Source organism: Corallincola holothuriorum (assembly GCF_003336225.1).
Lineage (GTDB): Bacteria > Pseudomonadota > Gammaproteobacteria > Enterobacterales > Neiellaceae > Corallincola > Corallincola holothuriorum.
Map to the genome: position 1 here is coordinate 57,672 of NZ_QPID01000011.1, position 115,343 is coordinate 173,014.

Genomic DNA, 115,343 nt, shown 5'->3' on the forward strand with positions numbered 1-115,343 from the left:
GGCAAAGCGTTCCATCAGATAGCGGTCATGCAGTCGAAAATCAGCTTCGAACAGCTCAATCTGCTGCTCTCTTAGCAGGTCTTGGGCACGAAAATGGCTATTGATGGCAGTGAAATAGAACACCGAGACCGGGCTATGATCAAACAGCGAGAGGGGCAGGTCTTTACACTGGTATGTGAGTTTGGCTCTGGACAAGCTCGCTTCGGCCATCGCTCGGTATTGTGTGGCGATAAAAAACAGCGGCTGTTGGTTTTCGATGACTAGCTTTACTGGGCCCTGTTCGCTGGTTAGCCATAATACTATCTCGGTTCCGGCTCTACTGTCCCTGCTTTGCCGAGTCAGGAGAAAACCCTGATGAACAAGTTGGCTATTTGGTATCGACAATCCGAGTCCCTGATGCCCCTTTGGATGGAGCTAGTCTGAGTGATGAAAGCGGCTGATGCGAAGAAAGCCGCTGTTATAATCGCTTACCTTTGCCTTTAAACGCCATTTTAGCTCGTTTTTTAAGGGGAGCTGCTGGCTTCGTGTTGTGATCGGCTTGCTGTTTGCTACGGGTTATCGTGGCATTGTGTTGTGCTGTCGTCGCGTCAGCTGTCTTTTTTGAATGGGCAACTGCACTGTTTATCTCAGCCATCTCTTTGCTGGTCAGTTCTCGCCACTGGCCAACTTTTAATCTGCCTAGCTCGACATTCATGATCCGTGTTCGTTTTAGCTTGGTCACCTTGTAGCCTAGATACTCGCACATGCGCCGGATCTGCCGGTTTAACCCTTGCGTCAGAATAATCTTGAACACGAACTTGCTTTCAATACTGACTTTGCACGGTTTGGTGACGGTGTCGAGTATCGGGATACCGTTGGCCATACGTTGTACAAAGTGCGGGTTCACCGGTTTATCTACCGTGACGATATACTCTTTGTCATGTTCATTTCCCGCCCGCAGGATCTTATTGACTATATCGCCATCACTGGTGAGAAAAATCAGCCCTTCTGATGGCTTATCCAAGCGTCCGATAGGGAAAATACGCTGCTTGTGGCCGATAGCATCAATGATATTGCCGTGGACGTTGCGTTCTGTGGTGCAGGTGATGCCAACGGGTTTGTTATAAGCAATATAGACTCGGTCTGATTTGTTTTCTGGTACGGCACAGATAGGCTTGCCATCTACCTGTACTGTATCGTCAGCCTGCACTTTCGTCCCTAACTCTGGCAGTTGGCCATTGATCGTAACGCGGCGGTCTTCAATCAAGCGATCGGCCTCTCTTCTTGAACAAAAGCCTGAGTCACTGATGAATTTGTTAAGGCGCATGCCGACGCTTTTACTCACTAGGGCGATCCTGTGCTGAAGGTTTAAGATTTGAATCGTATTAATTTGAGACAGGCAGGCGTTTGTCAGGTAATGTCTGACGCGGGCTGGCGCATCCACCTGACCGTTGTTGGGTAAATCATACCATGTAGAACGAACCTGGCTAGTTTGGGCTCTTCTGTTCTAAAAGTGTCTTGCATAAACCAATTTAAAATCATGTGGTTAGCATGATTCGTGCGCCATGCTATATCGCTATGTTTACAGGCAGTGGAAAAAGCATCATTTTTCATTGGTTATTTATTAATAAAAAAATTGAAAATCCTGTATACTGACGCGCAATTTTGACCCATGAACGATTGAGTAACGCAATGTCAGACTTATCGCACTATAGAAACATTGGTATTTTCGCGCACGTTGACGCGGGTAAAACCACCACTACAGAACGTATTTTGAAACTTACCGGTAAGATCCATAAAACTGGTGAGGTACATGACGGTGCAGCAACGACTGACTTCATGGAACAGGAAGCTGAGCGTGGTATTACCATTCAGTCAGCGGCGACTACCTGTTTCTGGAAAGATCACCGCATGAACATCATCGATACTCCAGGACACGTTGACTTCACCGTTGAAGTTTACCGTTCACTGAAAGTTCTCGATGGCGGTGTTGGTGTCTTCTGTGGTTCAGGTGGTGTAGAGCCTCAGTCAGAAACTAACTGGCGCTATGCAAACGAATCTGAAGTAGCACGTATCATTTTCGTCAACAAACTTGACCGTATCGGTGCCGACTTCCTGCGTGTTGTTGGTCAGGTAGAGAAAGTACTTGCTGCTAACCCACTGGTTATGACGCTGCCTATCGGCCGTGAAGATGACTTTAAAGGTGTTGTCGACATCTTAACTAAAACAGCTTACGTATGGGACGACTCTGGCCTGCCAGAGAACTTCGAAATCGTAGATATCCCTGCTGATATGGCTGACCAGGTTGACGAATATCACGAGAAGCTGATCGAAACTGCGGTTGAGCAGGACGACGAATTGATGATGGCTTACATGGAAGGTGAAGAGCCTTCAATGGAAGACGTTAAGCGTTGTATCCGTGCCGGTACTCGTACTATGGCGTTCTTCCCAACTTACTGTGGTTCTGCGTTTAAGAACAAAGGTGTTCAGTTGATTCTGGATGCAGTTGTTGATTACCTGCCTTCACCAACAGAAGTTGATCCTCAGCCACTGACTGACGAAGAAACAGGTGAGCCTACTGGTGAGCACGCTCTGGTTACCGTTGACGAACCATTCCGCGCATTGGCATTTAAGATCATGGACGACCGTTTTGGCGCCTTGACCTTTATCCGTATCTACTCAGGTAAGTTGAACAAGGGTGACACCATCCTGAACTCAGCTACTGGTAAGACTGAGCGTATCGGCCGTATGGTTGAGATGCATGCGGATGAGCGTAACGAATTAAGCTCTGCACAAGCCGGTGACATCATCGCTGTTGTTGGTATGAAGAACGTGAAGACCGGTCACACACTGTGTGATCCTAAGCATCCATGTACTCTGGAGCCAATGATCTTCCCTGAGCCAGTGATCTCAATCGCTGTTGCGCCTAAAGATAAGGGCGGTTCTGAGAAGATGGGTATCGCTATCGGTAAGATGGTTGCTGAAGATCCTTCATTCCAGGTTGAAACTGATGATGATTCAGGTGAAACCATCCTTAAGGGTATGGGTGAACTGCACCTAGACATTAAGGTTGATATCCTGAAGCGTACATATGGTGTTGAGCTGGTTGTTGGTCAGCCTCAGGTGGCTTACCGTGAAACTATCACCACACCGATCGAAGACAGCTACACACACAAGAAGCAGTCTGGTGGTTCTGGTCAGTTTGGTAAGATCGATTACCGTATCAAGCCTGGCGAGCCAAACTCAGGTTTCACGTTCGCATCAACCGTTGTTGGTGGTAACGTTCCTAAGGAATTCTTCCCTGCGATTGAAAAAGGCTTCAAGAGCATGATGGAAGAAGGCCCATTGGCTGGCTTCCCTGTGCTGGACGTAGAAGTTGAACTGTTTGATGGTGGTTTCCACGCAGTTGACTCATCAGCTATCGCGTTTGAAATTGCAGCGAAAGGTGCTTTCCGTCAATCTATGCCTAAAGCTGGTCCTCAGTTGCTTGAGCCAGTGATGAAGGTTGACGTATTCACTCCTGAAGATCACGTTGGTGATGTTATCGGTGACTTGAACCGTCGTCGTGGCATGATCAAAGATCAGGAAGCTGGCGCAACTGGCGTTCGCATTAAGGCTGATGTACCTCTGGCAGAGATGTTCGGTTACATCGGTAGCCTGCGTACCATGACTTCTGGTCGTGGTCAGTTCTCTATGGAGTTCGCACACTATGCACCGTGCCCGAACTCTGTAGCTGAGACTGTTATCGCAGAAGAGAAAGCGAAGAAAGCTGCTAAGTAATTTCATTTAGTTAGCACTGCTTAAAGAAAGCCCCGATAGCGAAAGCTATCGGGGCTTTTTGTTGCCATCAAATCAGGCAATAACAAGCTTTAAGACCTGATTAGTTTAACTCTCTGTATCACTACTTTAAGTAAGAAGAGCAGCACTAACAGTACAAGCGCGTAGCTGAAAGCTGGCAGGAACCAGCTAATGGCCGTATCGAACAAAGGCTGCCAGTGGGTGCCTTGCTCGTTGCGAAATATCTGCCCAGGGTTCTCTAGCCACTCCCACAGCGTAACCACTGTCGTCAGCAGCACAGCGAAGAGTAGGCTGGAAGCAAAGATATGTTTTATCGCTTTCAACATGTCTAATCTCTTTTGCTTCGCTTGTTTATTCCGGCTGTTTCCAGATTGACTCTATCCAAGGTATAGCTTGATAAAGCGCATCAGTAAACGCCGCGAAATCATAGTGATCAGCCTGCTCTAATGTCACCAGCGTGGCATCGCTGCCGCTGGCCTGAAGTTGCATGATGTAGTCACGGGTTGCTGTCACGGAACTCACCTGATCGGTGAGTGAATGGATCGCATAGATGGGGATCTGCCACTTTTGTTGCGCTGGCGTCGCTTGTTCTGGTGCCGGAGGCATGCCAGAAATAGGTAGTATCGCTGAGAATAGTGCTTGGTGCCTCTGGCCAAGGAACCAAGCGCCAGTGCCGCCCAGGCTGTACCCTGTCAGCAGTATTTTGTTTGTATCGATCTGATAAGCTGCTTGGATGCTCGCTATCAGCTGTAACAGTGCCGCTTCGTTAGCTGGCGTTGTCCAGTCGTTGCTTAGTGCGTCGGGAAGTACGATTAGCGCGTTTAGATCCGCAAGGGCTGGGTCGATTAGGTCATAGAACATATCTTCGGCAAAGAAGGGAGTGATATTACCGCTGTAATGCAGCGCGACGACGAGAGGTGTTGCTGCGTTGGCTAAGTCATTTTCTGGTACCGATAGTACAAAGCGTAAAGGTTCGGCGGAGCTGCCGTCAGCATGTTGCCGCAGCAATTGCTCATCGTATACCCCAGGCGAACGTCTTATTAATGGCTGCGCTAGGGGTAATTTCTGCGCCGATGAAGAAACTTGTGGCGAGGGAAGGGCGTTGGCGTGGCCATAGGCAGAAAACAGGGCACTACAAGTTAGAAGTAAGACTAAAGGTAGAACGATCCGTTTCATCTTTGCGTCCTGAATGCTGCACGGGATGCTGTTACTGTTACAGCATCGCGAGCATTTTTGTCACACTATTGCGGTTTCTTGCGGTAACAGAGACGCCTAGGCTTTTTTCGATATGCGCCGCCAATTTTGAACGACCAATGCCGTCTGGTGCGAACAGATAGAATATCTTTTCGTCTAGTTCAAATGATTCATTTTCAGACTTCAGCGTGTCAAGCGTATCAAAGTCTGGGGCTGTTGGTGTGCCAGATAAAAAGTAGAAATGCTGTGATTTGGGCTCGGTGTTTTTGAACGGGCTTTTATCGACGGCGGCTTGCAGATCGTCAGGGGTAACTAGCATCACTTCAGGCTTGAAACCAAACTGAGTTTCTACTGCCGAACTTATCTTTTCTGCTAAATCGTCTTGCTCTGTTTGGCTGGATTGAAAAAGTACGTTGCCGCTTTGAATATAGGTTTGTACGTTCTGCAGCCCAAGCTCTTCAATAAGTGGCTTAAGCTCTGCCATTGGTACTAGATTCTTGCCACCAACATTGATACCACGAAATAGCGCAATTTGAGTATTCACGTTTTATCCTTAAACAGTGCTGCCTAGCTGAGCGTTTTCGCTGACTTTGCCATAACAATCGAATCGTTATTCGTTCGTAAGTGGCAAGCGATTATCAGCTTCCTAATAATTAACCATACCAGAGCTAACCAGCTGTTGTTATGACTATTTTTAATTTCTGCTGGCGGCACTTCACTTGGCTCACACTGCCGAGTGTATAAGGCGGGATAAAACCGCAGACTAAAGTACTGATAGAGGATTGACGAAAAAGGAGAGAGCCCATAAGTATGCGCTCTCTCTGTTTGAGGAGATAAGCTAAAGCGTCAGTTTAAAGCTTAACTAACGTGCGTCCCGTCACCTGTCCCAGCGTGATCTTTTCTGCGTACTCTGTCACTTGCTCTAATGAGATCTCGGTGCAGGCTTGGGCATAATAGCTAGCAGGTAAAAGCTCTGACAGACGTTGCCACGCCGCTTTGCGCTTCTCATAGGGACACATTACTGAGTCGACGCCTAGTAGTGCTACGTTGCGCAGAATAAAAGGCATCACTGTGGTCGGCAGATCAAATCCTCCGGCTAAGCCGCAAGCGGCGACGGCACCGTTGTAATCTATTTTTGATAACACATTAGCGAGCAGTTGACTGCCAACCGTGTCGATAGCGCCTGCCCATAACTGCTTGTCTAATGGGCGACCTTTGCCTTCCAGTTCGCTCCGGGGCACGATGCGCGTTGCACCGAGTGCTGTTAGTAGTTCGGCGTTTTCTGGACGTCCAGTCACGGCAGCAACGCGATAGCCTAGTTGCTTCAATAGTGTGACAGCAACAGAGCCGACACCGCCGCTGGCGCCGGTGACTAATATCTCACCTTTATCCGGCGTGACACCATAGCTTTCTAGTGCCATGACACAGAGCATGGCGGTAAATCCCGCGGTGCCGACCATCATCGCTTGTTTACCTGTCAGCCCCTCGGGCTTTGGTACCAACCATTCAGCTTTTAGGCTGGCCTTTTCGGCGAGGCCACCCCAATGGTTCTCGCCAACGCCCCAGCCGGTGAGAACCACTTGGTCACCTGCTTGATAGCAGGGGTGCTTTGAAGAGATCACGCTGCCAGCCAGATCGATGCCGGGCACCATGGGGAAGTTACGGATGATCTTTCCTTTACCTGTGATTGCCAGACCATCTTTGTAATTGATGGATGAATAATCCACCGCAATGACCACCTCTTCTTCTGGTAGTGCTGACTCATCCAGTTGGCGGATCTCTACCACCTGCTTTTCGTCTTGTTTATCAATGACCAGAGCATTAAACACGGCATATCCTTCATTTATTGGCGGAGCTTAATAATGTACGCAAAGTCTAGACGGAATTTAGGGCTTACGTGGCAAGTAAGATCAATCATGCCAGAGTGTTTGGCTAGAATGCGTTTCAAAGGGCGCTGTGCAACAGAGCGCAAACATCACTTATTTAGATTAAAGAGTTGTGTGGTTGCACACGATAACCAAGGGAGAGCTATGTGAGTATTTAGAGTGAAAGTAGGGGAGGTCGATATGTTTGCAAGTCATGGTAGTTATGAAATATCACTTCTTCAGAATAACAGTATTGTGAAAGTGAAGTTTATTGGGGCGTGGAACAAAGAGGCTGTGTTTGATTTCTTCGACGATCTGAAAAAATGTCCGCTTGCTGAGCGCTGGGTAGCCATTGCAGATCTGACCGAGTGGGAAGGTGCCACACCTGAATTGACTGAAGCCTATCTGCCCGTGGTGGATTGGTGTTTGGCTCATGGCGAATGTGCTACGGGTCATATCTATGCAAAGAACTGGCAATACCTGTTTGTGGAAAAGTTGCGCCTTTATCGCAGCCAATCGATACCTCAAATGAGTTTTACCGATGAGAGCAGCGCGATTGCATGGGCGAATAGCCAATTGCATGCTGTAGCCGTGTAGAAATCTACTCTGTTGGTGGCGAAATGGCTGTTTTTTCGCCCTGGAACTGTGTAGATTGCGCGAGTTACCATTTGAATGAGAGAACCCCATGACTGATACAGCGAAGAATACAACAGCCTTATTCGGTGAAAAATCCGAGACACGCTATGAAGCTTTTTTAGAGATGGCGTTAGCCGCTGAGCAAGTCTGGGTTCTGAAAGACGATGAAGGTTGCTTGATTGTTACCTCTGGTGATGAAGAGTGCTTACCCGTATGGCCTTCTGAAGATGCGGCCGCCGCTTGCGCTATCGCGGACTGGAAAGGCTTAGAGCCACTGGCTGTTAGCTTGGTGGATTGGATGGAAAAATGGCTCCCAGGTATGGAAAAAGATGACCGTGTCGTGGCTGTCTTTCCTAACTTAGCAGGTGAATCCTTAGTCGTTTCTGCCAGTGAACTTTATGCAGAGTTAGACGCATAGTCTAACTTTTGCAGCCCCATGCCACCTTTAGCCTTGATAGATAGCTATGGTGGCTACGGGGATATTGGGGCTAGAAAGTAACTTGTAACGAAACGCTGTTAAATCCAGGGACAATGCGCCAGTTGAAAGCGCTTTTTTCCGCTTCATTAAACTGTTGCTGATAACCGTTCCAGCCTTCCTGTGCAGCATCCGGTTGTGTCCAAATAGCTGCTTCGCTAATTGCTATCCCCAACGCAGCAGAGCCTAGGGCATCGCCACTATCACCCCATGCTGCAATGGCTGCGGCACCGAGTAAATTAACGCCAACGCCAATCAAATGCGGCTTTAAGGTGTAGCGTTCATCTGCACGCCATGCACTCTGTTCCAGCATCTTTTCTGCTTCCGCCAGTCTGGCGAGTTTCTCTGCGCGGTTATTGCCCGGCAGCATCTGATACTCGTCCCAGCCAGCAACCACGGGTAGCGGCTTTAGCATCATCATGGCAAAGCCACCCGTTGACTTCACTGCGCCAACCCACTGCTTGGTTGATTCATCAGAATCATCTTCGTCGTTTGCTTTGTATGCCTGTGCTAACGCGCTGGCACCATAGAATCCGGTCCAGCCAAATTGCCAATAGGTAGATGGTGTTTGGATCTCATTCAGACGTGCTTCCAGATAGCTTAGGCGCTCGTCAATTTCGCTCTCTTCCATTAACTGAAAATCTTGTGCCATTAAAGAGGTGCTGAAGATTAGAGCGAATCCGCAAAGGGTGGTTTTGACGAGAGGGATGTTGATGAAGTGGGAAAGCAGCATTGGGGCATCCTTATTCATGACTTATTACTTGTTGTTGTTTTAAGCATAGAGCAAAGCGAAGCAAGACAACATGCTAACAACTAAAGAGTTTATGCTAACTATATAAATTCACTATGGGTAGTGGTGTCGTCAAGCAGCAGCATTGCTGAAGGGGTGGGCTATCAGGTGAATACCTACCAGATAGCCCTTGTATATTTGGCGGGGCTGGTGAAAAGAGAACTGACGCTAGTGGTGGTGTTCGTGACCTGCCAAAGCGTTGCCTTGAGTATCGTAGAATCCAGAGGCACCGCCTTCAATAAACCCTTGGGTGACCATTTGAGTGAGAAACGGATCGGTATGGTCGTCACCAATATCGGCATAATCAGTTGCCTGGTAATTTTGGCGTACTGCGAAGAATGTGTTGATCGTCTTTCTATCGTGAGCAAGGGTCACCAACTGCCACTGCTCTTGCTTATTACCATAATGGCGTTGAAGGGAATGGATCAGCTGTAGCTGCGGTAACCAAACCAGGGTGGTTTTTTCATTGTTGCTATTGAGCTCCAGCGTTTGGCGCTTGTCGCAGCCCTCTCCTTGCTCCGACTTCAGAGTGAATTTTTCCAGTTGCTGAGCGGAGATCAGTTGATAGCGGTGGGGCCAGTCCTGTTCCTGCTTACCATGTACTTTTTCCCCAGGTTGATATTCGATAGCGCGTTGGTAGTGATCAAAAAAGCGGGTGGGCTTTATCCAGTTATTGCCGAGTAGATCCCATTGTTCGGTGATCTGGGTGGCAGGGTATTGGTGGGCTACTTTATTGCCATCGCGCCAAAGCCAGAACGCTGTGGTCTGTTTCTTTCCGTGTTCAGTCATGTCGATTTGATAATGAGCAGAAAGCTGCTGCGACAAGATTGAGCACTGCGATGCGGGCGTGGCGAAAGCCACTTGAGAGAGCAGTGCGAGTAAGGAGAGAGCGAACAGTGAGGCAGTTTGTAAATTCTTAATAGGCATAATGTCAGATCCAGAAAAGGGAGGTGTGAACCTCCCTTTTTTTTGTTATGAATAATTAAAGCTTGGCGTTAGCTTGTTCGGCCAAATTGCCACTGAGATTCATGATGTGAAAAATCATATTCTGCTCGTTGGTACCATTCACCAGAAACGCACCAGGGCCTTGTGCATAGATCCCCACGTCTTCTCCCGCATGGGTTTCAGAACTCATAGGTACCAGAGCTTCTTGGTGGAAGCCCGGACTGGTGGTGTCGACGTCGCCCAAGTCCTGACGTCCAGCGGCTGGATCCAAGCCATAAGTGGCATCAGCATTAGTTTCAGCGCCTAGGTTACGGAAGCCCCGGCCGTTGGTATAACCCAAGGTTGTATAAGGCATACCATCGCTGGCAGTGGTAGGCTCATCGCTACCAATTCCAACAACCTTGCCAAGGATCGGATTACCACGCTTTGGATAGCCAGCAATAGTAAATACATGGCTATGATCCGCCGTCACAATGATCAGTGTTTCTTCATCGTTGGTCAGTGCCAAAGCCGCTTCAACGGCTTTAGCAAATTCGATGGTATCGGTCAGGGCATTGTAGGCACTTCCGGCATGATGAGCGTGGTCTATGCGGCCAGACTCAACCATCAAGAAGAAGCCATCTTCGTTGTTGTCGAGCACCTGAATCGCTTTGCTGGTCATCTCAGATAACGATGGTTCACCTGCAACATCATTGGCTCTGTCCGCTTCATACTGCATATGAGATTCGTTGAACAAGCCAAATAGGTGAGCAGTCGTTTCCGTGTCCACCGCGTCGAAACCGCTCTGGTCGTAAATATAAACACCATCCATGTGATTAGCTTGCCATTCAGCAGTCAGATCTCGGCCATCGGTACGATCACCTTCAACCGAACTCACTGCGTCGGGACTGTTATACATAGCGTCTTTAGGCAAGAAGTGCCGACGACCACCGCCCATTACCACCTCTAAACCATCAACATCCAAGCCGGCATAACGGCTTTCCAGCAGAGACTCGAAGTTCACCAGCTGTGCTGCAATGTCTTCACAACCTGCAACAACCGCAGCTTCTGGCATGTCGGACACATCTTCCCAGTTACGATCGGCAGACTTAGCATAAGTGGCCGCGGGTGTTGCATGAGTGATCCGTGCGGTAGAGATCAGTCCGGTTGACTTGCCAGCGATCTCTGCCAGCTCCAGTGCTGTTACCAATTCGTTTCCTGCGACTGTTGCGCAGTCGCCGCGCTCGATATCTTCATCGACACCGATGACACCGACATCGGTCTTCACACCACTCATCATCGCCGTCATGGTACCCGCTGAATCAGGGGTCTGAGCGTCAACGTTATAGGTCTTTGCTAGACCTGCAAAAGGCATCATGTCAAAGCTCAACATATGCTCTTCGCCGTTGCCACCTTGCATCTGGCCTTCAAGAATGCGGGCTGCGGTGACGGTGGAAATACCCATGCCGTCACCGACAAACAGAATGACATTTTTTGCTTTGCCTGCGACTTTGGTCGTGACCACACCACCATTGGCACTGCGTGGTTGCGTGCCGATCACTTGCTGCCACACAGATTTGGCTTCAGCGATTTTGTTTTGCGCTGCGCCAAACCAGGGGTTGTTGAGAGTGGTTAACAGTTCTGCGGTCGCTACACTGGTATTGCCGGCGGAGCAGACATAACTGGTGTCCAGTACCTCATCAGCGTCCAGTGTACCGTTGGTATTATTGTCTAGTCCGCTTTGCACTTGAGTACCGCCATTCGGGCAGTTTGTATCGCCCACTTCCAGTTGGGTTTGGGCGATCAGGCTCGTCAGGCCGTTATCGCCATCGTCACCATCATCACAACCGGCTATCGCCAACAGTGCGGTACCTATAACCAAGCTTAATTTAGTCAGTTTCATTGTCTTGTTCCTTATTCCGCGACCAGGCCAAGGGATTGGTTGATGATGTGGAAAATGATGTTCTGCTCAACCACGCCCTGTAGCAATTGCGCACCAGGCCCTTTGCCGTGGATGGCAACATCTTCACCAGCATGGGTTTCTGAACCGAGTGGGATAAGGGCTTCCTGGTGGTAACCTGTACTTGTGGTATCAACAGTCGTCAGATCTTGGCGGCCGTTGCTGTTGTCCAAGCTGTAAGTCGCATCGGCATTGGTTTCTGTGCCTAAATCTCGGAACCCTTTACCATTGGTATAGCCAAGGGTTGTATACGGCATACCATCTGCAGCTTCTGCAGGTTCATCGTTGCCGACCCCCACCACTTTGCCCAAAATTGGGTTGCCGCGCTTAGGGTAGCCGGCGATGGTGAATACATGACTATGGTCAGCTGTCACTAAGATTAATGTTTCATTGGGATCGGTCATTTCGACAGCTTGCTGAACTGCTTTCGCCATTTCGATGGTATCGGTCAATGCGTTGTAGGCGCTGCCAGCATGATGGCCATGGTCAATACGGCCAGATTCCACCATCAGGAAGAACCCTTTATCGTTATTGCCTAGTACGTCGATGGCTTTCTCTGTCATCTGCGACAACGAAGGCTCACCGGCAATATCGTTGTCTCGGTCTGCTTCATACTGCATATGAGATTCGTTGAATAAGCCAAATAGGCGAGTTGTTTCTGCTGGATCTATGGCATCGAAGCCTGCTTGATCGAAAACATAGTGGCCATCGCTGTACATTGCTTGCCACTCAGCGATCAGGTTGCGCTCGTCAGTACGATCGCCTTCGATTTCACTGGCCGCATCGGCGCTATTAGCTGTCGCATCCTTTGGCAGAAAGTGGCGTCGACCACCACCCATCACAACATCGATGCCATCGACGTCGATACCGGTAAAGCGGGCTTCTAATCTTGGTTCAAAGTTAACTAGCTGCGAAGCGATATCTTCACAGCCACCGTTCACCGCGTCTTCGGGCATATCTGATATATCTTCCCAATTACGGTCTGCAGATTTGGCGTAGGTGGCGGCGGGGGTCGCATGGGTGATACGAGCGGTAGAGATCACGCCGGTGGACAAGCCGCGGATCTCAGCCAGTTCCAGCGCAGTCACCACTTCGTTGCCTGCAGCGGTTGAACAATCGCCGCGAACGACATCTTCATCTAAACCGATCACGCCAGCGTCTGTTTTTAAACCCGACATCATGGCGGTCATGGTGCCTGCTGAATCGGGCGTCTGCGCATCAACATTGTAGGTTTTGGCCAGTGCTGTATGGGGGAATGTTTCGAAGCTCAGATAGTGCTCCTCACCCATAGCGCCAGCGAGCTGACCTTCCAAAATGCGCGCGGCGGTGAGGGTCGAAACTCCCATGCCATCGCCGACAAAAAGGATCACGTTCTTCGCTTTGAATTGAGTACTGGCTTGCAGTTTGGCATTGAGTAATACGCTGGCTTCACTGTACCAAGCGTTGTCCATTTGGCTCGTAGGTACAACCTGGGCTTGAGCCTGGGCAACAATGGCCGCGGCCAAGGCGCCGGATAGGGCTATCCTGTTTAGTTTCATCTCACTGTCCTAAATACCGTTGAATGTTCGGAAATTGAACGACTGTTGTGATAAGAGTCACGGCGTAAGGTTAGAGAGGTCGGATGACAGAAATGGGACGTTTTTGTTGCGGGAAGATTGCTTGTTTGTGACGTTTGGGTGTCTATGCTCGCAGGGGCTAAGGTGAGCAGGTAGGACATTGAAACTTTGTCAGCTTGATAAAACTAAAAACGCCCCCGATCAACGGAGGCGTTTATTTACGAGCAGTAAACTTGCGGTGTTAACCTACTATTTGTTACGGCGGCGCAAGCCTAATCCAGCTAAACCGAGTCCAAGCAGCAGCGCGGTTGCAGGTGCAGGAACCGCTACAGCGTTAGCGACTAAGATTACTTTTTCCCAATCAGTGCTGTTGTTAAGTCCCAAATAGCTGCCAGCACGATAACCGCCAACACCATTTAACGTGTGCCAGCAAAGACGATCTCTTTCCGATGCCGCTGCTGTATCGCATTCGAACTTGTTGACGTCGTCACCCAAGCCTGCGAAACCCCAAGACCAGCCATCTGCATAATACCATTCTGCGCCATTGGCGGTCGTGGTGACGTCGTTATTGGCTGCACCTGTGTCAGTCAACACATCATCCCAGCCTGCTGCTGCAAGTACTTCAAAAACATCGGAGCCTGTGCGGCGCGCAGCCAGCATCAGGTAGTCACCTGAACAGTTGGCTAACTCATCGTCAACAGTTGTACCCATAGGCGTAGCATAGGTAGCTGAATAACACTCGCTCCAACCCCAATCGTTAGTAACGGTGGAAACAGCAACATCATTCTGTGGGCCGTAAGGGATCACTGCAGCACTGGCAAAAGCACTTGCGGCGAGCAGAGAGGCTCCCAATGTGGTTTTTACTAAGTTATTCAACATGAACATCATCCTACTATGTTGGTATTGTTAATGGTTATTACGCAAACACAAGCAGGTATTGTGCCGTTATTTTTATTGTTTCATATCAGTGTGTTAGCGGTGTCAGCTTCGGCGGGGATAGTTTCTTGTAAACTCGTCTGACACTGATAGGCGTTAATGGCAGGTTGTTAGTAGCCACAAAGTGAAAACGCCTTCGTCAATCGAAAGCGTTTTTCATTGAATGATGGATTATCACACGTGGTTCACTTGTTGCGCCGACGCAGACTTAAACCGACTAACCCCAGTCCAAGTAGGAGAGCGCTCGCCGGTGCAGGAATGGACGCAAACGTCAGGTTAATATGCACGGAATCAACACCCGTGATGTTGCCTCCTTGCCAATTGACAAACAATGTATCGTCAACCCAACTTAGCATTGAATCGACATAGTCATCAGTGTTGGCCGAGAAGCTCACGGCGGAAAGATCCGCTAGTACGCCACTATCAAATATAAATTCAAAGCCATTGTAAGAGGTGTTTACCCAACGGCAACAGGCGTCATCTTTGTAGTCGAAATGAATGTAGTCATCGCCGATGTCTATGTAGTCAAAAGCGTCCCAATCACCTGGGAATCCGGTGGGATTAACCCATTCATTGCCTGCGGCAACCGTGCTGATTTCTGTGTGTAAGATGGAACCGTATGTGGCATAGTGGTAATTCGCTGTGACACCGCTACCCATCAATCCAGCGTTTGCTGATGATGTTCCTATGATTAGCATTGCGATGGCTAGTAATGAATTCTTCATAATACTCATCCTTACTCTGCGTGCTAAATGATTGCTCAAGTAGGATCAAGCATATAGTGTGCCGCGATATATTTCGCTTAATAAACAAAAGATAAGCAACTCATATCGATGAGTGGTCGATGGATTTGTAAAATCTTCTGACGCTGGAACACTCGATAATGTTAAGTGCCTCATTGAGGGGAAGTTAAGCCGGTTGTGCTTCTCCGCCATCCAAGATCCGGATCGAGATCGCTGCGGCGGCCGTGCGATTATCCACATCAATCTTTTTAAACAGCTGCTCCAGGTGTTTGTTCACGGTGCGTGGGCTCATCGATAGTATTTGTGCGATCTCCCAATTGGTTTTTCCAAATGATACCCAGTACAGCACTTCTGATTCCCGTTTGGTGATGGGGAGTTTTTGCTGCAGTGTTTCCGGTGATTTTTCTGATTCAGCCGCCACTAATCGGATTAAGCTATGGCCCGCTTGATGCTCGCCACCAAACTGAGCGTGCATCGGCATCTCAAACAGCGAAATGGTCAACGGCAGTGCCGGATCGTCCTGCAACCAAGTGATTAACTGTGCACTGATGCTATGCCAGATCTCGGCTTCCTCACCCTTCGCCGATGCGACCAATTGATGGACATGGGGTGTCGCCCACTCAATCTCGCCCTGATGGTCGACGCAGATGACGTATTGCCCTGCATGATCCAATGCCGTTTGCGCACTGATCGCTAAACGGGCGTTTTGCGTGTGTACCTTGATCCGTGCCATCACCTCTTCGGCGACGATCGGCTTGGTGACATAATCAACACCACCGACTTCGAAACCGCGCACCACGTGCTCTACATCGGTGAGGCCAGTCATAAAGATCACCGGGGTCATGGGTAACTGTTGCTTGATCTTTTCACAGGTTTCAAACCCATCCATGCCCGGCATCATCGCATCCATCAGGATCACATCCGGCGTGATACGCTCAGCTATGGATAACGCCTGTTGGCCTGATAGAGCCACCAGTACCGTCAGGCCAGCGTTGTTCAGCGCGGCATTGAGCATCCCCAAAGATTCTGGTGAATCATCGACGACTAAGACAATTGAGCTGACATTGGGTGTATTACTCATCGATTAACGCTTCCAGATAGGTGACGATCTTTTCAAAATCACAACGTTGAGACTCTTGTCGCATGCGGTGAATAAAATCACTACCGGCGATCTGTTGTTGTTCCAGCTTACCCAAGCTATCGGAGAATGCACTCAGGTAGCCAATCTCTGCCCAATTTTTTAGTTCTTTGAGGTATTTGCTTGCAGGGATAAGGTCTGGCGTATTGAGCGTTTTTGCCGTGTTACTCTGCTCGTCATCTACCTTCTCGGTATCTTGTATCTGCCAGTTCAGGTTCAGCAGTCGGCCAATTTTCCCTAACAAGGTGTTTAGCTCCACCGGTTTGGTGAGGTAATCATTATGATATTGGCCAAGCAGATTGTCGTGCTCACTCTCTAAGGTGTTGGCGGACACCATCATGATGGGTTGGGTGAAGCCCTGTTTTCTTAGTTGAATAGCCAGCTGCCAGCCGCTGATCTCAGGCATGGCAACGTCTAACAGGAATAGATCAACCGGGCAATGCTGGCAAAGCGCCAGGGCTTCCGTGGCATTGGCTGCCTGATAAAGAACAAATCCAAGTGGTTCTAGGATATCTTTCATTAGCTGACGCTGTGAGCTTTCATCATCTACGACCAAGAGGGTCTTTTCATCCCCCTGATAGCCAATCACATTGGCATCAGGCAGCTTGACCCGGTTAGGTCGTGCGACTTGCGGTAACATGAGGCTCAAGGTGAACTCACTGCCCACCCCTAGGGTGCTTTTAAAATCGATATTGCCGCCCATCAGTTCAGCTAACGAGCGCGAAATAGTCAGGCCTAAGCCTGTACCGCTGATGGCTTGCGTCGATAGGTTTCTGACCCGTTCAAAGGGGCGAAAGATTAATTCGCGATCCGCTTCATCAATGCCGATACCAGAATCTTTGACATGGAAGTGTGCGACCTCGTTGCGATAATTGACGATAAAGCTTACAGAGCCCTCTTTGGTAAACTTGATCGCATTGGAGAGCAGGTTCATCAGGATCTGACGTAAGCGCTGTTTATCCGCGGCGATAAATTCTGGCAGATACCTGCAGGGCTGATAGTCAAACTGGATCCCTTTGTTGACCGCTTGCAGTTGGAACATATCTACCAACTGATTAAGAAATTCGGTGATCTGAACATCGTCTCGTTGCAGTTCGAGACGACCCGCCTCAATCTTTGATATCTCTAACAGGCCTTCAATTAAGTCCGATAGATGCTCACCGTTGCGACGTAAAATCGCTGCGTACTCGCGCTTCTGTGTACTTAGTTCATTATCTTTACTGAGCAGCTGGGCGTAGCCGAGCAATACATTGAGCGGTGTCCGCAATTCATGGCTGATACCTGCTAAATAACGACTCTTTGCTTGGTTTGCCGTTTCCGCCGTTTCTTTGGCTCGCTGCAGGGCGCGATAAGTTTCCTCATGGGCATCAATCTCCTGGCTTAGCAGTTCAGATTGTGACTGTACCTCCTGCATTGCGACCCGACTGCTGCTACGGGCAAGGATAAACAGCCAGCTCACTACGCCGATTAGGATCAGAAGTAAGAAGAACGCTTTGATAAAGGCGGTAGCGACGCTGCCATCGGCGGCAAGTGCCTCCGGTACTTGCGCATAGGCAAGGGTCAGTATGGCTGACATCACAGAGGAGATGGCGAGCATCACCAGCACAAACTGGCCCATGGAGCCACCAAGTTTTTCTACCCAGGCAGGGGACAAAAAACGCCCCGCAAACTGTCGTGACTGCGCAGTTAAGGTTGCGTGGGGACGACACTTGTTGCCACAGCGTACATCCAGGCTGCAGCATAGCGAACAGATGGGACTATTATACGCTGGACAATGGGTCATATCCTCGCGTTCAAACCGCAGTTCGCAAACGCTGCAGGTCTCCAGCTCGGCGGCAAACAGTTCCGCAGGACGGGCCAGGTAGAACTTGCTTTTCGTCAGCCAAGCGAATAGCGGTACGGTGATAAAGGGCAATAAAAATGCGACAAAGGAGGCCATCGCTTTGAATAGCTCGCCGAACAGGCTCAGATGGCCCATGATGCCAATGATCGAGGCCAGGAGCATGGAGCCAACACCGACCGGGTTGATGTCATAGAGTTGTGAGCGTTTAAATTCAATATGCTTGGGGCTGAGTCCGAGGGGCTTGTTGATGATCAGATCGGCAACGATCGCGCCGATCCAGCCCAACACCAATACCGAATAGATCTGTAGCATCTCTTCTAATGCCTGATAGACGCCGAGGACCATCAATAGCAGGGCGATGACGACATTAAATACCACCCAAACTACCCGTCCAGGATGGCTGTGGGTAATACGGGAGAAGTAGTTTGACCACGCCAAAGATCCAGCATAGGCATTAGCCACATTGATTTTTAACTGCGAAACAATAACGAAGCTGGCAGCCAGAAACAGTGCCAAGCCTTTATTGTCGGTGACATAGTTAAATACCACCATATACATATGCGCTGGGTCGTCGGCCACCAGCGCGGGCAACCCGTGAGCCAGTGCTAAGTAGGCAAGAAATGAACCCAGGATCATTTTCGGCGCACCTACCAGGATCCAGCCCGGGCCGCCCAGTAGCAAAGCTGTCCACCAACGTAAGCGGCTCTTTTTGGTTGGCTCGGGCATAAAGCGGAGAAAGTCCACTTGCTCGCCAATCTGCGCAACCACCGAAAGCAGTACCGCACAGGCGGCGCCAAACATTACAAAGTTGAAGCTGTTGTCGTTGCTTTCATCGAGGCCAGCGTAGTTAATCCACTCATTGAACTGGCTGTCTGGGTGGGTAAATACGAAATATAGTGGTACCAGCTGCATCGCCAGCCAGATCGGTTGTGACCATTGCTGGAAGCGGCCGATATTGGTAATACCATGGGTAACAAGAGGGATCACTATTAGCGCACTAACCACGTAGCCCACTAATAGGGGAACCCCGATCAATAGCTGCAAAGCCATCGCCATAATGGCTGCTTCAAGGGCAAAGAAGATAAAGGTAAAAGAGGCATAAATAAGCGAAGCGATGGTGGAACCGATATAACCAAAACCGGCTCCGCGACTGAGTAGATCGATATCAACACCGTACTTGGCCGCGTAGTAACTGATTGGGATACCGCTGAACAGGATCACGAGGCTGACAACACCGATCGCCCATAACGCATTGATCACGCCATAGTTAAGCGTGATCGCCCCGCCTAAGGCTTCTAATACCAGGAACGATACCGTGCCTAGTGCTGTGTTTGCGATCCACGCCATATTCCAACGTCTTGCCCGCTTAGCGGTAAAACGCAAAGCAAAATCCTCCAACATCTCGTTGGCAACCAGCTTGTTGTAGGTGCGTCGGGTCGCAAGGATCTTATTGGAATGCATCGGTGGCGTGCGCCTTTCCTTCATGTTTTTACTGGAGAACGAACAAAGTATGCCGACTGCTGGTCGCAGCCGCATGCGTCATTTGACGTATATCGCTACTGCGTTATGCGCATAGGCTTTGTTGCCTCTTCCCTGAATACTGCAATGGTCACCACCGATGATACGACAGAGCGGCAATAAGAATAAGCCCCATAGAGGGATGTCCTTGTATCGACTTCCGGTGCCAAAGAGATCCAATCCAATATCTTGAACAGGGAGTGCGCAAATGAGAACCCATAAATTGACCACGGTCGCCGCCGCAACATTGCTAGCTATTAGCTTGGCTCCGGTTGCCAATGCAGGTGCCAAATTAGAGATCACCGAAGACAGCTTCATCAATCTGGGAGCGGGGATTCGAACTACCGCTTCAGGTACTGAGGACGGTTCACCCAATGGCGACAGTTGGTCGACAGATTTTAATGTCGACAATATTCGTCTGTACTTGTCTGGGCAGTTGATGCCTGCGGTGAAGTTTACCTTTAACACTGAAAAAATCGATGGCGATATCGATGTGCTTGACGCCATCGTGCAGTACGAACCAAGTAAAGAGTTCAATATCTGGGCGGGTAAGATGCTCACCCCCGCCGACCGGATTGAAATGAGTGGCCCGTTCTACGCATTAACCTGGAACCAGTACACAGTACCACTTTACCCCTCAGATCAAGGTGGCGAAGCCGGACGTATTGGTCGTGATGATGGTGTCACTGTGTGGGGCGCGTTCGACAAATTCCAATATGCCGTGGGTGTCTTTGATGGTTTAGAGGGCTACTCCAACCAAGATGACAATCTGTTATTTGCCACACGTCTCTCATATAGCTTCTGGAATATGGAAGGTAATCCTGCTTATTACACTAGTTCCACCTACTACGGTGCGGCCGGTGATGTACTGACCTTAGGTGTTTCTGCTCAGTATCAAGAAGACGGTACCGGCACGACGACTGACGCCGAAGACTTTACCGGCTACGCCGTTGATGTCTTGATGGAAAAAGTACTCGATGGTGGCGGGGTCGTTACCCTCGAAGGCGAATACAAGATGTTTGATGCTGACTTGAGCGCTGCCGCTCGCGCCTCAGCCGATTGTTTTTGCCTGTTTGATGGCGATGCCTATTTTGCCACGGCAGCTTACCTATTCGCGGATCCTGTGGGGATCGGCAAGGTACAACCTTATGTGCGTTACACCTCCAACAGCCCTGATGATTACGACGACTCGGATCTCACCGAAGTTGGCGTGAACTACATCATCAAAGGTCACAACTTGCGTTTGAATGCCAACTACACCACGGGTGATGCCAACGCCAGTGGCTATGCGGCAGCAGATGATGCCGACAGCTTTAGCTTAGGTGTGCAGTTCCAGATCTAACGACCATCTCATTCGATAATGATGAAATAGAGACAACAAGGGAAGCGGAAGATGAAGATGAAAAAACTACTATTAGCTGGCTCTATTATGACCAGCATGCTCCTCGCCGGTCAGGCGATGGCAGCAAAGAAAGAAGAGACCATCAAGGTCGGTGTTCTGCACTCTCTGTCAGGCACCATGGCGATCAGTGAAACGACGCTGAAAGACACCATGTTGATGCTGATCGAAGAGCAGAACAAAAAAGGCGGCGTGCTCGGTAAAAAGCTTGAAGCCGTGGTGGTTGACCCGGCGTCCAACTGGCCACTGTTTGCGGAAAAAGCCCGTGAACTGATCCAGAAGCATGAAGTGTCTGCTGTATTCGGTTGCTGGACCTCAGTGTCTCGTAAGTCAGTACTGCCAGTGTTTGAAGAGCTGGATAACCTGCTGTTCTACCCGGTGCAGTATGAAGGTGAAGAGTCCTCTAAAAACGTGTTTTACACCGGTGCTGCACCCAACCAACAGGCGATCCCTGCGGTTGATTACTTGATGAATGATCTGGGTGTTAAGCGTTGGGTACTGGCGGGGACTGACTATGTTTATCCACGTACTACCAACAAGATCCTAGAAGCCTATCTCAAGGCGAAAGGGGTAGATGCCAAAGATATCACTATCAACTACACGCCGTTTGGTCACTCTGATTGGCAGTCTATCGTTGCCGATATCAAGAAGTTTGGCTCTACCGGTAAGAAAACTGCCGTCGTTTCCACCATTAACGGCGATGCCAATGTGCCTTTCTACAAAGAGCTGGCTAACCAAGGCATTTCAGCGGAAGACATTCCCGTGGTTGCCTTCTCTGTTGGTGAAGAAGAGCTTTCAGGTATCGACACTGCACCTTTGGTTGGGCACCTGGCGGCATGGAACTACTTCATGAGCGTTGAGGCGGATGAAAATGACGATTTCATTGAAGCATGGCAGGCGTTTGTTGGCAGCGACAAGCGAGTGACCAACGATCCAATGGAAGCGCATTACATTGGCTTCAACATGTGGATTAAAGCGATTGAGAAAGCCGGAACAGCCGATCCAGCCGCCGTCCGTGAAGCGATGATCGGTATCTCTGTGCCAAACCTGACGGGTGGCTACTCAGCCATGATGCCTAACCATCACATCACCAAGCCAGTACTGATCGGTGAGATCCAAGACGATGGCCAATTTGAAACCGTATGGCAGACCTCAGGTCTGGTTCCGGGCGATGCATGGTCTGATTTCCTTGAAGGTTCAAAGAGTATTGCCGCTGATTGGCAAGCGCCTTTGATGTGCGGTAACTACAACGTTAAAACCGCTAAGTGTTCTGGACAAAACTACTAAAGCAAGTGTGAAGCGCGGCCTCTTCCTGGTGAGGCCGCTCTTTTTCTCCCTCTGTCGCAGATGGAGATTTTTTTTGATGTTTAGCTTCAGTCAGCCACCGCTTTGGTATGCCGATTGAAAGTAGGGAAGGAGTCACCGCCCTTGAAATGGTTATCGTTTTTTTTATGTTGGATGGCGTTGGCGCTGACCTCATCCGCCCACGGGACTGTTGTTGAAGAACCCCTGGCGGCCGATCAATTCAACCAAGGGCTGACATTGCTCGGCTCTAAAAAGTATCCGCAAAAAGAGCAGGCCGTGCGTTTGCTATTGGCCAGTAAAGATCCTCGCACACAAACGATCTTACAGCTGTTGCTGGATGGGCAGCTTTACCGTCAGAAAAAGACCAACGCGGTCGTGTTTATGCAGAAGGCGGAAGATGGCGCTACCCATGTCGCGCCGTTGCTGGTTGACGGTGAGATTAATCGATCATTTGCCGGCCTTCTTGCTGTCAAAAAGCGCAGCGTAAAACGAGTGGGTTTGAACAACGCCCTGCGCAAACAGATTAAACAGGGATTAGCGACCTTGGGGTTGGCAGCGGAAGATCCTGCCAATCGCGCCGCAGCTATCGAAGCGCTAATCGGTGAACTTACGCCTGAAACAAATGGATTACTGGTCGAGCGGTTGGCGTTAGAAACCGATGACGACGTGCGTGAACTTATCACTATTGCTTTGGCCGTCGATAACCTCAATAAAGAGAGTACGGATCTGGCCGCTGATATTGCTGTATTGGCTGACAGCCTGCAGCCTACCGCCCGCAATGCCTTGGTCAGTTTTGCTGATGCCACAGAGAATCCTGAGTTAAAGCAGCAAGCAGAGAAAGCGCTGGCGCGTATTGACCAAAAAGTAAAATATTCCGGCTTTGCTGAAACGCTGTTTTTTGGTTTAAGCCTGGGGTCGGTATTAGTACTAGCGGCCATTGGTCTTGCCATCACCTTTGGCGTGATGGGCGTGATCAATATGGCCCACGGTGAGTTAATCATGCTGGGTGCTTACACCACTTATGTGGTTCAGCTATTGATGCCCAACCACATTGGTTTGTCGATCCTGGTAGCGATACCTGCTGCGTTCATTGTTTCCGGCGTAGTCGGTATTGCCATTGAACGTTTTGTTATCCGCTTTTTGTATGGTCGTCCGTTAGAAACATTGTTGGCGACCTTTGGCCTCAGTTTGATTTTGCAGCAGGCGGTGAGAAGCGTTTTCTCCCCCCTCAACCGTTCTGTTGCAACCCCTGATTGGATGAGTGGCTCACTGATGATTAATCCTGTGTTGTCACTCACCCTTAATCGCCTCTATATCGTGCTGTTTTGTCTCATCGTGTTTGCGCTGCTGTTCGCACTGTTGCGTTATACCCGCTTAGGCTTGCAGGTGCGTGCCGTATCGCAAAATCGGGCGATGGCCCGCGCGATGGGCGTGCGTTCATCTCGGGTTGATGCCTTGACCTTTGGCTTGGGCTCGGGTGTAGCAGGGGTGGCTGGTGTGGCACTGAGTCAACTCACCAACGTCGGGCCTAACTTGGGGCAGGCCTACATCATTGACTCGTTCATGGTGGTGGTGTTTGGCGGCGTCGGTAACTTGTGGGGCACCTTAGTGGCTGGGCTGTCACTTGGTGTGGCCAATAAGATCATGGAGCCGATGGCGGGCGCAGTACTGGCGAAGATCCTAGTGCTGATCTTTATCATTCTATTTATTCAAAAACGACCTAAGGGCTTGTTCCCGCAGAAAGGTCGTTCGGCGGAGGATTAAGCATGAGTGTGCAGTCGCAAAACGTGTTTAATCGCGCGACCGTGGTATTTCTCGGAACCCTGTTTGTGGTGGCCGTGTTAGTGCCCGTGCTAAATATGCTGGTGTCGCCAGACAGCAGTTTTCACCTCAACACCTATACCGTGACCTTATTGGGCAAATATCTGACCTATGCGCTGCTTGCAGTGGCCGTGGATCTGGTATGGGGTTATCTCGGCATTCTTAGTTTGGGGCATGGTGCCTTTTTCGCTCTTGGTGGCTATGCCATGGGCATGTATCTGATGCGTCAGATCGGTGACCGTGGCGTTTATGGGCATCCGCTATTACCAGACTTTATGGTGTTCCTCGATTGGCAGGAGTTACCTTGGTATTGGCTGGGCTTTGATCAGTTTTGGTTTGCCGCGTTAATGATTGTTCTAGTGCCGGGTTCGCTGGCGTTTGCCTTTGGTTGGTTGGCGTTTCGCTCACGGGTGACCGGGGTTTATCTGTCGATCATGACCCAGGCCCTGACCTTCGCGCTGCTGTTAGCCTTCTTCCGTAACGAGATGGGTTTTGGTGGTAACAATGGCTTGACCGACTTTAAGGAGTTGCTTGGTTTTAACCTGCAATCAGATGGTACTCGCATTGGCCTATTCCTTTGCTCGGCATTGGCGCTGGGGCTGGGGTATCTGGCCTGTAGGTTTATTATCGCCAGCAAGTTGGGACGGGTATCGATGGCGGTGCGCGATGCGGAATCCCGTACCCGCTTTATCGGTTTTAAAGTGGAATATATCAAGCTCGCGGTATTTACCTTTTCCGCCGTTTTGGCAGGGATCGCCGGTGCTCTGTATGTGCCGCAAGTGGGCATTATTAACCCGTCAGAATTTTCGCCGCTGAACTCTATTGAACTGGTGGTATGGGTCGCTATTGGCGGTCGAGCCACGCTATATGGTGCGGTGATCGGTGCCATATTGGTGAACTACGCAAAAAGTTATCTTACCGTCGCTATGCCTGAAGTGTGGCTGTTTGCTCTTGGCGCACTGTTTGTGGTGGTGACGCTGTTCCTACCTAATGGCCTGGTGGGGTTATTTAACAACCTTAAGCGTAAACAGAAGGCGACTGCCGAGGAGGCAAACGCATGAATATGACCGATGCGTTTTATGAATACGGCCGCCGTGATCAGGTGTTCGAATTTCTTAAGCCTGTGCAATCGCCGATGCTGGATGTGGCCAAAGGTTACATCCTCTATCTGGAAGATATCAGCGTCAGTTTTGATGGCTTTAAAGCGATTAACGACCTGAACCTCTACATCAAAGAGGGTGAACTGCGTTGCATCATCGGCCCCAATGGCGCAGGTAAAACCACCATGATGGACATCATTACCGGTAAAACCCGTCCTGATAGTGGCAGTGCCTGGTTTGGCCAAAGCATCAACCTGTTGAATATGAGTGAGCCTGAGATCGCCCAAGCGGGGATCGGCCGCAAGTTTCAGAAACCCACGGTATTTGAGCAACTGAGTGTGTTTTCAAATCTGGAACTGTCGATGTCTGGTGCCAAAGGGGTGTTTGCCACGTTGACCGCTCGTTTAACTGGCGAGCAGAAAGATCAGATCGATCAGGTACTCACTCAGATCGGTCTGCTGGATCAGCGCTGGTTAGATGCGGGGAGTTTGTCCCATGGCCAGAAACAGTGGTTAGAAATTGGCATGTTGCTGATGCAGAACCCGAAACTGTTATTGGTGGATGAGCCTGTGGCGGGGATGACCCATCAGGAGATGGATCGTACGGGTGAGTTACTGACCTCGTTAGCGGGGCAACACTCCATCGTACTGGTGGAGCATGACATGGACTTTGTGCGCTCGCTCGCTAAGCAGGTCACCGTGTTGCACCAAGGTAGCGTGTTGGCAGAAGGCAGCATGGAACAAGTGCAGCAAGACCCGCGCGTGGTCGAAGTTTATCTGGGAGAGTAACCATGCTGAGTATTAAAGGACTCAATCAGTATTACGGCCAAAGCCATACTTTGTGGGATCTTGACCTGGAAGTGGTGGAGGGCGCCTGCACCTGTTTAATGGGGCGCAATGGCGTCGGCAAAACTACTTTGCTGCAATGCATCATGGGGCTGTTGCCGGTGAAGTCCGGCAGTATTGAATTTAACGGTGCGCCGATTGAGAAGCTCATTAGTGAAAAACGAGCGCCCATGGGGATCGGTTACGTCCCGCAAGGCAGGCAGATATTCCCACTGCTAACGGTGGAAGAAAATCTGCAGGTAGGCTTGCCCGCCCGTCCGGATCGTAGCAACAAAATTCCTGAGTTTATTTTCGAACTGTTTCCCGTTTTAGCTGAGATGATGAATCGTCGTGGTGGCGATCTCTCCGGAGGGCAACAGCAACAGTTGGCCATTGGTCGTGCCTTGGCGATCGACCCCAAGCTGCTGATCCTCGATGAACCCACCGAAGGGATCCAGCCTAATGTGGTGGCTGAGATCGGTGACATTATCCGTCGCTTAAACGAAGAGATCGGCCTGACCGTCTTGCTGGTGGAACAGAAGCTACCGTTCGCTCGCAAAGTGGCGGATAACTTCTGCATTCTTGATCGTGGTCGGCAAGTGGCGACGGGCGAGATGACGGCGTTGGATGACACCTTAATCAAAAGGTACCTGACCGTATGAGTGAGCGCCCTTTGCCCTCTGAGCTGGATACGTCAATGTTGCTGCCTGAAGAGGGGGCAGCGGCGGTGACGACACAGTTAACTTTTGGCTCGCAGCGGCATTGGGCGGCGTCGTTAGCGCTAGGGTTTGACGCACCGGTGGGTAAGACCCGCATGCATAAGATGGATTTTTATGGGCCGTTAAGAGTGCAGCGGCCGTTTTATCCGGAAGGGGATGTGTGCCATGTGTATCTGCTGCACCCGCCGGGTGGTTTGGTCTCTGGGGATGATCTGTCTATTCAGATCGAATGTGGTGATAACGCCCACGCGCTGTTAACGACGCCATCGGCCGGAAAGATCTACCACGCCGATAGCTGCGATGTGATCCAGAAGCAGCAGGTGAACCTGTGTATCGATAATGCCCGCTGTGAGTGGTTGCCTATGGAAACCTTGGTGTTTGATGGTGCCCATGGCGTGTTAGACACCTGCATTAACCTTCACGGCAACGCAAAGTTTATTGGGATGGACGTGATCTGTTTAGGCCGACCCGCCTCAGACCTGCCATTTTCCCAAGGCAAAATCGAGCAACGACTGTCTCTTTATCACGATGGCCGTCCCTTGCTACTGGAGCGACAGAAATTAGCAGGTAACGATCCGCTGATGCTTGCGATGCCTGCATTTCAAGGGGCAACGGTCTCCGGCACCTTGGTCGCTTACGGCACTGATGCTAGAGAAACGCTCGTTGAGCAATTACGCGCGGCACTGCCTGAACGCGAGGGCAGTGACTGGTTTAGTGTGACTGAGCGGTTGGATCTGATCATTGTGCGTTACTTGGGACATGACAGCGAGCAAGCACAGCGCGGATTGCGCTTAGCGTGGCAGATCTTGCGGCCTGAGGTGATTGGGCTGCCGCCCTGTCCGCCTAGGATCTGGGCCACTTAGGTCGAGTGTTGACGCCATTAAATTGATAGTAAAAAGAACAATATAGGTAATGAGGTAGCCATGGAACTGTCACCCAGAGAGAAAGATAAGCTGCTGCTGTTTTCTGCAGCCATGCTGGCAGAGCGCCGGTTAGCACGGGGGTTGAAACTGAATTATCCGGAAGCGATTGCGCTGATCTCATTTGAAGTGATGGAAGGGGCGCGAGATGGACGCAGTGTGGCAGAGCTGATGAGCAGTGGTCGTCATATCCTGACGCGCGAGCAAGTGATGGATGGCATCGCTGAGATGATCCATGACGTTCAGGTGGAAGCCACCTTTCCAGATGGTACCAAGCTGGTGACCATCCATGAGCCGATCCAGTAAGGAGTGAGTCATGAGTCAATCCGTTAGCGGCAAAATGATCCCGGGTGAATATCAACTGAGTGACCAGCCTATCCAGCTGAATGTTGGTCGCAAGACCGTTCAGCTTAAGGTAGTGAATCATGGGGATCGTCCGGTACAGATCGGATCCCACTATCACTTTTATGAAGCCAACCCAGCCCTTGAGTTTGATCGTGAGGCGGCAAAAGGGATGCGTTTGAATATCGCCGCAGGCACAGCAGTGCGTTTTGAGCCAGGGCAGACCCGCACCATTGAGCTGGTTGATATTGCTGGTAAACGAGAGATTTATGGCTTTCGTGGTGATGTGATGGGAGCGCTGTGAAGATGAAGAGATATGCATTGCAGAGGCAAACGGCAGCAAAAGGAGTCGGTCATGAGTGAGATCTCTCGTCAGGCTTACGTCGATATGTATGGCCCCACGGTTGGTGATCGCGTGCGTTTGGCTGATACCGACCTGTTTATTCAAGTAGAAAAAGATTTCACCGTGTACGGCGATGAAGTGAAATTTGGTGGCGGTAAGGTGATCCGTGACGGCATGGGCCAGGGGCAGCTGTGCCGTGATCAGGTGATGGACTTGGTGATCACCAATGCGTTGATCCTTGACCATTGGGGCATCGTTAAAGCCGATGTGGGTGTTAAGGATGGTTGTATTGCCGCCATTGGTAAGGCGGGTAATGCCGATACTCAGGAAGGCGTGACTATTCATATCGGTGCCAGCACCGAAGTGATTGCGGGTGAGGGGCAGATCCTCACCGCAGGCGCGATTGACGCCCATATTCATTTTATCTGTCCGCAACAGATCGAAGAAGCGATGATGTCGGGCACCACCACCATGATTGGTGGCGGCACTGGCCCAGCGACCGGCACCAATGCCACCACCTGCACACCGGGGGCCTGGAACATCGCCCGCATGTTGCAAAGTACCGATGACTTTCCGATGAATTTTGGTTTTCTAGGCAAGGGTAACGCCAGCTTGCCAGAGCCATTAGCTGAGCAGATAGAAGCGGGCGTATGTGGCTTAAAACTGCATGAAGATTGGGGCACCACACCGGCGGCTATCGACAACTGTTTAAGTGTCGCAGAGCAGTATGATGTGCAGGTGGCTATCCATACTGACACGCTGAATGAGTCGGGCTTTGTCGAAGATACGTTGGCTGCATTTAAAGATCGTACCATCCACACTTATCACACCGAAGGTGCCGGTGGCGGCCATGCGCCGGATATTATCCGTGCCTGTAGTCAGCAAAATGTGCTGCCTTCATCAACCAATCCGACCCGGCCATACACGGTGAATACCGTCGATGAACACCTGGATATGTTGATGGTGTGCCACCATCTGGATCCAAATATTCCAGAAGATGTGGCCTTTGCCGATTCCCGTATTCGTAAAGAGACCATCGCCGCCGAAGATATTCTGCATGACATGGGCGTGTTTTCGATGATCGCATCGGATTCGCAAGCGATGGGCCGTATCGGCGAGGTGATCTGTCGGACCTGGCAGACCGCCCATAAGATGCGCCAGCAACGCGGTTTGTTGCCTGAAGATGAAGCGATTGGCTGTGACAATTTCCGTGCCCGTCGCTATATCGCTAAATACACCATTAACCCGGCGTTGGCCCACGGTATTGCCGATCACGTCGGTTCCATTGAAGTGGGGAAAATGGCGGATCTGGTGCTGTGGAAACCGATGTTTTTTGGCATTAAACCGGCCTTGATTTTGAAGTCAGGCTTTATTGCTGCCGCCCCAATGGGGGATCCCAATGCATCCATTCCGACGCCACAGCCGGTGCATTATCGCTATATGTTTGGCGGCCATGGCAGCGCTGCGGCGAAAACCTCAGTGACTTTTGTCAGTCAGCATGCTGCTGATAACGGTTTAGCTGAGCAGTTAGGCTTGAAACGCCAGTTACTGCCAGTATCGGGAACCCGAACGGTCACCAAAGCCGATATGAAGTTGAACAATGCCTGCCCGAAAGTCGAGGTCGATCCACAAAATTATGAAGTACGCGCCGACGGCGTGCTGCTGACCTGTGAGCCAGCGGCAGAACTGCCATTGGCACAGCGCTACTGTTTGTTTTAGAAGACGGCCTGTTTTAAAGAAGGTTTTGGAGAGAGATATGTTGAGAATTATCGCCAAGCATAGTCATCCGGTGGGCGAGTTATTTGATCAATTGACGCTGCCTTTCTCATTGCGCCAGAAAGGACGTTTCCGTGCCAGCTCTGATGCTGGTCATGACGTGGGTGTGTTTCTGCCCCGTGGTGAGGTGTTGATGGAAGGCGACTACTTGGTGACTGAGTGTGGCAAATGTTTCGCCGTGAAAGCGGAAGCGGAACAGGTGGTGGTTGCCAGAACGGATTGTTGGCACACCTTTGCCCGTGCCTGTTATCACTTGGGTAATCGCCATGTACCGCTGCAAGTGGGTGAGCGTTGGATCCGCTTTCAACCTGACCATGTCTTGGAGCAGATGGTTGAGTTGCTGGGACTGAACGTGACCGCAGAAAAAGCCGGTTTTACGCCAGAAAATGGCGCGTATGCCCAGGGGCTGGGAGGGCACTCCCATGGTCATGGCCATTCCCACGATGATGATCATAGCCACGACTATAGCCATGAACATCCGGCAGAAACACTGCCAGTGACAGGTCATAGCCACTGATGGCCAGCGCAAACCTGCTGTCGTTACTGCATCTCAGCAGTCCTAGTTTGCCGATCGGTGCGTTTGCCTACAGTCAAGGGCTGGAGTCAGCGGTAGAACTGGGCTGGGTGAAGGATCCTGATAGCCTGCAACAATGGCTGGAGCAGATGATGACCCACGGTCTATCCCATGTGGATATACCTCTGCTGAAGCGCTTGTATATCAGCTGGCAACAGCAGGATCTTAATGCCGTTAGCTACTGGCAGGATGTAGTGATGGCCAATCGAGAAAGCGCTGAACTGCTGAAAGAGGAAACGCAGTTAGGCACTACCTTCTCCCGTTTGATCCATAGCTTGGAGCTGGCACCCGAGGGGGGCTTTGCGATACCGGGGGAGCGACTGCCCGGTTACCTGTCGATGTATGCCTATGCCGCGCAGAAGTTGCAGATCCCTTTGGCTGATGCCTTAGCTGGCTGGCTGTGGAGCTGGCTGGAGAATCAAGTGGTGGTGGCATGTAAAACGGTGCCATTGGGGCAGACGGCAGCGCAGAAGATCCTTTTAAAGTTGCACGGCGCGATCCAAACCTGTGTCAGTGACGGGGAGGCGGTCGCAGATGACGAGATCGGCATGACCCTGCCGGCCTTTGCCATGGTCAGCGCCTGGCACGAACAACAATATTCACGATTATTTAGGAGTTGATATGAGCCAACAATGTTTACGAGTCGGCGTCGGTGGCCCAGTCGGTTCTGGAAAAACCGCGCTGTTGCGCCAACTGTGTAAGGCGATGCGGCAGCACTATGACTTAGCTGTTGTGACCAACGATATCTACACCAAAGAGGATGCCGAGTTTCTGTTACGCCATGAAGCGCTGGAAGCCGATCGCATTCTGGGTGTGGAAACGGGCGGTTGTCCCCACACTGCCATTCGTGAAGACGCGTCTATGAATCTGGCCGCCATTGATGAGTTACTGGTGCGTCATCCGAAGTTGGAATTCGTACTGGTGGAAAGTGGTGGCGATAACCTCAGCGCCACGTTTAGCCCGGAGTTGTCAGATCTAACCTTGTACGTGATTGACGTCTGCGCTGGTGACAAGATCCCCCGTAAAGGAGGCCCCGGTATTACTAAGTCTGATCTGCTGATTATCAACAAAACCGATCTCGCCCCCATGGTGAACGCGTCTTTGGATGTAATGGATCGCGATGCGAAAAAAATGCGTGGCGAACGGCCGTTTGTGTTTACCAACTTAATGCGCGGTGACGGTGTGCAAACCATCATAGATTTTATTATTGAGCAGGGCATGTTGACCCCAAAACCGGTGACAGTGGCCGAAATTAGTGCTGAAGAAGGAGAGTGTGTATGAAAAGTTTAATCACAAAATATGGTGCGTCTGCCGCAGTGCTATTGTCGGTTTTCTCTTCCGCTCAGGTATTTGCCCATGCGGGGCATGAGCATGTCGCCCACGGCGCGGGTGCAGAATTCAGTGCTGGTTTAATGCACACCATCACCGGCTGGGATCATTTGATCGCGATGGTAGGTTTTGGTCTCTTAATCGCTACGTTTGTCGGCTCTCAGCGTGTTGGCGCGCTGGTGATGTCCGGCGTGGCGCTGCTATCAGGCTTAGTGGCTGGTAGCCTTGTTTCCGGTATGTTGGCATCGGCATCATTGTTCGAACAATTGGTCTTGGCGTCAGTATTCGCGCTACCTGTGTTGGCGTTGGTGAGTTGGCGGCAAGCTAAATTTCAACTGTTAGTGTTGTCCGCTATCGTGTTGTTTAGTGCTTGTCATGGCGTGGTGCAGGGGATTGAAGCGCAAATGGTTAGTGCTGGCTTGATGTTTAATCTGGGTTTGCTGGTATCAAGTATGTTGCTGCTTTCGTTATCTGCATGGGCCGCGGTTGTGCTCCGCTCTCTCTCGAATGCAGAAGCTGATGAACAGAAGCAATTTACAAATTGATCCCCAATAGGGGGAAGCAGTGCTTTTGACACGAGAGAATAAAAAGCTGATCTAAACGGTCAGCTTTTTTGTGTATATAACAATCAAATTAGTGTCGAGATAGTTGTCATTCTATCCGCAGGTTTTAGAGATGGAGGTCCCATCATTTTGAGTATTATAGCTTTTTAATGATTGGCTCGTTTTTTGCTGACTATATGGTTCATTATTCTTATAAAGAAATACAAAGCTGGGAGTAGAAGTAATGAAGTTAGCTAAAATATTTGGTGTATTGGCATTAAGTGCGGCAGCACACTCGGCGCAGGCTGATGTTATTTGGGATTGGTCTTTTGGTGGCGAAGCCGGCCAATTTGTTACTGACGGTGTCGCTGCAGGCGCAGGTACATTTACCTTGATCGACTTTACCGTCACTAGCAGTGCCGCAGGCGGTACCTTGGGTAGTCTGGTGGGCGGAGATTATCAAGATGGCCAGTTCAGTACGCTACTGGACTACTCTTTTGATTATGATGGTGCAGCTGTTACTACTTGGAATCATTCGGGTGCTAATACCTTTGATTGGTGGACCTTCGATAGTCTTTCTTCAAATATCAGCTATTTCTTTGGTTGGGATTCAGGGAATATCAATGATGCTGGCAAGGCTGCTTGGTGGACGAGTAATATTGTTGGTAATCACGGTGTGTCGGATGTCACCGTGACGGCCGCTCAATCTGCTGTTCCTGCCCCAGCTGCGCTGACTTTGATGGGATTGGCTGTGGCAGGTTTTGCTGCGGCACGTCGTTACAACAAATAACGTTGCGTTGGCTTAGTTAAATATAAAGGCGGAGACAGTTCTCCGCTTTTTGCTTTTTATGGGATAGAAATCAAAAAAACCTGCCGGGGATCAGGCCATTGCTTTGAATCGCTCCTGATAGTCGATAAATCCCTTTGTTGATCAAATCTTTGCCTCATCAAGATGGCATTCGCTGAAATTCGCGCTATTTATTATTACTAGTAAATCAAACACTTTACGGACATCTTGCGCATAGCTACCAGTTAAAAGCGGGTGATAAGGGGAAACCATGGATTCGATCGTCACCGAAGGCGTGGCTTGGCAGGCGACTTTGTCCTACCTGCTTATCGCCGTTGGGTTGGCTACCGTTGTGCTTTTTATACTGGCTCACCGTTACCTGTTGCGCTTATCTATTCGGCAGAATCTGCTCGTCGTTTTTCTTAGTTTCTCTTTTCTGACTATCACCGCAGGCATGCTGGTCGGCTTGTTGCTCGCTGGTATCGAGGAACACAAACTGGTTGAAGCTCGGAAGTACTCGTCTCTGGCGTTAGCGTTGGAGGTAAAACAATCTTCAGATGATTTAACCAGAATGGCGCGTCTTTATGCGGTGACTGGTGACTCGATTTATCGCGACTATTTTCAGGAGATCATAGAGATCCGTGATGGTAAAAAGCCCCACCCGCAAGGGTTTCAGCAATCCTATTGGGATCAGGTGATCGCCGGTACGCTCAGCCAAAACCAAGATGGCGAAACCTACAGTATTGAGCAAAGAATGGAGGCTTTGGGATTTTCTTTGCAAGAGACTGAAAAACTTGAACAAGCTAAATCTGATTCGGATCGACTCATCGCCATCGAATCAAGGGCGATGAATGCTGCTGTTGGTCTGTTTTTCTATGATGATGGTAAAGAGATGATGCAGGGGGAGCCCGATCTTGAGCTGGCGCGGCAGCTGGTTCATGGCCAAGCATATAACGAAGCCAAAGCTCAGATCATGCGTCGTATCGATGAGTTTTTCTTTCTGGTAGGTAAACGTACGGCCTATGAGTTGCAGCAGATAAATGCCAACAATACGCGGATTGTATGGTTCATCGGGATATTAATTGTTTGCTGTATCGGGCTCTGTATCAGTGCATTTTTCACCCTGAAAAGTAGGGTGGTGAAGCCGCTGACTCAACTTGCGCTAGGTAGCTCGGCGATCAAGCTGGGGGATTACAGTAAGCGCATTGAAGTCAGTAACAGGGATGAAATTGGTACCGTGGCCAACATCTATAATGCCATGGCTGAGAGCATTGAAATCCGCACTCTGGAGCTGAAGAAGCTGGAGCAAGCGATCAAGTACAGTCCCTTAAGTATTGTGATCACCGACAGTCATGGGGTGATTGAATATGTTAACCCTAACTTCACTAAATTAACCGGTTACAGTCCGGAAGAGGCGATCGGTCAAACGCCTCAACTATTAAAAAGTGGTCAAACATCGAAAGCACTGTATCAAACCATGTGGCAGACCATCGCTGAGGGTCAGGTATGGCATGGTGAACTTGTTAATAAGAAGAAAGGGGGAGAGCTATTTTGGGCATCGTTGGCGATCGCGCCTGTGGTTAACGACGCTCAGGAGATAACCCACTTTGTTGCGACGACTGATGATATCAGTCAGGAGAAAGAGACCGCACTGACCCTGGAAGAGAACCGGCTGCTGCTAAAAGGGATCCTGGATTATTCACCTGCGGTGGTAAACATCAAAGGGCTTGATGGTCGTTATCTGCTGGTCAATCCCGGCTGGTGTGAGGCGACGGGTATCAGTGAAGAGCAAGCGATCAACCATTCACCTTATGACTATTTGCCGAAAGAGGTCGTTGGACCGCTGTTAGCCCATGACAAGGAGGTAATACGCAAGGGAGACGATGTCGCTTTTGAAGAGGAGTTTCCCCATCCCGACGGTACTAAGCATATCTACTTTTCCTATCGCTTTCCGATCCGCAATAGTGAGGGAGAGGTCTTTGCGTTAGGCAGTATCTCTACCGATATTACTGAACTGACCAAGGCGAGAGAGGTGGCTGAAGCTGCGACTAAAGCTAAGTCGGATTTCTTGGCCAATATGTCCCATGAGATCCGCACACCGATGAACGCCATTATTGGTATGTCCCATCTGGCGCTACAAACGGAGCTGAACGTTAAACAGCGCAACTATGTTGAGAAGGTACATCGCTCGGCGGAAGCATTACTTGGCATCATCAATGACATCCTCGATTTCTCAAAAATTGAAGCGGGTAAGATGTCATTGGAAGCTATCGATTTCCAGCTCGAAGATGTGTTGGATACGTTGGCTAACTTAGTGGGGCTGCGCATTGAAGATAAGGGCTTAGAGCTGCTGTTTGATATTCCGGCTGAGATGCCCACGGCGCTGATCGGCGATCCGCTGCGGCTGGGGCAGATATTGGTCAATCTAGGTAACAATGCCGTGAAGTTCACCGAGCACGGAGAGGTGGTGATCTGCGCAGAGTTGCTCAATGAAACCGATGATGAGGTAGAGATTAAGTTTACCGTACGTGATACCGGTATCGGTATGTCGCAGGAGCAGCAACAACGCCTGTTTAAATCTTTTAGTCAGGCAGACAGCTCCACTACGCGCAAATTTGGCGGTACCGGTTTGGGCTTGGCTATCTCTAAAAATCTCACCGAACTGATGCAGGGTGATATCTGGGTTGAAAGCGAGCAGGGCGAGGGCAGCCGTTTTATCTTTACCGCTCGTTTTGGCAAGCAGAGCGAAGCGACGACCGGCAGAGAGCGTGCGCAAACAGTGCTGGGTGATACCCGGGTCTTGGTGGTTGATGACAACGGCTCTGCGCGCCATATTCTTTGCAACATGTTGTCTAGTTTTGGTCTTCGTAATGAAGCGGTCAGCTCTGGCGCCGCGTCGTTGCAAGCGTTGAAAGAGGCGCCAGCCGACGATCCTTTCCACGTGGTGATCATGGACTGGAAGATGCCTGGCATGGATGGTTTTGCTGCGATAGCGGCCATTCAGAACGAGCTGATGCTGACGATACAGCCGCGCATTATTATGGCGACAGCGTATGGCCGTGATGAAGCTCGGGAGCATGCCGACACCACGCATATCAGTAGCGTGATGAGCAAGCCGGTTACCCCATCCTCGCTGCTGGATGCCATTATGGTTGCTATCGGCAAAGAGGTGATTAAAGAGAGCCGCACGGGTTCCCGCCAAGAGGAACTGGAAGCTGCGTTATCAGTATTGCGCGGTGCGCATATCTTGTTGGTTGAAGACAATGAGATGAATCAGGAGTTGGCAGTGGAGTTGTTGCTCTCTAATGGTTTGTCAGTAGAGGTGGCCGATGATGGTCAACAAGCGTTAGATAAACTGGCAAAAGGTCAATTTGACGGCGTATTGATGGATTGTCAGATGCCTGTCATGGATGGCTATGCGGCGACGCGTAAATTGCGTGAAAACTCCGCGTGGAAGGATTTGCCGGTACTTGCTATGACAGCTAATGCGATGGCAGGAGACCGTGAAAAAGTATTGGCCGCGGGGATGAATGATCATATCGCGAAGCCTATCAACGTCCGCGAGATGTTTGCCATCATGGCGAAATGGATCAAACCCTCAGCAAACATCGCTCCGTTGACTGACACGCCTAAGGCGGTTGCTGCACCGGTATCCGCAGAGTTGCCTGACTTTCCCGGTATCGATAAACAAGCTGGGTTGGCTGTGACTCAGGGAAATCAGCAGCTGTATCTGAAACTGCTGAATAAATTTCTTAGTGGCCAACAAGGGTTTGAGCAACAGTTCCTGCTCGCCCGACAAGACAGTGACGCTGATGCACCAGAGCGTACTGCTCATACCTTGAAAGGTACGGCGGCCAGTATTGGCGCGTTGGCGGTGGCAGAGCAGGCGCGGCTGTTAGAGCAGGCCTGTCAGGAGCAGCAAAGTGATGAGATCGTCGCTGAGTTGCTTGCTGCCGTGATAGTGGAGTTGGCGCCAGTGATCGCTGGTTTGAGCTTGCACTTGGTTAAGCCTGAGACAGAGGTGGCGGTCAGCGAACCGTTAGATATGGCGCAGCTTACCCCACTGATCGCGCAGATGCGGATATTGTTGGATGAGTGCAATACCGATGCCGCTGAACTGTTGACGGCAGTGGAACGCGTGCCAGGAATTGCTGCGCATAAGGGGGCGTTAGAAAGGCTTAGTCAGGCGATATCAGATTACGAATTTGATGACGCTATCGAGGCGCTTGCTATGTTGGAAGAGCAACCTTGATCTTCCTTGCCCGTTAGTGGAGGGAGCATGCTAGGATAGCTGCAGGGCTGGAGCCCCTGCGTGTCACTGCTACTTGAGTGACCAAGAATTTAAGGGACACTGTCTGTTGATGTGGTTGTAAACGCGAAGAGGTTGTTCTTGTTGTATCGTGTGCTGTTTTTTGTGTTGTTTTCTCTGTTTTTATCCGTTCAAGCTCTGGCCGATGAGTACAGTTTTTCTCAGGCGAAACGCCAATTAAAGTCCCTCTATGCTGGCCAGCTAGAACCTACTTCCTTTTATTGTGGCTGTCGTTTTCAAACGCAGGGTAAGAAGCTCATTCCAGATCTCGCCAGCTGCGGCTATCAAGTGCGTAAAGAGAAGAAGCGCGCTAGCCGTATCGAGTGGGAGCATGTCGTGCCAGCGTGGGAATATGGTCATCAAAAGCAATGTTGGCAAAATGGTGGTCGTAAAAATTGTGGTAAGCGCAGTACTGCGTTTAAGGCGTTTGAAGGGGATATGCATAACCTGGTGCCCGCCATTGGCGAAGTTAATGGCAACCGCAGTAATTTCCGCTTTGGGATGGTCACCTCATCAAAATATGGCAGCTATGGCCAATGCCCGATGAAGGTCGATTTTAAGCAGCGGGTTGCTGAGCCGCCACAACGCGCGCGAGGCTGGATCGCGCGTATCTACTTTTATATGGCTGACAAGCATGGGGTAAAGCTCAGCAGTAAGCAGCGTAAGCTATTTCAAGCCTGGGATAAGCAGTTTCCCCCTACAGACAGTGAATGTCAGCATCAACAGGCTGTGGCGGCGTTACAGGGAGATATAAACCGGTATACGGCAGATAAATGTTAGGTGTTAGCCCGATTTAGGGCGGTGGGACTCTTTTAGCTGGTTGTCGGTCGGGCAAGCCACATTTCCTGGCAGCGCGTTTGATCTTCTGCAGGGTTTACCTGTTAGTTTTTCTACTGTGTTGAAAATACGCGCTAAAATTAAGCAAAAGATGGTTCCAAGCGAAGGGAGTCGGATGCCTAAACGCGCTCAACAACTGAGCCAAACCCACACCTCTAAACGATTACGCAGAGCGGCTCGATTTGAGCTCGCCATCGGTGTCGTTGTCGTTGTTGCCCTGACTTTTACAACGACCTATTTTGAATTCGAATTGGTAGAGGCGTTGTATGAATTTACCCGAGCGCATGAGTCCTGGGACCTCGATGAGCTCCTACTGGCACTGCTGTGGATCGGTATGGTTGCTGTTGTCTATGGCGTTCGCCGGATGGCTGATATTAAGCGTTTGAATCGCGAAATATCCATTAATGCTTATTACGATCCCATCACTGATTTACCCAATCGTGCGTTAGCCATTGAGCGCTTGAACCAGATGCTTTCCAGCGCTAAACGCCGTCAGCATTCTGTGGGTGTCTTGTTTCTTGATTTCGATAATTTCAAAGTGGTGAATGATACCTATGGTCACGCGCAAGGCGATATGCTGATCAAAAGCGTGGGGGATCGTTTGCTATCGCAAATGCGTCAAGAGGATACGGTAGCTAGGTTAGGTGGTGATGAATTTGTGATACTACTCGACTTGAGTGACTCTGATTTCAACATCCTGCATACCGTCAGGCGGATCATTGATTCACAACAGATCCCTCACACTATTGCAGAGCATGAAATCATGCTCAATTATAGTATTGGCATAGCGGTATATCCGGAGGATGGCGATGCCCCTGATGCATTGCTAAGAGCTGCGGATGCCGCCATGTATAAGGCCAAGGATGAGGGCAAAGGTCAGTTTCATCTCTATTCTGACGATATTGGTGAAGCGCTAGAGCAGCGCTATCGTTTGGAGAGTGGCTTAAAGCAAGCGATTGTCGCTAACGAGTTCTATTTGGTGTTTCAGCCCCAAGTGGATCTGAAAACAGGGGAAGTGATTGGCTTTGAAGCGTTATTACGCTGGTTGCATGACGATGAACTAATCCCGCCAGGGGTCTTTATTGAGGTGGCAGAAGAGACCCGTTTAATTGAAACGATTGGACACTGGGTATTAGATCGCGCGATACAAGAAGCTAAGCCCTGGCTTATCGGTGACAGAGTCATCGCAGTTAATATCTCGCCTAAACAACTGCAACGCAGTGACTTTGTTCGCTCTGTGCAGATAGCGATCGAACAGCACGGCATAAAGCCAACCAGCCTGGAACTTGAAATTACCGAGACCGCGTTACTCACGGACTTTGAGAACAGTGCGCAAAAACTTGCTGCACTGCAGGAGATGGGCGTCAAAATCGCCATTGACGATTTTGGTACGGGATACTCATCCCTTGGCCGGCTTAAAGACCTGCATGTTGACAAGCTGAAGATTGATCGAAGTTTCGTGGTTAGTTCAGATGCACGGAATACCAACCAGAAGATTATTCAGGCGACACTCTCATTAGCTGAAAATTTGGGGTTGCGAGTGATCGCCGAAGGCGTTGAAACACAAGCGCAAGTAGAGATGCTGCAACAGATGCATTGCCATCAAATGCAAGGGTACTATTTCGCTAAACCTGTGCCTGCAGCGGAAATAAGTGGTCTGGATTGCTTTGCGGAAAAACAATCTATTGCACCACTTAGCCAATAGATTGATTGCCTGCTAACTATCACCACCAGCCTTTTTTATTGATACATATATCAAGTTGCTGTGAAGGGTAGTGCTGACACAGCTTCCACTCCTCAGAGTGTTCGAGTTGGATGACTAGATCACTAAACTCCAGTTCGGGTTGAATATCTGCATGTTCAGTGATGTATATACCGTCCGCTATTCGGGGCATGCTGTAGTTGGTTAACGGCTTATTGTCCTGGGAAATGACCACATAGAACTGTGGTTTCAACGCCAAGTGGTAGGCGACTACAGCCAATAACGCGGCAAGCCCCAACATAAACAGCGGCGGGCTAAAATAGCCGCCTAGGCGAACCCCCAGCAAAGCGGCCAACCCTATTAGAGTCACTCCGCCAGCAATCCCCGATAGCACTGCAATAATGATCTCTAGCCACATAGTGATTTGTAAACGCCTCCGTTTCAGTGACACCCTTGATGGCCGAAAATATGAGTGTTGTAGCCCTTCGGATGGAGCAGCTTTTATAGCTTACCACCGCCTTGCTGTTAAACATTCAATCTTGGTAAATTCGCTAGCTATCACAGATTCAACTTTTGTTACTTAGTTGTACTAACTTGGTTAAGTTTTAGCTAAACTTCTTAATACCATACAGAATGTAGGTATATATACGTGGGAGTTTATCAATGCCAACACCATTTCAGCCTAGAGATAATCTACCCACCAGTAGTAAAAAAAGTTACGTTATTCTCTCCCTGTGCTTTGTTGCGTTCGGTGCCGCGATCGCCATTTTGACCTCACTTATCAATTACCAATTACAGTTTTCAAATATTGATGAAGAGGTGCAGCGTCGATTCGTTATTGAAAGAAAAAATAAGGTAGAAGATCTGAGCCAAACGGTGCAATCGTTGGAAGTGATTGTCCGAGCGTTAGCTGAAAATCAATTGACCCAAGCATTCATCGACAACCCCAACAGTGCAACCCGTACCGCGGCGAAACATCTTTTTCTTGCCTCTGCCCACTCTCACCGTGGCTTTATGCAGGTACGGTTTATTGATGCCAATGGTTTTGAACGTATTCGCGTTGACCGAAGCAAAGATGGCCAGCGGGTGGACGTTGTTGCTGATGAGAAAATGCAAAACAAGCGTAATCGTTATTATTTTACCGAAACGGCTCAGCTGCCTGCTCGTCAGTTTTGGCACTCGAAACTAGATCTGAATGTGGAGAATGGCGAGATAGAGCGACCCGTTCGGCCCACCTATCGTGTATCCACTCCGATTTTTTCCAATAACCAGTTCGCTGGTATGGTGATCATTAACGCTGAGGCTGAGCAGATGCTCAGTCAGCTGGTCTATTCCAATGATTTCGATATTTTTCTTATTGATGGTGACGGTGAGATCCTGTTTCATCGCGATGCTGCGCTGGCCTGGAGCCGTTATCTGCCGGGAAAAGAATCTTTCAAGCGGGTGATGCCTGATGTCGCTGCTGAGATTTTGGTCAGTCCTAACGCTGCAGTCGGGAATGTACAGAGCTTTAGTATCGATGAGTACTACCGCAGTGGAGAGCGCTTGCAGGTGGTGATGATACCCAAACTTGAGGCTGTAGAGCAGTTGCAAAGCGGGAACATGACGGCGGCGACCGTGATCGCAGCCATCGTGGTATTAATTTCGTTCCCACTGTCATGGCTTGCGGCCATGTTTCCTGCGCGTTTGCAGTCAGAGTTACGCAGTGCGCTTGATGCTCTGCACCGAACCAACGAAGTGTTAGATCGCTACGTTATCAGTTCGACGACCAATACAGATGGTGTTATCACCAATGTCAGCTCGGCATTTAGTGAAAAGTGTGGCTATGCCTTGTGGGAACTTGAGGGAAAGAGCCATAACGTCGTACGTCATCCGGAAACGCCCGTAAGCCTGTATCAAGATCTTTGGGGTACCATCCGTTCCGGCAAAACCTGGCGGGGCGAACTGCATAATCGGAAGAAGTCAGGAGAAGATTTCTGGATCGACAGTGTCATTAGTCCAGAGTATGACGCCGACGGCCAGCTAACGGGGTATACCCAGATATCTCAGGATATTAATGACCGAAAAGCGATTGAAAAGCTGTTGGTGACCGACGTCCTCACGCAGGTGCACAATCGCCGTAAATTGGATGAAGTGTTAGCGACTGAGATGGAGCGCTTTAAGCGCTATCAGCAGACTTTCTCAGTGATTATCCTCGACCTGGATCATTTTAAACAGGTTAATGACAATTTTGGTCATCAGGCGGGAGATGCCGTGTTAACCCGTGTCGCTGAACTGATGAAGGAGACAGTCCGTAAGGCTGATTGTGTTGGGCGCTGGGGTGGCGAAGAGTTTATGGTGGTCAGTGCCGGGACGACCTTGAATGGGGCTGCTAGCCTTGCTGAAAAGTTGCGGCAACAATTACTCAGCCTAAGCTTCGATTATCCGATAAAAGTGACTGCTAGCTTCGGCGTCGCCCAGTGTCAGGTTGGTGAGGCACTCAATCAACTCATAAAGCGCGCAGATCAGGCGCTATACCATGCCAAAGAAACCGGTAGAAACAGGGTCGTTTCTGCGCAGGAAGATAGCTGATGCTTCAGGAGTAAGTGCGCCGATAGTGCACTTACTTGGCTCCATCACCTGGTTCTGCCGTTAACGACTAAGCTTAAAAACGTCTATTTAGCATACAATCTTATTCGACATAGCCGTCGCAAATCTCTATAGTGCGCACCCTCTCGCAGCACACTTCTCGCAATTTTGTGCGTTATGCCCGATACCGCCTTCTATCAAGGATATTCCTTTTGATCACCACCGCTAACATCACCATGCAGTTTGGTGCTGAGCCTCTGTTTGAAAATATCTCCGCCAAGTTTGGCAATGGCAATCGCTACGGCCTGATTGGCGCCAATGGTTGCGGTAAATCGACTTTCATGAAGATCCTAAGCGGTGAGTTAACCGCTACCTCGGGCAATGTTTCGATAACGCCAGGACTCACAGTCGGTACGCTTAGCCAGGATCAATTCGCCTTTGAAGAGTACAGCGTAGTGGATGCGGTGATCATGGGCGATGTGGCTTTATGGAAAGTGAAACAGGCGCGTGATGCCATCTATAGCAAGCTCGAAATGAGTGAAGAAGATGGCATGGCGGTGGCAGAGTTGGAGACCCAGTTTGCTGAAATGGATGGCTATACCGCAGAAAGCCGGGTGGGTGAGATCCTGTTGCAAGCCGGGATTGAGGAGGAGCTGCATTTTGGCTTGATGAGTCAGATCGCACCAGGCCGCAAGTTGCGCGTTTTACTGGCGCAGTCACTGTTCGCTAATCCTGATCTGTTGTTGCTGGATGAACCAACCAATAACCTGGATATTCATACCATCAACTGGTTAGCTACCGTGCTGAATCAGCGTAAGTGCACCATGATCATTATTTCCCACGATCGCCACTTCCTGAACTCAGTCTGTACTCACATGGCTGATATTGATTATGGAGAGTTGCGCATCTATCCGGGTAACTACGAAGCATTTACCGCGGCTTCTAGTTTGATCCGCGAGCAATTGCATGCGTCGAACGCAAAGAAGAGTGCCGAGCTGGAGGAGTTGCAACAGTTCGTTAATCGTTTCTCTGCGAACGCATCCAAAGCCAAACAGGCGAGTTCTCGGGCTAAAAAGATGGATAAAATTCAGTTGGATGAAGTGAAATCATCCAGTCGTGTTTCACCATCGCTGCAGTTTAAGCAGCATAAGAAATTGCATCGTCAGGCATTGGTGCTGGAAAACTTCGGTCACGGTTTTGAGCAGCAAGCGTTGTTCAATAACGGCGATGTGATTCTGGAAGCTGGGGCGCGTTTGGCGATTATCGGTGAGAATGGCGCCGGTAAAACCACGTTCTTACGTTGCCTTGTTGATGAGCTGCAAGCCAATGTCGGCGAAATTAAGTGGTCAGAAAACGCCGTTATTGGCTACTGCCCGCAAGACAGCAGCGCCGATTTTGACAACGATTTAACACTGTTTGAGTGGATGTCGCAGTGGCGTACGCCGAAACATGATGACTTAATGGTGCGGGGCATGCTAGGGCGCTTATTGTTCACTGCCGATGATGCCAACAAGAAAGCACGTGTTTGCTCCGGTGGTGAGAAGAACCGCCTGCTATTTGGCAAACTGATGATGATGGACACCAATGTCTTGATCATGGACGAGCCAACCAACCACCTGGATATGGAAGCGATTGAAGCTTTGAATTCGGCGTTAGCTGGTTATGAAGGCACACTGATCTTTGTTAGCCATGACCGTGAATTTGTTTCGTCACTGGCAACGCGGGTGATCGAGATTAAAGATCAGCAGGTGATCGATTTCCAGGGCAGCTACAACGAGTATTTAGCCAGTCAGCAACAAGCACTGAAAGTAGCCTGAGACCTATGATGGCGGCCACCGCTTTTGCCAGGTAGCAAAGTGGTGGTAGCGCTTTTCAGATAACAAGATGTCTATTTGCTCGCTTATATGGGATGGTAGCACTCATACCTGTCTAGATAGCGGTCAATATGTTGTCTCTCCTCCGTTTTGCCAGCCAAGGGATAGGTCAGGATCTTACGGTTATTCGACGCTTATTAAGCCGTCGATGAGTAATCTCCTGTGGAAAGAGAAGTGGAAGCGTAACGACATAGGCTTTCACCAAGCGGTTAGCCATCATTTACTGCGCCGCTTTTTATCCCAGCTGAACCTGCCCGCGAATGAAAAGATCCTGGTGCCGTTATGCGGCAAAAGCCATGACATGGATCTGCTCGCCGATCTCGGCTATCGAGTGATGGGCGTCGAATTGAGCAGGATCGCCATCAAGGCCTACTTCGAATCCCGGCAGGTGAAACCCAGCCGCGAGAAAAGAGGACGCTTTATTATCTGGCGTGCGAGCAATATTGAGATCTGGTGTGGCGATGTTTTTGATCTGACCGCTAATGATTTGCATGGCATTCGCACGCTTTATGATTGCACATCGCTGACGGCGTTTGCCGCCGAGCTGCGCCCCCGTTATATCGAACACTTTCAACAAACCTTAGCGCAACCCACTCAGATACTGCTGATGACAACAGAATCAGCAGATGAAGCGGTGAGCAATTCTGCCTTAATGGTAGATGCAGAGATAGCAGCGCTATACCAAGCGCATTACCAAGTGGAGCTGCTGTATGGCCAACATAGTCTGCTCTATGATCCTGAAGATCCGTCAGCGCCGAAAAGTATGATGGATGAGAAGGTCTACCTGATGAGTAGCCACACCTCTGGTTAGGTGATTTCGGTTGAGCAATCGATCGATGCTCTAACCCACGGGTTAATCACCCGATAGCTGCTACATTTACTAACTCTCATAAATCAGATTTCGTCGTTGACGAAAGAAAGGGGTGTGTATGTTGGGTGAAAGCCATTCTCTCGGTCATGATTTTCCTAAATACCAAGATCTCATAGCAAAACTTATTGAAAGTGATGAATCTTTTGCGAAAGAGAATAAGAATTACAACGCCTTAGATAAAAAGATACGGGTACTCGAACTGAATGGTGCGCCGATTGATGACCTGGCGATGCAACAACTTAAACATGAAAGAGCGGAGATGAAAGACCAGCTATACCAGCGTCTGGTTGCAGCAGAGTAGCTGCCAGCGCATTATTTTATCAGCAGATGCCATAGCTCTTCCGCGAGCGGCGCAGTATCAATTCTGTTTTAAAGACAAAAAAAAGGACAAGCCGTGAGGCGTGTCCTTTTTTGTAACTGAGAGGCAGCTTATACAGCTACGATGTTCTCAGCCTGTGGGCCTTTAGGGCCTTGAGTTACGATGAACTCTACTTGTTGGCCTTCAGCTAAGGTTTTGAAACCTGTGCTAGCGATAGCGCTGAAATGAGCGAATACGTCTGGACCATCTTTCTGCTCGATGAAACCGAAACCTTTAGCTTCGTTAAACCACTTTACGGTACCGCTTACTGTGTTAGACATAATAACATCCTGATATTTAAATATATTTGCGCCTATGGAAAGGCAATTTTAGCGAGAAAATAGACTGATACTTAGATACTACAGGGCGAGGAATTACGAATAAAACAACGTCATGGAGAATGTAAACAATAGGCTTTCTTTCGAGCTGCGTGCATAGTACAGAGACTGGATCTTAAAGTACAGCTGTTTATTTGACCAATTCCTACGTGCTCTCTATGCAAGGAAGGCAGCTCCATTCACTTGGCTTGTACTGAGCTTCTATCTCTATAGGGCAATACACCAACAAGCCGCACCTGCAGAACATGTTGGCGCATTGCCTAACGTCTTAGGCTAGTACTTCACTTAACCTACCTATAGACCTCATAACTGTTTAGTCTGGTTACGACAAATTGTGCCGTTTATTAACTCCGCTTCCACGCACTCATGCCTTTTAGTTTCTAGGCGAAAATCCTATTAAAGATCTTATTTCTTAATTGGCACAGTGGGCACATTTACCTATAACCATGGGCGCTCAGAAAAATCGATGTATGAACAAACTTCTGAAGTGGAGGTGGCTTAAGTTGCTGTTTGTAAGGTGTTTTTTTTGTGGTTTTTACGATGTGTCGACACCTATCGCTTCGTCGCTTATCCATATTTCGGAGAGTTGTGCGAGCTATTAAATTAGCGTTAAATAGAACCGCTCTCAAAAAGACTGCTAGGTAAGCAATACAAGGAATGTAATATGAAAAAGTTAATTATGACTGTCGCTGTACTATTTCTCTCTGCTACTGGTTGTGTATCTGAACCCCAGCTTGTGCAGAACGAGAACCGTTGTGAAGGGTTTGAAGCTACACCCGCATATCAGTTGGAAGGCGCTGCAAGGAAGAGTGTTGTGCCTGTAAGCCGTGTTTCCCCACAATACCCAGGGCGCAATGGAAAACCTGGGAAGCCAGGTTTTGCAAAAGTGATCTTAGACGTCAATGCGGAGGGGGAGCCAATCAATATTCAAATTGTCGAATCTTGGCCGAATGCACGTTATGGAAAAGCGACGATGCGAGCGATAAAGCAGTGGAAGTATCAGCCGCTTATCCTAGACGATAAAGCAGTCGTTAGCCTGTGCCATCAGGTGACGATGAACTTTGAAAAGAAGCCTGAGGAGGGCGTCGCCAAAACCAGCTGATTGTTAAGTGAATAAACGGTCAGTGCAACATTGATATTGGGGCGATTCGATAAAGCTTTCACCAGCGATTCGTGTAACGGTACATGCTGGTGAAAGGCTTCAAAAGGTTACCTAGTACTTCACTGAACAGCCGTAGGGCTTGGTGAGTGGTTGCGCTACTGCTTTGCCTTGGCTGAGATCAGCCATCGCCAGCTGCAGGTAGTTGTCTGCTTTTGGAATATCGGCAGGATCGGCTGATTTGATGCTGTCGATGGCACCCATGTATGCCAGTTTACCTTGTGGTGTGATCACATAGATATGCGGCGTGGTTTTTGCGCCGTAAGCTTTGCCTACGTCACCACTGCTGTCTAAGAGCACGTGGGTTGGGTGGGCATCGCGACTCTTGGTTAACGCCATCGCTTCAGTGGCTGAAACGTTACCCTGCTTGCCGGGTGCCGACGAGATTATCGATAGCCATACCACATCTTCGCCAGTGTATTGCTTCTGCAGAGCCTGCATGTTGCCACTGCCGTAATGCTTTTTCACGAAGGGACAATCATGATTGGTCCATTCCAGGATCACGTATTTTCCTTGGTAGTCCGATAGCTTCACAGTATCGCCGCTGGCACTTGGTAGTGAAAAATCCGGTGCGGCCTGCCCAGGTTTAGCGGCAGCGAATGCCAACGAACTGCTCACTAAGGTAGCTATCATCAGGGCGTATTTGCAAAAGCGCGCGAGGGTGATTTTCAACATGTGATTACTCCACTGGTGGTTGTCGGTTTGGTTTCACTTGTACCGCTTGGTTTAACGAATCGATCAAAAGTGTCGGGGTTAGCAGCTGTGGTAACACCTGACTGTTACCCTGCTTATCGTAAAGTACATAAAGGGGGACGCCTGCATGCTGAAATTGATCCAGGTATTGGGTGATATTGGCATCTCTATGGGTCCAGTCACCGACCAGGTAAGCGATACCCAGCTGGTTAAACGCTTCTTTTACTTTGCTATCAGCAAAGGTTATCCGTTCATTTACCTTGCAGGTTAAACACCAATCAGCGGTCATATTGACCAGCACCGCTTGGTTTGATGACAAGCTGTCGCTAAGCCGTTCCGCGCTATAGGCTTGTTCGGGCAGGGCTTGTTCTGATTGCGTTGCCGATAGAGTGAATTGATAGCTAATGCCAGCAGCGAGAAGCAACCCTAGACTCACAACAAAGGTACGGTGCAACTGGCGACGGCGCATCCACACCAACATAGCCACAATCACCCACAGCAGTAGGGTCGCTATCACCGCCAATATTTGATGGTTACTGAGTAGCCAGAGCAACCACACTGATGTCAGCAATAGCGGAAAGGCCATCGCTTGCTTAAAGGTTTCCAGCCAAGGCCCCGGCTTGGGTAACATCGCTGCCAGTCGCGGTAACATGCTGATCGCCCACAAAGGCAGGGCAAGGCCAAAGCCCAATGCCAGCATGATTAGGATCATCTCAATGGCGGGCAAGGTCAACGCCGTACCGATGGCGGGTGCCATCAACGGCGTCATGCAGGGACTGGCGACCACCACGGCCAACACGCCAGAAAGAAACGATGCTTGATGGCCGCCACGGCTGATCTGCGCTTGGCCGACTGACATAAAACGTGCGCCCAGTTCAAACACGCCAAACAGCGCCAGTGCCATGGCGAGCATCAAGGACGCCAGTACCGCCAAAAACCAGGGATCTTGCAACTGAAAGCCCCAGCCGATCTGTTGTCCTGAGTATTTCAGTAGCAGCAGTAAGCCACTGAGTAGCAGGAGCGATGCTTGGATCCCTCCGAGATAGAGCCAACCATGCAAGCGGGCTTCGCGTTTCTCTTTGCCCCTTAACTTCATCAGGCTGACCGCCTTAATCGCCAGTACTGGGAAAACACAGGGCATCAGGTTAAGCAGTAAGCCACCGATCAGTGCCATCAGCATCAGGATCAGCAGTGAATGTGCGCCGTTCTGTGCAGATCCTGCGGTTGCGGTAACGGCTGTGTCCGAGGGGGCTGGCCAATCTCCAGCGGTTGCGCTGAACCGCAGGCGCTTATTATCCGGTGTGATCAATAACCAAGCGGTTTGTTTGGGAAGGGTAGTGAAGTAATCGTTTAGCGCCAGACTGGCCACCAGCATGTCGCCCTGTTGCTGCCAACGAGGCAATGCCGAAGCTTGAACTAAGGACTCTTGTTCGACAAACAGATCGCTGCCAGCCAGCATGGTCAATGATAAATCTGCTGATGCTTGCTGCAACGCGCTGCTGGTAATCGCCAGCTGCAGCGTCCGTTGTTCAGCCTCTGCGGAGAGCACTCTGGTGTGTGCCGTCAGTGACAAGGGGGTTGCTGTTTGGCTTCTGGCTTGGCTAAAGGCTGCGGCAAACTCGGTTGGCAGCGGAATATTGCCGTCTGGTTTTGCCAGCGTCATCTGGAGCGTCGCATTGCCGGGAATACAGCTCTCTTTGCACACTAGCCAGCTCACGTCAGCGTGGATATTGATCTCACGACTCTCTGCGCTGGGCTCGCCGGTCAGTGGCACCAACAGTAGGGTTTCTTCTTCAAAACCTAGGTTAATGATCCCCGCCGCTTCAATCCGCTCAGGCGTTGGCCAAACAATATCACCCGCCTCAACGCCGTCTGGTAACGTCCAATTGATCCGTGTCGGTAAACCCGACTCTCCGGGGTTAACCCAGTAGGTATGCCAATGGTGCTCAGGCCGCAAGACCACCGCCACCCAGTTGGGGGTATCCTGCTGCCAATGACTGAATTCACTGACCAGCTGGACTTCGATATGGGGATGTTGTTGTGGTTCTGAGGCGGCATGAGCACTGCTTAATGCCAACGCGTTGATAACAACAACGAATAGGAACAACCATCTGCTCATCTGTTAGGTACTCTCATTAATCATCTCTATGGGCAATCTGTTGCAGTGCTCAGTGTAGCGCTGACCACTTACCGCTGACTATACGATCCAGACCGATAAAGCGTTCATTTTGTTTCAAGGACGAAACAGTGAACTTGAGAGCACTAGAATGATAGAGGTGCATATGTTTTGGAGATGGAATAAGCCGATCTCCGCGGGCGCATTAAACACTACAGGTTGAGGGCTACTGCATGGTAACTGGGAGAACGATGGTTTTACGTAGAAAATCATCACTTATGTCGCTGCCGCAGAGGGGGCTAGCCACATAATCTATTCATTTATTTATCACTCTTAGTATCGTTTCAGCACAAAGCATGGAGATGTTTTTGTACAAGGCTAAGGCGATAGCAGGTTCATTTTTTTCAAAGAAAGCAATATGTTCAAATTGCAACGATAGCATTTTTACTGGTTCAAGCACGCGGGCTTTGACCCCCGGGCTGCGTTTGAAAAGTAAACCAAATATACCGACAAAATAGGATTGGTAAGATTCCATCACCAATGATTCCGCTGCGCCTCGCTCTTGCCGGTAATAACCGACTTTACCCGCGAGAATGAGGCTTAGCCTGTCAAAGCAAACACCATCTGAAATCAATATCTCACCTGCTGGTATCTCTTCAATTACCGCGTATTTTGCCAACACAACATGTTGCCGGTGGCTTAGGTCTTTGAAGACAGCCAATGAATGCAGCAGCTCTATCATTTCGTTTTGTGTCATCGTGACTTTGCCCGAGTTTCTGTTGGCTCGTTATGAAGTTAGAAAACGTTGCTATGTCAGAAGCATAGCCTAATATCTCGCGACAATAATCGGAGTGAAGCAGCAATTTATTTCGATGGTTGAGTATTGCTTTCTTAACTAGGTTGGACGATGCACTCTAATTGCCCAATCGCAGTGATGTAGATCTCGTTGGTTGCACCGTTTGGGGGCGGTGGTTTATATTTCTTGAACTCTATTTTATTTAATTGACTGTTTTATAAGTGCTTTATTGATTGGCACAGCATTTGTATTAGTATTTGCAGCAGAAGAGTTGATGGCGTTGTTTGCCTTTACTGTTCCGACAATTTGGAAAATAGTTGGCTAGGGTTCCGGCTTGCATCGCAAGTGTCTGGTCCGAGAGCGAACGACCTCTTTCGAGGTTACACGGCGGGATAAAAGCCCGGGAGGATGAACCGAAGGCAGTGATGCCGTCGTCACCTTCTGCGCAAATAAAAAACGCCAATACGAAAGGGGTACGCTAAATGAAAATCAAAGCCACGGCACTCGCGCTATTACTGCTCGCATCTCCCGCTTCATTCGCTAAAGACAACTTCAAGATCTGTTGGTCCATCTACGTTGGCTGGATGCCTTGGCATTACGGCGAGGCGGAAGGCATCGTAAACAAATGGGCGGACAAATATGACATCGAGATCGATGTTGTGCAGATCAACGACTACGTTGAGTCGATCAACCAGTACACCGCAGGCGCCTTTGACGGCTGTACCATGACCAACATGGATGCCCTGACCATTCCCGCCGCTGGCGGTGTTGATTCTACAGCACTGATTGTTGGCGATTTCTCCAACGGTAATGATGGTGTGGTGCTGAAAAACGGCGCGTCACTGGCCGACATTAAGGGCCAACAGGTGAATCTGGTTGAGCTGTCGGTTTCCCACTATCTATTGGCGCGCGGTTTGTCGACCGTGGGTTTGAGCGAAAAAGATATTAAGGTGGTTAACACCTCTGATGCGGATCTGGTGGCAGCCTTTACTACGCCAGATGTGACTGCGGTGACTACCTGGAACCCGCTGCTGTCTGAGATCACGACCATGCCAAACGCGGCAAAGGTATTTGATTCTTCTCAGATCCCTGGTGAGATCATCGACCTGTTAGTGGTTAACACCGAGACCCTAAAAGCGAACCCTGCTTTTGGTAAAGCCTTGGTGGGTGCCTGGTACGAGATCATGGGTGTGATGAGCGCTGATGGCGAAGCCGGTGAGAAAGCCCGTTATGCCATGGGGATGGCTTCAGGTACTAACCTCAAAGGTTACGAAGCACAGCTTGCATCTACCAAGATGTTCTACACCCCCGCTTCAGCGGTTGAGTTCACCACCAGCGCACAGTTGAAAGACACCATGAAGTACGTGGCCGAATTCTCATTCGAGCATGGCTTATTGGGTGATGGTGCTGCCGATGCCACGTTCATCGGTATCGAAACCCCTGCTGGTGTTTACGGTGACGCAAGCAATATCCAGTTCCGCTTTGATCCCAGTTACATGCAGATGGCAGCTGAAGGCAAAATCAAACTGTAAGCCATTGGCCCATCGAACTCATCAGGATCTGGGAGAGCCAGCCGGCTCTCCCGCTTAGCCTTTGACACCGGAGTCCACGTCATGCGAATCGTGAATCGTCATCCTTCATCACCGATGCGCTGGATATTGGGGCTATTGCCTTTTATCTTGCTGTTGTTGGTGTATATGGCTGCATCAGAAGCGCGGCTGGCTGAAAATGCCAATGACAAGCTGCTGCCCGGCATCACCAAGATGGCTGATGCGATCCAACGTCTGGCTTTCGAGCCGAGTAAACGCACTGGCGAGTACCTGTTCTGGCAGGACACGGCAAGTAGCTTAACGCGCTTGGCAATGGGTGTGGGTATCAGTGCTTTGATCGGTTTGATTATCGGTTTGGGCAATGGCGCGGTGCCGCTGATGCGCGCCAAGTTGTCGCCGTTAGTGGTCGCTATCTCCTTGATCCCTCCCATGGCTATTTTGCCGGTGCTGTTTATTATTTTCGGCCTCGGTGAACTGTCGAAAGTGGTGCTGATCGTCATTGGTATCGCGCCTTTTATTATCCGCGACATGCAGGCGCGAACCCTGGATATTCCCTCTGAACAGCTGATTAAGGCACAGACCTTGAGTGCCAATAGCTGGCAGTTGATCCAACGGGTGTTGTTGCCGCAGTTGTTACCCCGCCTGTTGGATGCGGTACGTTTGTCGTTAGGCTCAGCGTGGCTGTTCTTGATCGCGGCAGAAGCGATTGCCGCCACTGACGGTCTGGGTTATCGCATCTTCTTGGTTAGGCGTTATATGTCGATGGATGTGATCTTGCCATATGTATTTTGGATCACCCTGTTGGCATTCCTGATTGACTGGGGTTTGCGTCTGATCAGCAAAAAAGCGTTTCCCTGGTATCACTCGCAACAGAGCCAAGGAGGCCAGTCATGAGCTACATCCAGATTAAAAATATTTGGAAATCCTACGGCGACAACGTGGTGCTTGAGCGGCTCAACAAGAACGTAGAGCAGGGAGAGTTTGTCACGCTGGTAGGGGCGTCCGGTTGCGGTAAAACCACCTTCCTGAAAATGCTACTGGGTGTTGAAATACCTTCTAAGGGCAGTATCAAGCTAGAAGGGCAGCCGTTGAAGGCGGAGCCTGATGGCGAACGCGGTATCGTGTTCCAGCGCTATTCGGTGTTTCCCCATTTGACCGTGCGCGAGAACGTACTGGTCGGTTTAGAGCTGCAACAAAGTCGTTGGTTAGGTCGCTTATTTGGTGGCGCAAAAGCCAAGGCGTTACTGCAGGTTGATGCCATGTTAGATCGGGTAGGCCTTACGCCTGCTGCTCAGCGTTATCCCCATGAACTTTCCGGCGGTATGCAACAGCGTTTAGCGCTGGCGCAGGCGCTGGTTGCTAAGCCGAAAGTACTGTTGCTAGATGAACCATTTGGCGCACTTGATCCCGGCATTCGTGCTGACATGCATACCTTGGTGCGTGAACTGTGGGCGCAGGAGAAACTGACAGTCTTTATGATCACCCACGATCTGTCGGAAGCGTTTGCGCTGGGATCGCGGCTTTGGGTGTTCGACAAAGTGAGGCACGACCCACAGGCGCCGAATGCCTATGGTGCTTCGATTACCTATGACTTACCGATCCATAAAGACAACCACGCAGACTTGGCACAGCAACTGGATCCCGAGTTAACAACTGTGCGCAAGCTGGCGTAAGTGAGAGTGCAACAATGAGTGAGCAAGCGAATTACACCACTACCATACCGGCGGCCAGTCACTGGTCGTTGCGGGTGCGTCGTGGCATGGAATTACGGATTAAAGATATAGAGGGCGGCGCCAACCTAGGCATGTTGTTCTACAACCCGGAAGATCTGCTGGAGCGTTACAACGCGCCTGACACCCTGAAGTGTCAGCACACCTTTAAGCTGACTAAAGGCAACTGTCTCTACTCTGATATGGGGCGTATTTTTTGCTCCATCACGGAAGACAGCCTGGGCTGGCATGACACCGTGTGTGGCAACTCAACCAAGTCCTCTATTGCGAAACGCTTCGGTGATAAAAACTACCAGCAAGCGGGCAACCAGTGGCACCAGAATGGCTACACCGCGTTTCTGGTGGAACTGGCGAAGTATGGCTTGGGTAAAAAGGATATGGCCGCCAATCTCAACCTGTTCAGTAAGGTGTCTGTGGATGATCTAGGCAACCTCAGTTACGTGGCGGATCACAGTCAAGCCGGTGACGAGATCGTGCTGCGCTTTGAGATGGACACGCTGGTATTACTGCATACCTGCCCGCATCCTTTGCATCCGGCGGGTAAGTATCCGGCTAAGCCTGTGGCGATCACCTTGCAACAAGCCGAGGCCGTCGCTGATGACGATATCTGTTTAACCCACTGCGCTGAAAATGGCCGGGGCTTTAAAAACAACGCGCTTTATCTGGCTGGCGACGCCGGTTTTACGTCTGCCACTGGCCATCACGGAGGCTGCCATGATCACTGAAAGTAAACTGAACGCCACCGATGCCGTGATCGCCGATACTGTGCTCGCCGGTGACTACTACATGAAAGTGGTGAAAGCAGGGCAGACTATGCGTATTGTCGACCTGGAAGGTAATCAGGCCGCTGACACGCTGTTTTATTCTGCTGCTGATCCCAGTGAACGCTACAGTGCCATGGACACCATTCGAGAGCAGGGCAATGTGTTCCTGACCACGGGCACGGTATTGATGTCCAACGAGTGTAATCCGATGCTGGAGATCGTCGCTGACACCTGTGGCCGTCACGACACTCTGGGTGGTGCCTGTGCAACGGAAAGTAATACCGTCCGCTATGATCTGGAGAAACGCTGCATGCACGCCTGCCGTGACAGCTGGATGTTGGCGGTGGCGGAAAATGAAAACTTCGGCATGACCAAGCGCGATATCACCCACAACATCAACTTCTTTATGAATGTGCCAGTGACTGCCGATGGCGGCCTGACCTTCGCTGATGGTATTTCTGCGCCGGGCAAATATGTTGAATTGAAAGCGGCCATGGATGTGATCGTACTGGTTTCCAACTGTCCGCAACTGAATAACCCCTGCAACGCCTACAACCCAACCCCGGTTGAAGTGTTGATTTGGGATTGAGTTAAAAACGCTTATATAAGCTAACTGTTCGCGCGCCAGCGCCCCTTTGGGACGACCCAGAGGTGAATGAATGATGATGGGACGACCCATCAGGCAAACAGGCAGTTTCTCTATGATAACCACCGTGCTCATTGCCAATCGTGGGGCCATCGCCACACGTATTATTCGTACCCTGAAAGCCCTCGGCTTAAAGTCTGTGGCAGTTTACGCCGAAGCCGATCGCGACTCTCTGCATGTGCAACAAGCCGATCAGGCATTTTCATTAGGTGAGGGCGCAGCCGCCACTACCTATCTGGATCAAGACAAGCTGTTCGCAATCGCCAAGCAGGCGGGCGCCGATGCGATCCACCCCGGCTACGGCTTTCTCAGTGAAAACCCCGACTTTGTGCGCCGTTGCGAGCAAAGTGATATCTGTTTTCTTGGCCCAACACCGACACAGATGGAAGCGTTTGGCTTGAAACACAGTGCCCGTGAACTGGCTGAGCAAAATGGTGTTCCGCTGGTGCCGGGCACAGACTTATTGACCTCACTGGATGAAGCGGTCGCCGCCGCGGATCAGATCGGATATCCCGTGATGTTGAAAAGTACTGCCGGTGGTGGGGGGATCGGCATGCAGCTGTGTGAAGACAAAGACACGTTGCTGCAAGCTTATGATTCAGTGATCCGCCTCAGCCAGAATAACTTCGGTAATGCTGGCGTATTTCTGGAGAAATATATTCAAACCGCCCGTCACGTTGAAGTGCAGGTGTTCGGTGATGGTGCTGGTCATGTGGTTACTTTGGGGGCGCGGGATTGTTCCCTGCAACGCCGTAATCAGAAAGTCGTGGAAGAGACGCCGCCTCCCTGTTTGCCTGCCGCGACCCAAGCGCAGATGGAAGCCACAGCAGAACGCCTGATGTCAGCCATCGCTTACCGCAGTGCGGGCACGGTGGAGTACATTTACGATGTGAGTGACGGTCAGTACTACTTCCTCGAAGTGAATACCCGCTTACAGGTAGAGCACGGTGTCACCGAGGCTATCTTTGATGTGGATATTGTTGCCTGGATGGTAAAACTTGGACAACAAACCCTGCCATCCCTGCCTGAATTGGCCGCTGGGCTTAGCGCCAAAGGCCATGCCATTCAGGTGCGCCTGTATGCTGAAGATCCAAATAAAGATTTCCAACCTTGCGCCGGGACGCTGAGTCAGGTGAGCTGGCCAGATATCCCTGAATTGAGGGTCGACCACTGGTTGTCTGCTGGGCAGTCGGTCTCGCCATTTTTTGACCCCATGCTCGCCAAAGTGATTGTTCATGGTGATGATCGCGCGGACGCCATCGCCAAGCTGCAGGCCGCACTGGCAGCTAGCCACATCTATGGTATTGAAACCAACCTCAGCTATCTGCAACAGGTGCTGGCAAATGCTGATGTGAATGCCGGTAAGGTGCATACCCGCTTACTTAACAGCTTCAACTATCAGCCCCTGAGTATCGATGTGTTGATGGCTGGCACCATGACCACCATTCAGGACTTCCCTGCGCGACAAGGCTATTGGGATGTGGGTGTGCCACCGTCAGGGCCATTTGACGATCGCTCATTCCAACTCGGTAACCGCTTACTGGGCAACGACAAAACTGCCGCAGGTTTGGAGATCACCCTCAGTGGTCCGACGTTGCGTTTTAACTGCGATCGCCAGTTAGTGCTTACTGGCGCGGAGATCGAGGCTCAGCTTAATGGTACGCCGATAGCGATGTGGCAGGTGATAGATGTTCGCGCTGGCGACACCTTGCAACTGGGCAAAGTGGCACAGTCTGGTAGCCGCAGTTATCTGCTCGTTGCCGGAGGCATAGATTGCCCCGATTACCTTGGCTCTAAATCCACATTCACCTTGGGACAATTTGGGGGGCACAACGGTCGTGCCCTGCAGGTGGGCGATACGCTGCATCTGTGTGCCGCCGTGCCGGACGCGAGTCAGACAAGCACAGAGCTAGTGAACGAGCTAAAGCCCAAGGTCGGTAATAGCTGGACACTGCATGTGATCTACGGCCCCCACGGCGCACCTGATTTTTTCACTGCGGAAGATATCGAGATGTTCTTTGGCAGCGACTGGGAGGTGCATTACAACTCCAGTCGTACGGGGGTACGCTTAGTCGGTCCGAAACCGCAATGGGCGCGCCGTGACGGTGGCGAAGCGGGGATGCATCCCTCCAATATTCACGATAACGCCTACGCCATCGGTACCATTGATTTTACCGGTGATATGCCGGTGATCTTAGGCCCTGATGGCCCGTCGCTAGGGGGCTTTGTTTGTCCGGCCACAGTGATCGCCGCAGACCGCTGGAAGTTAGGCCAACTGCGCGCCGGAGACAAACTGCGCTTTGTGCCAGTGTCTATTGAACAAGCGGTAGCAGCGGAACAAGCGCAACAGCAGATGCTGGATACGCTAACGCCTCAGGAGTTTCTGTTTTCGCCCTGTTTACCGACCACACCGATAGTCAAAACCCTGAGTCAGGATGATGTCGGTATCGATGTGGTGTATCGCCCCAGTGGTGATAAATACCTGCTGGTGGAATATGGTGAGCTGGTACTGGATATTGAACTGCGTTTCCGCGTGCATGCGCTGATGTTGTGGCTGCAGCAAAACTCTCTAGCTGGGCTAAAAGAGCTGACACCGGGCATTCGTTCGCTGCAGATCCATTACGATTCACTGACCTTGTCGTTGACCGAACTATTAGCCCACCTTGAATACGCTGAGCGTTCACTCACCGACTTAGAGTCAATGGAACTGCCATCTCGCATCGTGCATTTGCCGCTGAGTTGGGACGATGAAGCGTGCCGACTGGCGATTGAAAAATATATGCAGTCGGTGCGTCATGACGCACCGTGGTGCCCCAGCAACATTGAATTTATTCGTCGCATTAATGGCCTCGACGACATCGAGCAGGTGAAACAGATCGTGTTCGATGCCAGCTATCTAGTGATGGGCTTGGGTGATGTTTATCTGGGGGCGCCGGTGGCTACGCCGCTGGATCCCCGTCATCGCTTAGTGACGACCAAGTACAATCCGGCGCGTACCTGGACGGCAGAAAATTCCGTCGGTATTGGCGGTGCTTACATGTGTGTGTATGGCATGGAAGGGCCGGGGGGCTATCAGTTTGTTGGCCGTACCTGCCAGATGTGGAACAAACTGTTCAGCGAAGCGAATAGCAGCAAAGAGTTCAGTAAGCCTTGGTTGCTGCGTTTCTTCGATCAGATCCGCTTCTACCCGGTATCAGCAGATGTGCTGAAACAGATCCGCGAAGATTTCCCCAAAGGCCGCTACCCGCTCAAAATCGAGCAAACCAGCTTTAGCCTGAAAGGCTACAAGCAGTTCCTTGCCGACAATAGCAGTGACATCGACACCTTTGTTACCGCCCGTGACGCCGCCTTTGATGAAGAGCTACAGTGCTGGGAAGCTTCCGGTCAGATCAACTTTGAGTCGAGTCAGGATCTGGATGTTGCCGATGGCAGCGATGATTGCATGCCGGATAACTGCGTGCCGATAGACAGCCATGTGGCAGGCAGTGTCTGGCAGATGATGGTGGCCGAAGGGGACACCGTTGAAGCCGGACAAACGCTGGCCATATTGGAGTCGATGAAGATGGAAATTCAGGTGACGGCACCCATTGCGGGGATCGTTAATTCGCTACGCCGTAAGCAGGGCGCTCAGATCAACGCAGGTCAGTCACTGATCTGGTTACAGGAGTCATCGTCATGAGCAGCCCAGTAGAAACGAGAACAAACCGTATGCAACAAACCCATACCGGCAGTCTATTCGACTGGTCGCAGCTCGACATCACTATTGCCGGTTTGCAACGGCATTATCAGCAGGGTGACTTCACCCCGCGTCAGTTAGTTCAACACCTACTGACGCTGGAGCAGGTAGATAACCACAATATCTGGATCGAACGCCTGCAACTGCCGCAACTGGAGCGCTACCTGACGGCGCTGGAGCAAACTTCACCTGACACGCTGCCACTGTATGGCGTGCCGTTTGCGGTGAAAGACAATATCGATTTGGCGGGAGTCGACTCCACCGCCGCCTGTGAAGCCTACCGTTATCAGCCCGATGCCAGCGCCACCGTGGTGGCAAAGCTGATCGCCGCCGGCGCTATCCCTATGGGCAAAACCAATATGGATCAGTTTGCCACCGGCTTAGTGGGAGTGCGCTCCCCTTGGGGCGCAGGCAAAAATGCATTTAACCCCGACTATATCTCCGGCGGCTCTAGCTCCGGCTCCGCCGTTGCCACCGCCAAAGGCTTAGTCAGCTTTGCTTTGGGCACCGACACCGCCGGTTCGGGTAGGGTGCCTGCCGCATTCAATAACCTGATCGGCTTAAAGCCCAGCCGTGGCGTGATCAGCTGCAAAGGGGTGATCCCGGCGTGTCAGAGTTTGGATTGTGTGTCGATTTTCGCGTTAACCGTGGACGACGCCAATTTGGCCTTAGCCGCGGCAGAGGGGCATGATCTGGCTGATCCCTACAGCCGCCCCAACCCGTATGACAACAGTGCGCGGCGCTATGGCGCGCTGACTGACAGCAAAACCATTGCCATTCCACTGCCAGATCAGTTGCAGTTTTTTGGTGATGACACCGCCGCCAGCCTATATCAACAAGCCATAGCGCAACTGCAAGCGCTGGGGCATCAAATTACCGCCCTAGACATGACGCCATTTCTCGATGCGGCACGTCTGCTGTACGAAGGGCCGTGGGTAGCAGAGCGGTATGTCGCCACCGAAGCACTGTTTAACCAAGATCCAGACGCTATGTTGCCGGTGATCCAAACCATAATTGGTGGCGGTGCTAAACCCACCGCGGCCGATGGTTTTAAGGCGATGTATAAGTTGCAGGCCTGCCGCCAGCAAGCAGAGCAGGTGATGGCAAAGGTAGACTTCTTACTGCTGCCCACCACGCCCACCTGCTTCACCGTCGCCGAAGTAGAAGCCGATCCGATTAAGCTCAACAGCCAGTTAGGCACCTATACCAATTTTGTTAATCTGTTGGATATGGCCGCCATCGCTATACCGGCGGGCTTCCTGCCAACGGGCGTAGGCTTCGGCGTTACCCTGTTGGGCAAAGCGTTCAGCGATCGCCAGTTGTTGTCACTGGCGAACCAGTTCTGCCAGCACAGCCAACAAACCATAGGCGCGTTAGACAAGCCATTGCCAGCTAGCAGCGTAACCAGCCCCGCAGGCAAAGGGGGTGTCGATCTGGTGGTGTGCGGCGCGCACCTCTCAGGTATGCCGCTTAACTGGCAGCTGAGCGAACGTGGCGCAGTTAAGATCGCAGAAGGTATTACTTCGGCCGACTACCGCCTGTTCGCCATGGCAGATGGCCGCCCAGCCATGGTGCGTGATGAACATGCTGGCGCTGGCATCGCTGTGGAAATATGGCGCGTGCCAACCGAGGCATTTGGCAGCTTTGTCGCTGATATTCCAGCCCCGCTGGGCATCGGCAAAGTACAATTGGAGGATGGTGCTTGGTACACCAGCTTTATCGCCGAACCCCGCGCCGTTGATGGCGCAACAGAGATCACCCACTTAGGTGGTTGGCGAGCGTATTGTGACAAGGGATAGCTAGTATTTAAGCTGAACCCAAAAGCCGCCAGCGCGATAAACGCTGGCGGCTTTTTTCTTATGTTGATGGGTTAGCAATAATTATTAATTGTTTTTACCAAGCGATAAATGATTTTTTGAGATCTTTCTGAAAAGGGGGGTATTTGTCGTGGCTCTGGAGGATCCCCTCATAAATCCCCCAGTCCAGCGGTGTGAACCAGCCTTAAAAATTCATTCATAGCCCAGCGTATTCGCTGCTCTGAGATAACAAAGTCGGGTCGCCTCCGAACTTCTTTACCTAAACGAACAACCGATAATACAGCTCGCTTTCTGATGGTGTTTGCCTGAAAGTGGCGTTGCCATCCAATCTGTTGCGCCACCAAGCCTAACCACCAAAGCATGATTTCTGCGAGCATGGCGATTAGCAGCAGTACATCGTAACGGCGCGGACAGCGCTAGCGACTATGACGCAAGCCAAAGCCGTATTGCGGGCTTTTTAAATCGCGAGCGTTATCGAGCGTCCTTTCACCGAGACAGAAGCCCGCAATGTCATCATTCGTAACTGCTCCCGCACATCAGCCCAATCCACCAAAACAACCGGCATGGGATTGGCACCACATAACTGCCGCACGTGCCACTGATATACCGCCAATCGTTCGTTATTCAGATGATGATTGCCCAATAACCGATCCATCCGTTTAATGTTGTGCTTGGGCGCAACACGCCCCTCAATGTTTCGTCCTAGTTCGGTCAATGACAAGCTGTCGCCATCAAGCAACGATTGTGTGGCAACTATCAGGGAACTCAGGCGTTTTTTGTGAATTTGCGGACACTGTTGTGCAAGCATTTGGTGTAGGATTTGAACTTCGCGCATCCCGACTGCCTCCGTGCAGGGTGAGATAGGATTTGTTTTTGGCGAAATTAATTAGATCAAACCACGGGGTGCGCGTCTACTTTTATGAATTTCCTAGGGATTATGAGGGGATTCGCTAGATTGCGGCGTTAATTTTCCAAAGACTAAATCTGATACATGAGTTTGGGTATTTCAAAATTCAAACTAAAGGAATGTTTTGTGAGAGAACTAGTAAAAAAAGCATACACTTACATTTACAAATTAAAGCTAAATCACCAGTTAAATCAGATGAAAAGAATGACCAATGAAGTTGATAAGCTAACTTTGGATGAAGCACCTAAGTTACCTTACAATCAAGCTCTTATGGATGATTTAATCGAATATCTAGACTCTGAAGAAGTAGTTGGTGTTGAGTTTGTTTATGACTATGCAGAATTCGAGTGGCTTGTAGATGATCTGGCAGATTTCTTCAATGTGGAAATAGTGAAAACTAAGGAAAATCAGTATTTGGTATCAGGGGAAGTTATTGATCCGCCGGTAACAGGAACTTTCTGTGATTCGCAGATATTTACTGCGTCGGTATATAACAGTATTCCTGATAGTAAAAAGAGTGAAGTTTATTGTGATTCTTCTGGAAGGTTTCTCCTTCTTATTTCAGATGAAAGGTATCAACTTTTAAAGAATAAATATGGCGATTTATTGGGTTTTAAAAGTGAACAAAACTTACTTCCAAATTTATCAAAGTGGAAACCTGGTATGTGCGCTTATTCTGGAATAAATTATCCTTATTCAGGTGGTCATACAGATATGATTAGTTTTGTCGCTGAATATATAGAACACCTTAAGTTAGTTTATAGGCAACACCCTGATTTAGATCTTATTCTTGAAGAAGCTGCTTCTAAGTTAAGCTTGATAAAATAGGAATATCCACTATAGAGTTGTTTTTATATGGGGATTCTTTGATGCCTGTTTTACTGTCTCAGACTAATGAGTGCGTTAGCCACAGCCCAAATTAACAAGGCCCGGCAACATCAAGCCCGCAAAAAAACATCCGCTTCGCTGCGGGCGGGCTTTAGACTCGCTATCGCTCGCCGTTGCGAGCAACGTTAAGTGCACTAATGAATATGGAACTAGACAACGAAACGTGGCTAATTGAGTTTGGTGATGATGTAATCGAAAAGAAAGCCGAACTCGGAATTGAGGCTCTGACTGACTACGAAAAAGTAGTGTACTGTTTCTGGGTAATTGATTACTCGATTAGAAACTTAGGCACACTAGATGCGATCGAAGATATCTATCCTGAAGCTATATCTGAGTTTGAGGCTTTAGCTGGTAAGAATCATTGGTCGTCAAAGTTCAACATCAAGGAAGTTAGCAGCAGTGAGGAAGCGTACTACCGTAATTTTGAGGTTTTTTGCAGTGAATTACGTTCAGTTCAAACTTGCATTTAATAAGTCAAAGCACGCGGACCTGGCATAGTTGTCACCTTTTCTATAAAAAAGCCGCTAACTTGCTCCCTGTTTTAGGCGTTATGCGTATCATGAATTTTAAGTACTTTAGAGATCCTGACAATTTTGCTTTTAAAACAGACGAGCCAATGAAGTGTTCCGTTTGTGGCATGCTTGGTGTCTGGTTTGATGCTGGTGGATTTTGCGGTATCGACGAAATCGAATGCATCTGTGATGATTGCTTGGCCGCGGGAAAGCTCAAAGCGCTTGAGATCGAGGCTAATGAAGCTTTTGGTGGCAGTGCTGAAGAGAACGACGAAATTATCTTTGCTACGCCCGCGCTTCCAACATGGCAAGACCGTGTTTGGCCTTATGTGGATGGAAGCTTTTGTGTATTCGAACGAATAGCGTCAAAGCAGGACTTTGATAGTAAAGAAGAGTTTAAAAGGGCCTTCTCTAATAAAGTCGCTGAACAATCTGATTTGGAGTGGTTGTGGCAAACCCTTCCCGAAAAAACGGTTGAGAACTATCAGCAAGGCGGTGATGTCACAGTTTACTTGTTCTCAAATAATGGCGCTAAGTACTGTACCTGGGATGCCAACTAATTACTCATAACAAACAAATTAGCCAAAACACTCGTCGCTCCGCTCCGTAGCTTAGCCTGCTCAAGCTGCCCATGGTTGGGGCATTATATTTTTAAAAATCAGGGCGTCAGTTTTCGTAGGAACATAGCTTGTGGAAAACAAAGTGGTCACGAGCTATGAAAATTTAACAAACGCATCAAGTCGCTCGTAGGCTCATTTGGGCAACAAAACTACACGGCATTTTGGTTTTGTGCTGTTTATTGGCCGAATAGCAGAAATTCTTGTTTAGACGGGCTGGTAGGCTTCAGCTTATGCTGTGCTTAGTCGAAGTAATCGTATGGAGCTTTTAGTTTCCAAATGACGGCCTTAGTCACGCCGGAATCGTCGACGATCTCTCCCGCAATCACATTATTTTCATTAATAGCGTAAGCAGCACCTTCATTGTCATTGGTTGGTAGTAGATGCATCACTTTAGATGCGAAATTTAGATAAAACGGCAGACGGAGAGCATCAGCATTATCAGCTTCACCTATGATGCGTTGCTGATCATTGATGTCATGCGCGATACTACTCGCGCCGCCCAGCGTGCCTAAACGTACCGCTCCGGTAGAGGTAAATAGTGCTGCAATTTTGTGTACGGGACCGGGTGGTTCGCTGTGGATCCAACCCACTACATCTCCGGTGTCATTAAGCCCAAGCGCTTCACTCCACGAAAGATCATGCTGAGGGAGGTGTGTCAGTATCTCATTTTCCCAGATAAACGCTCGAGTAGCGGATTGGTCTTGCCCCACAACAGTACCTGATTGATTTATCGCATTGGCTGCTCGTGGCAAGAAGTGAGTAACTAAAGGGGTGGGTTCTAGGTTGTTTTTCCAAATAACAGCGGTTGTCATAACTGAACCGATTATCCAGTTATCGTTATTAATTGCTGTGGCTTCCCCAAACGCCTCATCAGCAAGCTCGTCGTAAAGATCGATGATATAACCGTTACGCCAAACGACAGGATGATAATTACCATTTGAGTCCTGACTTCTCCCAACGACAGCACCTCTGTCATTGATGCCAAGTGCAGCACTGTTGAGGCCACCATCTAATGGCCCCAAATCAATCATGGTATTGTCGCGATAAAGGAAGCCATGAATAGATCCAGACTCGGTGTCTGCAATACCAACCACTTCGTTATTCACATTGATGTCACGGGCTGAACTGAAGCTCCCGCCGGGTAGCGTGCCAAGCTCAATGACTTCATAATGTCCAGCGCACCCTGCGGCAAACATCAAACATAGTAGCAGCGGCAGATACCAAGACAGTTCCCTCTGAGGGATTATCATCGTTGACTCTCAAGTTAAGTGACAAAGAACAAACGTATAAATGTAAGGTAGCAGTTTTCTATTTAGTGTGCTTTTGAGGGCGCGGCTGGTGACTCCGGTCATTGTTCAGCACTTTTGTTATTTCTCGTCCAGCTTAGCCGACCACTACAAGCGTTCTGCTTCAGATAGAGTAAAAAACCGTAATCTAGGTCGCTGCTCTATCTAAACAAGTAAGCCACAACGTCTGCGACTCAGCTGAACAAAAAGCGGATCCCGCTCAAAAGCTGCATACGTCTAGTTATTGTCATATCTAGATTGCAACCATGCGCCATGTTCTATACTCGTAAAAATAAAAAAATGATTACAAGGATTTGATCGGTATGAAGAACTTTTCCATTGCCAGCAAGATTTATCTGACGATTTCCGCGGTGGGAGTCGTGCTGTTAATAATCACGCTAGCATTCAGTTATCATCACGAAAGTGATTTGGTAGCGGAACTCGCCGAACAGCAGGTTCTTGCAACGAGTGACGCCTACTTTGAATCAATCAACACACTGATGTTAGCGGGTGCGATGGATAAGCGGCATATTCTAAAAGACAAAATGATCACGCAACCTAATATACGTGAATTACGCTTAATGCGCGGCGTATCTGTCAGCCAACTGTATGGTATCGGTATTCCAGATCAACAACCACAAGATGAACTCGATCAGGCAGCGCTCGCAGGCTCAAACGTTAACCTAAGACACGTATTAAATGACGAACTCGTACAAACACTAATTACGCCCATCGTGATGAAAAAAAATCATGACGGTATTAATTGTCTCAGTTGTCACGTGACCAGCAAAGAGGGAGACATCGCCGGTGCCGTCCGAATATCATATTCATTAGAGCAAGCGCACAACAAAATCGTTCAGGCTATGTGGCATCAAGGCGGGCTACTAACACTGGTATTCATCGCAGGCAGTTTGATGTTGATTTTGGTCTTCCGTAGCTTTGTTGCCAAACCGCTCGCCAGCCTGAGTCAACGACTACGTAGTGCCTGTTCCAATGCCGATCTATCAGAAAATTTTGCCACAGATAAAACAGATGAAGTGGGTGAACTTAGCAACGCAATAGACACCCTAGTAACTCACTTCAAATCAAACCTGCACCAGCTAATCGCCAACAGCCATCGCCTGAACGAAACGGCAGCTCAAGTCGCCAGCCTGGCAGAGTCAACCGAGACTTCCGTCATTGAGTTGAAAACAGGCACTGACTCCGTTGCCACGTCCATGACGCAGATGGAAGCATCAGCACGCGAAGTGAAACAGAATGCCGAGTATACCGCCGAGCGTTCAGCTTCAGCCAGCCAACAAGCGCGATCAGGTTCCGAAGACGCTAGCCGAGTAACGCAAGATATTCACGCTTTAGTTACCTCCGTCGACAAAGCATCAAATAGCTTGAGTGAATTGGATGCGCGTAGCCAAAAAGTAGCAACGGTCGTTGATGTCATTTCAGCAATTGCAGAGCAAACCAACTTGCTGGCGTTAAACGCTGCCATTGAGGCGGCAAGAGCGGGCGAACAAGGTCGTGGCTTTGCTGTTGTTGCCGATGAAGTGAGGTCTCTTGCTAATCGCACCCACGAGTCCACCGTAGAGATTAAACAGATCATCGACGAACTGCGTCAACAATCGCAAGTAGCGGTTTCGACAATGCACTCTGCAAATGATGCTGCGGAACGCTCAGCAAACGCCGTTGATCAATTAGCTACTCTACTAGAAACCATTTCCGGACATAGCCAAGAGATAACCGACCTCAATGCTCAAATGGCCACTGCATCCCATGAGCAAAGCACCGCCGTCGAAGAAACCAACCGACATATCAGCGCCATACGAGAGATTGCCGAAACATCAGCACAGCAAGTGCATGAAGACGAAGAGATCAGTGAGAAAATGCTGGCTCTCGCGCAGCAGATGGAGCAATCAGTCAACAAATATAAGATATGAGCGAGTAGACATTAACTACTTGGCGGACTCAGAGTGGACTCAGAGGAGCATCCATCCGATATCATCGCTACCTGATTCTGGCTTTGTGCTGTTTGCTGCGCCTCTGAAGGGTTTCAGAGGCGTATGTTTAGAGTGGAGGAGTGCGTGTCCCGAGCGTTTCGAACTACCCTCTCAAGAATCGCAGCATAACTGAGCAAGGCGTTAGCACCTGCCCAAATTGCGCCTTCTGATGAATGCACACCATGCCAACAGTAAGCCGATACCATAGCTGATGCTACCGCCACCGCTAGCGTCTGTTGCTTCAGGCTCAGACTCCGGTGCTTGCTCTGGCTCCGTCTCAGGCTCTGGTTGCGGTTCAGGCTCTGGTTGCGGTTCAGGCTCTGGTTGCGGCTCAGGCTCTGGTTGCGGCTCAGGCTCTGGTTGCGGCTCAGGCTCTGGTTGTGGCTCAGGTTCTGGTTGCGGCTCAGGCTCTGGTTGTGGCTCGGGCTCTGGTTGCGGCTCAGGCTCTGGTTGTGGCTCGGGCTCTGGTTGCGGCTCAGGCTCTGGTTGTGGCTCTGGCTCTGGCTCTGGCTCTGGCTCTGGTTCTGGCTCTGGTTCCGTTGTCTTATCTCTGATTGTCAGCGCGACCGTGTTGTCGGTGCCGGGGGTCGCATTCTCAACGTTTGTTATGGCGATGTTCAGTGTTTCATCCCCCTCAATCAGTTCATCTGAAAGTAGTGTGACGGTGAAGCTGACTTCGGTGCCATCGCTAATAACAACACTGCCATCAATGATGTTGTGGTCCTGATGATCAGCGGTGCCGTTGAGGGTGTATGACACGGTGACGGGGTAATCCTCTGCCTGTTCAGACAGCATCATTTTAATCGTGATATCACTGCCTTCGTCGGCAGTTACACTATCAATGGCAAAGCCTTCTACAGCAAAGCTTACTACTGGCAGTTCTTTTACTGGGTCGATGCAATCTTCCCCAGGTAAACCGTAGCAACCGTTACCAGTAGGGCCAAACTCTCTGCTCCAGGTTATGCCTGCCGTCCAGTTGGCATTTTCACCGTCTTTTTCATATGCGCCAACATCGGGCAGCCCGTCGCTGACATCGTCTGTAATACCGGCGATGACCCGGCCATAGTCAATCGGCGAGGTGTTCGCTTTCAGGCGGAAGTCACCATTCGCATCGTCAACAAAAGGAGACTCTGCGACCGTCAGGTTATTTTGCTTATCTGATTGTGGCTCCCAATCGCTTTTGTCTGAGAGGTTGTTCCAGACGCTGACATTTGAGAATGCGGTGCCGTCCTTATGCCATGCCCCCATGGTGACGCTGCCATTCCACAAGGTGTTGTTGTAGATGTTGATGTCAGTGCCGTTCCAGTTGATTTGAATATTGCTCCACTCGGTATTCCAGATCACGTTGTGGTGAACATCAAAGCCTGACGCATCGTTGTCGAGGTAGATACCAGCCGCTTTGTTTTTAGGGCCGGGTGAAAACGTGTCATGGAGCCAGTTGTGATGGATCTCTGTGTTGCTTGGTCCACCCACGGTGTAGATAAGGCCGCAGTCATCGGCAATTAAATTACTCCGGGAAATATCATTGAAGGCATATTCAGAGTTGGTATTGAATGCCTGAATAGCGTCTCTGCCTGCCCGTGTAATGGTGTTGTTCAGTACCTTGGTGTTGTTACCACTGCGGGCGTTGATGATGGCATCGTAATTACCAAGGTAGTTAAAGTCATGAATATAGGAGTTGATGATCTGGGTGCTTTCGCCGGAGTCGTAGATCCCGGTGCCAGAGCCGAAGCCGATCTCACTCTGTTCAATGATGTTATTAACGGTGTTGCCTTTCCCCCAATCACTGCGAATATTGACGCTTTGGTTATTCGACGAGAAGCCAGAAACGACACCCAAGGTGTAGTTACCATACAAGCTAGTCACACCATAAATATGGTTGTTTGATGCACCGCCAGTGATCTCTATTGAGCCACCAAACACGGCGAGGTTTCGGATCTGGATGTAGCTTCTGCCTGATAGGTCGATGGTTTGTTCACGTTGGCGCATCTGTACTTGGTTTTCAGCTGGCATGGCGCCATCTGGCAGTTGTACATATAGCTTTTGGCTGGCGGCATCAAAGTACCACTCGTTTTGATAATCTAGTGCTTCTTTAATGCCTTGCAGAAAGAAGTCACCGCCATCGGCTGGGGCGTGAAAGGTGCGGATCCATGCCGGGTTTTTATTGAGATCAAAAGAGACGCTTGTGCTGGTATTGCTGGTAATAAAAGCGCGCCAGGTTGTCCAGCCAGAGCCAGGCTTGTCGCCGTAAAAATATAATGACCCGCCTTGAGACCAATCTCCCGCAGGGATGCCGTCTGCATAATCCAGGTGAGCATTAAACTCGACTGAACCGTCGCTGCCACCTGAATTCCTGAGAGTGTCTTGCGTGAACGGATCACCGTCTTCGTTGTTTGGCCAGCGCGCCAGATCCATCGCGGTACTGCCCTGCATAACAAAGTTCGACTGGCCTAAATCCCACGCCACATCCGCCACATATATATGGCCGGAATCTAATGCCCAGCCGTTCACTGCTTCCATCGCTGTGATAATGACTTTTTCATCTTCATAGGATTGAAAAGTGATAGGGCTTGATTCGGAGCCTGAATGACTGGGACGCAGTGTTTCGTGATAGGTGCCTTCGCGAATGTTAACCACATCACCGGCAACGGCGACATTTGCCGCTTTGGAGAGGGTTAAAAAAGGAGAGTCTAGCGAGCCAATGTTTGCGTCATCGCCATTGGGGGAAACAAAGTAAGTGGCGGCATTAACGGAGCTAGAAACTGCATATAGAACAAAAATTACCGCTGACCATTTGGCTTGCACAACAGACTCTCATGATTGTTAATGGTATGTTAATTTGACCAAGATATAGCATTTTTTTGTCAGTATCAATTTCAGTTAAAACAATAGTTTATAAGCGTGAACTGTTTAATTTTTGGCTGACACTTCTACTTGTCAGAACTGACTTCAAGGTAAATGGAACTTAATAGGGTTGAGTTGTGAACGCGTTGGGACGTGGCGTTCTGACTTCGAACTCGTTACCGCAGGCGATAATTCTATCTTTGCTGAAATGGAAGTTTGTCAGCGATCTGTTGACTCTCCACTCTGATATTGCGTCAAATAATTGACTATCTAGTGTCAAAAAGTTAATGTCTATCTGTTTAAGTTAATTAAAACATTAAGTTAGCGTTTGGTGTTGTAAGCGGTAGGGCATGACTTCATTGAGCTTTGGCACGCCGAATAGCTAAATCACAATAACAAACAGAGAGTACCCATAGATTATGAGAGTCATGAAGAACTTGAATTCTGTTTATGTTGCGTGCAAAAGCGTTTTGCTTATTAGTGCACTGGCAGCTTCATTTGCCCATGCTGTAGAGCCGTTAACCGTCAGTGGAAACCAGGTTTTAGCCGGTGGCGAGAAAAAAAGCTTTGCCGGCATGAGCTTGTTTTGGAGTAACAATGGCTGGGGCGGAGAAAAGTTTTACGACGCCGAGTCGGTGGCGAAAATTAAGAGTGATATGAACGCCAACCTAGTGCGGGCGGCAATGGGCGTTGATGAGAACGGCGGTTACTTTGATGACCCTGCAGGAAATGAAGCCAAGGTCCGACGGGTTGTCGAGGCGGCCATCGACAATGATATGTATGTGATCATCGACTGGCACTCCCACCATGCCCACGAGCATGATTGGAGCAAAGCGAAAGATTTCTTCTCGCGTATGGCGAAAGATTATGGTCATTACGATCACGTGATCTACGAGATCTATAATGAGCCACTGCAGATCCCTTGGTCAGACATTAAGCCATACTCTGAGGCGGTTATTTCAGCTATTCGAGCGGAAGATCCGGATAACTTGATTGTGGTAGGCACACCGCAATGGTCGCAAAAGGTAGATGAGGCTTCGCTGGATCCTATCGATGGCACTAACATCGCTTATACACTGCACTTTTATGCAGCCACTCACCGTGAATACCTTCGTTCAGCGGCCAAAACCGCCCTTGATAACGGCATTGCGTTGTTTGCAACGGAGTGGGGTGCGGTCAGTGCCAATGGTGATGGTGCGGTTGATCACAGCAGTACAGATGCATGGATGGCCTTCCTGCAAGAGCACAATATCAGCCATGCAAACTGGGCATACAATGACAAGTATGAAGGGGCATCAGCACTGACTCCGTCGGGTGCTTACACTGAGTCTGGTGAGAAGGTGCGTGACATCATCAAAGGTTGGCCGACCGCAGACGGCAGTGATGGTGGCGATGATGGCGATACCGATCCATCGACATGTGAAGCGATGGCGGTGCCGGGCAAAATTCAGGCAGAAGACTATTGCTCTATGGTTGGGATTAAAACCCAAGCGACGGCTGATAGTGGTGGCGGTGAGAACGTCGGCTGGATTGAAACCAGCGATAGCATGACGTATCGCGTTAACGTTGCCGATACCGGTCGCTACAAGGTGTCTTACCGAGTGGCTGCCAAGGATCGTCACACTGGTTTGCAGTTACAGTCTGTTGACGGTGATGTTTACGCTACCTTAGATATTTCGCCGACGGGCGCCTGGCAGAGCTGGAAAACCATCAGTCATCAGGTTGAATTGAATAAAGGTAAGCAAGATCTGGTGATAGAAGCGACTGGTCGAGGCTGGAACTTGAACTGGTTTGAAGTCGAGAAAGCTACAAATGACGATGATGGCGGCGATACCGGAGGAGATACTGGCGGTGATACCGGTGATACTGCGGGCCAGTGCCAGGATGTCTCTGTCTACCCAAACTGGATCCGTAAGGATTGGTCTGGTGGTCAGCCAACGCACCAAAATAAGGGTGACCAGATGGTACACAGCGGCAAATTGTACTTAGCAAAATGGTATACCAACTCGGTGCCGGGTAGCGACCACTCCTGGAGTTTTGTCGCTAATTGCAGCGACTAAGTCGAACACCGAATCGTTAACCATAAACCTCAAGAGGCCTCCAGATACTGGGGGCTTTTTTTTAGAGCGCTAAATGGTTTGTCTACTGTTGGTCACTTTCTCAGACGTTCTTCTCGAACGGCACTGCTTGCTATATTGATAGGCTAAGTTCAAACATTAATTATCAACATTTTGTTGATAAACATTATTCGTTGCAGTGGTTTTTATATTTTTTATCTCGGTTTACTGTGGCTGCTGGTTTTTTGTTTAACCGCTGTTTAAAAGGAATCACGGGACATGAACATATTGCTGTCTGAGGTACTCGTCGTTGCTGTCGCTATCGGTAGTGCGGGCTCATTGCAGGCATCTGAAGCCGTTGTCAGTGATCACGTTGCCGCACCTAGCTACGAATTGGTGTTGCGAGAAAACGTGAAGTGGGAGCAACTTAATCCTGCTCGTGGCGATAAGAGCCCGAGAGCCGGTACCCTGTGGGGCGATCGCAATGGCTCTGAGGCGACAGGATACCTGCTAAAGCCTATGGATGGCTTTCAGTCTCCCCCACATATTCATAATGTGACTTACCGTGGCGTCGTGATCAGTGGTTTGATTCATAACGACGATCCCACAGCGGTTGAGATGTGGATGCCAGCGGGATCTTTTTGGACCCAGCCGAAAGGTGAATCACACATCACTGCGGCTAAGGGCAATAGCACCCTTGCGTATATCGAGATTGATGAGGGGCCATATCTGGTGCTGCCTACTGACGAAGCGTTTGATAGTGGTGAAAGACCGGTGAACGTTGATGTGTCCAATATCGTGTGGTTGGAAGCATCGAATATCAGCTGGCTGCAACAGGCCGGAATGCCAACCTCTGGCAACGCACCCGAAATCGGCTTTCTTTGGGGCAAACCACAAGATGGTCATGTCAATGGCGTGCTGCTCAAGCTACCTGCTGGTTTTAACGGCACGATAGATAGTCAGGCCTCCACCTTTAGGGCTGTGCTTATTCAAGGGCAAGTTGCCTATCAGGCAACTACAGATAACAACAGCGTCAATTTAGCACCTGGCAGCTACTTTGGTTCTATGGGCGCAGCGCAACACTCAGTGACAACCAGTGACGAATTGGAGAGCATTATCTACATTCGCACGGACGGCAAAATTAACATTACGCCAAACTAGGATTCGGGGTTTAGTCAGCCATTTAGCAAGGCGTTTGTGCTCAGTTCGGTGATTAGGTGTCACTGTTTTCGTCGCTTGAGCGGCGAAAATAGGGAATAGAGCTAAACTTTGATAGTGGTTGATTACGCCGTTCGGTTCGTCGTGCGATTACTAGGAGCTTATATTGCCTAATCCTATTGATCAGGATCTGTTTCTGTTGGAGCATCCAAGCGATCTTATTTCGCTGGGTAAGTGGCAAAAGACAGTTAATCTGCTGTCAAAATTGTTTCATGCGCCGGCAGGTTTTTTGGTGCAACATACCTCTGCGGGCTTTCAAGTGACTATCTCCAGTGAGCAGAGCTCAAACCCTTACCCTGCAGGTATCGTAATTGAAAGTGATGCCAACATTTTTTGCCGCCGTATTGTTGAAACCGGGCAAGCCCTCTATGTACCCAACGCGATGATTGACCCTTGCTGGGATACCAACCCAGAGGTGCATCAAGATGGCTTTCGTTCCTACTTAGGTGTGCCTGTTTTTTGGCCTAACAAGCAGCCTTTCGGCACATTTTGTGTCATGGATTACAAAGAGACTGAATACTCAGACACTTACATCGAGTTGATTGAGCAGCTCAAAGATATCTTGGAGTCTGATCTGTCGCTGATGTCTCTGTACCAACAGATGCAAACGCTAGCCATCACTGATTCGCTGACTGATATTAATAATCGGCGTGGTTTTACTGCGTTGGCGCATCAACGGATCTTGCTTGCTAAGCGAATGAATATGCGCCAAGCACTACTCTACTTTGATATCGATGACTTTAAGGTGATCAACGATAAGTATGGTCATGGGGTCGGGGATAAGGTGCTTATTGCTGTGGCGCAGTCCATCTATAAAGCTATACGACGTTCGGATGTGGTTGGCAGGCTGGGAGGGGATGAGTTTGTGGCTTTGGTTGTTGTTCAGAGCCCGGATGACATTCGACAGTTGCAGAAACGGATCTTCACGGGGTTTGAAGAGGCACAACGTCAGCAAAAGTTGCCTGCCTTTACTGTTTCTATTGGTGATATCGAGGTCGATCTCAACCTGAGTTTTGAAGAGTTACTAGACCGTGCTGACCATGTAATGATGGAGAAGAAAGCGAAAGCGCCATAAATGCTATTCGGGTGCTGCAACTGAACTGCTTTATGATTACTAAACTCGGCCACAGAACTGTGCAGGTTTATCACTTGCCGCGGCGCGCTCCTTGAATATGGTCGCAATGGTCGTTAAACAGACTTAGCCTTGTTACAATCTGTTCGTTCCCCTTAAAACAGGCTGGCTATGAGTTACATCTCTCTTTCTGAACATAAAAAACCGTGGATCTTTAACCGTACGGATCTGCCGATCAGTGATGATGATCGGTTGGCGATTAAGCCGATGACCGAAGCGCGCGCAGCCACGTTATGGAAAGCATTAATCAGCAAACAGACTGATCATCCTGATTTTTTCCGCAAAGGCGATTGGCCGTTTAGCATTGAAACCTGGAAAGAGGAAGGTGAATGGGAGTCTGTCTGGGATAGCGACGCTGTTTCGCTGCCGGAGATGATCCAGGCGCACTTACCGTGGGAAGCCAATACGGTGGTTTATTACTGCAACGATCAGCAGTCAGTGATTGAGACAACATGGGCGACGTTTCAACGCTGCTGGAAAAACTTCCTGTTTATGGATGATGGCGCTTTGCTGGTGGCGAAGAAGCGCCCTGAAGCGGTGCAGTTTCTCTCCAATGGTAGCTTTCGCATCGGTACTAAGCCTTAGCTTGGTACTGTCGCTCTTCTCTTGACTGCATCACCGCCGTGACTTGCTTAACCTGCGCGCCTCACCCATGGCGAATGGGAGTATCGTGGGGGTATCGATGCCTGACTTTGCCTTTCATTAAGCAGATGGAACAGAGAACGCTGAGCGCTCTCTGTTGCTGAGCTATTCACAGTTTGAATCATTCTTATAAAAGATCTTCATTAGTTTTATGCCCTGTGGGGATCTACACTCGACGTCAATCCGTACATATTTAGCTGGCATGCTGGTGGTTACTGGTAGTTCGAGGCTATTTGCCGTGGATGCCGATATTGTGAGTCTTGGTTTCAGAACCACTTATCATTTTTGAAAATAGAGAACAGAAACATGAAATTGCTGATTAAAAGCGTTTTGCTAGCAGTATTGGCCTTTGCATCCACCACTAGCTTAGCCGCAGATAAAGTGTTGATGGTACTGACCAGTCACAGCCAAATGGGCGACACAGGTAAACCAACGGGGTACTGGTTAGCTGAGTTGACTCACCCCTATTATGCCTTGGCTGATGCAGGTTTTGAGGTGACGATCGTCAGTATTAAAGGCGGTAAAGCACCGATAGATCCAAATAGCCTGACAGAGGAAGACGCTGAGAATCAGAGGTTCCTCGCCGATGCCAAGTTGAAACAACAGATTGAGAACACGGCGACCTTGGCTTCAGTTAATCCTGCTGATTATCGTGCGGTTGTCTATAGCGGTGGTCACGGCACCATGTGGGACTTTCCCAACAACCCTGACGTGAATAGCGTATCTGCAGCCATCTATGAACAAGGTGGTGTGGTTGCGGCGGTCTGCCATGGTCCGGCAGCGCTGTTGGATACTAAGCTGAGCGATGGTAGCTACTTGATTGCAGGCAAGCAGGTCACTGGATTCTCTAATCTGGAAGAAGAGCAGATAGAACTAACTCAAGTGATGCCGTTTCTGTTACAAGATCAGTTGATTGAGCGGGGTGCCAGTTTCAGTAAAGCGGCGCCTTGGCAGAGCAAAGTCGTGGCTGATCAGCGCGTTGTAACAGGACAAAACCCGCAGTCAGCCAAGTTATTGGGTGAAACTGTCGCAGCGCTGCTAAAGAAGTAGATTAACAGCGTTGGTTTACCATTGCGCCTCTGCTCCATGGGGGGCGCACTCTTCCCTCTGCCGCCTATTTCCCCGATGACTCCTGTTGCCTACTGTTTCCTATCTCGCCCCGTACTTCATTGATCTTTGACTACACTGATTAAAGGTGTTTGTTGGCAAGGAAACTACAACTATGGAGAAGCATATGCGAATTCTTATTGCCGTCGTCATGTCACTGTTATTGGTGGCATGTGGTACGACAGAATATGTGGTGAGCACTAAAGATGGCACCTTGATTACGGCCTATGGTAAGCCGGTGCTGGATGAAGAAACGGGTATGTATAAGTACTATGATCAAGATGGTAAAGAGCTTTATCTGACTAAAGATGAAGTGGCGCAGATCATGGAGCGTTAATCGTAAACAACATCTATTGGGTTAGCGATAAAGCCACATCAGACGATGTGGCTTTATGTTGTTAACATACTAATTTAGTTAACCTAATCACTGATTTTACTGGCTCAGTGGGTTAAGCTCCTTCGCTCTAAGATGTAGAGCTAAGTATTGTGGATAGTACAAAAAGCAAGGAACAGCTGAGTCGTTGGCATTGCCCCGAATTTTATAATGGCTGGGTTTTCTCCTCTATAGCACTGTTTGGTCTGAATAACTTTTACCTCAAGGCCGCCTACGGCAATTGGCTGACAGGTAAGCTGTCTGACCTGCTGGTTTGCTTCTTCCTGCCTCTGTTTATCTGTGCTGTCCTGCAATGGTTCCACGTTCATTTTAAGCTCCGCATCGTGATCGGCTTGTTTGTTACCGGAGCCGTTTTGAGCTTGGTGAAATTGAATACAGATGCATCTGAACTGCTGAAAACATCATTGACTTTGATTGGCCAACCGCTGGGTTTAGGCGCGAGTAGCAATCAAGTTGACCCAACAGATTTAATCGCTCTGCCTGTGCTAGGCATTACGTATTGGTTTGCAAATAAACATGGAGGTTCCTCGTGAACTGGAAACACTACAGAGACAACACCCTGAAAGCGGCGATGTTGCTGCTGACCGTCGGTATGCTGATTGGTCATAGTTCCGAGTCGGGGCCAAGTAGTATTGAAGCAAAATCTTGCAGCGATGCGGGTGAAAATGGCTACTGCCTGCAAGGGCTAGATACAGCATCGGTGATGGCCGACCTGCAGGGGGTTGAGGTCATCGAAGGCTCTCTGTTTATCTCTGACACGGGGATGAGTGATCTTACTGGTTTGGAGTCGCTGACAGAGATTGTGGGCGATTTAATCATCTATGAGGATGAAACGCTAACCAGCTTGCGGGGCTTAGAGAACCTGCAACGTATTGGTGGCGCGCTGATTGTTTATGAAGCAACAGGCTTGCTTGATATGCAAGGGTTAAGTGCATTACAGAGTATAGAGAATGGTATTCAGTTAGAATCTAACTATACCCTCACCAGTGTTGATGGCTTATCGGCGTTAACCGAGCTACCCGGCGGTTTTTCTGCTTATAACCTGTATGATTTTAGTTCGCTGGAAGGGCTGTCTGGTGTCACAGGCAGTATGAAGGAATTAGCTCTTTCTTCTACCAATGTGACTTCCCTAGCGCCTTTGTCACAGGTGTCTGGGAGTATGGAAACCCTGGCTGTTATCTATACGCCTGTGACTTCATTAGCTCCCCTCAATGGGGTCGATGAGATCACCAAAGAGATTCAGTTAGTTGATACCGAGCTTGCAGATTTGAGTGGCTTGGAGCAACTTACTCCTTTTACTGGTGAACTTGCGCTGTCCGATCTCGGAATCGAAAATTCTACGTTAGTTTCTGTCGCCCAACTACCTATTGGTGACTCGCTGGCATCATTAACTATTTCTATCGGTGCAGACTTCGCTAATAGCGAACTGCCTGATTTTTCGAAACTAACCAGTGTTGCTGACGACCTCAATTTAGAGTTAAAAACGCTTGCTGAACTGGAACAGATGTTTCCGGTACTGCAGTCGGTTGGTGGTTATGTGCAACTGACTGATGTGTTGTATGGTGAAGCTCTCTATTGCGATTCTTATTCCAACAAGCAAGTCGACTTGGGCTTTGAACAGTTGATAGAGATTGGCAGCTATCTTCGGGTCCGCTCTCAATGTGATGTGAGTTTATTTGGCTTTGATGACCTCGAAGTTGTTGCCGGAGAGCTAAGAATTTCTGGTGAAGTGACTGCTATTCCTGAATTTCCAATGCTAACTCTTTTGGGAGGCATCACTATTGCTGGGCCTGTCAGTGAATTGCATGTATTGGACGATGTTGCGCTGGTTGCTGACAGCGCTGGCAACTATCCTTCCATCAACCTGCGTGAAACTAAGATAACAGCCTTTCCCGCGTTAGTTTTACCGGAAGAGATGGGATCTGTTTGGGTTGAAAATAACTCGTTGCTGACAGACATTGTGCTGAATGGCGAAGTGTTACAAACGGTTAGGGAAGTAGAAATTCGAGGTAACGATGAGTTGCAATCTTTGTCTACTTCAGCCCCCCTGGTCGATGTCGGTACAGTTAATATTGCGAATAATGCAAAGCTAGCTGCAGTCGATCTGTTTGAAGGAGTTACAACCGCCTACTGGGTTATGGTTGATGATAACCCAATGTTAAGCTCGTTAGCGGCGTTTAATGATCTTAAGGAAGTTGAGTCAGGGTTTCGTGTTTGGGGCAATGCTAGTTTGATAGATTTTGGTTTTGAGAGCTTAACCAGCGTCGGGGGGGATTTTAGCGTTCTTGTTAACCCACTGCTGTGTGAGGAGCAAGTAGCCCAGTTCGTCGAAGAACAGGTGAACGTGGAGGGTACGGTAGATATTAGAAGCAACCAACAACCTTGTGGTAGTAATTAGTTTCTAAGCGGATAAATAGAAAGGCGCTACGGCGCCTTTTTTGATCCAGCAATTTGTTTATCTTTGTTTAGCGCCTGCTTGGCACAAAGTGCCCATTATCCCATTTGTGGCTCGTTTCCTTATGATTACTTCCAGCGCTCTCTTCCAAAAAAAACTGCATAGGCTATGGTTGTAAGGTTATGAAACTTATACCCCTTTGCAGCATTGGAGGCTTGCATGCCGTTTCTGTTTCGCATTTTTAGCATTCTATTCTTTGTTATTTTGGCACCCGCACTGCTTAGCGCATGTCAGCCTAAACAGCCCGAACCCGTCGCTTTAGGCACGCCAGCGGCGGAGATCACCGAGTTACCGCTCAGTGTCGCTGATATCGAGCTGCCTTATGAGGCGTTCGAATTGAATAACGGCTTAAAAGTGATAGTGCATACCGATCGCAAAGCGCCCTTGGTGGCTGTAAGTGTCTGGTATCACGTCGGCTCTAAAGATGAAGCACCCGGCAAAACCGGCTTCGCTCATCTGTTTGAGCATTTGATGTTTAATGGCTCTGAAAGCCATGATGACGAGTACTTTGGGCCATTGGAAGCGGTGGGCGCGACCGATCTGAATGGCACGACCTGGTTTGACCGCACTAACTATTTTCAGACGGTACCTACCCCAGCATTGGAGTTGGCACTGTTCTTAGAGTCAGATCGTATGGGGCATATGCTCGGGGCAGTGACTCAAGAAAAGCTGGATAATCAGCGTGGCGTGGTACAAAACGAGAAACGTCAGGGTGACAACCGGCCTTATGGTATGGCGGAGTACCGGATCCTCGAGGGTTTGATGCCGGAAGGCCACCCTTATCGCTGGTCAACTATCGGGTCGATGGCGGATCTTGACGCGGCGTCGTTGGAAGATGTTCATGCCTGGTTTAAGCAATATTACGGCCCCAATAATGCCGTGATTGTTTTGGCGGGGGATATTGATCTCGTTGCAGCTAAACCGCTGATGGAAAAATACTTCGATGACATTCCTGCTGGCCCACCATTGCATCGTTTGCAGGCGATGGTTCCTGAGCGTACGCAGACCACGCGTGAACTTATGTATGATCGCGTGCCCAGCCCAAGGATCTACCGCTACTTTGCGATCCCCGGTCGTTCACAACCGGCACGCTTCCAGTTGGAATTGGCAGCGCAGATCTTGGGTAAAGGCAAGACATCACGACTGTATCAGCGGTTAGTGCATCAGGAGCAATTGGCAACAAGCGTTTCTGTACAGATTGAACCCCATCAGTTGACCAGCTTTTTCTACTTAGAAGCGGATCTGAAAGTGGATGCTGATCTGCATAAAGTGAATCAGATTATCGATGAAGAGTGGCAACGCTTTTTGTCGCAAGGAGCGACTCAAGTTGAATTAGATCGCGCCAAGACCCAAGTGATGGCGGCGTATACCCGCGGACTTGAAAAAGTTGGCGGCTTCTCTGGCAAGGCGAGTCTGTTAGCGGAAAGTCAGCTCTATGGTGGAGACCCGGCGTTTTGGCGCCAAGGATTGCAGTGGTTAGTGGATGCGTCGGTTGAACAAGTTGGCGAACTTGCCGGTCGGTGGATAAGTGCGGGTGATTATCAGCTAACGGTATTGCCCTACGGTGAGCCTATGGCTCAAGGCGAAGGAGTTGATCGCAGTGCCTTGCCACAGGTAGCAACGACACCTGATTTAGTTTTCCCTGCGGTCGAACGGGCAACCTTGAAAAATGGCATCAATGTGGTGTTTGCTCGTCGAGCGACGGTACCGGTGGTGAATGTCGCGTTGCAGTTTGATGCGGGCTACGCTGCGGACGCTGGCGGTAAGCCGGGGCTTTCCAACCTGACATTGAACATGCTGGATGAGGGTAGCGATGGCATTACCGGCCTTGAACTGGCTGAGCAGTTGGAAACGCTGGGGGCAAGGCTAACCACTGATTCCAGTCTGGATACATCGACGGTAAGTTTGTCTGCGCTAAAGGGCAACCTTGTTGATGCGTTAACGCTGATGGCGAAGGTGGTGCAGTCCCCCAGTTTTGATGCCGAAGAGCTGGAACGACAGCGGCAGATCGTCTTAGCAAAAATACAGCAAGAGTGGGCTAGCCCAGTGTCGATAGCGATGCATACGCTGCCGCCACTGCTGTATGGCCAAGGTCATGCTTACAGTATTCCATTAACCGGCTCTGGCACCACGGCGGCGGTTTCCGCTATCACTCAGGCCGATCTGCAGCAGTTCCATACGCAATGGTTGCAGCCAGATAACGCCACGCTGTTCGTGGTGGGCGACACAGAGCTAGCGACGGTGATGCCACTATTGGAAAACACGTTGGGTCGTTGGCAGGCAAACAAGATGGCTAAACCAGTCAAGCAGATAGCACAGGTTGAGCTACCACAGCAGAGCCGTGTGTTGATCGTTGATAAGCCGGGGTCGCCACAGTCTCTCATTTTGGCTGGGCATGTTGCTCCGCCTACGGGTGTGGCAAATAACATTGCGGTTAAGTCGATGAATGATGTGATTGGTGGCTTGTTTACGGCACGGATCAATATGAATTTGCGTGAAGATAAGGGCTGGGCTTACGGCGCTTACTCTTTCTTCATTGATGCTAAAGGCCAACGTCCCTGGATGATCTACGCGCCAGTGCAAACTGACCGCACAGGCGACGCTATTGCTGAATTAAAACGTGAATTTACGGCTTATCTCGGCGACTCACCTGCCAGTCAGCAAGAGCTGGACAAGGTGGTGGCGTATCGTTCGCGGCAACTGCCTGGCCGTTATGAAACCGCAGGGAACGTGATGGCGGCGCTGCAAGCTAATCAGCGCTTTGAGCGACCCGACAGCTATATTGGCGCATTGGCCGGCGCTTACCGTAGCTTGCAATTAAGTGATGTGGAGGCCGCTGCTGTTGAGGTGATCCATCCGGACAAGTTAGCCTGGGTCATTGTCGGCGATAAAGCGCAGATCATCCCGCAATTGCAGGCGATAGGCATGAGCCGTATCGAAGAGTATCAGCAACCAGAGTAAACGAAACAAAGGCTACTTGAGCTGTCAGTCAGGTCTTTGTATTGTCTTAGTTATCGTAGACTTTTAGAGGAGGGGGCATAGCGGTGTCATTTGAAGTGGCAATGGTCGGTATTGCTATGCTGATCGTCATCGGCATTTTGCTTCACCACCCGTCAAAAAGCTTGGGCTTGCCTTCGCTGCTGATTTTTATCGGCGTAGGCTTAGCCTTAGGCAACGGTGAATTTGACTTCGTTTATGACAACCTGCAGCTTACCTCTCTTGTAGGTGGGGTCGCGCTTAATATCATCGTGTTTGTTGGTGGGTTAAATACCTCCACAGCAAAGATCAAAGTGGCTTATAAAGAGGGTGGGATACTCTCCTCCCTTGGCGTTATGCTGACGACGCTTATTTTTGGCCTGATCTTATATGGCTTGCTCGATTTTGAACTGATCACCTGTTTATTGTTCGCAGCGATTGTCTCTTCCACTGATGCGGCTGCGGTGTTTTCCATACTTGAATCAAAGAAACTAAAGCTTAAAGAACAAACGGATACTGTGCTTGAGTTCGAATCAGCCACCAATGATCCCGTAGCTTTGTTGACGGTGATCTTGTTGACGGACATTGCGCTGAGTAGCGGCGGAGCTCAGATAGTTGTCAGTGAGATATTGCTGATGTTAAGCCAGCAGGTGATCGTCGGTTTAGCGGGGGGATACCTGATCGGGAAGCTGGCAGTGTGGTCGCTTAACCATATCAAGCTGCAAGAGTATGGCTTGATCCCTGTGTTTATTTTGGCGAGTTTTATCATCGCTACCTATGGCACCGATCTGCTTGGTGGCAATATATTGATCGCCGCTTATGTTGTGGGGGTCATTATTGGCAATGAGCTACAGCGGGGCAAGGAGGTGAGTAAGCACTTCTTTAACAGTTTAGCTTGGCTGGCTCAGTCGCTGATGTTTGTGGTGCTGGGGCTACAGATATTCCCGCAGCAACTTTGGCCTGTGTTTATTATCTCTATTTTGCCCGCTTTGTTACTGGTGTTTGTTGCCCGTCCTTTGGCTGTGCAGATATGTTATCTGCCATTTCGCCGGGCGAGCTGGCGTAAACGTCTGTTTATTTCTGCGATTGGCCTGAAAGGCGCAACCCCGATTGTTTTTGCATTGATCCCTGCCGCCGCAGGCCTTGCTGAGGGCACTCAAATCATCCATATGGTGTTTTTTATGGTGTTGGTGTCGGTGCTTATACAGGGCGGAGCTATCGAGCCATTGGCAAAAGCATTGCGGCTTAATGATAACGTTGAAAATAGTCCGCCAGATAAAATTGAACGCCGTTAGACAAAAGTGTCTAACTTGAAGAGCGGAATATTGGTAAAGCTAACGGCACGTAGCACACTAATGTGTAACCAATCTCCATGGTTTTTAAGGAATGAATAATGGCTAAAGAAAGAGTATGGGTAACATCGCTGTCCGTTGTTATTTTACTGGTACTTATCGGTGTCAGTGGTTACTTGGGTAACTTGGTGAGCAAGATGGAAACCATGGAAGACAAGCTTGGCTATGGCCAGCTTAATAAGCAGCATGCGACGGTACCGCAGCTAAAAAGCGCCACCCCCGAAGGGGCGATGATGCGTACAACCTATATTCCTAGCTATTCCCATGTGTATGGTGACGGTGGTAAACCGCTGCTACTGGAAAGCGCCTTGATAGTGCGTAACACCGACAGCGAATATGGCATGACCATTCATTCTGTAAACTACTATGATTCATCCGGTCATTTAGTAAAAGAGATGCTGGCTACGCCGATCCAACTCAACCCATTAGCTAGCGCAGAGTATCTTGCAGAAAAAAGTGATATCAGTGGTGGTTCAGGGGCTAACTATTTGGTGGTTTGGTCCGCAGATCCTGACCTGACGCCACCGATCCTAGAAGCTGTGATGGTTGGTTCGTCGGATTATACTGAGGTCTCTTTTACCAGCCGAGGGATCACCCATTAGTGTGCTTACAACCACATGCCCTAAATCGCCGCAGCGACCAATAGGCTAAAACCAACGTTTAATGTAAAAAATAGCCACTTGGATCGCCGCGGTGACGAGAATAAGCCCACATACAAGGGTAAAGCCCCACTCATTATCGGCGAGAGGGATGCCACCGACGTTGATACCCAGCAAGCCAGTGAAGAAACCCATAGGTACAAAAATACCGGCAAATATGGTTAGCAGGTAGATACGTTTTTCACTTTTAGCTGCCAGTTGGCCTTCCACTTCAGCTTTAATAAAGCTCAGTCGCTCCTTGAGGGTGTCAATTTGTTCAATCAACCTTTGTGTGGCATCGGCGCGCTCCCGAAGTCCAAAGCGTGAATCTTCCTTAACCAATCGGGTTTAAGGCTGATCAGGGCGAGGATGGCATCTTTCTGTGGTGCAAAATAGCGACGAAAGTGGATCAGTTGCGTACGTAGTGGGTAGATCCGTTCACTGACAGACAAATCACCCTTCTCAAAAAGTTGGTCTTCGGCTAAGTCGGTCTGATCTTCGAGTTGGTCAATCAAGTCGCGCATGCGGTGAGTTAAGTGTTTGGTTAATGATGCCAGCAGTTCGTCAATATGTTTCGGCCCATTGCCAGCGTGCAATTGCGTAGTTACATCTAATACTGAATAAATTCGGCGCTTTCTGACACTGATAAGGCGGTGGGATTGGCAAAGGATCCGCAGTGACACCATATCGTCTGGTTCTGCGCCGGGGTTGATATTGATACCGCGTAAGTTTAGGAGGACGCCTTCTTGGGCTTGAACACAGCGAGGGCGTGTATCTTCGGCGCACAGCATATCCACGGTTGTAGGGGATAACCCCAGTTCGTTTTGCAGTTGTTCTGGTTGCAGTTCGTTAAGGTCTAAATGTAGCCATTTGGGCTCGGTATGGGAGCTACTGGTTATCTGTTCGGGTGGCAGCGCACTTGCTCCGCCTGTGCCGTCGAGTTGAAGTGCATGTATTACTCCAGCTACAGTCGCCATCATTTTCTCTACTCTGATTCTTATTGGGTTGCCAACAACGACTATTAGACGATATCGACAGAGGTACGCATCTCTTCGCCGACCAATAGGCGGGTAACTTTGAGCAGCATTTTACCTGCATTGTTGCCGTAAAAATCGGGTAAGTCATTAGCGAAAGGGCAAAATTCTCCAGACTTACGCGGGGTATAGCTGCTCTCTAGGCCGATTGGAAACAGTTCATTGTCATTGGCACCGATGGCGCCACACAGTGCCAGCCAGTTGACATTGGGTAGCCTTCGGAGCGGTTCATAGACTGCGAAAGGTTGATGGTGGGGACCTAAACTGACAGTGCTGCGATTCCAACCATTGGCGTCGCACTGAATATCTGCATCGCGCCATGATTGTTCAGGTAGCACTTCGAATTGATAGTGCTCTCCGGCTATCAGCACTAGTCCAGTGCGGTTAAACTTTTCAGCGGCAAAAACGGTGACCGTGACGCTGGTATCTACATCCAAGCGGCGTAAATTTTGTATGGGCAGTTCGATGTGGGGATTGATCCCTTGATAAACCAGTTTGCTGCCATCTTGAGTTAGTAGTTTGTGCGTACGCCCTTTTAAAGAGGCTGGGCGGTAATCATGAGCAGCGTGGATCCGCGTGGCGACAGAGTGATGCACCAGCGGTGCCTGGGTTGTTGCCGTATCATTTTCGATAACGCAACAGAGGCGGTGGTCACAGGTGATCAGCCCAGACAATGGGCCGCGCTGCTGTTGGTGATTTGTGCCTAGCGGATCCGGCTTAATCACGACATCGTCTGCTGAGATCTGGTAATCGGCATTGGCAGGTAATATGTTGCGGTAATCGACTGCAGCATGACGTTTAACGGTTAATGGGAAAGGTTGCTCATCCAACCATTGCAGGCAATATTGCAATGCGTTGTCGGACAAGCCGTCCTGGTGATAGCCTCCGCCGACGTCCGCATGGGCACCAGCAAACCAGACTTCATGCACTTTATCCTGTTGATTCATTAACGTGGGTTGAAATGCGCTGCGTTTCTCATCCAGTGCCACCAAGTGCAAGGCCTTGATCACTATTTCAGGTAAGCTGCAGTTCTCAAATAGCACATCGGTTTTTGGTCGATCTTCTTTCTGCAGATCTGCGCCGCCGATAGACGCGACGGTATCGAAAACTGCCTCGTAGATACATGGCGTTGTGATGGTGCGGGCAAGGATCGCGGCAAACCGTCGGGCTAAGGCTGCCCCGCGGCTGAAACCTGTGACCAGTAAAATATCTTGTTCAGGATTAAAATTTGCGCGGGTGAAATCGATCAAAGCGCGTTTCAGTATCTGCGCCACATCACTGCCTTCAGGGGCAAAGATAGCGTTGATTGCCTGTTGCATCGCGTTGCCGTAAGCACCGATGCCAGCATAGTAATAGCTGCGCTGATTGTTGTCCCAGCCGCGGCCCTGTTCGCCTAACGAGCCGCCACAAAGTAAGTGCAGCTTTAATACGTTGGTAATACTGCTGTCTTCCAGTTGGCCTAGGCTATCAACGGCTTGTTCCGCATCACTAGGATCATTACAGGTGCCATCGAAGTTAAATATAAAGGTGCGCGCCATCCGTGTGTCTCTCTCTTTATTGGTCAATGCAGCCCATAAAATCACTGTATTTAGTTTAGCAGCCAATAGCTTAGCTGCAGGTAATTCCTTTTCGTAACGGCCTTTAGAATGAACTGTTTTGACAATTTACAGCGTCACTGTCTATCCCCCCTCAGAAGCCATTGTTAGTGCTATTTCCATATGAATTAAGCGGTAACAGAAGAATTGGTATTGGAATTGCTGATACAGAAGATGACCTAAATTTGGTGGCTCGCGGCTTTGATCCGCACAGTGGTGATACATGAGATTGATTAAACAGGAACATCTACAAGCAGAGTTCTTTGATGAACTGGTGAATACGCAAGGAGAGCCACGTAAAGAGTTTTCTCAAGTCACTGATTTTCTTGGTGGTATGACGCCAGTTGAACTTGGCGAACGGCAGCAGGATGTACAGCTTTGCATTCGTGAAATGGGGATCAGCTTCACTGTCTACAGTGAAGGTGAAAACATAGATCGGGAATGGCCATTTGATTTAATCCCTAGACTTATCTCGTTGAAAGAGTGGCTGCGCACCAAAGACGGGCTTGTTCAAAGGCTGACTGCACTTAATTGCTTCATTGATGACGTTTATAACGAGCAGAAAATCGTGCGCGATAATGTCGTCCCCGCCTATGTCATCGAACAGTCAAAGGGGTATCGTCCCGAGTGTCAGGGCTTCTCGCCCGCCTATGGTGCGTGGGCCAATATCTGTGGTTCTGATTTGGTGCGGGATGATACGGGCGCATTCTATGTTTTGGAGGATAATCTTCGGGTGCCGTCTGGCGTCTCCTACATGCTGGAAAACCGCAAAGTGATGAAGCGTATTTTTCCTGAGGTGTTTCAGAATCAAGACATTCTTCCTAATAGCGACTACCCCAATCAGTTGCGTCAAATGCTCACCGATATGTCACCGCGACAAGACGTGACGCCGACCATTGTGGTGCTCACGCCTGGTATTTATAACTCTGCCTATTTCGAGCACAGCTATTTGGCTCAGCAGATGGGGGCCTCCTTGGTAGAAGGCCAGGATCTTGTTGTTGAGGATGACAAACTTTACATGAAAACTGTCGATGGTTTGTGTCAGGTGGATGTGGTTTATCGTCGGATTGACGATGAGTTTATTGATCCTGAGGTGTTTAATCCGGACTCAATGCTCGGTGTGGCGGGACTAATGCGTGTTTGGCAGCAGGGTAACGTTGCCTTAGTTAATGCCCCCGGTGCTGGCGTGGCGGATGACAAAGTGGTTTATGCCTTCGTGCCGGATATGATCCGCTACTACTTGAATGAAGAGCCGATACTCAACAATGTTCCGACCTATCTCTGCGTTAAGGACGACGACCGCGCTTATGTGCTGGATCATCTGGAGGAATTAGTGGTGAAACCCGCCAGTGAATCGGGTGGCTATGGCATGTTGATCGGCCCCCATGCCAGTGCTGAAGAGATCGAAGAGTTTCGTCAGGTGATCCTCGACAATCCGAGAAACTATATTGCTCAGCCTACCCTTAAGTTGTCCACTGTGCCTACCCTGTGTGATGCCGCGGTAGAGCAGCGACATGTCGATTTGCGGCCGTTTATTTTGCAGGGCAAAGACAGCTATGTGACAGAGGGAGGGCTAACCCGAGTCGCACTGACCCGGGGATCGTTGGTGGTTAACTCCTCGCAGGGCGGCGGCAGTAAAGACACTTGGATAGTAGACACGGCGGAGTAAAGATTTATGTTGTCGAGAGTTGCTGAAAATATTTATTGGATGGGCCGTTACGCCGAGCGTGCAGACAATACCGCACGATTAGTGAAGTCTACCTACGAAATGATGTTGGATCTGCCACGTACCGTCCCCGTGAGTTGGTCAGGTTTACTTGATGTATTGGGCTGTTGGCCTGAAAAAATGAACCATGAGCAAGTTGATGAAGCGATGGTGATGGCGTCGATCATTGGCGATAAAGAGAACAGCTGCTCGGTGATCTCTGCGGTGGGCGCGGCCCGCCAGAATGCGCGTAATACCCGTGAAATGCTGCCACAGTCTAGTTGGGAGGTGCTTAATAGTTGCTTTCTTTATACCCGTGCCAATCAGGGAATGTTGTCCAATCGACAGGGAAGGATCCGTTATTGTCAGCAGGTGCAGAAACAGAGCGAGCAGTTTGTTGGCATTATGATGAACTCGATGGATCGAGACTTGGGTTTTTCATTTTTCCGCATCGGCCAGCTGCTTGAACGTGCCGATATGATCACGCGTATTATCGATGCGAAAGCCACATCGTTGCTGCAGCTGGAAGAGGATGACTCCTTTTCTCTGGATAAATATCGAACATTTTTTTGGTTGAATGCGTTGGATTCACTTGAGGCGACTCAGAGCTTTCGTAAGTTAATTAAGCGCGGCGTTCGGCGAGAAACCGTGATGGCCTTTCTGTTGGAGGATCCACGCCAGCCTCGCGCCGTGATGTACTGTCTCAGCAAGGTTCAGGCGCTGCTTACCGAGCTGCCTAAAAATGCCGATCTGATAGAGAGCGTGAGCAGTATTCAGTCCGCGGCAGTTGATTGTTCCGTGTGCGAATTGGAAGAGGTCACCGAGAAAATGGATGTATTACAGCGGCAGCTCGCAAATTTACATGACTCGATCGGCATGAATTACTTTGCATTTCGCAACAATTAACTAACAATCAGCGCAGATGCTAAGCGTTGTAGAGTAAGAGATGCAGAACGAGGGTGATACTAAGAAGTATGCTAGCCTGATTGCTGGCTATCGTGATATCGATAGTCGGCGGTTTGACGAGATGTGGTCGAAAGAGGGAACGATTCAACCTCACTGGCGTGACTTTATGCGTGCGCAGGAACGTTTTGGGCCTGACGATATTGATGCGCGTAAGCTTGAGTTGGATGGTTTACTGCGTGAAAACGGCGTGACCTATAACGCCTATACCGAAGGTGCTAGCGACAACCGGCCCTGGGATCTCGACCCTTGCCCGCTGGTGTTGGCAGGTGACGAGTGGGGACAGTTGGAACCCGCTTTGATCCAGCGTGGTGAACTGCTTAACGCACTTTATAAAGATCTGTATGGCCCGCAGCGCTTGATGAAAGCGCGCATTCTCCCCCCTGATCTGATCTTTCAGCACCCTGGCTTTTGTCGTGCAGCGGTGGGCATGCCTCTGCCCGGTCAGTATGCGCTGGTGCAGAGTGCGTTTAACCTGGTGCGCGGTACTGATAAACAGTGGTGGGTGCTGTCGGATAGATTGCAGACCATGCAAGGAGCAGGCTACGCTCTGGAAACCCGGTTGGCGATGTCTCGGGTTTACCCTAACCTCATTCGTCACTGCGAAGTTCAGCGTTTAGCTGAATATTTCCGTCATGCGCATCAGTCGCTGGTGGACGCTGCTGAGGTGGATGATCCACATGTCGTGTTGCTTTCACCGGGTCCGAGTAACGAAAGTTATTTTGAAGATGCTTATCTGGCCAACTACCAAGGTTACACCCTGGTACAAGGTGACGACTTGGTGGTTCGGGATGGCTATGTTTGGCTGAAAACTCTGCATGGTTTAAAAAAAGTCGATGTGATCCTGCGGCGCATTTCTGATCAGTTTTCTGATCCTCTGAGTCTGCGCCCTGATTCTTTTATTGGCGTCCCTGGGCTGATTGAGTCGATGCGCCAGCGCAAGGTGGTGGTGGTTAACCCTATCGGTGGCTGGTTACTGGAAAGTCCCGGTCTTTACCCATTTTTAGAGCGCTGTTGCCAGTATTTGTTGGGGGAGCCATTAAAAATCCCTAGCGCGGCAACTTGGTGGTGTGGACAGCCGACAGCATTTGCGCATGTGATAAAAAATATCGACAAGATGGTGGTCAAGCATGTCAGCGAGCGTGCCGATATCGCATTTGGACACCTGCTTTCAAAGCCGCAGCAACAGCAACTGATCGACCGTATTAAGCTGAACCCTGCTATGTATGTCGGCCAGCAGATGCTCAATGTATCGACCATGCCCAGTTGGACCGATCAGCAGTTAAAGCCTAGGCATGGCTTCCTGCGCACCTTTATGAGTGCTTCACGTAGCGGTTATCAATTGATGCCTGGGGGCTTGGCATGTGTAGCGAGAGAGCAGGGTCAAAGCGTGGTGAATACCCAAGCGGGTGCGGTTAATAAGGATACTTGGGTACGGGCGTCAGAAGCGATGCCACTGCGACCCTATGCGCCGAAGGAGCATGGCGCTGCGGTACAGGAGCGGGAGCTGCGAGTTATCTCTAGCCGCACCGCGGAAAACTTGTTCTGGTTAGGACGTTACAGTCAGCGGGCTGAAATGGTCGCCCGGATCATGCGGCAGGTGATCAACAGTTTTTATGATGAATTTAGCGAACAAGGCCAGCCCCTCGCCAGCGCGGGTAAATTGATGGCGGCACTGCGTCAGTTCACTGATGATTTGCCGTTGATAGCTGACACTGGGGCGGAGGTCGATCTAAACCAAAGCCAATCCCAGTCACAAAGCCAAACCCAAACCCAATCCCCAGATATCACCGCCGAGCTTTATAATATCGCGGTCGATAAAAACATGAGTCGTGGCATGCATAGCATCTTGGCGTCGCTGCATCGCTCCGCCTTTCATAGCCGTGATGTCTGGTCCAATGATAGTTGGCGGGTGATTGATGATATTGGTGAAGTGGTTACTAAGCTAAGGGGGCACAGCAGTCTCGGATCGCTGCAGCGCGGCTTGGATAAGTTGCTAAGTTCGCTCATGGCACTAAACGGTTTGATCGCTGACAGTATGAATCACGACGATGGTTGGCGAATGCTTGATATCGGGCGGCTATTGGAACGCACGATAAATTTGAGCCATTTGCTGGAATTCACTGTGTCTTGCAAGGTCAGCGACAATGAAACTGAAGTGCTGACGGCCTTACTGTCGGCCAATGACAACGAGATGAATTATCGACGCTATTATCGTGGCGAAATGGATGCTCAATCGGTACTTGATTATGTGCTGCTGAATCGCTTCAACCCCCGAGGTATGGTGTACCAACTGGATCATCTGCAGCAACATATCAGGCAAATTTTTGTTGACGATGGTAGCCAAATATCCGCGGCTGAGCGTTCGGTGCTATCAGCGTATTCGCAAGTGCAGTTGGCGGATGTATCGCAACTTGTCTTAGAGAATGAAGTACATTGTCGTCCCAGCTTAACGCAATTAATGAAACATATTCAGCAGTCACTTGAAGTGACCTCGAGCGAATTATCCAATGAGTGCTTTGTTCATTCGCAAAAGTCGCGCAGCAGTGAATGGTCAGGGAGTGAATCGTGAGCATCTATTACCGTATTGAGCACACTACGACTTACGATTACCCCTCTGATATTAGTTATGGCCAAAATTTAGGATGTTTGATCCCTCGTACCGAAGCATTGCAAAAGGTATTGAGTTGGCAGTTAACTACAGATCCTTTAATCCATGGCCATACTCGCCATACTGACTACTTCGGTAATGATCAGACCTATTTCGCAGTAGAGCAGCGGCACCAGCGTTTAGCGGTGACCTCGACCAGCTTGGTGCATGTGATGCAACGCCAGGAGTCGTTGCTGGCGGATATGCCTTGGGAGCTGGTGGCTAAACGCTTGGCTGAACCCTCTTCTGAAGAAGAGGTACTCGCGCGCCAGTTCTGTTTTGCTTCTCCGCGGGTGGAAAATAACGCTCAGTGTGGAGAGCTCGCCCGAGCTTGCTTTCAGCCGGGGGTAGGTATTTTGCAGGCTTCTACCGCGTTAATGGCGAAGATATTCGAAGAGTTTAACTATTCTCCGGCAGCGACCGACGTAGACTCATCGGTGGCAGAAGTAGTAAAGCATCGGCAAGGGGTTTGTCAGGACTTTGCCCATGTAGCGATTTCCGGCTTGCGTGGCTTAGGGCTCGCCGCTGGCTACGTCAGCGGCTATCTAGAGACGCTGCCGGCACCGGGTAAACCTAAGCTACGCGGTGCCGATGCCTCCCACGCCTGGTTCAGTGTGTTTATTCCCGGTTGTGGCTGGATCGACTTTGATCCGACCAACAATGTTATTCCTAAAGGGCAGCATATTGTGGTTGCTCGCGGGCGAGACTTTGGTGATGTCACGCCACTAAAAGGGGTCTATCTGGGGAACTCGGTACCGGAACTGTCGGTGTCGGTGGATGTGAATCGTATTCCTAAAGAGAAAGCGCTGGCGCTCGCGAACACAGTGGTCACCCCTTAAGGGCGGCCACTGTGCTATTGCTGAGGTTAGTATTTCGGCTTGCGCCTTAGATCCAGAGTGGTGGGATATTCATGGTTGGTGCTTTCCTCTGGTGGCACCACAAAATCAGAGATAGCATCGTGTTGTTTGAATCCTCGTTTAGCGACGGCTGGTGACCAGGTTTCGGTGTTGACAGTGACCGTGGCTGGAGAATGGCCGTGGTCCCAATATCTGGCAATGCGACGCCCTTCCGCTTCAAAGGCATTGACTGGGAATGTGTCAGGATTTCGCCCGCCGGGGTGGCTGACATGGTAAGTAAAGCCACCCAATGAGCGCCCTGACCAGGTATCAAACAGATCGAAAGTGAGGGGGGCATGGATCCCTATGGTTGGATGTAACGAAGAGGGAGCTTGCCAAGCTATATAGCGGACACCAGCGATAAATTCACCCTTGGTCACCGTTTCTTTTAACGGCACCCGCCGTCCGTTACAGGTCAATACGTAGCGGTTGCTAACGATATTGGTTAACTTTACCTGTACCCGTTCCAGTGATGAATCGACGTAGCGAGCGGTACCGGTTGACGAAGATTCTTCTCCCAACACATTCCATGGCTCGATGGCAGTGCGCAACTCCATCTGTATATCGTCTATTTGGCGCACGCCACAGGTGGGAAAACGGAACTCAAAGAACGGCGCAAACCAGCTCGGGTCAAAGTTGAATCCTGCATTCTGCAGGTCGCGACAGATACCATTGATATCCTGCTGCACGAAGTAGGGCAGGAGAAATTTGTCATGCAGTTCGGTGCCCCAACGCACTAAAGGCTTGTGGTATGGCTGCTGCCAGAACCAAACCAGCAGCGTGCGCAGTAACAGCATTTGCATCAAGCTCATACGGGAGTGTGGAGGCATCTCAAAGCCGCGAAACTCGACAATACCAAGGCGGCCTGTTGCCGAATCTGGCGAGTAAAGTTTATCGATACAGAACTCTGCACGGTGGGTATTACCAGTTAGATCTGTCAGCAAGTGTCGCAGTAGGCGGTCAACTAACCAGGGTTGGGGCACGTCACCGGAGGGCATGTTTGAGAAGGCTATCTCTAGCTCATACAGAGACTCATCTCTGGCTTCGTCGACCCGTGGTGCCTGACTTGTTGGTCCGATAAACAGGCCGGAAAAAAGATAAGAGAGTCCGGGGTGGTGCTGCCAGTAAGTAATAAAACTGCGTAGTACATCCGGGCGACGTAGAAAGGGGCTGGTTGCCGGTGTGCTGCTACCCAAGGTGACATGGTTACCACCGCCCGTTCCAGTATGCCTGCCATCGAGCATGAATTTATCGGTGCCAAGGCGCGACTCTCGTGCCAGTTTGTATAGGTCACTGGTCCGTTCTACCAGCTGTGGCCAGGTTGATGAAGGGTGGATATTGACTTCGATGACGCCGGGATCTGGGGTCACCGCAAATTTTTCTACCCGTGGATCGTGGGGGGGCGTATAGCCCTCTAATACCACCGCAATGTCGAGTTTATTTGCCACGGCTTCAATGGCATTACACAGTGCGATGTAGTCTTCCATATGGGTCAGCGGTGGCATAAACAGATAGAGCAAACCGTCGCGGATCTCGATGCTAATGGCTTGCTTGACCAGCGCTTCACTGACATAGCCCGCTTGCGCTGCCATGTAATCACTGTTTTCGAATTGCGCTGGTATATCGAATGGGTCTCGCTCTGGGATTGGCGCGGCGTCGCCTAAACTATCTAAAGGTAGGCGATAGCCAAGGGGGGAATCGCCGGGGATAAGAAAGCAATAATCGCGCTTAAATTTCCAATGGCAACTTTGCCATTTAGCGGAGGCTGGATCCCATAACAGCGGGAGTACGTAACCCGCTACTTTATCCAAACCCCGTTCCATCTTCTTTAAGAACCCTTTGCGGCTAATGGCGTTTAAAAGTTCAGGTGACTTAGGGCTAAGCTCTTGGGGTAGGTTACCCTCCTGCCACAAGTGATAGAGCATGTCTTCATAGGCTGGAATGAAACAATCAGGCTGAAGCCCAAGTTGGATGGAAAGGGCATCAGCAAACGTTTTTGCTTCTTTTTCACCGTAATCATACTCAGCGTTGATGTCCGCCAGTAGCTTGGGGTTGCGCCAAAACGCGGCGCCATCTTTACGCCAGTAACAGGCATATTGCCAGCGGGGCAGGGGCTCTCCGGGGTACCACTTACCTTGACCATAATGACGCATTGCACCGTGGGCGTAGTGCTCGGTCATTTTCAGAAACAGTTGATGTGCCAAACGACGCTTATCTTCGCCGTCAGCGCCAGTATTCCACTGGTCACTTTCCATATCGTCGATAGAGATAAAAGTAGGCTCGCCGCCCATGGTCAGTTGAATGTCATGTTCATTAAGCAGTTTATCGACCCTTAAACCCAACTGATTTATTTCCGACCATTGGCTATCGCTGTAAGGCTTTGTGACGCGAGGGGTTTCATGGACACGGGTGACCTTGTTGTAGAAGTTGAATTCGGTTTCGGCAGGATCAACACCGCCAGTGACAGGAGCTGCACTGCTGGGCTCTGGCGTACATGCCAGAGGGATATGGCCCTCACCCGCAAATAATCCCGAGGTCGGATCTAAGCCAATCCAACCGGCACCGGGAATATATACCTCGGTCCAGGCATGCAGATCGGTAAAGTCTTCGTCCGGCCCACTGGGGCCATCGAGGGATTTTTCATCCGTAGTTAACTGCACCAGATAACCGGAAACAAAGCGCGCTGCTAAGCCTAGATGGCGCAATAATTGGACTAATAACCACGCAGAATCGCGACAGGAGCCTGATTTTTTCGCTAGGGTTTCAGCACAACTCTGAACCCCGTGTTCTAGGCGAATGGTGTAATCGACCAGTTCATAAACCTTCTGGTTTACCGCCACTAGAAAATCGACAGTTAGCATTGAGGTCGACAGATCGACGCTTTTAACCAGCTTTTTAAACAGCATTGATGATGATTCTTTGAGCAGATAAGGCTGTAACTCTTTGCTTAAACTCTCTTCATAGACGAATGGAAATTCGTCAGCGTATTCTTCAAGGAAAAAATCAAAGGGGTTGATCACTGTCATCTCGGCAACGACATCGACGGTGAATGAAAATTTCTTGGTTTTTTCTGGAAACACGACTCTGGCTAAATAGTTACCGAAAGGATCTTGTTGCCAATTGATATAGTGCTCTTCAGGGTGAATTTTTAGTGAGTAACTTTTTATCGGCGTGCGGCTATGGGCTGCGGGACGCAGGCGGAACACATGGGGACCAAGGGTGACAGCTTTGTCATATTTGTATTCGGTGTGGTGAGTAATACCGACAGTGATGGTCATCTGATATGCCTTTCCCTTTGATTACGAGTAAACGTATGTTTCTGCAAAAATACTATTTCACAGCATCATTATGACGTTGGACGCTTTGCTTAAAGTTGCCCGTTAACTATGCCGTTAACCTACAAATATCGCGCCAATATGATGGTGACTGGATTTATCATCAGCAGTCGCTGTTGAATGGCGCTGATTTAGCATTTTGCTGCGACTTTTCCGACCAGATCTGGCGTTAGCGAACAAAGTTAGCGTTAATGATGGCTCATAATTAGTTTTGAGTTTGCAGTATGCGCCACTTTGACTCGCTTGGCGGCGGCTTTTTGCACCAACATCGTGCTAATGACGGGTGAGTTTTTGTCGATAGTGAGCAGATAACCGGCGTTTGATATTTGCTTTATATTTGACCATGTTAAGTCAATCACGTTAGTTAAACTCGAAATATCAAAACGTTAGTTTTGCGGCTATGTTAATAATATGGACTGAAAGTTCCGCTTTCCGTTACTACGATGACAACAAGCTATTATCATTTTTGTAAATAGCGTGAGTGCCTCAGTCTTGTTCGGCGCACCTCTTCGATGGGATTGCTTGAGCACTGAGCACTGAGCACTTAGCAATGAGTACTGTTTCGCCACGATCAATTTGTGTGGGGCGACTGGGTTATTCCCTAGGGGAACTCTGAGTGAGCTTGAAATCAACTGAGCGCATGCAAATACCGCCGCTATCTGCCAAGGCTAAGCATTCTATAAAGTTTGGCTTGGCGATGGTGATCAGCTATTTCCTTGCGTTGAACTTTTCCTGGATGAGCCCAACATGGGCTGCAGTCGCAGTGGCAATGATTGCGCTCCCTACCGCTGGCCAGTCTCTCGCCAAAGGAATGTTAAGGGCAAAGGGCACCTTTATTGCCTTTGCTGCCGGTCTGTTTTTCCTCGCTATGTTTCCCCAAGATCGTTGGTTGTTAATGATCGCAGTGACCCCTTACTTAGCGTTCGTTACTTATAAAATGACCGGTAAAGATGGTCAGTACGCTTGGTTTGTCGCTGGCTTCGTTGCCTTAATGATCTTAACGGCAGGGCCAGGGGAACCAGGACATGCGTTTCTGTTTGCCGCATACCGGGTGTTAGAGACATTGATCGGCATTCTCATCTGGACCTTGATATCGGTGTTTATTTGGCCGGTGAGCAATCGCAACGCATTGCATGAACTGAGCGAGCGTCTCATTGAATCTGAACGAATGGCGCTTGATCATTATCGGGCGCAGCTATTCGGGCGTGAGACCGAACAAGACGCTATGGTGAGCTTTCAGTCTTGTGAGACGCTTATTGCGCAACTGAAGCAAACGGTGGATGCGGCTGGCGCAGAAAGCTATGACGTAAGAATGGCAAAGGCTGAGTGGCAACGACTACAGCTCCTGTCTAAATCATTTGTCAGTATGGGAAGGCGCTTTGATGGGGGGATCGTCGACTTACATCAGGTCGACGTTGCCAAGGCGTTACCAAATATTGATGTGTACTTGGCTGAAATATCCGCTCATTTGCAACTGGTGGGTGATTTTCTGCGGGGCGATAGCGTCAATCTATCTGATGGCGTGAAGCCACTAGTGGTTGAGCAAAGCTATATTGATGGACTTAATCACTTTCAACGTGCTGCGATCGCCGTGGCGATTAAAGAGCTGTCACATTGTGCGAGTATTGTCAGCAGCATCATTGATTGTGTTACCAACATTAAAGCGTATGAGCGTGGTGGTGAACAGCAGAACCGCCAAGGATCAGAAAACCCTGTTGATAAAAAAATAGTACCTTTGGGTTTTGCTTTGACGCCACTGGATCCGGATCGGATTCGATACTGTTTTTTTACCGTGGTGTCATTGTGGGTCGGCTTCCTTATCTGGATCTATATTGACCCGCCTGGGCATGTCAGCTGGCCTTACTTTTTACCGAACATTGCTTTGGCTGCGATGCAAATGCCGCAGATGAAATTTAAACAGGCCAAAGTATGGGGAATTGCATATATCTGCTTAATGCCAGTATATATTTTCATCATGCCTGAGCTTTCGCAATTCTGGCAATTAGCCATTTTGCTATTTGTTTTGTGTGCGCTTATTTCCTACATTTTGCCGCCTCTGATTGCGATCGCCTTTTACCTGGGAATGTTCAATATGTTGGGTATTACTAATACCCAACACTATGATGTCGCCGCCATGATGAACACCGTGGTGTTTACGGTGACCGCTTTGGTAATCATTTATGGGTTATCTCATATTGCTGGTTCACCTCGCCCACATAAAGTCTGCTTGAAGATGCTTAATCGCTACTTTCATAGCAGTGGGGTGGTACTTGCATCGTTGGCTGAACCCAACGCTAAGCGTTCTTTTTTTGCCCGCCAGCGGCTCGCTTATCATCAGCAAGAGGTGCGCACATTACCTGCCAAACTGATCGCTTGGAGTCCGCAGATTGACGGTAAACAATTATCTGATGATGGACGTATGAAATTGCCATCTCTGATTTCAACGCTGGAGATGATGTCACTTCGAATTGATGATCTTTATCGTCTTCGCCAAACGGTATTCGCTGCTCCCTTGGCTGGTGCGGTGAATGAAGAGATTGCAGAGTGGCGGCGAGCATTGGCTCGAACATTTGGTCATTTGGCGAAGGGTAAAGCGTTGGACTCTGTAGACAAAATCAGCTTGTTGCTGCAAGCGCGGTTGCAGAGATTGGATAGGTGTTGTGAGACAGCTATCAATCAATGTAATCGAGCGAATGATGAAGAGCTCAAGCATCTCTATGTTGTGCTTGGCTGCTATCGTAATTTGTCGCAGGTGACCCTGGCATATATTGGCTTGTCGCAGCAATTTGATTGGCAAATGCTACACGAAGAACATTTTTAGCTTTTGGCCTGACTCGCTAGCTTGCGTCACTCGTCAATGCTGGCTCAGTTGTTGGAGCAAAGGAAGGTACTTGATGTCCGAATTTCCACATGAATTTTTTATCGCTGATGTCTACATGCCGCCGCTATTGGTGGCGAGCGTGTTAGGGATCTTAGCGACCAGCGTGACGGTTGGGCAGCTAGAAAAGCGCCGCTTGGCTCGCTACTTTTTTTATCCGCCTTTGGTCTACGTCGCGTTAGCCGTTATCTACACAGGCGTTATTGGCATTTTTATCGTTAAGGTATGACAAATATGCTCGGTTTAAACAGAAAGCATCTTGCAACAGCTGCAGTGGTAGCGGTGGCGATTGCCATCGTGCTGTATATGTATAGACATTATGTCCTTAACCCCTGGACCCGTGACGGTCAGGTGCGGGCTCAGGTTATTCAGATCGTGCCTAGGGTATCCGGCCCGATTATTAACCTTCCGATTAAGGACAACGCCAGTGTCAAGCAGGGCGACCTGCTTTGGCAGATTGACCCAAGAACGTTTCAGGCTGCTTTAGATCAGGCCAGTGCCCAGCTCAGTTCTGCGCAGGCGCAGTTAGATGAAGCGAAAGATGAAGAGCATCGAGCTCGACGTATCCGCAAGAAAAACCCCGGGGCTATGTCTGTTGAAGATATGAATGCGCGGGTAAATGCACGTAAGGGAGCTGAAGCAGGGGTTAAGCTAGCGGAAGCCGCGCAAGAGAGTGCCCGTTTAGACTTGGAATTTTGTGATGTGAAAGCGCCAGTTGACGGTTACGTGACTAATCTGCGTTTACGCTTAGGCAGCCAAGCGGTGGCTAATTCCCCTGCGCTGGCCTTGGTGGATGTCAACAGCTATTGGATTGATGGCTATTTTCGCGAGAACTATATTGCCGATATTCGCCGTGGTGATCGCGCCGTGGTGACTTTGATGACTTACCCAGATAAGCCGGTGGAAGGTGTGGTTGATAGCATAGGCTGGGGGATCGCTCAGGACGACGGCAGTACCGGGGAAAACCTCTTACCTACAATTAGCCCTACGTTTGAATGGATCCGTTTGGCTCAACGAGTGCCCGTGCGTGTCCATGTCACCGAGCTACCAGAAGGGGTGGAGTTACGAGTTGGTACCACCGGATCGGTGTTGGTGATGACTGGCACAGCAAGTGAGACTGATGAAGAGATGCCGTTGGCAGCCCCTGAACCATTATTATAAGAATCGTTGTTTGACGAGGGATCGGATATGAAGCGCATGTTTCCAACGGCTAAGTCAGCGGTATGTCTGGCGGTAGTTTTAGCGGTGTCAGGTTGTACTACGTTAGGGCCTGATTATGTTGAGCCTGACAGTCGGGTTGAAATGGATTGGTTGGAGGCTAAAGATCCTGCTTTGTCGGCCACCGAGCCAACAGATCCTCAATGGTGGAAGTCATCGTTTAACGATCCTGTTCTGGATAACTTGATTACTGCAGCTTTGGCTGACAACTTAACCCTGCGCTCTGCTGGGTTACGTGTACTTCAGGCGCAGGAAAACCTACGCATTGCCGCGGGACAACAATATCCGACCCAAACCTTAAGTGGCGGCATCGGCCGTGAAGGCTTAGCGCCGAATAGCACAGGCCCAGGTGTCGACCGTAACTTCTATAGCGATGACCTGGGTTTTGGATTGGGTTGGGAAGCTGATGTTTGGGGCCGTTTTCAACGTTTGGTTGAGTCAGCTTCCGCCGAATTAGATGCCTCTGTCGCTAGTTACGATGGTGTGGTGATCACCCTGTTAGCACAGGTGTCACAGACCTATCTGAATATACGTACCTTGGAGGAACGCCAGCGTTACCTGCGGGATAACATCAAGGTACAGAGTGCCAGTTTAACGATCGCCGAAGATCGCTATGAAGGTGGCTTGGTGACCGAACTGGATCCGGAACAGGCGCGGGGTTTACTTTACAATTCACAAGCTACGCTCAGTTCGTCTGAGATTGCCTTAGCCCAGCTTAAGAACAACCTATCACTGCTGTTGGGACAGCCGCCAAGCAAGGTGCGAGAGCTCTTGGGTGAGCCTCGAGCCATTCCTACCGCACCAGCCCAAATAGCCATTGGCATGCCGCAAGATCTCATTCGTCGTCGCCCAGACATTCGTCAGGCGGAACGTCAGTTAGCCGCGCAAAGCGCGCAGATAGGTTTTGCTATTACCGATCTTTATCCGACCTTTACCTTGGGTGGAAATATTGGTTTTGCCAGCACCGACAGTGGTAACAATGAGCTGACAGACCTGTTCCAAAGTGACTCACGTAGCTGGAATTTTGGTGCAGGCTTTTCTTGGAATCTTTGGAACTATGGTCGCATCAAGGGCAACATTCGGCTGCAAGATGCGCTGTTTCAGCAGCTCAAATCTGACTACCAAAATAGTGTGTTGAGTGCCCAGGCCGAGATTGAAAATGCGATCGTTTCTTATCTGGTGAGTCAGGAGCAGTTAGCCTGGTATGTTAAGGCGACGGAGGCGGCGCAACGTTCAGTGACACTGTCAAAGGTACAGTATGATGATGGTTTAGTCGATTTTGACACCGTGGTGAATAACCTCACTGCGTTACGTGATCAGCAAGATCTCCTTGCCAGCACTCAAGGCGCGGTGGCGATTAATTTGGTTGATCTCTATAAAGCGCTTGGTGGTGGCTGGCAGATCCGCACCAGCAGTCGTGCTGATGATCTGCTTCCTGAAGCAGTGAAACAGGAGATGCGAGAACGAACGGACTATTGGGACGGCGTGCTGGAATGATAGGTTTAGGTTACGGCCATCTGGTGACTCGGGAACCGATGGCTGTTAACTATGGCCGTTGACCTGTAACTGCTTCGCAAGCCGTTACAAATTCGTTGATAATTCCACTGTTCGACAGCATATTACGTGTCGCGTGTATGCTACTGTATAACGATATTAACCCTGTCTTTTTAGTTATTAATGACCTCCGAGACATCACCGCTGTTCTCCTCCCGCTGGCTGAAATTTGGCATTTTCTTAGGTGTCATTGTGACAGTGCTGAGCTTTTTGGCGGCACTGGCCGTGGCCGTAGTTTGGAAATTCTATTGGCCGACATCGGTTAGCGTCGAACAGGTTTCTATTGAGCTGGATCCGCTGCAGATCTCTGTTGTGCAATTACGTTGGCAGTCACCGCAACGGACGGCGTGCTATATCGATATTGAGCAGCTTGATGCATCCCACATGCGCAAGTTTGTTGGCGACAAAGGACGTGGATTACGAATGCTGATCGATTCGGTATTTGTTGCCGAAGCTTGCTTGCAGGGCACAGCTCCTGCTGCAGGTAGCTCTGATGACTCATCATCGGCCGACGATGGCGATGAGGCTGCCAGCATTGATTTGCCCCTGTGGTTGTCGTGGATTGAGCTTGATGTCACTCATCTGGTGGTGGAGCAGTGGGGGCGTGGTGAAGTTGCAGTCGAGATAAGTGAGAACGGTTTGCAGCTCCGTGGTTCCCTTTATCCTCAAGCCAACCTGCTTACCGCGACGCAATCTCTGCCCACTTTGTTAAGTGAAGAGTGGCCAGTTGATCTTAATTTTCATTGGTCTCCCAACAAGGAAGTGATTGCACTGACGACCGGCTTAGCCGAGCAGTGGCAGCTGCAATTGGGAGGTACCCTGCAGCAAAGCGATGGGCTTAACTATCAGTTATCCGGTGCGTTGGATTGGTATCCGTCACCTAAGATCCATCTGCCGTTTTCTGTCTCGGGGGAGGGAGACAAGCAAGTGTTGCAGATCAGCCAAGCAACGCTGGCTAATCAGCCTTCGCCGTTGTTGGTTGATAGCGAAATTGAACTTGATTGGCCCAACTATGAGTTGGCACTAGAGGTATCGACAGATCTGAGTACCGATTTAAGTGCGACTCGGCCGGTGGTCGTTACGCTGACCAGTATCGGTGATCTGCAACAGGTGTTGCCGAAAGATGGGTTGACGGGACGTGAGGCGATCCCATTATCCGGTGAGCTCAACGCACGTTATCAACAGCTCAAGCCTAGCCATAATCAGGTGAACTTGACGGCGCCTGCCATGATCGCAGAGCTGACCGCGCCGTGGACGTTGACGCTTAAGCCGTTCTCCGTAGATCTGTTGCCTAAGGTAATCGTTACCCAATATGGGGCAAGCGATAACGATGAGAGTGCCGAGGAGCCTGCCGCTTCTCAGTCCGTTCTTTCCGCCGAATTTTCTGGCCAGTTACAGGTGAATAACGAACAGGCGCAGACGAAACTAACTGGGCAGATCCAACATCCATTATTGGCAAACAATCAGCAGCAATTTGATGGCCAGTTGAGCTTTGCTGATATGGCGTTGCTTGGGCACTGGCAGAGCAGTGGGGTGCTAGCGGATACACCGCTGCGTTATCAGTTGTCTACCCAGCTGGCGGGTGACACCAAGCAGTTAGTATTCATTGTCGATCAAGGAGAGGTGCAGTGGCAGGGAGTACTGCTCGGGGAGCAGGCCGAAACGGTGACGGTAAGCATACAACCCGATAGCCGAGGGATGTTTGATCTTGAGAAAAGCTCACTGCTTGCTGCGATTAACCTAGCCATTGCTCACCCCTATGGCGCTGATACCGAGCAGCCCGCATCCTTGAATATTGCCCTGGAGACTGAGTTGGCAAGCGCTCGCGTGGCAGGTATCGCCTCATTGGTATCGCCGTTAATCTATCATCAAGATGCCGTGTCGGTGAATGGCCACAGCATGGCGGAGGTGCGCTTAGATGGACTGTTATCTGCCCCAAAACTGATGTTGCATCGTTTTGACCTGTATGCGGATATCGAAAAGCAGGCATCAATGACTGAGCATGAACCTACTGCTGGCGCTAGCAAGCCCTTTGTCTTACGGCAATTGCATAGCCAATTGGCGACGCCGTTTGCGCTATTGCCACAGGCTGAGACGGCTTGGTTGCAGCTCGACAGCAGTGCCACCTCGGCGCAATGGGGCTTAGATCCGCTACCTTTGCCGCAGGTGTCTGCGCGGTTAAAGCCGTATGACTTGAATCAGCCTATCGACATTCTGGTCGACTACTCGGCCAGTCCTGTGGCTGATGCACTGCAACAGGCATTTAGCCTTGAGTCTCCGCAGGCGTTGCCGCAAACCATCGCCGGGCAGCTGTTGCTTGCAGATAATCGTGGCCAGGTTTCGATAAACGCGCTTGATATCACGCCGTTTGCACCCTTGATCGACCCTGTTCTTACCTTACGTGACGGGCGATTCAGTGGCGAGTTTAAGGCGCTGAATATTTTGCCCGTAGTAGAGGAGGCTGGGGAGCCGGTGCAACCGATAGCGCCAGCGCCAGAGATTGATGGCAGATTTACCCTGTCAGAGGTTAGCGGTGAATACACGGGAATGCTGTTTGAGCAGGTTGATATAACTGCAACTGAGTTTACGACGACTCTCAACGACGCGCTCGTTATTAATGCGCAGGGGCAGATGAAAGCGGGGGAGGTGTATACCGGTGTATCAATGCAACAAGCAAGCACGGACTGGGTATTTGAACAATCTGCTGACATGCAAAAAGCCGTGGTGACAGATCTCAGTGTTGATCTGCTGGGTGGTCATGTGACGGCGCCGAAGTTAAGTTATCCGTCGCAGCAGTATCAAGCGGTGTCGGTTAACGGGTTGGACCTGCAACAAGCTGGCGCTTTGCAATCAGAGCCAGTAGTGGCATTGAAAGGTAAGCTAGATGCCATGTTACCGTTGCAGCTTTCTGAGGCAGGCGTGAGTATACAGAACGGCCGTTTGGTTAATCGGGGCATGGTTGATATTGTGGTTAGCGACCCGACGGTGATTGACCAATATGCGCTAGCCAATCCGTCGCTTGCTTTGGTGTTAAATAACCTGAAGCAGATGCAGGTTAATCTGCTAAGTGCCGATATCTCGATGCAAGCTGATGGCCTGGCGGATATCAAAGCGGTCGTCCATGGTCGCAATCCGAACGAAACCAGACCGATACATCTGAATTATAGCCATCAAGAGAATCTGTACGAGCTGTTAAAAAGCCTACGAATGGGCGATAGTTTCCGCAAGCAGATAGAGCAACAGCTTGAGAAATAACTTTGGGTCTAGCTAAGTAGCTATCTAATTAATTAACGATGGGAGCAGTCAGACCATCGTGGCAAAGGAGCCAGTATGAATAGACAACGCCTGATCATCATGGGGTGTTTGTTAATGTTTGCCGCCGCATGCACGCCAAGGGTGGAGATCGCCGCCCCTGAGAAGCCAATAACCATCAACCTTAATGTCAAAATCGAGCACGAGATTAAGGTTAAAGTCGATAAAGAGCTGGACGATCTGTTCAGTGACGATTCAGGTTTATTCTAAGGAGTTCATTATGATTAAACGGATATCTATGGGGTTGTTAGCCCTGCTGTTGAGTGCTTCAGTGTTTGCCGCCATAACGCTGGACGCCGCTAAATCTCAAGGCTTGGTCGGTGAGCAATTAGATGGTTACCTGGGGGTCGTCGTAGCGTCAGATGATGTGTCTGCACTTGTCACCGATATTAATGCCAAACGCCAGCAAGCTTACGCAAAGATTGCCAAGCAAAACCAGCTGACGTTAGAACAGGTCGCGGTGTTGGCAGGGAAGAAAGCGATTGATAAAACCCCGTCAGGGCAGTTTATTCAGGCTGCCGATGGTACCTGGATGAAGAAGTGATTTTTCATCGCTAAACCTTCTCCCATTATGGGAGAAGGTTTGCATCATACTCTTTCGGTTCTGACCTTAACGAGCCTGTGACAAAGCGTTTACCCAAAGAACTTTTGCCACGCCACATACGAAAAAAACAGCAGTGTGATAAGCAGCATGCCATTGTATAGCATGCTGTTTTTGTCTGACTTCATCCCTTTTTGGTTATTGAAGTAGAGCAGCGCGATGGCCAGAAATGGCATAAAGAAAGTGCCAAATACTGAATAGATTTTCTGCACCTCTTTAAAGCTTACCCAGAGGCTCATGATCGGGAGCAGCGCCAGGGCTAACTGAAACAGTTGGTAGCTGGATCTGTCTGCTAACTTGGTCGTCTGCTCTTTGCCTGCTGGCGTTAAGTGTTTAACTAGATCCGCAAACATATAGGGCACCGCCTGCCAAACGCCCAGCAAGCTACTAAAGATGGCGAAGAAGCCTCCCACCAAAAACATCCATTTACCCGTCGTGCCTAGTGCGGTTTCCAGACTGGCAGCGAGGTTAATGATAAGGCTACTGCCTTTACCTTCAACCGAGACCGTACTGCCGATAATCACCATGGACAGGCCAAACAGAATCGTTACGGCATAGCCCACCAATAAGTCGATACGGCAGGTAGCAATATCTTCTCGTGAGATACGCTGTTTTTCACGGATCCAGTAGCCGTAGGAGAAGATAGTCAGTGTGCCGCCGACGCCACCAATAAGCGCGACCGTCCAGGTTAACCCTTTGCCATCAACATCTGGGATCGAGGGGAGAAATAAACCTGATAGCATTTGGGTGTTGCCGGGCCAAAGGATAAGCGCGGTGGTAAAGACTATCAGCACCATAATGGCGACGGAGAAGCCCATGATTTTTTCAAACAGGGCAAAGTTGCCGGCTCTGACCAATAGCAACCCCAACAGACTGCAGGCAATGCCAAACACAATTTTTCCAGTGCCTGCGCTAAACACCGGGAACAGCGCATGCATCGCCACACCGCTGGCACTGATCAGCGCCGAGCCAACAAAGAAAGACCAGAGTACGAGGTAAGCAAGAAAGATATAAACAAAAGGTTTGCCAAAGCGCTGGGCAAAACCGTCGATCAGGCTGTCACCATTGACCAATTGCCAACGGGCGATCCCCTCGGTTAAAGCGAACTTCAGCAGGCCACCTAATACAACCGCCCATAATACAGCGACCCCTAGGTGGCTTCCGGCAAACCCTGCGGTGGCTAAGTCTCCGGCTCCAACGCCGGTGGCTGCGATAAGCAAGCCGGGAAGGATGATAGAAAGTGTTCTCTTGTCCATGTTATCTGCGCCTTCTAGACACTCTTTTATTATTCCTATCTTTTCAGTGTGCTAGTAACACCAGTCAGAGGCAATCCTAACCCCGTCAAAGTGGTGCTTGTGGTCACAATAATCTTGATAAAAATTAAGGGGGTAATGGGGTGGTATATCGACAGAGTTTAGGCAAGCGGGAGTCTACGCATATCACAACGCGATTGTTTTACACTTTTTATATTGCCGTTAATGGGCTAGGTTGAGAACAAATAATTATTAGAATCGCAAGCATATGAGTCAAGCAGTTACCTGGTTAGTGGCGGATGATCATCCGTTGTTTCGGCAAGCGATTATGGAAAGTCTGAAGCCAGCCTTTCCCGATGTTGAGTGGCTTGAAGCGGAAAACGTGGAGCAGCTAGAGCGGCGCCTGAATATGCCGCAAGAGATCGAGTTGCTGTTGCTGGATCTGAAAATCCCCGGTGCCCATGGCTTTTCTACGTTGATCCATATGCGCAGCCACTACCCTGATCTGCCGGTGGTGATTGTTTCTGCATACGAAGATCTCGACACCATACAACGTGCCATCCAATCCGGTGCCAGCGGTTTTATCCCTAAATCATTGTCAGCAAAAGCGATGGTTGCAGCGGTACAAACTGTGCTCGATGGTGGCATCTCTGTGCCCGACAAGGGTACTTTGAAACCGAAAGGTCATGATGCTGACGATATGGTTGAAAAAGTTGCTTCACTGACGCCGCAGCAATACCGCATCCTGATGATGTTTGCTGAAGGTTTATTGAACAAACAGATAGCCCCTGAACTGGAAGTTTCTGAGGCGACGGTCAAAGCGCATGCGACTGCGATCTTTAAAAAGCTTGGCGTTACTAACCGCACGCAGGCGGTGATCGCCCTAAGCCATCTGGACCTTGATAAGGAAACGACTGGGTTCGAGCACTAGTTATTGCACTTCAGGTTTGATACTCGATATGAAGCAAGGGGGCGTTATCGCTCCCTTGCTCTACCGGTTGATTTACAGTCTTCGCCGTGGCGTTGTTAGCTTACAGTGAGAAGCAAACTACCTAAGCCAAGGAAGATAATGAAACCGACCACGTCGGTGACCGTTGTCAGGATCACTGAGCCAGCTACGGCAGGGTCAACTTTCATCTGTTTGAGAACAAATGGGATCACCGTGCCAGACGACGCTGCCGCCAGACTATTGAATACGATGGCGACAAAAATGATCCCGCCGAGCGTAAATGAATCAAACCAATACCAAACCACAGCACCGATCAACAGCCCCAGCCCGATACCGTTAAATGCAGCAATTTTTATCTCTTTATCCAGTAACAGTTTCAGGTTGCCACGCTTTAAGTGGTTTAGTGCGATACCGCGTAGGGCCACCGCGAGGGTTTGGCTACCGGCAATGCCACCCATACTGGCCACGACTGGCATCAGGATCGCCAGTGCGACGACTTGTTGTAATGCCGCTTCAAATAGGCCAATCACCGCCGATGCTAAAAAGGCGGTCAGCAGATTCGCTGTCAGCCAGACAGCACGGACACGGGCAGCGACAGCAACCGGGGTAAATAGATCTTCTTCGGTCTGAGGCGTATCCGAGGCTAGTACCTCTAAGCTTTTATCTTTTAGGCGTTGCATCAACAGTGACACGGCAAATGCGCCAACAATCTTTCCCTCTTTCTGTACTGGTTGCCAGGCAAAGCCTTCCACAGGATTAAGTAGCCGCGCAGCGGCACTGATATCTTGACGATCAGAAAGCAATTCCATTGGCGTGCAAATATCTATCAGCTTGGCTTCCGATGGCGCGCTAAGTACCTGACCTATGGTGCAGCCGCCATGAAATACACCGTTGGCATCTACCACATACACACCAACAAATTGCCGTGGCTTCGCTTTGTCCATCCGCTCCATGGTGCGAGCCACAGTAGCGCTGGGACGAGCGCGCAGTACATCATAAGTGGTGTAGCGACCCACCTCTTCATCTTGGTACGTGAGTGCTTTTTGTAGTTGCTCAGTGGCAGCCGCTTCCTGTTGGTCGACAAACTCATCAACCAGTTCTTGCGGCAATATCTCGGCAAAAGTGAGGATATCTTTTTCAACGGCTGCCGCAATCAGCAGGTGTAATTGGCCTCGACTGAGCTGGCCGATAATGTGTCGTGCTGTTTCATACTGTAACAGGTGCAGTATTGGCCAAGCGCGCGCTGGAGAGATAACGTGGCACAGTGGTGCTCGGTACTTCTCTGGCATCGACTCCAGTAGATTCGCAATGTCTGCGTCGTTGAACTGCTCTGTTACATTCAGCGTGGCTAATGCGGCCGGATCACCACTATCAATGGCACCAATAATCTGGGCTAAAACCACCGAGTTGACGTGCGGTTGGTTGAACTCTGGGACGGCAGTATTCTCCACCATGATTGTGTCCTATGTGATATGACGCTTGCTTGTGATGAAGCGTTCAACCCCATTAAATGGGGTTGAGTTTTACCCTTCGCTAACCAGAAAAGTCGCAGACGGATCGACATAAACTCTGTCGCCCATAGCTTCACGCCCCAGCAGCATCAGGTAGGTCATCTCCTGGCGATTACTTAGGGTGATCTCGATGGGCCACTGCTGACCACCGATTTGAAACAGGGTTTTAATCACGTAGCGCTGCTCTATGTCACCATTGGATGACTTAATTCGCCGCGTGTCATGCACGGCTGCGCAGCACCGCACCACTTCGTCCAAGTTGTAAACGTCGGGATGCAAGTCGAATTCGACGTGCGGTTTGCCATTTGTTTTCACACGCACCAAATTATCCACATGAAGGGAGGAGGTTTTTGCCCCTGTATCCACCCGAACCTGCAACTCTTTAATACCCAGCTGTGGCAAGTGGCAAACTTCAAGGTTGCCAATGATCAGTCGTGTATCCATGTTTGACTCCTAATTACCCCAATGCCAGTGTTGGCATGCGCATACTGATATGCTGGCGATCTACCGATTACAGATCGTTTTGTTCTGCGATAACCGGTTTCACCATCTCCTGCATCATCTCAATGTGCTCGGCCACCTCTTCGGCGTCATCACCAAAGAAAGCGATGTGATACATGGCTTCGCCTTCCTGTACCAAAGGTATATTTTGTTTACCAATCACGATACCTGATCGAGTAGCAACCACCTGACTGATCAATTCGCCTAACGGGCTGTTGATCTCTGCCAGTAGATCGCCTTTTTCTACCTGTTTACCCAGGGTGGCATACTCGCGAACAAAGCCACTGGCTGAGGCGCGCACCCAATCGCTGCGGTTGGCAACAAAGGGTTCGATTTTCTTTCTAATGCGGCGTTTTCGGATCATCCCCAATGCTGAGAGTACATTGAGGATCCCTTTGAGGCCGCTTTGGATAGAAAGCTCATCAAAGCGCAGCGCTTGTCCTGCTTCGTATAGCAGTATTTTGGCGCCGTTGCTTACCGCTGCTTCCCGCAGAGATCCATCCCGTAGGTTGGCATTGAGCATCACAGGTACACCGAACTCGCGCGCCAGCGACAGGGTTTCTTCATCGTCCAGATTAGCTCTGATCTGTGGCAGATTGGAACGATGGATAGCGCCGGTATGCAGGTCGATACCATAATCACAGTGCCTCACTATCTCGTGGAGAAAGATGTGCGCCATTCGCCCAGCTAACGAACCTTTGGGTGATCCTGGAAAGCAGCGATTGAGATCCCGCCGATCCGGCATATAACGGCTTTGATTGAGCACGCCATACACGTTGACCATAGGCACCGCGATCACGGTGCCTTTGAGCAGTTTGATCTTCTTTTCGATCAAGCGGCGAGTGATCTCAATACCATTTAGCTCATCGCCGTGTACCGCTGCACTCACAAACACCACAGGCCCTGTTTTTCTGGCGCGCGTGACATGAACTGGTATAGACATATCTGTGTCGGTATACAGTTTGGCCACAGGCACTTTAAGCTGGCGTACCTGTCCGGGCAGTATCTCTACGCCGCCAATCACCATTGCTGTGTTCATTTAGCCTTTTCCTCGCGTTCTATTGGCATTTGGCTTGGCATTGCGCTCAATAAAATCAAATATCAGTCCGGCCACATCTTTGTTGGTGGCGTTTTCAATCCCTTCCAGGCCAGGTGAAGAGTTCACCTCCATCACCACTGGACCGCGGGAAGATTGCAAAATGTCGACACCACATAGATTCAGTCCCATCGCCTTGGCTGCGTTTACTGCAGTGGCTCGCTCCTCTTTGCTTAAGCGCACCAGCTGAGCTTCGCCACCACGGTGCAGGTTGGAACGGAACTCTCCTTCTGCTGCTTGGCGTTTCATTGCCGCGACCACTTTGTCGCCCACCACGAAACAGCGGATATCGGCACCGCCTGCTTCTTTAATGAACTCCTGCACCAGAATGTTAGCTTTCAATCCCATAAACGCTTCAATCACACTCTCTGCTGCTTTGGTCGTTTCTGCTAACACCACGCCTATCCCTTGAGTACCCTCTAAGAGCTTGATCACCAGTGGCGCACCGCCAACGTTTTTGATCAAATCCTGGATCTTGTCAGGCTTGCTGGCAAAACCGGTGCGCGGTAGGCCGATCCCTTTACGTGAGAGCAGCTGCAGTGAACGCAGCTTGTCGCGCGAACGGCTGATGGCGACAGATTCATTGACGCAAAAAGTGCCCATCATCTCAAACTGCCTAACCACGGCGGTGCCATAGAAGGTGATCGATGAACCAATACGCGGGATCACTGCATCGTAAACCGGCAGTACCTCGCCGTTATAGCGTACGGTGGGGTTGCTGCTAGTGATATCCATATAGCAATGCAAGGTATCGATGATATCGACTTCATGTCCTCTGGCTTCGCCTGCTTCTTTCAAACGGCGAGTTGAGTAGAGGTTCTCGTTGCGGGACAAAATTGCAATGCGCATGGCCGTCACTCCTGTCACTAACATTTTTTGATAGTGACTATCTATGTCTCTATAGGTTTGTCGCAGTGCTTCTAGTTGACGTTTTGTGCCAATCAATATGGTTTCAAAGTCAGCCGTTGCGACGCTTTTTTTGACCACTTTTTGAAAAGTTGCCCAAAAAATTGGGGCAACTTTTAATTGCGTGGTCATGTTGGAGTGGACATTAGTCTCTGTTGCGGTTGGGGGAAAACTAATCTTTTTTATCGTCACCACAACACTTGTTTGTTAGGCTCGAAGCTCGTCAAAAGGGGGCGTGATGGACGTTAAAGTTTTCCGGACATTTCTTGAGGTTGCCAGACAAAAGCACTTCGGCAGATCAGCCAATAATCTCTATATTACCCAGGCCGCCGTCAGTGCCAGAATTAAACAGTTGGAAATGTTTTTTGATACCACGCTGTTTGTCCGTGACCGTAACGCCATCAAACTAACCAGTGCCGGTGAGCGCTTAATCCCCTATGCCGAAAATATGGTGCGAACACTTGAACAGGCAAAAGCGGAGCTGCTGCTAACCAAAGCTCATGCCATCCAACTGGCTATCGCTGGTACACCTAATATTTGGGATGCGTTTTTGCAGTATTGGCTGAGTATCGTGACCGAGGCTTTTTCGGGCTATGCATTTTGCGCTGAAACCATTAGCCGGGAGCAGATCAGCCGCGCGTTGATTGAACGTACTTTGGATATTGGGGTGACGTTTGACCCGTTAAAATCTGATGAGTTGATTTGTCATCCGGTGGCAGAATTGGAACTGTTGCTGGTGTCATCAGAGGAGTGCGATGAACAACAAGCGCTATCTAAGCGCTATGTTTATGTTGATTGGGGAACCCGATTTGCGTCAGAGCATGCCGAACGTCATGCGAAAATTTCGCCGCCATATCTGCGTACCGCCAATGGTCGCATCGCGCTCGACTTTATTCTGCAAAAGGGCGGGGCAGCGTACTTGCCAAAAACCATGGTTGATCCCTTTTTAGAGTCAGAACAGCTATTTTTAGTCAGCGATCAACAGGGGTGGCAGCGTACCGTGTATTTGAGTTATCGCGCCGATGCTGCGGCGCTCACCGAGATCGAGAAGGTGCAACGCTTAATCAATAAAACGGAACCGTTAGCACCTTATCTGTTGCAACAAGCGGGTGATAGCAGCAGCGACTAACTGCTTGTTATCGGTAAGGTAAATCCTGTTAGAGCGTTTCTGTGGTTGTGAGATGTTTATCTACAGTCGCACCCCGATCGATAAACGCCTACAATACGCGCCAATTCCTGCCAGAGCTTTGCATCATGAACCGCAAAAAAAAGATTAACGAAACCCTGAAGAAGCGTTTGAAGCGCAAGGTTGATCGGCAGAAGAGTACCAATAAGCCGAGATACATCTCCAAGGCTGAAAGGGAAAAGTTGGCATTAGCTGAAGCGTCTGCCACAGAACAGAGTTCGTCTAGCGCGGCTGATGTGGCTGATAGCAGCGACAATGCCGAGCCATCGGCAACAGATTAAGCGGCTCTTCGATATACCATCTATCGACGATTGAGATGGCCGCCGCCCTAACGGCACGGCTGACCACCTCGGTGCTATTTAAACGGTATTGGTGTGGTTACTACTGCTTATAAACCACGCCACCTTTCATGACAAAGCTGACGTTTTCAACGGTCGATATATCGCTTAGCGGGTTGCTGTCAACGGCGATGATATCGGCATACAGCCCTGGCTTAATCTCGCCTACATCAGCTTGCCAATTCAGCAGCTCTGCGGGTTTTATGGTTGACGCTTGCAGGGCTTGTATCGGTGTCATACCGAATTTCACCATGCGGGCTAGCTGTTTACCGTTGTCGCCATGGGGGTAAACACCTGCATCAGATCCTAAAACCACAAAGGCGCCGGCTTTTACTGCCTTGCTAAAGCTTTGACGTTGAATAGTGCCGACTTCCCGCTCTTTATTTAGGTTCTCTTCTGGTACGCCGTTGGCGGCGCCTTCGGCAAGGGTGTACTCGGTATTGTAGATATCCATCGACAGCGCAGTGCCTTTAGCCTTTGCCATGGCGATGGTTTCTTTGTCGAGAAAGCTGGCATGTTCAATGGAGTCTACGCCGGCTTCAATGGCAAAACGGATCCCTTCGGTACCATGGGCGTGTGCAGCAACGATGCGACCATGAGTGTGGGCTTCATCCACGATCGCTTTCATCTCTTCCAATGTGTACTGGCGTTGGCCAACGACTGTCCCTTTGGAAAATACACCTCCAGTGGCGCAAAACTTGATTAGGTCAACGCCATACTTTACGTTGCGACGAACCATCTGGCGTACCGCCCAAGGACCATCGGCAACACCATCACCTTTCTGCTCAAATGAATGGTTGAGCACGTTGTCATCACAATGGCCACCGGTAATGCCTAGCGCAGGGCCCGATACTGCCATTCTTGGTCCCGGCACTTCTCCGGCATTTATCGCGTTACGCAGTGCTACGTCCTGAAAATCACTGGCGCCAACATCGCGCACGACGGTAAAACCCGCCATCAAGGTTTTTTGCGCATTAACCACGCCACCAATGACGGCGCGGTGGGGGGACTGAAACAGTGGCGCGTAGAAGTTGTTATCCAACGTGCCCATCAGGTGGGTGTGCATATCCATCAAGCCGGGTATCAGGTATTTGTCTCCCAGATCGATGAGCTTGGCATCTTTAGGTAGCGTGGATTTATCCGCCGTGATCGCCGTAATTCGTTCATCTTGAATAACGATATAACGCTGTTTTAGTAGCTTGCCACTGCGTACATCGAGCATATGGTCTGCGGTGAGTACGGTGGTTGCCGCGTCTACAATGCCGGATATAGCACAGCTTAGCGCCAGCATGATCCCTGTGACTGTTTTGCATTTCATAAATGAACTCTCTCTGGAATATTTTTAACTTATTGTTTTAATTAGCTGCTTCGTTCTATTTACGACATCAGTTGCAGGCAGCTTCGTTTCAGCATGCCATGGGGAGGCAAGGTTGGGAATGGCTAATATGCTGGACCTTTGAGAGTGAGTGATGGGTTTGATTACGCGATGGGTGGCCAAACTGATGTGTGCCTCCCGGCGTCGCCGCGAGGGCATAAGCGATTTCAGGCTAAACATTAAAACGGTATGTGCTTCGAATCTATGAAGCAGACCAAGGGCTTGCCAATTTCCAGTCTCCGCAGATGTTCTACATAAGTTTATGGGCCTCTTTTAAGACTCTTTTGCTATGTAGAAGCATCATCATGTGAAACCACCAGCAAGCGAGATACCAGTGCGCGCAGCTTCGCTGGCTTAATCATCTTGCGCATAAAGTGATAGCCCATTTTTTCAGCCCGTTGTGCTAGGCCCGGTTCTCCAGCGGCAGTGATCAGTACGCCGGGTACGATAACGTCGGTATGTAGGCGG

The 115,343-nt window shown here is 49.9% G+C and carries 95 protein-coding genes, 1 pseudogene and 1 riboswitch (2 of these 97 cut by a window edge); of the genes and pseudogenes, 63 read left to right on the top strand and 33 right to left on the bottom strand.

Annotated elements, in window-relative coordinates; all coding sequences use genetic code 11:
• Both DU002_RS16150 and rluF read right to left on the bottom strand, forming a co-directional pair.
• Positions 1-378 carry the beginning of a DNA polymerase II gene (locus DU002_RS16150; RefSeq protein WP_114339572.1) on the bottom strand. The gene continues 2,004 nt to the left of window position 1, outside the view, so only the first 378 of its 2,382 coding nucleotides appear in the window; the start codon lies at positions 376-378; the stop codon falls past the left edge of the window.
• 79 nt (positions 379-457) lie between these two features.
• Positions 458-1,306, bottom strand: coding sequence for a 23S rRNA pseudouridine(2604) synthase RluF (rluF, locus tag DU002_RS16155; protein WP_199405264.1), 849 nt, complete (start codon positions 1,304-1,306; stop codon positions 458-460).
• Positions 1,307-1,671: 365 nt separating this feature from the next.
• Here rluF and fusA point away from each other — a divergent pair, with 365 nt between their 5' ends.
• Positions 1,672-3,759, top strand: a complete 2,088-nt coding sequence (gene fusA, locus DU002_RS16160; RefSeq protein WP_114339476.1) for an elongation factor G — start codon at positions 1,672-1,674, stop codon at positions 3,757-3,759.
• An 89-nt stretch (positions 3,760-3,848) separates the two neighbouring features.
• On the opposite strand, the gene DU002_RS16165 is transcribed toward fusA, so the two are convergent.
• From DU002_RS16165 to acuI, 4 genes are all read right to left on the bottom strand, one after another.
• A complete protein-coding gene (locus DU002_RS16165) occupies positions 3,849-4,103 on the bottom strand; it encodes a hypothetical protein (protein WP_114339477.1) in 255 nt (84 codons plus the stop codon).
• A 25-nt stretch (positions 4,104-4,128) separates the two neighbouring features.
• Positions 4,129-4,953, bottom strand: coding sequence for a carboxylesterase family protein (locus tag DU002_RS16170; protein ID WP_114339478.1), 825 nt, complete (start codon positions 4,951-4,953; stop codon positions 4,129-4,131).
• A 37-nt stretch (positions 4,954-4,990) separates the two neighbouring features.
• Positions 4,991-5,515 (bottom strand): DUF1697 domain-containing protein, encoded by a 525-nt coding sequence (locus DU002_RS16175; RefSeq protein WP_114339479.1) that lies wholly within the window; start codon positions 5,513-5,515, stop codon positions 4,991-4,993.
• Positions 5,516-5,822: 307 nt separating this feature from the next.
• Positions 5,823-6,800, bottom strand: coding sequence for an acrylyl-CoA reductase (NADPH) (gene acuI, locus DU002_RS16180; RefSeq protein ID WP_114339480.1), 978 nt, complete (start codon positions 6,798-6,800; stop codon positions 5,823-5,825).
• Positions 6,801-7,037: 237 nt separating this feature from the next.
• On the opposite strand from acuI, the gene DU002_RS16185 reads away from it, so the two are divergent.
• Positions 7,038-7,433: a hypothetical protein gene (locus DU002_RS16185; protein WP_114339481.1), complete on the top strand. Its 396-nt coding sequence runs from the start codon at positions 7,038-7,040 to the stop codon at positions 7,431-7,433.
• 88 nt (positions 7,434-7,521) lie between these two features.
• Positions 7,522-7,890: a DUF2750 domain-containing protein gene (locus tag DU002_RS16190; protein WP_114339482.1), complete on the top strand. Its 369-nt coding sequence runs from the start codon at positions 7,522-7,524 to the stop codon at positions 7,888-7,890.
• A 70-nt stretch (positions 7,891-7,960) separates the two neighbouring features.
• On the opposite strand, the gene DU002_RS16195 is transcribed toward DU002_RS16190, so the two are convergent.
• The 8 genes from DU002_RS16195 to DU002_RS16230 form a co-directional block, all read right to left on the bottom strand.
• Positions 7,961-8,698: a hypothetical protein gene (locus DU002_RS16195; protein WP_147271885.1), complete on the bottom strand. Its 738-nt coding sequence runs from the start codon at positions 8,696-8,698 to the stop codon at positions 7,961-7,963.
• Between the two features lie 207 nt (positions 8,699-8,905).
• The gene (locus DU002_RS16200; RefSeq protein ID WP_233496520.1) at positions 8,906-9,664 is read right to left on the bottom strand and encodes a hypothetical protein; all 759 of its coding nucleotides are present in this window, start codon (positions 9,662-9,664) and stop codon (positions 8,906-8,908) included.
• 55 nt (positions 9,665-9,719) lie between these two features.
• Positions 9,720-11,564 carry an alkaline phosphatase gene (locus tag DU002_RS16205; protein ID WP_114339484.1) on the bottom strand — a complete coding sequence of 615 codons (1,845 nt, stop codon included), beginning with the start codon at positions 11,562-11,564 and terminating at the stop codon, positions 9,720-9,722.
• A gap of 11 nt (positions 11,565-11,575) precedes the next feature.
• Positions 11,576-13,159 (bottom strand): alkaline phosphatase, encoded by a 1,584-nt coding sequence (locus DU002_RS16210; RefSeq protein ID WP_114339485.1) that lies wholly within the window; start codon positions 13,157-13,159, stop codon positions 11,576-11,578.
• Positions 13,160-13,426: 267 nt separating this feature from the next.
• The gene (locus DU002_RS16215) at positions 13,427-14,056 is read right to left on the bottom strand and encodes a PEP-CTERM sorting domain-containing protein (protein WP_158538093.1); all 630 of its coding nucleotides are present in this window, start codon (positions 14,054-14,056) and stop codon (positions 13,427-13,429) included.
• A gap of 242 nt (positions 14,057-14,298) precedes the next feature.
• Positions 14,299-14,838: a PEP-CTERM sorting domain-containing protein gene (locus DU002_RS16220; RefSeq protein ID WP_158538095.1), complete on the bottom strand. Its 540-nt coding sequence runs from the start codon at positions 14,836-14,838 to the stop codon at positions 14,299-14,301.
• Positions 14,839-15,022: 184 nt separating this feature from the next.
• Positions 15,023-15,937, bottom strand: coding sequence for a response regulator transcription factor (locus DU002_RS16225; protein ID WP_114339488.1), 915 nt, complete (start codon positions 15,935-15,937; stop codon positions 15,023-15,025).
• Entirely contained in the window at positions 15,930-19,298 is a 3,369-nt protein-coding gene (locus tag DU002_RS16230; protein ID WP_114339489.1) for a hybrid sensor histidine kinase/response regulator, read from the bottom strand. Before DU002_RS16230 ends, DU002_RS16225 begins: the two co-directional genes overlap by 8 nt.
• On the opposite strand from DU002_RS16230, the gene DU002_RS19305 reads away from it, so the two are divergent.
• The 19 genes from DU002_RS19305 (at position 19,293) to DU002_RS16320 (ending at position 39,987) form a co-directional block, all read left to right on the top strand.
• Positions 19,293-19,478, top strand: a complete 186-nt coding sequence (locus DU002_RS19305) for a hypothetical protein (RefSeq protein WP_131415750.1) — start codon at positions 19,293-19,295, stop codon at positions 19,476-19,478. The two genes, DU002_RS16230 and DU002_RS19305, sit on opposite strands and share 6 nt — an antisense overlap.
• 85 nt (positions 19,479-19,563) lie before the next feature.
• Positions 19,564-20,697 carry a porin family protein gene (locus tag DU002_RS16235; RefSeq protein ID WP_114339490.1) on the top strand — a complete coding sequence of 378 codons (1,134 nt, stop codon included), beginning with the start codon at positions 19,564-19,566 and terminating at the stop codon, positions 20,695-20,697.
• A gap of 51 nt (positions 20,698-20,748) precedes the next feature.
• Complete coding sequence (urtA, locus tag DU002_RS16240; protein ID WP_199405263.1) at positions 20,749-22,041, top strand: urea ABC transporter substrate-binding protein; 1,293 nt, start codon at positions 20,749-20,751, stop codon at positions 22,039-22,041.
• 141 nt (positions 22,042-22,182) lie between these two features.
• On the top strand, positions 22,183-23,823 hold the full coding sequence (gene urtB, locus DU002_RS16245; protein WP_233496521.1) for an urea ABC transporter permease subunit UrtB: 1,641 nt from the start codon (positions 22,183-22,185) through the stop codon (positions 23,821-23,823).
• A gap of 2 nt (positions 23,824-23,825) precedes the next feature.
• On the top strand, positions 23,826-24,941 hold the full coding sequence (gene urtC / locus DU002_RS16250; RefSeq protein ID WP_114339491.1) for an urea ABC transporter permease subunit UrtC: 1,116 nt from the start codon (positions 23,826-23,828) through the stop codon (positions 24,939-24,941).
• A 74-nt stretch (positions 24,942-25,015) separates the two neighbouring features.
• Complete coding sequence (gene urtD / locus DU002_RS16255) at positions 25,016-25,768, top strand: urea ABC transporter ATP-binding protein UrtD (RefSeq protein WP_233496529.1); 753 nt, start codon at positions 25,016-25,018, stop codon at positions 25,766-25,768.
• A 2-nt stretch (positions 25,769-25,770) separates the two neighbouring features.
• Positions 25,771-26,466 carry an urea ABC transporter ATP-binding subunit UrtE gene (gene urtE / locus DU002_RS16260; protein WP_114339493.1) on the top strand — a complete coding sequence of 232 codons (696 nt, stop codon included), beginning with the start codon at positions 25,771-25,773 and terminating at the stop codon, positions 26,464-26,466.
• Positions 26,463-27,386: an urease accessory protein UreD gene (locus DU002_RS16265; RefSeq protein WP_233496522.1), complete on the top strand. Its 924-nt coding sequence runs from the start codon at positions 26,463-26,465 to the stop codon at positions 27,384-27,386. The genes urtE and DU002_RS16265 overlap by 4 nt, the downstream gene beginning before the upstream one ends.
• A 60-nt stretch (positions 27,387-27,446) precedes the next feature.
• Complete coding sequence (locus DU002_RS16270; RefSeq protein ID WP_114339494.1) at positions 27,447-27,749, top strand: urease subunit gamma; 303 nt, start codon at positions 27,447-27,449, stop codon at positions 27,747-27,749.
• Between the two features lie 34 nt (positions 27,750-27,783).
• Positions 27,784-28,089 carry an urease subunit beta gene (locus DU002_RS16275; protein ID WP_114339577.1) on the top strand — a complete coding sequence of 102 codons (306 nt, stop codon included), beginning with the start codon at positions 27,784-27,786 and terminating at the stop codon, positions 28,087-28,089.
• A 51-nt stretch (positions 28,090-28,140) separates the two neighbouring features.
• Complete coding sequence (ureC, locus tag DU002_RS16280; RefSeq protein ID WP_114339495.1) at positions 28,141-29,847, top strand: urease subunit alpha; 1,707 nt, start codon at positions 28,141-28,143, stop codon at positions 29,845-29,847.
• A gap of 37 nt (positions 29,848-29,884) precedes the next feature.
• Positions 29,885-30,421 (top strand): urease accessory protein UreE, encoded by a 537-nt coding sequence (gene ureE / locus DU002_RS16285; protein WP_114339496.1) that lies wholly within the window; start codon positions 29,885-29,887, stop codon positions 30,419-30,421.
• Positions 30,421-31,098: an urease accessory protein UreF gene (locus DU002_RS16290; RefSeq protein ID WP_114339497.1), complete on the top strand. Its 678-nt coding sequence runs from the start codon at positions 30,421-30,423 to the stop codon at positions 31,096-31,098. Before ureE ends, DU002_RS16290 begins: the two co-directional genes overlap by 1 nt.
• Before the next feature lies 1 nt (position 31,099).
• Positions 31,100-31,759: an urease accessory protein UreG gene (gene ureG, locus DU002_RS16295; protein ID WP_114339498.1), complete on the top strand. Its 660-nt coding sequence runs from the start codon at positions 31,100-31,102 to the stop codon at positions 31,757-31,759.
• Complete coding sequence (locus tag DU002_RS16300; protein WP_114339499.1) at positions 31,756-32,352, top strand: HupE/UreJ family protein; 597 nt, start codon at positions 31,756-31,758, stop codon at positions 32,350-32,352. Before ureG ends, DU002_RS16300 begins: the two co-directional genes overlap by 4 nt.
• A 241-nt stretch (positions 32,353-32,593) precedes the next feature.
• Entirely contained in the window at positions 32,594-33,139 is a 546-nt protein-coding gene (locus DU002_RS16305; RefSeq protein WP_114339500.1) for a PEP-CTERM sorting domain-containing protein, read from the top strand.
• 268 nt (positions 33,140-33,407) lie between these two features.
• Positions 33,408-37,388, top strand: a complete 3,981-nt coding sequence (locus DU002_RS16310; RefSeq protein WP_114339501.1) for a response regulator — start codon at positions 33,408-33,410, stop codon at positions 37,386-37,388.
• A 138-nt stretch (positions 37,389-37,526) separates the two neighbouring features.
• Positions 37,527-38,225, top strand: coding sequence for an endonuclease (locus DU002_RS16315; RefSeq protein WP_114339502.1), 699 nt, complete (start codon positions 37,527-37,529; stop codon positions 38,223-38,225).
• A 172-nt stretch (positions 38,226-38,397) separates the two neighbouring features.
• Positions 38,398-39,987, top strand: coding sequence for a putative bifunctional diguanylate cyclase/phosphodiesterase (locus DU002_RS16320; RefSeq protein WP_158538097.1), 1,590 nt, complete (start codon positions 38,398-38,400; stop codon positions 39,985-39,987).
• Positions 39,988-40,006: 19 nt separating this feature from the next.
• Here the strand turns inward: DU002_RS16320 and DU002_RS16325 are convergent, their stop codons facing one another.
• The gene (locus tag DU002_RS16325; RefSeq protein ID WP_114339504.1) at positions 40,007-40,402 is read right to left on the bottom strand and encodes a hypothetical protein; all 396 of its coding nucleotides are present in this window, start codon (positions 40,400-40,402) and stop codon (positions 40,007-40,009) included.
• 245 nt (positions 40,403-40,647) lie between these two features.
• On the opposite strand from DU002_RS16325, the gene DU002_RS16330 reads away from it, so the two are divergent.
• The 4 genes from DU002_RS16330 to DU002_RS16345 all read left to right on the top strand — a co-directional run bounded on the left by DU002_RS16330 (position 40,648) and on the right by DU002_RS16345 (position 45,598).
• The gene (locus tag DU002_RS16330; protein WP_114339505.1) at positions 40,648-42,555 is read left to right on the top strand and encodes a sensor domain-containing diguanylate cyclase; all 1,908 of its coding nucleotides are present in this window, start codon (positions 40,648-40,650) and stop codon (positions 42,553-42,555) included.
• Positions 42,556-42,764: 209 nt separating this feature from the next.
• A complete protein-coding gene (locus DU002_RS16335) occupies positions 42,765-44,369 on the top strand; it encodes an ABC-F family ATPase (RefSeq protein WP_114339506.1) in 1,605 nt (534 codons plus the stop codon).
• 205 nt (positions 44,370-44,574) lie between these two features.
• Positions 44,575-45,237, top strand: coding sequence for a class I SAM-dependent methyltransferase (locus tag DU002_RS16340; protein WP_158538099.1), 663 nt, complete (start codon positions 44,575-44,577; stop codon positions 45,235-45,237).
• A 118-nt stretch (positions 45,238-45,355) separates the two neighbouring features.
• Positions 45,356-45,598 carry a YdcH family protein gene (locus tag DU002_RS16345; protein WP_114339508.1) on the top strand — a complete coding sequence of 81 codons (243 nt, stop codon included), beginning with the start codon at positions 45,356-45,358 and terminating at the stop codon, positions 45,596-45,598.
• A 128-nt stretch (positions 45,599-45,726) separates the two neighbouring features.
• On the opposite strand, the gene DU002_RS16350 is transcribed toward DU002_RS16345, so the two are convergent.
• On the bottom strand, positions 45,727-45,936 hold the full coding sequence (locus tag DU002_RS16350) for a cold-shock protein (RefSeq protein WP_114339509.1): 210 nt from the start codon (positions 45,934-45,936) through the stop codon (positions 45,727-45,729).
• A 721-nt stretch (positions 45,937-46,657) separates the two neighbouring features.
• On the opposite strand from DU002_RS16350, the gene DU002_RS16355 reads away from it, so the two are divergent.
• The gene (locus tag DU002_RS16355) at positions 46,658-47,095 is read left to right on the top strand and encodes a TonB family protein (protein ID WP_114339510.1); all 438 of its coding nucleotides are present in this window, start codon (positions 46,658-46,660) and stop codon (positions 47,093-47,095) included.
• Between the two features lie 111 nt (positions 47,096-47,206).
• On the opposite strand, the gene DU002_RS16360 is transcribed toward DU002_RS16355, so the two are convergent.
• From DU002_RS16360 to DU002_RS16370, 3 genes are all read right to left on the bottom strand, one after another.
• The gene (locus DU002_RS16360) at positions 47,207-47,827 is read right to left on the bottom strand and encodes a thioredoxin family protein (protein WP_114339511.1); all 621 of its coding nucleotides are present in this window, start codon (positions 47,825-47,827) and stop codon (positions 47,207-47,209) included.
• Between the two features lie 4 nt (positions 47,828-47,831).
• A complete protein-coding gene (locus tag DU002_RS16365) occupies positions 47,832-49,964 on the bottom strand; it encodes a protein-disulfide reductase DsbD family protein (RefSeq protein WP_114339512.1) in 2,133 nt (710 codons plus the stop codon).
• Positions 49,965-50,277: 313 nt separating this feature from the next.
• Complete coding sequence (locus tag DU002_RS16370; RefSeq protein WP_114339513.1) at positions 50,278-50,718, bottom strand: cyclic nucleotide-binding domain-containing protein; 441 nt, start codon at positions 50,716-50,718, stop codon at positions 50,278-50,280.
• 349 nt (positions 50,719-51,067) lie between these two features.
• Positions 51,068-51,166: riboswitch (guanidine-I (ykkC/yxkD leader) on the top strand.
• A gap of 73 nt (positions 51,167-51,239) precedes the next feature.
• Between DU002_RS16370 and DU002_RS16375 the strand changes: the two genes are divergently transcribed.
• The 7 genes from DU002_RS16375 (at position 51,240) to atzF (ending at position 60,982) form a co-directional block, all read left to right on the top strand.
• Positions 51,240-52,289 (top strand): putative urea ABC transporter substrate-binding protein, encoded by a 1,050-nt coding sequence (locus DU002_RS16375; RefSeq protein WP_114339514.1) that lies wholly within the window; start codon positions 51,240-51,242, stop codon positions 52,287-52,289.
• 81 nt (positions 52,290-52,370) lie between these two features.
• Positions 52,371-53,201, top strand: a complete 831-nt coding sequence (locus DU002_RS16380) for an ABC transporter permease (RefSeq protein ID WP_114339515.1) — start codon at positions 52,371-52,373, stop codon at positions 53,199-53,201.
• Positions 53,198-53,980: an ABC transporter ATP-binding protein gene (locus tag DU002_RS16385; RefSeq protein ID WP_114339516.1), complete on the top strand. Its 783-nt coding sequence runs from the start codon at positions 53,198-53,200 to the stop codon at positions 53,978-53,980. The genes DU002_RS16380 and DU002_RS16385 overlap by 4 nt, the downstream gene beginning before the upstream one ends.
• Before the next feature lie 14 nt (positions 53,981-53,994).
• On the top strand, positions 53,995-54,762 hold the full coding sequence (locus DU002_RS16390; RefSeq protein ID WP_114339517.1) for an urea amidolyase associated protein UAAP1: 768 nt from the start codon (positions 53,995-53,997) through the stop codon (positions 54,760-54,762).
• Complete coding sequence (locus DU002_RS16395) at positions 54,752-55,390, top strand: urea amidolyase associated protein UAAP2 (RefSeq protein WP_114339518.1); 639 nt, start codon at positions 54,752-54,754, stop codon at positions 55,388-55,390. The genes DU002_RS16390 and DU002_RS16395 overlap by 11 nt, the downstream gene beginning before the upstream one ends.
• 112 nt (positions 55,391-55,502) lie before the next feature.
• Positions 55,503-59,126: an urea carboxylase gene (uca, locus tag DU002_RS16400; RefSeq protein ID WP_114339519.1), complete on the top strand. Its 3,624-nt coding sequence runs from the start codon at positions 55,503-55,505 to the stop codon at positions 59,124-59,126.
• Positions 59,123-60,982 carry an allophanate hydrolase gene (gene atzF, locus DU002_RS16405; protein WP_233496523.1) on the top strand — a complete coding sequence of 620 codons (1,860 nt, stop codon included), beginning with the start codon at positions 59,123-59,125 and terminating at the stop codon, positions 60,980-60,982. Before uca ends, atzF begins: the two co-directional genes overlap by 4 nt.
• Before the next feature lie 167 nt (positions 60,983-61,149).
• Here the strand turns inward: atzF and DU002_RS16410 are convergent.
• Positions 61,150-61,835: pseudogene (locus tag DU002_RS16410) on the bottom strand (hypothetical protein).
• 198 nt (positions 61,836-62,033) lie between these two features.
• On the opposite strand from DU002_RS16410, the gene DU002_RS16415 reads away from it, so the two are divergent.
• From DU002_RS16415 to DU002_RS16425, 3 genes are all read left to right on the top strand, one after another.
• A complete protein-coding gene (locus tag DU002_RS16415; protein ID WP_114339520.1) occupies positions 62,034-62,735 on the top strand; it encodes a hypothetical protein in 702 nt (233 codons plus the stop codon).
• Between the two features lie 197 nt (positions 62,736-62,932).
• Positions 62,933-63,265: a hypothetical protein gene (locus DU002_RS16420; RefSeq protein ID WP_114339521.1), complete on the top strand. Its 333-nt coding sequence runs from the start codon at positions 62,933-62,935 to the stop codon at positions 63,263-63,265.
• Between the two features lie 89 nt (positions 63,266-63,354).
• Positions 63,355-63,867, top strand: coding sequence for a CbrC family protein (locus DU002_RS16425; protein WP_158538101.1), 513 nt, complete (start codon positions 63,355-63,357; stop codon positions 63,865-63,867).
• Positions 63,868-64,166: 299 nt separating this feature from the next.
• On the opposite strand, the gene DU002_RS16430 is transcribed toward DU002_RS16425, so the two are convergent.
• Positions 64,167-65,177: a hypothetical protein gene (locus DU002_RS16430; protein WP_114339523.1), complete on the bottom strand. Its 1,011-nt coding sequence runs from the start codon at positions 65,175-65,177 to the stop codon at positions 64,167-64,169.
• Between the two features lie 359 nt (positions 65,178-65,536).
• Here DU002_RS16430 and DU002_RS16435 point away from each other — a divergent pair, with 359 nt between their 5' ends.
• Complete coding sequence (locus DU002_RS16435) at positions 65,537-67,144, top strand: methyl-accepting chemotaxis protein (RefSeq protein ID WP_114339524.1); 1,608 nt, start codon at positions 65,537-65,539, stop codon at positions 67,142-67,144.
• Positions 67,145-67,345: 201 nt separating this feature from the next.
• On the opposite strand, the gene DU002_RS16440 is transcribed toward DU002_RS16435, so the two are convergent.
• The gene (locus tag DU002_RS16440; protein ID WP_114339525.1) at positions 67,346-70,009 is read right to left on the bottom strand and encodes a right-handed parallel beta-helix repeat-containing protein; all 2,664 of its coding nucleotides are present in this window, start codon (positions 70,007-70,009) and stop codon (positions 67,346-67,348) included.
• 467 nt (positions 70,010-70,476) lie between these two features.
• Between DU002_RS16440 and DU002_RS16445 the strand changes: the two genes are divergently transcribed.
• From DU002_RS16445 to DU002_RS16495, 11 genes are all read left to right on the top strand, one after another.
• Positions 70,477-72,108 carry a cellulase family glycosylhydrolase gene (locus tag DU002_RS16445; RefSeq protein WP_233496525.1) on the top strand — a complete coding sequence of 544 codons (1,632 nt, stop codon included), beginning with the start codon at positions 70,477-70,479 and terminating at the stop codon, positions 72,106-72,108.
• A gap of 276 nt (positions 72,109-72,384) precedes the next feature.
• Positions 72,385-73,266: a DUF4437 domain-containing protein gene (locus tag DU002_RS16450; RefSeq protein ID WP_114339527.1), complete on the top strand. Its 882-nt coding sequence runs from the start codon at positions 72,385-72,387 to the stop codon at positions 73,264-73,266.
• Between the two features lie 163 nt (positions 73,267-73,429).
• Entirely contained in the window at positions 73,430-74,398 is a 969-nt protein-coding gene (locus DU002_RS16455) for a sensor domain-containing diguanylate cyclase (RefSeq protein WP_233496526.1), read from the top strand.
• Between the two features lie 168 nt (positions 74,399-74,566).
• The gene (locus DU002_RS16460) at positions 74,567-75,040 is read left to right on the top strand and encodes a DUF2947 family protein (RefSeq protein ID WP_114339529.1); all 474 of its coding nucleotides are present in this window, start codon (positions 74,567-74,569) and stop codon (positions 75,038-75,040) included.
• Between the two features lie 363 nt (positions 75,041-75,403).
• A complete protein-coding gene (locus DU002_RS16465) occupies positions 75,404-76,147 on the top strand; it encodes a type 1 glutamine amidotransferase domain-containing protein (protein ID WP_114339530.1) in 744 nt (247 codons plus the stop codon).
• Between the two features lie 172 nt (positions 76,148-76,319).
• Positions 76,320-76,541 carry a YgdI/YgdR family lipoprotein gene (locus tag DU002_RS16470; protein WP_114339531.1) on the top strand — a complete coding sequence of 74 codons (222 nt, stop codon included), beginning with the start codon at positions 76,320-76,322 and terminating at the stop codon, positions 76,539-76,541.
• 149 nt (positions 76,542-76,690) lie between these two features.
• On the top strand, positions 76,691-77,131 hold the full coding sequence (locus DU002_RS16475) for a hypothetical protein (RefSeq protein ID WP_114339532.1): 441 nt from the start codon (positions 76,691-76,693) through the stop codon (positions 77,129-77,131).
• Positions 77,128-78,996, top strand: coding sequence for a receptor L domain-containing protein (locus DU002_RS16480; protein ID WP_114339533.1), 1,869 nt, complete (start codon positions 77,128-77,130; stop codon positions 78,994-78,996). Before DU002_RS16475 ends, DU002_RS16480 begins: the two co-directional genes overlap by 4 nt.
• A gap of 216 nt (positions 78,997-79,212) precedes the next feature.
• Positions 79,213-82,014, top strand: coding sequence for a M16 family metallopeptidase (locus DU002_RS16485; protein ID WP_114339534.1), 2,802 nt, complete (start codon positions 79,213-79,215; stop codon positions 82,012-82,014).
• 83 nt (positions 82,015-82,097) lie between these two features.
• A complete protein-coding gene (locus DU002_RS16490) occupies positions 82,098-83,324 on the top strand; it encodes a potassium/proton antiporter (RefSeq protein WP_114339535.1) in 1,227 nt (408 codons plus the stop codon).
• A gap of 98 nt (positions 83,325-83,422) precedes the next feature.
• Positions 83,423-83,983, top strand: coding sequence for a DUF3124 domain-containing protein (locus tag DU002_RS16495; protein ID WP_114339536.1), 561 nt, complete (start codon positions 83,423-83,425; stop codon positions 83,981-83,983).
• A 45-nt stretch (positions 83,984-84,028) separates the two neighbouring features.
• Here DU002_RS16495 and DU002_RS19565 read toward each other — a convergent pair whose 3' ends face one another.
• Genes DU002_RS19565 through DU002_RS16510 form a run of 3 tightly spaced genes read right to left on the bottom strand, consistent with a single transcriptional unit; the run spans position 84,029 to position 86,591 of the window.
• Positions 84,029-84,304, bottom strand: a complete 276-nt coding sequence (locus DU002_RS19565; protein ID WP_158538103.1) for a CorA family divalent cation transporter — start codon at positions 84,302-84,304, stop codon at positions 84,029-84,031.
• Positions 84,301-84,999: a CorA family divalent cation transporter gene (locus tag DU002_RS16505; protein ID WP_114339538.1), complete on the bottom strand. Its 699-nt coding sequence runs from the start codon at positions 84,997-84,999 to the stop codon at positions 84,301-84,303. The genes DU002_RS19565 and DU002_RS16505 overlap by 4 nt, the downstream gene beginning before the upstream one ends.
• Before the next feature lie 41 nt (positions 85,000-85,040).
• Positions 85,041-86,591: a phospholipase effector Tle1 domain-containing protein gene (locus DU002_RS16510; RefSeq protein ID WP_114339539.1), complete on the bottom strand. Its 1,551-nt coding sequence runs from the start codon at positions 86,589-86,591 to the stop codon at positions 85,041-85,043.
• A gap of 280 nt (positions 86,592-86,871) precedes the next feature.
• Here DU002_RS16510 and DU002_RS16515 point away from each other — a divergent pair, with 280 nt between their 5' ends.
• From DU002_RS16515 to DU002_RS16530, 4 genes are read left to right on the top strand one after another with little or no spacing between them, the layout of a single operon-like run.
• Entirely contained in the window at positions 86,872-88,317 is a 1,446-nt protein-coding gene (locus tag DU002_RS16515; protein WP_114339540.1) for a circularly permuted type 2 ATP-grasp protein, read from the top strand.
• Between the two features lie 6 nt (positions 88,318-88,323).
• On the top strand, positions 88,324-89,259 hold the full coding sequence (locus DU002_RS16520; RefSeq protein ID WP_114339541.1) for an alpha-E domain-containing protein: 936 nt from the start codon (positions 88,324-88,326) through the stop codon (positions 89,257-89,259).
• A gap of 40 nt (positions 89,260-89,299) precedes the next feature.
• Positions 89,300-91,888: a circularly permuted type 2 ATP-grasp protein gene (locus DU002_RS16525; protein ID WP_114339542.1), complete on the top strand. Its 2,589-nt coding sequence runs from the start codon at positions 89,300-89,302 to the stop codon at positions 91,886-91,888.
• The gene (locus DU002_RS16530) at positions 91,885-92,805 is read left to right on the top strand and encodes a transglutaminase family protein (RefSeq protein WP_114339543.1); all 921 of its coding nucleotides are present in this window, start codon (positions 91,885-91,887) and stop codon (positions 92,803-92,805) included. Before DU002_RS16525 ends, DU002_RS16530 begins: the two co-directional genes overlap by 4 nt.
• Positions 92,806-92,831: 26 nt before the next feature.
• On the opposite strand, the gene DU002_RS16535 is transcribed toward DU002_RS16530, so the two are convergent.
• Positions 92,832-96,140, bottom strand: coding sequence for a transglutaminase family protein (locus DU002_RS16535; RefSeq protein WP_114339544.1), 3,309 nt, complete (start codon positions 96,138-96,140; stop codon positions 92,832-92,834).
• A gap of 673 nt (positions 96,141-96,813) precedes the next feature.
• Between DU002_RS16535 and DU002_RS16540 the strand changes: the two genes are divergently transcribed.
• From DU002_RS16540 to DU002_RS16570, 7 genes are all read left to right on the top strand, one after another.
• On the top strand, positions 96,814-99,018 hold the full coding sequence (locus DU002_RS16540; protein WP_114339545.1) for an FUSC family protein: 2,205 nt from the start codon (positions 96,814-96,816) through the stop codon (positions 99,016-99,018).
• 73 nt (positions 99,019-99,091) lie between these two features.
• Positions 99,092-99,304 carry a DUF1656 domain-containing protein gene (locus DU002_RS16545; RefSeq protein WP_114339546.1) on the top strand — a complete coding sequence of 71 codons (213 nt, stop codon included), beginning with the start codon at positions 99,092-99,094 and terminating at the stop codon, positions 99,302-99,304.
• Positions 99,305-99,309: 5 nt separating this feature from the next.
• Positions 99,310-100,236 carry an HlyD family secretion protein gene (locus tag DU002_RS16550; RefSeq protein WP_114339547.1) on the top strand — a complete coding sequence of 309 codons (927 nt, stop codon included), beginning with the start codon at positions 99,310-99,312 and terminating at the stop codon, positions 100,234-100,236.
• 27 nt (positions 100,237-100,263) lie between these two features.
• The gene (locus DU002_RS16555; RefSeq protein ID WP_114339548.1) at positions 100,264-101,790 is read left to right on the top strand and encodes an efflux transporter outer membrane subunit; all 1,527 of its coding nucleotides are present in this window, start codon (positions 100,264-100,266) and stop codon (positions 101,788-101,790) included.
• A 249-nt stretch (positions 101,791-102,039) separates the two neighbouring features.
• Entirely contained in the window at positions 102,040-105,102 is a 3,063-nt protein-coding gene (locus DU002_RS16560) for an intermembrane phospholipid transport protein YdbH family protein (protein WP_158538105.1), read from the top strand.
• Positions 105,103-105,177: 75 nt separating this feature from the next.
• Entirely contained in the window at positions 105,178-105,369 is a 192-nt protein-coding gene (locus tag DU002_RS16565; RefSeq protein ID WP_114339550.1) for a YnbE family lipoprotein, read from the top strand.
• Between the two features lie 10 nt (positions 105,370-105,379).
• Positions 105,380-105,703, top strand: a complete 324-nt coding sequence (locus tag DU002_RS16570) for a YdbL family protein (protein WP_114339551.1) — start codon at positions 105,380-105,382, stop codon at positions 105,701-105,703.
• 89 nt (positions 105,704-105,792) lie between these two features.
• Here the strand turns inward: DU002_RS16570 and DU002_RS16575 are convergent, their stop codons facing one another.
• Positions 105,793-107,016, bottom strand: coding sequence for an Nramp family divalent metal transporter (locus DU002_RS16575; RefSeq protein ID WP_114339552.1), 1,224 nt, complete (start codon positions 107,014-107,016; stop codon positions 105,793-105,795).
• A gap of 265 nt (positions 107,017-107,281) precedes the next feature.
• Between DU002_RS16575 and DU002_RS16580 the strand changes: the two genes are divergently transcribed.
• Positions 107,282-107,944: a response regulator transcription factor gene (locus DU002_RS16580; protein ID WP_114339553.1), complete on the top strand. Its 663-nt coding sequence runs from the start codon at positions 107,282-107,284 to the stop codon at positions 107,942-107,944.
• Positions 107,945-108,039: 95 nt separating this feature from the next.
• Here the strand turns inward: DU002_RS16580 and DU002_RS16585 are convergent, their stop codons facing one another.
• The 4 genes from DU002_RS16585 to rimK form a co-directional block, all read right to left on the bottom strand.
• The gene (locus DU002_RS16585) at positions 108,040-109,416 is read right to left on the bottom strand and encodes a magnesium transporter (protein ID WP_114339554.1); all 1,377 of its coding nucleotides are present in this window, start codon (positions 109,414-109,416) and stop codon (positions 108,040-108,042) included.
• Positions 109,417-109,485: 69 nt separating this feature from the next.
• The gene (locus DU002_RS16590; RefSeq protein ID WP_114339555.1) at positions 109,486-109,917 is read right to left on the bottom strand and encodes an ATP-dependent zinc protease family protein; all 432 of its coding nucleotides are present in this window, start codon (positions 109,915-109,917) and stop codon (positions 109,486-109,488) included.
• A gap of 67 nt (positions 109,918-109,984) precedes the next feature.
• On the bottom strand, positions 109,985-111,013 hold the full coding sequence (locus DU002_RS16595; RefSeq protein WP_114339556.1) for a succinylglutamate desuccinylase/aspartoacylase family protein: 1,029 nt from the start codon (positions 111,011-111,013) through the stop codon (positions 109,985-109,987).
• Positions 111,014-111,919 carry a 30S ribosomal protein S6--L-glutamate ligase gene (gene rimK / locus DU002_RS16600; protein WP_114339579.1) on the bottom strand — a complete coding sequence of 302 codons (906 nt, stop codon included), beginning with the start codon at positions 111,917-111,919 and terminating at the stop codon, positions 111,014-111,016.
• Between the two features lie 295 nt (positions 111,920-112,214).
• On the opposite strand from rimK, the gene DU002_RS16605 reads away from it, so the two are divergent.
• Together DU002_RS16605 and DU002_RS16610 are read left to right on the top strand one after the other, a co-directional pair.
• Positions 112,215-113,105, top strand: coding sequence for a LysR family transcriptional regulator (locus DU002_RS16605; protein WP_114339557.1), 891 nt, complete (start codon positions 112,215-112,217; stop codon positions 113,103-113,105).
• A 125-nt stretch (positions 113,106-113,230) separates the two neighbouring features.
• Positions 113,231-113,443 (top strand): DUF2986 domain-containing protein, encoded by a 213-nt coding sequence (locus tag DU002_RS16610; RefSeq protein ID WP_114339558.1) that lies wholly within the window; start codon positions 113,231-113,233, stop codon positions 113,441-113,443.
• A 100-nt stretch (positions 113,444-113,543) separates the two neighbouring features.
• Here the strand turns inward: DU002_RS16610 and DU002_RS16615 are convergent, their stop codons facing one another.
• A complete protein-coding gene (locus DU002_RS16615) occupies positions 113,544-114,818 on the bottom strand; it encodes a Xaa-Pro dipeptidase (RefSeq protein ID WP_114339559.1) in 1,275 nt (424 codons plus the stop codon).
• Positions 114,819-115,162: 344 nt separating this feature from the next.
• Positions 115,163-115,343 carry the end of a hybrid sensor histidine kinase/response regulator gene (locus tag DU002_RS16620; RefSeq protein WP_114339560.1) on the bottom strand. The gene runs 3,281 nt beyond the window's last position, so 181 of the gene's 3,462 nt are visible here — the last part of the coding sequence; its start codon lies beyond the right edge, outside the window — the gene reads right to left on this strand; its stop codon occupies positions 115,163-115,165.

Bases quoted from the DNA above. Each gene is read 5' to 3' on its own strand.
- rimK (WP_114339579.1), bottom strand. From the start codon at position 111,919: ATGCGCATTGCAATTTTGTCCCGCAACGAGAACCTCTACTCAACTCGC.
- DU002_RS16605 (WP_114339557.1), top strand. From the start codon at position 112,215: ATGGACGTTAAAGTTTTCCGGACATTTCTTGAGGTTGCCAGACAAAAG.
- DU002_RS16210 (WP_114339485.1), bottom strand. From the start codon at position 13,159: ATGAAACTAAACAGGATAGCCCTATCCGGCGCCTTGGCCGCGGCCATT.
- DU002_RS16195 (WP_147271885.1), bottom strand. From the start codon at position 8,698: ATGAATAAGGATGCCCCAATGCTGCTTTCCCACTTCATCAACATCCCT.
- DU002_RS16555 (WP_114339548.1), top strand. From the start codon at position 100,264: ATGAAGCGCATGTTTCCAACGGCTAAGTCAGCGGTATGTCTGGCGGTA.
- DU002_RS16385 (WP_114339516.1), top strand. From the start codon at position 53,198: ATGAGCTACATCCAGATTAAAAATATTTGGAAATCCTACGGCGACAAC.
- DU002_RS16610 (WP_114339558.1), top strand. From the start codon at position 113,231: ATGAACCGCAAAAAAAAGATTAACGAAACCCTGAAGAAGCGTTTGAAG.
- atzF (WP_233496523.1), top strand. From the start codon at position 59,123: ATGAGCAGCCCAGTAGAAACGAGAACAAACCGTATGCAACAAACCCAT.
- DU002_RS16435 (WP_114339524.1), top strand. From the start codon at position 65,537: ATGAAGAACTTTTCCATTGCCAGCAAGATTTATCTGACGATTTCCGCG.
- DU002_RS16525 (WP_114339542.1), top strand. From the start codon at position 89,300: ATGCAGAACGAGGGTGATACTAAGAAGTATGCTAGCCTGATTGCTGGC.
- ureG (WP_114339498.1), top strand. From the start codon at position 31,100: ATGAGCCAACAATGTTTACGAGTCGGCGTCGGTGGCCCAGTCGGTTCT.
- DU002_RS16565 (WP_114339550.1), top strand. From the start codon at position 105,178: ATGAATAGACAACGCCTGATCATCATGGGGTGTTTGTTAATGTTTGCC.
- DU002_RS16420 (WP_114339521.1), top strand. From the start codon at position 62,933: ATGAATATGGAACTAGACAACGAAACGTGGCTAATTGAGTTTGGTGAT.
- DU002_RS16460 (WP_114339529.1), top strand. From the start codon at position 74,567: ATGAGTTACATCTCTCTTTCTGAACATAAAAAACCGTGGATCTTTAAC.
- DU002_RS16330 (WP_114339505.1), top strand. From the start codon at position 40,648: ATGCCAACACCATTTCAGCCTAGAGATAATCTACCCACCAGTAGTAAA.
- DU002_RS16365 (WP_114339512.1), bottom strand. From the start codon at position 49,964: ATGAGCAGATGGTTGTTCCTATTCGTTGTTGTTATCAACGCGTTGGCA.
- DU002_RS16520 (WP_114339541.1), top strand. From the start codon at position 88,324: ATGTTGTCGAGAGTTGCTGAAAATATTTATTGGATGGGCCGTTACGCC.
- DU002_RS16590 (WP_114339555.1), bottom strand. From the start codon at position 109,917: ATGGATACACGACTGATCATTGGCAACCTTGAAGTTTGCCACTTGCCA.
- DU002_RS16355 (WP_114339510.1), top strand. From the start codon at position 46,658: ATGAAAAAGTTAATTATGACTGTCGCTGTACTATTTCTCTCTGCTACT.
- DU002_RS16200 (WP_233496520.1), bottom strand. From the start codon at position 9,664: ATGCCTATTAAGAATTTACAAACTGCCTCACTGTTCGCTCTCTCCTTA.
- DU002_RS16615 (WP_114339559.1), bottom strand. From the start codon at position 114,818: ATGAAATGCAAAACAGTCACAGGGATCATGCTGGCGCTAAGCTGTGCT.
- DU002_RS16395 (WP_114339518.1), top strand. From the start codon at position 54,752: ATGATCACTGAAAGTAAACTGAACGCCACCGATGCCGTGATCGCCGAT.
- DU002_RS16265 (WP_233496522.1), top strand. From the start codon at position 26,463: ATGAGTGAGCGCCCTTTGCCCTCTGAGCTGGATACGTCAATGTTGCTG.
- DU002_RS16350 (WP_114339509.1), bottom strand. From the start codon at position 45,936: ATGTCTAACACAGTAAGCGGTACCGTAAAGTGGTTTAACGAAGCTAAA.
- urtE (WP_114339493.1), top strand. From the start codon at position 25,771: ATGCTGAGTATTAAAGGACTCAATCAGTATTACGGCCAAAGCCATACT.
- DU002_RS16320 (WP_158538097.1), top strand. From the start codon at position 38,398: ATGCCTAAACGCGCTCAACAACTGAGCCAAACCCACACCTCTAAACGA.
- DU002_RS16510 (WP_114339539.1), bottom strand. From the start codon at position 86,591: ATGGCGCGCACCTTTATATTTAACTTCGATGGCACCTGTAATGATCCT.
- DU002_RS16570 (WP_114339551.1), top strand. From the start codon at position 105,380: ATGATTAAACGGATATCTATGGGGTTGTTAGCCCTGCTGTTGAGTGCT.
- urtD (WP_233496529.1), top strand. From the start codon at position 25,016: ATGCTGGATGTGGCCAAAGGTTACATCCTCTATCTGGAAGATATCAGC.
- DU002_RS16275 (WP_114339577.1), top strand. From the start codon at position 27,784: ATGATCCCGGGTGAATATCAACTGAGTGACCAGCCTATCCAGCTGAAT.
- DU002_RS16290 (WP_114339497.1), top strand. From the start codon at position 30,421: ATGGCCAGCGCAAACCTGCTGTCGTTACTGCATCTCAGCAGTCCTAGT.
- DU002_RS16345 (WP_114339508.1), top strand. From the start codon at position 45,356: ATGTTGGGTGAAAGCCATTCTCTCGGTCATGATTTTCCTAAATACCAA.
- DU002_RS16270 (WP_114339494.1), top strand. From the start codon at position 27,447: ATGGAACTGTCACCCAGAGAGAAAGATAAGCTGCTGCTGTTTTCTGCA.
- DU002_RS16360 (WP_114339511.1), bottom strand. From the start codon at position 47,827: ATGTTGAAAATCACCCTCGCGCGCTTTTGCAAATACGCCCTGATGATA.
- DU002_RS16495 (WP_114339536.1), top strand. From the start codon at position 83,423: ATGGCTAAAGAAAGAGTATGGGTAACATCGCTGTCCGTTGTTATTTTA.
- DU002_RS16450 (WP_114339527.1), top strand. From the start codon at position 72,385: ATGAACATATTGCTGTCTGAGGTACTCGTCGTTGCTGTCGCTATCGGT.
- DU002_RS16585 (WP_114339554.1), bottom strand. From the start codon at position 109,416: ATGGTGGAGAATACTGCCGTCCCAGAGTTCAACCAACCGCACGTCAAC.
- DU002_RS16165 (WP_114339477.1), bottom strand. From the start codon at position 4,103: ATGTTGAAAGCGATAAAACATATCTTTGCTTCCAGCCTACTCTTCGCT.
- DU002_RS16310 (WP_114339501.1), top strand. From the start codon at position 33,408: ATGGATTCGATCGTCACCGAAGGCGTGGCTTGGCAGGCGACTTTGTCC.
- DU002_RS16535 (WP_114339544.1), bottom strand. From the start codon at position 96,140: ATGACCATCACTGTCGGTATTACTCACCACACCGAATACAAATATGAC.
- DU002_RS16580 (WP_114339553.1), top strand. From the start codon at position 107,282: ATGAGTCAAGCAGTTACCTGGTTAGTGGCGGATGATCATCCGTTGTTT.
- DU002_RS16305 (WP_114339500.1), top strand. From the start codon at position 32,594: ATGAAGTTAGCTAAAATATTTGGTGTATTGGCATTAAGTGCGGCAGCA.
- DU002_RS16230 (WP_114339489.1), bottom strand. From the start codon at position 19,298: ATGCATTCCAATAAGATCCTTGCGACCCGACGCACCTACAACAAGCTG.
- urtC (WP_114339491.1), top strand. From the start codon at position 23,826: ATGAGTGTGCAGTCGCAAAACGTGTTTAATCGCGCGACCGTGGTATTT.
- DU002_RS19305 (WP_131415750.1), top strand. From the start codon at position 19,293: ATGCATCGGTGGCGTGCGCCTTTCCTTCATGTTTTTACTGGAGAACGA.
- DU002_RS16445 (WP_233496525.1), top strand. From the start codon at position 70,477: ATGAAGAACTTGAATTCTGTTTATGTTGCGTGCAAAAGCGTTTTGCTT.
- fusA (WP_114339476.1), top strand. From the start codon at position 1,672: ATGTCAGACTTATCGCACTATAGAAACATTGGTATTTTCGCGCACGTT.
- DU002_RS16340 (WP_158538099.1), top strand. From the start codon at position 44,575: ATGAGTAATCTCCTGTGGAAAGAGAAGTGGAAGCGTAACGACATAGGC.
- urtA (WP_199405263.1), top strand. From the start codon at position 20,749: ATGAAGATGAAAAAACTACTATTAGCTGGCTCTATTATGACCAGCATG.
- DU002_RS16170 (WP_114339478.1), bottom strand. From the start codon at position 4,953: ATGAAACGGATCGTTCTACCTTTAGTCTTACTTCTAACTTGTAGTGCC.
- DU002_RS16370 (WP_114339513.1), bottom strand. From the start codon at position 50,718: ATGACACAAAACGAAATGATAGAGCTGCTGCATTCATTGGCTGTCTTC.
- DU002_RS16485 (WP_114339534.1), top strand. From the start codon at position 79,213: ATGCCGTTTCTGTTTCGCATTTTTAGCATTCTATTCTTTGTTATTTTG.
- DU002_RS16465 (WP_114339530.1), top strand. From the start codon at position 75,404: ATGAAATTGCTGATTAAAAGCGTTTTGCTAGCAGTATTGGCCTTTGCA.
- uca (WP_114339519.1), top strand. From the start codon at position 55,503: ATGATAACCACCGTGCTCATTGCCAATCGTGGGGCCATCGCCACACGT.
- DU002_RS16220 (WP_158538095.1), bottom strand. From the start codon at position 14,838: ATGAAGAATTCATTACTAGCCATCGCAATGCTAATCATAGGAACATCA.
- ureE (WP_114339496.1), top strand. From the start codon at position 29,885: ATGTTGAGAATTATCGCCAAGCATAGTCATCCGGTGGGCGAGTTATTT.
- ureC (WP_114339495.1), top strand. From the start codon at position 28,141: ATGAGTGAGATCTCTCGTCAGGCTTACGTCGATATGTATGGCCCCACG.
- DU002_RS16235 (WP_114339490.1), top strand. From the start codon at position 19,564: ATGAGAACCCATAAATTGACCACGGTCGCCGCCGCAACATTGCTAGCT.
- DU002_RS16190 (WP_114339482.1), top strand. From the start codon at position 7,522: ATGACTGATACAGCGAAGAATACAACAGCCTTATTCGGTGAAAAATCC.
- DU002_RS16430 (WP_114339523.1), bottom strand. From the start codon at position 65,177: ATGATAATCCCTCAGAGGGAACTGTCTTGGTATCTGCCGCTGCTACTA.
- DU002_RS16185 (WP_114339481.1), top strand. From the start codon at position 7,038: ATGTTTGCAAGTCATGGTAGTTATGAAATATCACTTCTTCAGAATAAC.
- DU002_RS16380 (WP_114339515.1), top strand. From the start codon at position 52,371: ATGCGAATCGTGAATCGTCATCCTTCATCACCGATGCGCTGGATATTG.
- DU002_RS16205 (WP_114339484.1), bottom strand. From the start codon at position 11,564: ATGAAACTGACTAAATTAAGCTTGGTTATAGGTACCGCACTGTTGGCG.
- DU002_RS16425 (WP_158538101.1), top strand. From the start codon at position 63,355: ATGAATTTTAAGTACTTTAGAGATCCTGACAATTTTGCTTTTAAAACA.
- DU002_RS16545 (WP_114339546.1), top strand. From the start codon at position 99,092: ATGTCCGAATTTCCACATGAATTTTTTATCGCTGATGTCTACATGCCG.
- DU002_RS16575 (WP_114339552.1), bottom strand. From the start codon at position 107,016: ATGGACAAGAGAACACTTTCTATCATCCTTCCCGGCTTGCTTATCGCA.
- DU002_RS16470 (WP_114339531.1), top strand. From the start codon at position 76,320: ATGGAGAAGCATATGCGAATTCTTATTGCCGTCGTCATGTCACTGTTA.
- DU002_RS16505 (WP_114339538.1), bottom strand. From the start codon at position 84,999: ATGATGGCGACTGTAGCTGGAGTAATACATGCACTTCAACTCGACGGC.
- DU002_RS16550 (WP_114339547.1), top strand. From the start codon at position 99,310: ATGCTCGGTTTAAACAGAAAGCATCTTGCAACAGCTGCAGTGGTAGCG.
- DU002_RS16375 (WP_114339514.1), top strand. From the start codon at position 51,240: ATGAAAATCAAAGCCACGGCACTCGCGCTATTACTGCTCGCATCTCCC.
- DU002_RS16225 (WP_114339488.1), bottom strand. From the start codon at position 15,937: ATGAGTAATACACCCAATGTCAGCTCAATTGTCTTAGTCGTCGATGAT.
- rluF (WP_199405264.1), bottom strand. From the start codon at position 1,306: ATGCGCCTTAACAAATTCATCAGTGACTCAGGCTTTTGTTCAAGAAGA.
- DU002_RS16325 (WP_114339504.1), bottom strand. From the start codon at position 40,402: ATGTGGCTAGAGATCATTATTGCAGTGCTATCGGGGATTGCTGGCGGA.
- DU002_RS16595 (WP_114339556.1), bottom strand. From the start codon at position 111,013: ATGAACACAGCAATGGTGATTGGCGGCGTAGAGATACTGCCCGGACAG.
- DU002_RS16390 (WP_114339517.1), top strand. From the start codon at position 53,995: ATGAGTGAGCAAGCGAATTACACCACTACCATACCGGCGGCCAGTCAC.
- DU002_RS16215 (WP_158538093.1), bottom strand. From the start codon at position 14,056: ATGTTGAATAACTTAGTAAAAACCACATTGGGAGCCTCTCTGCTCGCC.
- DU002_RS16515 (WP_114339540.1), top strand. From the start codon at position 86,872: ATGAGATTGATTAAACAGGAACATCTACAAGCAGAGTTCTTTGATGAA.
- DU002_RS16300 (WP_114339499.1), top strand. From the start codon at position 31,756: ATGAAAAGTTTAATCACAAAATATGGTGCGTCTGCCGCAGTGCTATTG.